Here is a 112,408-nt window from a genome sequence, read left to right as displayed (position 1 = left end):
GATGGCGAAATGGGCGCCGCCCATGACAGCGCGGCGGGTCTGTCGGGGGCGATGGCGCGGGTGTTCCGGGCGGCCTCGGACGCGGAAAGGCTGGGGGTGCTGAACGCCCATCCTGACCTTGCGGGTAAGCTGGCGCAGGCCAGACGGCTGACCGCGGAATCGACCGCGGAACAGGCCAGCGCCGGTCTGGACGCGCTGACCGACGCCGAACGCGCGACATTCCAGCGGCTGAACGCCGATTACGTCGCCAAACACGGCTTTCCCTTTATCATCGCCGTGCGCGACCACGACAAACAGGGCATCATGGCCGCGATGGAACGCCGGCTGGCCAATGACACCCGGACCGAGCGCGCCGAGGCCGAGCGTCAGGTGACCCGCATTGCCCAACTTCGCCTGCAAGAGGTTCTGCCATGACCCAGCCCACCGCCTATGCCGGACCGATCGCGGGCCTGCCGCCGCAAACCGGCCTTACCACCGACACCGCGATTTTTACCGACGCCTATGCCGTGCTGCCCGCCAGCACGATGCGCGACATCGTGACCAGCTTTCTGCCGCATTGGCGCGGGATGCGGATGTGGGTGATTGCCCGCCCGCTGACCGGCTTTGCCGAAACCTTCAGCCAATATATCGTCGAGCTGGACCCAAACGGCGGCAGCCCCCGCCCCGAGGATGACCCCACCATCCAATCCGCGATCTTTGTCACCGATGGCGCGCTGCGGCTGATCATCGACGGCCAGCCGCATGACCTGACCGCCGGTGGCTTTGCCTATCTTCCCGCAGGCACGCCATGGCAGGTGGAAAATGGCGACCAGACCAGCCGCTTCCACTGGTGGCGCAAGATCTGGCAACCGGTTGCGGGGCTGGACAAGCCGGACGTGATCGTCACCAGCGATCAGGCCATCGCCCCGGTGCCGATGCCCGACACCGACGGCGCCTGGGCCACCACGCGCTTTATGGACCCCGCCGATCTGCGCCACGACATGCATATCACCATCGTGACCTTCCAGCCCGGCGGGTCCATCCCGTTTGCGGAAACGCATGTGATGGAACACGGCTTGTTCGTGATCGAGGGCAAGGCCGTCTATCGCCTGAACCGTGACTGGGTCGAGGTCGGGCCGGGCGATTTCATGTGGCTGCGCGCCTTTTGCCCGCAGGCCTGCTATGCCGGGGGGCCGGGGCGGTTCCGCTATCTGCTGTATAAGGACGTAAACCGCCACGCGCCGCTGTGGTTTGGCAAACCCTGATCCCCGTTTTCCCCAAAGGCCCCGCCCCGGTGGGGCCTTTTGGCAGCAGCCCCGGTGGCACAGCGGCCCGGACGACCGGGGCCGACAGGGTACGGTTGGGCAACGGGTGGCCGAAAAGGGGCTGGACCTGCGCGCCCTGTGGTGGTTATTGACGGTAATTGTCGCTGCGTCACCCGCGACAGGGTTTTCCTGCCCCGCTTGAAGCCGTTTCGCCGCTGGCTTGAAAACCCCCGGCCTTCGCGCGACAAAAAACACTCTATCATTCTGATTTTGAACAATATTCAGAACGATCCGGCGCTTTGATCGACGGCATCCGGCCCCGCCTTCCGCGACCTGTTGTCACAGTCAAAGATTGCGCAATTCCCCGACAGCCCCGACAGTCCCGCAACAGAGGGTTGGAGGAACAGGTCAGTCCCCCGGACCACCGTCAAATGCGCCTGCCAGCAAAGGGGCGCGATGCGGGGCCGGGCAAGGGCCATGTCGCCCCGATCCCGCACGATAAAACAAAAAAGGGGGGGGGGACAGACATGCCCGCATTATCGGCCACCGACCCGGTGGAACAGCGCCTTCCGGCGCCCAAACTGCTGACGCTGGGGTTCCAGCATGTTCTGGTCATGTATGCCGGCGCCATTGCCGTGCCGCTGATCGTGGGCCGCGCCCTGCAACTGGCCCCGCACGAGGTCGCGTTCCTGATCTCGGCCGATCTGTTCGTCTGCGGACTGGCCTCGATCATTCAAAGCCTTGGTGCCACGCAATATTTCGGCATCCGCCTGCCGGTGATGATGGGCGTGACCTTTGCCGCTGTCGGGCCGATGGTGTCGATCGCCAAGGCCTATCCGGGGCAGGACGGGGCACGGATGCTGTTCGGCGCCATTATCGCCGCCGGGCTGATCGCCATCCTGCTGGCGCCGCTGGTCAGCCGCCTGCTGCGGTTCTTTCCCAGCGTTGTGACCGGGACGGTCATTCTGGTCATCGGCGTCAGCCTGATGCCCATCGGCATCAACTGGATCTTTGGCCTTCAGGTCGGGCCAACCGCGCCCCAGATCATCGACCCCGCGCATAAGGCATGGCTGGATCAGGCCGTCGCCGCGGGCGGCGTCCCCGAGGGCCTGCGGCTGGCCGCATCGGTGCCCAACCCGCTTTATGCCGCACCGGGCAACATCCTGATCGGGGTGCTGGTGCTGGCGGTGATCTTGCTGATCTCGCGCTTTGCGCGGGGGTTCTGGGCCAATATCGCGGTTTTGCTGGGCATTCTGGCCGGCGGCGCGCTGGCGGCGATGCTGGGGATGATGCATTTCGACAAGGTCGGCGACGCGGCGTGGTTTGCGCCTATCAAGCCGTTCCATTTCGGAACCCCGGTCTTTGACCCGGTGATGATCCTGACCATGGTGCTGGTGATGTTCGTGGTGATGATCGAATCCACCGGCATGTTCCTGGCGCTTGGCGATATCTGCGGGCGGAAAATCACCCCGAAATCGCTGTCGGCGGGGCTGCGGGCCGATGGTCTGGGGACGGCGCTTGGCGGGTTGTTCAACACCTTCCCCTATACCTCATTTTCCCAGAATGTCGGGCTGGTCAGCGTGACCGGCGTGCGGTCGCGCTTTGTCTGCGTGGCGGGGGGCGCGATCATGATCGTGCTGGGGCTGATCCCGAAAATGGGCGCGCTGGTGGAATCGCTGCCGACCACGGTTCTGGGGGGCGCGGGGCTGGTGATGTTCGGCATGGTCGCCGCAACCGGGGTGCGCATCCTGTCCACGGTCGACTTCAAGACCAACCGCCATAACCAGTTCATTGTCGCCATTTCGCTTGGCATGGGGATGATCCCGATGGTGGCGCCCGATTTCAACCAGTGGATGCCGCATTCGCTGCATTCGCTGATCCATTCGGGCATCCTGCTGGCCGCGCTGTCGGCGCTGGGGCTGAACTGGTTCTTCAACGGCGCCCCCCACGCGACCGAGGATGACATCCGCGCCGCCGGACACGCCAACGACGGCGCACATTGACCAACGCACAGCGCACGGGCCGGGACCACCCCCGGCCCGTGCCGCGCCCCTGTCGCGCCGCCCGGACGCCCGGACGATTAGCCGCGTTGCCGCGTTGCCCCGCCTGTCGCGATGTGACAGTCTGACCGCCAGACAGCCAAGGGGAAACCGCCATGCTGCACTGGGTTCTGATCGTTCTGACCGCCGCGTCACCGGGCCAGCCGCATCTGGCCGTCACCCCGGCACAGGATGCCGCCGATTGCGCCGACAAGGCCGACCTGATCCGTCAGGTGCTGACCGCCGGGGGCTATCACATCGTCGCGCTGGACTGTGGCCAGACCGCGGTGCGGATGACGCCCTATCGCCATGGCCATGACCCCGATCAGGTCATCCACCCCTATCGCGTGACCCTGCCCGGCAAGGACCGCCCGCAGGATCTGGTGATCACCCCGCTGAATGGCCAGCCCTGCCAGCCCGCGCCCGATGCGGTTCCGGCGGTGTATTGCGCGCTGTCGCAGCAGCAGGTGATAAAATAGGCTTGCAATCCCGGCCCGCGCCGGACCATCTGTGCGCCAGATCCGCCACAGACCGACGACCAGATGACACGCCAGATGACCGAACACCCCTACGCCGTGCCGCTGCCGCGCTGGCTGATGCACTGCTGTCGGGCGATGGCGCTGGCGGGCGGTGGCGTCCTGCTGGCGGTGATGGCGATGGTCTGTTTCAGCGTTGCCCGCCGCGCCCTGACCGGCGCCCCCGTCACCGGCGATTTCGAGCTGGTCGAGGCCGGCACCGCCATCGCCGTTTTCTGCTTTTTGCCATGGTGTCAGGCCACGGCGGGCAATGTGCTGGTCGATTTCGTCACCGCCCGGTTACCTGATCGCGCCACGCATCTGCTGGATGCGGCGGGCGATGCGCTGTGGCTGGGGGCCAGCGCGCTGATCGGCTGGCGGCTGTGGCTGGGGGCGGGCGATTTTCTGGCCTATTCGGAACAAAGCATGGTGCTGCGGCTGCCGCTGTGGTGGGGTTTTACCGTCATCCTGCCGGCGATGGCGCTGCTCTGCCTGACCTGCCTGTTCACGATGACAGCCCATCTGCGCAAGGCCGCAGCATGAGCGGGCCATCCGCCGCCCTGACTGGCTTTGCGGTGCTGCTGGGGCTGATGGCCCTGCGGGTGCCCATTGCCGTGGCGATGCTGGTCACCGGGCTTGGCGGTTACGCCGCGCTCAGCGGTTGGCTGCCGCTGCTGGCATGGCTGAAAACCGCGCCCTATTACCAGTTTTCCAGCTATGCGCTGTCGGTGATCCCACTATTTGTGCTGATGGGCGAATTTGCCAGCCGGGCGGGCCTCAGCCGGGCGCTGTTCGATGCGGCGGCGGCCTTTCTGGGGCACCGGCGCGGGGGGCTGGCCATGGCGGCGATCGGCGGCTGCGCGGGGTTCGGGGCGATCTGCGGATCGTCGCTGGCGACCGCAGCCACGATGACCCGCACCGCCCTGCCGGAACTGCGCCGCCACGGCTATTCCGGGGGGCTGTCGACCGGGGCGCTGGCGGCGGGCGGGACGCTGGGAATCCTGATCCCGCCTTCGGTGGTGCTGGTGCTGTATGCGCTGATGACGCAACAGAATATCGGCAAGATGTTCGTGGCCGCCATCGTGCCGGGCCTGCTGGCGGCGCTGGGATATATGGCCGTGGTCGCGGTGGTGGTGCGGCTTGACCCCGCCGCCGGGCCCGCCGGGGCGCGGGCCACATGGCCGCAACGCTGGCGGGCGATCCGCGCAACATGGCCGATTGCGGCGCTGTTCACGCTGGTCATCGCCGGGATCTGGCGCGGCTGGTTCACCCCGACCGAAGGTGCCGCCGTTGGCGCCATGGGGGCCGGGCTGCTGGCGGTGCTGCGCGGCGGGCTGGGGCTGGCGGGGCTGGCCGGTTGCCTGACCGCGACGGCGCGGACCACGGCGATGATCTTTGTCATCCTGCTGGGGGCGGAAACCTTTAACGCCTTTCTGGCGCTGACCCGCGCCCCGGTCATGGCCGCCGATGCGATCACCGCCGCCGGCCTGCCGCCGCTGCTGGTGCTGCTGGCCATTCTGGCGCTGTATCTGGCGCTTGGTTGTGTGATGGACAGCCTGTCGATGCTGCTGCTGACGGTGCCGATCTTTTACCCCATCATCGCCGGGCTGGATTTCGGCCTGCCCCCGGACGAGGTGCTGATCTGGTTCGGCATTCTGGCGGTGATCGTGGTCGAGGCCGGGCTGATCACCCCCCCTGTCGGAATGAATGTGTTCGTCATCAATGGCATTGCCCGCGACATTCCGATGGCCGACAGCTTTCGCGGGGTGCTGCCATTTCTGGTCAGCGACCTGATCCGCATTGCCGCGCTGATCGCCTTTCCGGCGCTGACGCTGGGGCTGTTACGGCTGTAACAGGCCGGGAATATGGCATGAAAATTGCACAAAATCCGCTTTTTGCCGGGTTTTCGGGCCATGCGCATTGACGCGGGGCGGGTGGCGCACAACAGTCGGTGCGCGCCATCACCGGGCGCCGCCTGTCAGGAGGATCAGCACATGACATTCACCATCACCCGCCGCGCCACCCTTGCCGCCGGTTGCGCGCTTGCCCTGTCGGCCCTGCCGGCGCTGGCCGCAGACTGGCCCAATGCGCCGGTGCATATCGTCGTGGGCTTTCCCGCCGGGTCGTCGCCCGACACGCTGGCGCGGCTGGTGGCCGAGCCGCTGGCCAAGGCGCTGGGTCAGCCGGTGGTCGTGGACAACAAGGCCGGGGCCGGGGGCGTTATCGGCGTCGGGCAGGTCGCGGCGGCAAGCGACGGGCATACCTTTGGCGTGACCATCAACGGCCCGCTGACCACCGCACAGCGGCTGGTGCCGGGCCTGTCCTATGACCCCGCCACCGATCTGGCGCCGGTGACCCTGCTGGCCACCAGCCCGATGGTTCTGGTCCTGAACAATCAGGCCGAACCGACCGATCTGTCGGGTTTCGTCGACTGGGCACGCGCCCATCCCGGCGAGGTCAGCTATGGCTCGGTCGGGCAGGGTTCGGGCGCGCATCTGACGATGGAGCTGTTCGCCCAGGCCGAGGGGCTGGACCTGCTGCACATCCCGTTCCAAAGCTATGCCGAGGTCACCAACGCCATGATCGGGCAAGAGGTCAACGCCGCTTTCATGGCGCCCTCGGGCGCGCTGGCGCAATACAAGGCGGGCAAGCTGAAGGTGCTGGGGATCACCTCGGGCCAACCCTCGGATCTGGCACCGGATGTGCCGGTGATGGCGGGTCAGGCCGGGCTGCCCGGTGATTTCCGCGCCGAGCTGTGGAACGCCGTCATCGCCCCCGCCGGCACCGACAGCGCCGTGATCGAACGTCTGAACACCGAGATCAACACCATCCTGCAAGACCCCGATCTGCGCCAGAAGATGCTGGAGATCGGCTGGCAGGCGCAGGGCGGATCGGCGCAGGATCTGCAAGACCGCATAACCGCCGATACCGCGCTGTGGGGTGCGGTGATCGACAAGACCGGTCTGGCCAAATAAGGCACAGGCCGGGGCCAGAACCAGACGCCACCGCCCGCGCCCCGGCACCGGGCGGCGGCACAGGAACGGACGGACGAAATGGGACGCGATAACAGCGATGTCCTTGGCGGCGCGGTGCTGGCGCTGGTCGGGGCCGGGGTGGCGGTCTATGCCAGCCAGCATTACGAACTGGGTGCGCTGCGCCGGATGGGACCGGGCTTCTTTCCCTTTGCGCTGGGGCTGGTTCTGGCCGGGCTGGGGCTGTTGATCGCCCTGCCCGCGTGGTTTCGCCCCGCGCCCTATCACCAGCCAAAGCCTGCCTTGTGGCCGATGCTGGCGGTGATCGGGGCCATTCTGGTCTTTGCGCTGGTGCTGCCGCTGGCGGGGCTGTTTGCGGCGGTGGCGGTCACGGTGCTGATCGCCAGCCTGCCCGCCCCGGCGCCGGGGCTGGTCTGGCGGCTGGTGCTGGCCGCTGTTGTAGCGGCGCTGACATGGGCGATCTTTGTGCTGGGGCTGAACATGACCATCCCCCTTTGGCCATGGAGCCGCTGACATGACGACGTGGGACGGGCTGCTTTACGGGCTTGGCGTGGCATTGCAGCCGCAGGTGCTGGCCTATTGCTTTTTCGGCGTGTTTCTGGGGACATTCATCGGCGTTCTGCCGGGGGTGGGCGCGCTGGCGGCGATTTCGCTGTTGCTGCCGGTGACCTATTACATTGCGCCCGAACCTGCGCTGGTGATGCTGGCCGGGGTCTATTACGGGGCGCAATATGGCGGGTCGATCGCGTCGATCCTGCTGCGGCTGCCGGGGACGCCGCAGGCGGCGGTGACCTGCCTTGACGGCTATCCGCTGGCGCAAAAGGGCCGCGCCGGGGTGGCGCTGTTCACGGCGATGCTGTCATCCTTTTGCGGGTCGGTTCTGGGGATCGCCATTCTGGTTCTGGCGGCGCCGCTGCTGGCGGCAATCGGCACCCGGTTTGGCGCGGCGGAATATGCCAGCATGATGGTGCTGGGGCTGGTCGCGGCATCGACCATCGGGGCGGGGTCGCCGGTCAAGGGGCTGGCGATGGTGGTGCTGGGGCTGTTGCTGGGAACCGTGGGCACCGATGTCAACAGCGGCGCCATGCGCCTGACCTTTGGCCGGATCGAGCTGTTGGACGGGATCAACCTTGTGGCGCTGGCCATGGGCCTGTTCGGCGTGGCCGAGGTGATCGGCAATATCCGCGGCGCTGCCGGGCGCCATGTCAGCGCGCGCATTCCCCTGCGCCAGATGCTGCCCACCCGCCCCGAGGCCCGCGCCCTGCCCGGCCCGATCCTGCGCGGCACCGGGCTGGGGGCGTTTTTCGGCGCCCTGCCCGGCACCGGCAGCACCATCGCGTCCTTTCTGGCATATGCCGTGGAACGCAAGGTCAGCCGCCATCCCGAACGCTTTGGCCAGGGCGCGGTGCAGGGCGTGGCGGGACCGGAAGCGGCCAATAATTCCGCCGCGATCACCGCCTTTATCCCCACCCTGACGCTGGGGATTCCGGGCGATGTGATCATGGCGCTGATGCTGGGGGCGATGGTTATTCACGGCATCCAGCCCGGCCCGCTGATGCTGGTCGAACGCCCCGAAATGTTCTGGGGGCTGGTTGCCAGTTTCGGCATCGGCAACCTGTTCCTGCTGGTGCTGAACCTGCCGCTGATCGGGATCTGGGTGGCGATGCTGCGCATCCCCTTTCACTGGCTGTATCCGGCGATCATCGTGTTTGTCTGCCTTGGGGTCTATTCCGTGCGGGGCAGCGGGTTTGATGTGCTGTCGGTCGCGGCCATCGGGGCGCTGGGTTATGCGCTGGCGCTGGCGCGGTTCAACCCGGCGCTTTTGCTGCTGGGTTTCGTTCTGGGTCCGCTGATCGAGACCAACCTGCGGCGTGCGCTGTTGCTGGCGCGCGGCGATCTGACGGTGTTCGTCCAGCGCCCGATCAGCGCTGTTTTCGTCGCGGCCACCGCGCTGCTGATTGCACTGGCGGTGGTTCAGGCGGCGCGTGCGCGGCGTGCCGTCACGCTTGCGCGGGCGGGCGGTTCGGGGTAACCGGCCCCTGTCCCCAGCCGCATCGCAAAGGTTTTCCCCATGCCCTTCGACCGCAAGATCAAGATTGCGCCTTCGATCCTGTCCGCCGATTTCGCGGATTTCGGGCGCGAGATTCAGGCCATCGAGGCGCAGGGCGCCGATTGGGTGCATGTCGATGTGATGGACGGCCATTTCGTGCCCAACCTGACCTTTGGCCCGCCCGCGGTAAAAGCCTTTCGCCCGCATGTGAAAACCTTCATGGACGTGCATCTGATGATCGCGCCCGTCGACCCCTTTATCGAGGCCTATGCCGAGGCCGGGGCCGATATGATCACCGCCCATGTCGAGGCCGGCCCGCATATTCACCGCACCCTGCAAGCCATCCGCGCCACCGGCAAGATGGCGGGCGTGTCGCTGAACCCCGGCACCCCGCTGGACAGCATCGAATATGTGCTGGACCTGTGCGACATGGTGCTGATCATGTCGGTCAACCCCGGTTTCGGCGGCCAGAAATTCATTCACAGCCAGGTCGACAAGATCGCCCGGTTGCGCGCCATGATCGGGGACCGGCCCATTCACATTCAGGTCGATGGCGGCGTCGATACCACCACCGCGCCGCTGGTCGCCAGGGCCGGGGCGGATGTGCTGGTGGCGGGGTCCGCCGTGTTCCGGGGCGGGTCGGTCACCCAGCCCGATATTTATGGCCGCAATATCCGCGCCATCCGCGACGCCGCGCAGGCCGCGCTGGACTGACGCCCCCCCTTCCGGCACCGGATGGGCGCATGAAAAAGGACCGGTCCCTTTGGGCCGGTCCTTTGCTTTTGCAGCATCGCGAAACAGGCGCTGGCGGTTCAGCCCGCCGGGGTCGAGGACACCCCCACCTTGGCCGGGCGCAACAGGCGGTCATGCAGCATGAAGCCGTTTTCCATCACCTCGATAATGTCGCCGGCTTTGGTGCCGGGGACCGGGGCCTCGAACATGGCTTCGTGCTGTTGCGGGTCAAAGCGGGTGCCGGTTTCGGGGCTGATCACGGTAATGCCGTGGCGGCCAAAGACGTTCGACAGTTCGCGCAGGGTCAGTTCCACCCCCTCGATCAGCGGGCCGGCGGTGGCGCGTTGTTCGTCGGTCACCGCCGCCAGCGCGCGGTTCAGCGCGTCATGAACCGGCAACAGGTCGCGCGCCAGACGCGAACCGCCATATTGTTCAGCCTCGCGCCGGTCCTTGTCGGCCCGCTTGCGGGCATTTTCGGCATCGGCCAGCGCGCGCAGAAACTTGTTATGGAAATCGTCCCGTTCGGCAGTCAGCTGTTCGATGGGGTCGGCCAGCGGATCGTCCATCAGCGGATCTTGCGGCTGTTCGTTCAGAGGGTCGTTCATCCTTCATCCTTTCCGGCCAGACAGCATTCGGCCGACCAGTTGCGCGGTATAGTCGACGATCGGCACGATCCGGCCATAATTCAGCCGGGTCGGGCCGATGACACCCACCGCACCCACGATTTTCCGTTCAGCGTTCATATAGGGCGAAACCACCAGAGAGGAACCCGAAAGTGAAAAAAGCTTGTTTTCCGAACCGATAAAAATGCGCACCCCCTCGCCCTGTTCGGTCAGTTCCAGAAACCGGGCGATATCGCGCTTGCGGTCCAGATCGTCGAACAGGTTGCGCACCCGGTCCAGATCGGCGGCCTGATGCGCCAGCAGGTTGGCCCGCCCGCGCACGATCAGGCGGGCATCGTCGCTGGGACCGTCCCACAGCGCCAACCCGGATTCGACCAGATCGGCGGCCAGCGTGTCCAGTTCCTGACGCCGCGTGGCGATCTGACCGGCGATCTGGCCGCGCAATTCCGACAGGGTGCGGCCCTCGGCCAGCGCATTCAGGAAATTGGCTGCCTGACGCAGGGAACTGGGGGTCTGGCCGACCGGCGGGGTGAAAATGCGGTTTTCGACATGACCGTCGGCAAAGACCAGCACCACCAGCGCCCGGTCGGGTGACAGGCTGACGAATTCGATATGCCGGATCGGGGCCTCGTGCTTGGGCATCAATACCAGCGAGGCACCATGCGTCATTGCCGACAGCGCAGTGCTGACCCGGTCCAGCACTGCGCCGGTATCGGCATCCGGTCCCATGGTCTGGTCCAGCGCGGCACGGTCGGCGGCGGGCAGCGGGTCGATTTCCATCACGCTGTCCACAAACATCCGCAGCCCCAGTTGCGTGGGCTGACGCCCGGCCGAGACATGCGGGCTGTCCAGCAGGCCCATCAGTTCCAGATCCTGCATGACATTGCGAATGGTCGCTGCCGACAGCTTTTCCGACAATTGCCGGGTCAGTGTGCGCGAGCCGACAGGCTCGCCCGTGTCAAGATAGCCCTCGACCACGCGGCGAAACACTTCGCGCGAGCGGGCGTTAAGGTCTGAAAGCGGGCTTTGGCTGGTGGTCATGGCGTTGCAGGGTTGAAACGATGCCGGTCGCGTGACACTGACAGGCAACAAATGGAAAGGACATGCGATGCGCCCCTCTGGCAGAAATTTAAGCGAAATGCGACCGATTTCAATTGAAACCGGGGTCATGCGTCATGCGGAAGGGTCATGCCTGATCCGCTGTGGCGGAACCGAGGTTCTGTGCTCGGCCACGATCGAGGATCGCTGCCCGCCCTTCCTGAAAGGCTCGGGTCTGGGTTGGGTGACGGCGGAATACGGGATGCTGCCCCGCGCCACCAACAGCCGCAACCGGCGCGAGGCGGCGGCAGGCAAGCAGACCGGACGCACGCAGGAAATTCAGCGCCTGATCGGGCGCAGCCTGCGCGCCGGCGTGGACCGCGTGGCACTTGGCGAGCGTCAGATCATCGTCGATTGCGACGTGTTGCAGGCCGATGGCGGGACGCGCTGTGCCTCGATCACCGGGGGCTGGGTGGCGTTGCGGCTGGCGGTCAACAAGCTGCTGGACACCGGAATGATCAGCAGCGACCCGATCGTCGATCACGTCGCGGCGGTGTCTTGCGGCATCTATGCCGGGCAGCCGGTGCTTGACCTTGACTATGCCGAGGACAGCGAGGCCGGGACCGATGCGAATTTCGTCATGACCGGCACCGCGCGGATGATCGAGGTTCAGATGTCGGCGGAAGGGGCCACATTTTCGCGCGGGGAAATGGGTCAGCTGATGGATCTGGCCGAGGCGGGCGTGGCCGAACTGGTCGCCGCACAGAAGGCCGCGCTGGGATGAGGGCGTTTGCGGAAAAGAAGCTGCTGATCGCCACCCACAATGCCGGTAAGCTGGCCGAGTTTCGCGACCTGCTGGCGCCCTTTGGGATCGAGGTGGTCGGCGCAGCCGAGATGGGTCTGGCCGAGCCGCCCGAGACCGAGACCACCTTTATCGGCAATGCCCGCATCAAGGCGCGCGCGGCAGTGGCGGCGACCGGCCTTGCGGCGCTGGCCGATGACAGCGGTATCTGCGTCGATGGTCTGGACGGTGCGCCCGGTGTCTATACCGCCGATTGGGCCGAGACCCCGACGGGCCGCGATTTTGCCATGGCGATGGACCGCACCTGGCGCGAGCTGGAGGCCCGTGATGCCCCCCACCCCCGCACGGCCCAGTTCTGCGCGACCTTCGTGCTGGCCTGGCCGGATGGGCATGAAGAGGTGTTCGAGGGCCGGATGCCCGGTCATCTGGTCTGGCCGCCGCGCGGGCCGCATGGGCATGGTTATGACCCGATGTTCGTGCCGCAGGGCGATGACCGCACCTTTGCGGAAATGACCCCCGAGGAAAAGAACCGCGTCAGCCATCGCGCTGATGCGGTGGCAAAGCTGAAGGCGGCGCTGGCTTGAGTCAGCATCTGGATTGGCGCGCGGGCGGGTTCGGACTGTATGTGCACTGGCCCTTCTGCGCGTCGAAATGCCCCTATTGCGACTTCAACAGCCATGTCGTCGCGCAGATCGACCAGCGGCGCTGGCTGGCGACCTTCGAGGCCGAGATCGCCCGGCTTGCGGTGGAATTGCCGGGGCGGGTTCTGAGCAGCATTTTCTTTGGCGGCGGCACGCCCTCGCTGATGGAGCCTGCGGTGGTCGATGGCGTGATCCGCGCGGCCCGTGCCGCCTGGGGATTCGCCAATGATATCGAGATCAGCCTTGAGGCAAACCCGACCAGCGTCGAGGCCGGGCGGTTCCGCGATTATGCCGCTGCCGGGGTCAACCGGCTGTCGATGGGGGTGCAGGCGCTGAATGATGACGATCTGCGCCAACTGGGACGGATGCATTCCGCCGCCGAGGCCCGTCGCGCCTTTGACATTGCGCGGGCGCAGTTCCGGCGGGTCAGTTTCGACCTGATCTATGCCCGGCAGGACCAGACCCGCGCGCAGTGGCGGGCCGAGTTGCGGGCGGCGCTGGACATGGCCGTTGACCATCTGTCGCTGTATCAGCTGACCATCGAGCCAGAGACCGCCTTTGGCCGCCGTCATGCCGCCGGGGGTTTGGCCGGGTTGCCCGCAGATGATGTGGCCGCGGATATGTATTTCGACACGCAAGATCTTTGTGCCGCGGCAGGAATGCCCGCTTATGAGGTGTCGAACCATGCCCGCGCGGGTGCGGAAAGCCGGCATAACCTGATCTATTGGCGGCAGGGCGATTGGGCGGCCATCGGGCCGGGCGCGCATGGGCGGTTGACCCTGCGCGGCCAGCGTCTGGCAACCGAAGCCGAGGCCGCGCCCGCGCTGTGGCTGGCGCGGGTCGAACAACAGGGCAGCGGTGACATCCTGCGCGAGGCGGTGCCTGCGGACGAACAAGCGGTCGAGCTGTTGCTGATGGGTCTGCGCTTGCGCGAGGGTGTGTTGCTGGACCGCTATACCGCCCTGACCGGGGCGGAACCGGACGCTGCGCGTCTGGCCGGGCTGGAAAAAATGGGAATGCTGCGGCGTCAGGACGACCGCCTGATCGTCACCGATCAGGGTCGCCCGGTTCTGAACGCCATCCTGCGCGAGATTTTGGCTTAGCCCGCCAGAATCTGGCACAGGCGGTCAAGTTCGTCCAGATCGCGATAGCGGATGACAACCTCGCCCCCGTCCTGACCGGCGTGGCGGATCTTGACGGCCATTTTCAGTTGCGCGCTAAGGTCGCCGGCCAGCAGGCGGGTGTCGGCGTCTTCTTGTGGTTTGGGGCGGGCTTTTTTCGGTTCGGCCGGCTGGGACTGGTTGCGGACCAGATCTTCGGTCTGGCGCACCGACAGCTTTTTGTCGATCACCTTTTGCGCAAGGGAGACCGGATCTTTCGACGTGATCAGGGCGCGGGCGTGGCCCGAGGACAAGCTGCCATCCTTGACCCAGCCCTGCACCTCGGCCGGAAGGTTCAGCAGACGCAGAAGGTTGGCAATGTGGCTGCGGCTTTTGTTCAGGCCCTCGGCCAGTTTTTCCTGAGTGTGGCCGAATTTATCCATCAACTGGCGGTAAGATGCGGCCTCTTCGATGGCGTTCAGATCGGCACGCTGGATGTTCTCGATAATCGCGATTTCCAGAACCTCGACATCGTCCAGATCGCGGATGATCACCGGCAATTCGTGCAGCCGTGCCAATTGGGCCGCGCGCCAGCGGCGTTCGCCGGCCACGATCTGATACAGGCCTTCGTCGCGCGGATGCGGGCGCACGATCAGCGGTTGCAGCACGCCCTTGGCGCGCAGCGAATCGGCCAGTTCTTCCAGCTGTGTCTGGTCATAGTCGCGCCGCGGCTGGTCGGGGTTGGGCAGCAATTGTTCGATGGGCAGCATGTCGCGTTTGGCGGGCGGCTGGTTGCCGGGCAGCAGATCGACATCAGCCATCAGCGCCGAAAGACCGCGCCCCAGCCCCCGCTTTTCGCGTTTGAAATCGGACATCAGGCCGCCCCTTTCTGATTGGTCTGTCGTTTAAGAAATTCCTCCGCCATGGTGATATAGGCGGTCGCGCCTTTTGAAAGGCGGTCGTAATGAATGATCGGTTTTGCGAAAGAGGGCGATTCCGACAGGCGCACATTTCGCGGAATTGCCGTGTCAAAAACCAGATCGCCAAGGGTGGCGCGGGCGTCGGCCTCGACATGCTGGGACAGGTTGTTGCGGGCGTCGAACATCGTCAGAACGATGCCTTCAATCCGCAGCGCGGGATTGGCGCTTTGACGCACCTCGCGAACGGTCAGCAGCAATTGCGACAGGCCTTCAAGGGCGAAAAATTCGGTTTGCAGGGGCACAAGGACAGAATCTGACGCGACCATTGCGTTCAGGGTCAGCAGCCCCAATGCGGGCGGGCAGTCGATGATGACATAATCCGCATCCACGATATCTTGTAGCTGATTACGTAAAATACCCAACCTGTTGCGCTGACCCGAGAGGTGGATATCGGCGGATGCCAGATCCGAGGTTGCCGGGATTATGCGCAGGTTATCCCAGGCGGTCGGCAGGACGGCCTCGGCTGCGGTGCTGTCATGGGTCAGCACGTCATAGCTGCTGCGGTGCCGCTGTTGTTCGTCGATACCAAGGCCGGTCGAGGCGTTACCTTGCGGGTCAAGGTCAATCAGGATGACGCGCTTGCCCATCTCGGCCAGACAGGCGGCCATGTTGACGGACGTGGTGGTTTTTCCCACCCCGCCCTTCTGGTTGGCAACCGAAAGAATCTTAGCTTTGGACATGACGAATATCGGTTATCTGAAGAATGGCGGCATTCGGATCGGTTGTACTGGCTGTGGCCTGACAGGTGAAATGCCACATTTTTTGGGCCTCCTCAACCTCGGCCTGCCAGTTTGCGCCTTTCATCAGCAAGGCCTTGCCGTCATCTGCCAAGTGGCGGTGAACATAGCCCAGCAATTTTGGCAGAGGGGCCAAGGCGCGGGCGCTGACAATTTCGGCGTTTTGGGGCTTTGCGGTTTCTATCCGGTCGGTCAGGATGTGCATATTTGGCAGACCAAGCTCTCTCCGAACATTTTTGAGGAAGGCAGATTTGCGCTGGTCTGATTCGATAAGGATCACTTGTGTCGGCGTTTTTGACAAACAGATCGCCACGACAGCGCCCGGCAGGCCACCGCCGCTGCCGATATCGACCCATTTTGCCGGTGGATTGGTCAGCCTTGTGACCTGCTGACAGTCTTTCAGATGGCGGTTTTCAAGCTGATCAATGTCATGATGGGATGCCAGATTGATCCGCTTGCTCCACCGTCGAAAGAGGGCGGCATATTCATCCAGCATCTGCGATGTTTCACGTGAAACATTCTGCATTATGCTGATCGCTTTTTGGATTGCAAAGCGCTGGCAACCAGGGCGACAGCGGCGGGTGTCATACCTTCGATAGAAGAAAGGGCTGCAATATCAGAAGGTTGGATTTGAATGGCTTTTGCGCGCAGCTCGGCCGAGAAGCCCGACAAAGAAGCATAGTCAAAGCCCAACGGAATTTTCAGTCCCATATCCCGACGAAGCGAATCCACGTCGCGTTTTTGACGATCGGTGTATTGTTCATACAGCGTATCTGTGACGATTTGGGTCAGGATAGTGTCTTGAACGGTGGACAGACCGGGGTGGAGCTTCCGCGCGCGTTCAATGTCAATATGCCCGGTTGCCAACAGCTTTAGCACCGACCGTGCAACACCATCGTGGCGAACCTCGATCCCTTCTGATGCCAGTTTTTGCGGCGAATACTGGACAGATTCCGCAGTGCTTTTTGCCTGAGCAATCTGATCCATTTTTGATTCGAAAAGCGCCCTTCGGCCCTCAGTCAATATGCCCAATTGATCGGCAATCGGCGTCAGGCGTTGATCGGCATTATCTGCACGAAGCGTCAGACGATATTCGGCACGCGATGTGAACATGCGGTAAGGTTCTGTAACGCCTTTAGTCACAAGATCATCCAGCATGACCCCAATATAGCTGTCGGCACGTCCAAAAATATGCAGGGGGAGCCCTTGGACGGCACGCGCAGCATTTAACCCTGCCACAAGCCCTTGCGCCGCCGCCTCTTCATACCCTGTTGTGCCGTTGATCTGGCCGGCGAAATAAAGTCCCTCGATCGCCTTGAGCTGAAGATCACGATACAGCGCGGTAGGTTGGATAAAATCATATTCAACCGCATAACCTGGCTGGACAATTTCCGCTTTGGCGCAGCCTTCCATCGTCCGCACATAAGCCAGTTGAACATCAGCAGGCAGAGACGTGGAAATACCGTTAGGATAAACACGATCGCTTTCTAACCCTTCCGGCTCCAGAAAGACCTGATGCGACTGTTTATCGGCGAAGCGCACGATTTTATCCTCAATCGACGGACAATATCGTGGTCCACGGCCCGAAATCTTACCACCATACATCGCTGATTTTTCAAGGTTTTTCTGAATGATGTCGTGTGTATACTGGTTGGTATGGGTGATGGCGCAACTGATTTGCGGCACTTGCGTCTGTGTCGTCAGAAACGACAGAAAACTGGGATCGTCGTCACCCGGTTGTTGCTCAAGCATGTTCCAATCAATGCTGCGCCGCAAAAGGCGGGGGGGTGTCCCCGTTTTCAGCCGCCCCATTGGCAGGCCAAGATGCAGCAACTGTTGCGCCAATGGTTTGGCGCTGCCATCCCCCATGCGTCCGGCGGCACGGCTTTCCTGACCAATGTGGATGACACCGTTCAAAAAAGTGCCCGTTGTCAGAATCACAGCACCGGCAGATATTTTCTCCTCGCCCAGCACGACCCCTGTGCAGCGATTGCCGGTGAGTTGAATTTCTGTCACTTCCCCAAAGATCACATCAATTTCAGGTTGCTGCCGCAACGCACTACGCGAGGCTGCGGCATACAACACCCGGTCCATCTGTGCACGCGGCCCCTGTACCGCTGGACCTTTCCGCCGATTCAGCAAACGGTATTGTATCCCGGCCTGATCGGCGATCCTGCCGATCAATCCATCCATTGCGTCGACTTCTCGGACCAGATGGCCTTTACCCAGCCCGCCTACAGCCGGGTTGCAAGACAGCGCACCAATGTCACTTTCCGCCATGGTCACCAGCGCTACACGCGCGCGGGCACGGCCAGCCGCTGCGGCGGCTTCGACACCGGCATGGCCAGCACCGATCACGATGACATCGTAATGTTTCACGTGAAACACTCCTATTTCCCGATGCAGAACTGCGAGAAGATGAACCCAAGATAGTCATCGACGTCGATTCGTCCAAGCAGCTTCTCAAGCGCTTTATTTGCAAGCGTCAGCCTATCCGCCAGAATTTCAGGCACCATCCGTGAATCGACATCCAAGGCTTTCAGCGCTTGCTGTAACGCGTCGGCCTGGCGCTCATGGGCCACAAGCCCGGATTTCGGCAACCGTGTCACCAGACGATCATGAACAAGGGCCAGCAATTGCGCGACATTCCTGCCATTCTTGCAAGAAATCGCAATATCACCACCAGCCCCGCCAAGGTCCGCCTTATTGCGCACAGCAATGTCGCCATCGCGCCAAAGCTCATCAATAACCGCGCCGTCGCCCGACAGATGCAGGCGCAAATCGGCTGCGCGGGCCCGCTGCTCTGCCCGGTCAATCCCGACGGCTTCAATCGCATCTTCCGATTGCCTCAAACCAGCCGTGTCAAGAAATGTCACCGGCAGACCGAGAATATCTGCTTTTAGTTCAATAACATCGCGCGTCGTTCCTGCGATATCAGACGTAATCGCCAGATCGCGCTGCGCAAGCCTGTTTAACAGCGAGGATTTTCCAGCGTTGACCGGCCCGATCAGCGCAACTTCAAACCCTTCCCTCAGGCGCTCAGTCGCCGGAAAATCGGCCAGGATCGCCGTGATTTCCGCACATACACCCCGCAACAGGACATGCACCTGATCATCAACCTCGTCCGGGACCTCTTCATCGGCAAAATCCAGACTGACAGCAATCAACGCCCCTGCTTCCACCAACTGCGCGCGCCAGTCTGCAACTTTCTGCTGCAAGGCGCGTGACATGGCATGCATAGCCTGTCGCCGCTGCGCCTCGGTCTCGGCGGCCAGCAAGTCACCAAGCCCCTCGACTTCCGCCAGATCCATCCGGCCAGACAGGAATGCGCGCCGCGTAAATTCCCCCGCTTCAGCTTCGCGAAGGCCATGTTGTCGTAAGGCATCTTTCACGCGCCGCACAATCACCGGGGCGCCGTGCAGGTGAAATTCCACGACCTCTTCCCCGGTAAAGGATGCACCGGCGTCAAAGCGCATGACCAGCGCCTGATCAACGTCTTCGCCAGCATCCCGCAATACGCGGAAATAGCCATGCCGCGGCTGCGGTAACGGGCCGCTTATCCCCTCGGCTGCGGCGCGGGCCTGTGGGCCGCTGATGCGGATGATCGACACCCCGCCCCTGCCGGGGGGCGTCGCCTCGGCAAAGATCGTCGGCACGACATCCTCCTCAGGCGTTCATCGAATCGAAGAATTCGCCATTCGTCTTTGTCTGTTTCAGCTTGCTGATCAGGAACTCGATCGCATCGGTCGTGCCCATCGGGTTCAGGATACGGCGCAGCAGATAGGTCTTTTGCAAGTCCTTGGAATCGACCAGCAATTCCTCTTTCCGTGTGCCCGATTTCAGAATATCCATGGCCGGGAACACGCGCTTGTCCGCCACTTTTCGATCCAGAACGATCTCGCTGTTACCGGTGCCTTTGAACTCTTCAAAGATCACTTCGTCCATGCGGCTGCCGGTGTCGATCAGCGCGGTTGCGATGATGGTCAGGCTACCGCCCTCTTCGATATTCCGCGCCGCGCCAAAGAAACGCTTGGGCCGCTGCAAGGCATTCGCATCCACACCGCCGGTCAGAACCTTGCCCGAGCTGGGAACAACGGTGTTAAATGCCCGCCCAAGTCTTGTGATCGAATCCAGCAGGATAACAACATCTCGTTTATGTTCGACCAGACGCTTGGCTTTTTCAATGACCATTTCCGACACGGCCACATGCCGGCTGGCCGGTTCGTCGAAGGTGGAAGACACCACCTCGCCCTTGACCGAGCGCTGCATATCCGTGACCTCTTCCGGCCGCTCGTCGATCAGCAGTACGATCAGGTAACATTCCGGGTGGTTACGTTCGATCGAATGGGCGATGTTTTGCAGCAGCACCGTCTTACCTGTGCGCGGCGGTGCCACGATCAGCGACCGCTGCCCCTTACCGATCGGCGCCACCAGGTCGATGATCCGGGCGCTGCGGTCTTTGACCGTGGGGTCCTCGATCTCCATCTTCAGGCGCTCATTGGGGTAAAGCGGGGTCAGGTTATCAAAGGCAACCTTGTGACGCGCCTTTTCGGGCGATTCAAAGTTGATCCGCTCGACGCAGGTCAGCGCAAAATAGCGCTCATTCTCGCCGGGGGCGCGGATGACACCCTCGACCGTGTCACCGGTGCGCAGCGAATGCTGGCGGATCATCTCGGGGCTGACATAAATATCGTCGGGACCGGGCAGATAGTTCGCCTCGGTCGAGCGCAGAAACCCGAAACCGTCCTGCACGACCTCCAGCACGCCATCGCCGCCGATGACCCAGCCTTCCTCGGCATGTTCCTTGAGGATCGAGAACATCATCTCGCCCTTGCGCATGGTCGAGGCGTTCTCGATCTCCCATTCCTCGGCCATCGCCAGCAGGTCAGCCGGGCTTTTCGCCTTCAGTTGCGACAGGTTCAGCCGTTCTTCGCTCATCCGTTCACCCATTGCACGGCGGCCACAGGGCTGCGCGCATTTCGTCATGTCATGGAAAAACCCCACCCGGGACCGGGCGGCTTGCGGCGGCTTCTACGCGCATTCAACAGCCGAGTCAAACCCCAGCCGCCAAACCCGTCGTTTCAGAACTTCACGATCACCGACAGAACGATCACGATCATCAGCAGGGTCGGCACCTCGTTCATCATCCGATATCGGCGACCGCTTAACGATATGCCCTGTGCCAGCCGCCGCCGCTGCCCGGCCAGCCACATGTGAAACCACGTCATTCCGATGATAGACGCCCCCTTGGTCCACGGCCAGACCATCGACCAGTCGACAATGCCCGGCGTCAGCACCAGCGCCAGACCGGCCAGCCAGCTGGCGATCATGGCGGGATTCATGATCACGCGCAGCAGCTTGTCTTCCATGATGCGAAAGGACTCTGCCGGTTCCGCCCCCGAAAGCCCACGTTCCGCGTGATAGACATACAGGCGCGGCAGGTAAAACAGACCCGCCATCCAGGACAGCACTGCCATGACGTGAAACGATTTCACCCAAGGGTAAGACAGTGCCAGCAGATCGCCCATCGCGGTTCCGAACCCCTATACAATAAGAAAAGATTCAAGGTTGTTGTTGTTATTGGGCCTGTGGGCTTCGGGATACAAGTCTTTTGAACGATTCAATCCCCAGAATCCACCGGGGGAAAAAATCGCATGGGCCGCTGTTGAAGACCTGAATTGTAAAATTACAACAAAGGGTTGCTTTGCAAACTGGCTGTGGAAAACTTTGTGGGAAGTTGGGTTTTCCACAGATTCACACACCCCGTGAAAACGCTTTTCCACCTGTGGGAAAACCCTGCTGGTTCGCTTGATGTTCCGGCCAGTTATCCCAAGGCAAAATCCGCCCCCCGGCTTGCCAACGATTCCCACCCAGCCTTTTGCTTGGGGTTATCCACAGGGACGCCCCCCCCTTCCACGTCGCGCCGGATGCGGCTATCCATGGGAAAAGGCGAAGCGGTGATTGACGATGACGGACAGCTCGGATCTGGCGCGGCAGGATATGCCCTCGGACGTGCCGCTGGCGGGGGTTATCGGCTGGCCGATTGCGCATTCACGCTCGCCGCGGCTGCATGGGCACTGGCTGAAACGCTATGGCATCGCGGGGCATTATGTGCCGCTGCCGGTTCAGCCCGATCATCTGGCCGAGGTCTTGCACGCCCTGCCCCGCATGGGCTTTGTCGGGGCCAATGTCACCATCCCGCATAAAGAGGCGGTGCTGGCGCTGGCCGATATCGTCACTGACCGTGCGGCGCTGATTGGCGCGGCAAACACCCTGATCTTTCGCCCTGATGGCAAGATTCATGCCGATAATACAGATGGTTACGGTTTTATCGCCAATATCCGCCAACACGCCCCGGATTGGGCGCCCCAGGATGGCCCGGCGGCGGTGATCGGCGCGGGCGGCGCGGCGCGGGCGGTCGTGGCCTCGCTGCTCGAGGCGGGGGTAACGGAATTGCGCATTGCCAACCGCACCCGCGTGCGGGCCGAACAGATCAAGGCGGAATTTGGTGCGCGGGTGGTGATCTATGAATGGGCGCAGGCCGGCAATATGCTGGAAGACGCGGCAACGGTGATCAACGCCACCTCGATGGGGATGACCGGCAAGCCGCCGCTGCGGGTTCCGATGGACGCGCTGTCCGACGGGGCGCTGGTGACCGATCTGGTGTATACCCCGCTGCTGACCCCGTTTCTGGCCGAGGCACAGGCCCGTGGCGCCAGAACGGTTGACGGTCTGGGGATGCTGCTGCATCAGGCCGCGCCGGGTTTCGAACGCTGGTTCGGCCAGCGCCCCGAGGTTGACGAAGATCTGCGGCAAGAGGTGCTGAGATGACGTATTTTCTGGGACTGACCGGGTCGATTGGCATGGGCAAATCCACCACGGCGCGGATGTTTGCCGATCTGGGCTGTCCGGTCTGGGACGCCGATGCGGCGGTGGCGCGGCTGTATGCGCCGGGCGGCGCGGCGGTGGCACCATTGGCTGCGGCCTTTCCGCAGGCGGTCAGTGACGCGGGCGTCAACCGCGAGGCGCTGAAAACCGCCATTGCCACCGACCCCGGCGCGCTGGACCGGCTTGAGGCCATCGTGCATCCGCTGGTTGCCGCCGACCGGGCCGCCTTTCGCGAACAGGCACAGGCCGACGGCGTGGCGCTTGCGGTGCTGGATATTCCGCTGTTGTTTGAAACCAGCGCTGATCGCGACATGGACGGCGTCGTGACGGTGTCAGCGCCTGCGCCCCTGCAACGCCAGCGGGTGCTGGACCGCCCCGGCATGACCCCTGAACAGTTCGACCTGATCCTTGCCCGACAATTGCCCGACGACCAGAAACGCAGTCGCGCCGATTGGGTGATCGCCACCGAAACGCTGGAGGGCGCGCGCGCCGCCGTCCGGTCGATCCATCAGGAAATCACCGGCAAGACGGAACCCACCGGCCAACCCCATGCGTGAGATCGTTCTGGACACCGAAACCACCGGTTTTGACCCGCTGACCGGCGACCGCATCGTCGAAATCGGCGCGGTCGAGCTGTATAACCACCTGCCCACCGGGCGCCATTACCACCAATATATCAACCCCCAGCGCCCGATGCCGCAAGAGGCGTTCGAGGTGCATGGTCTGGGTGATGAATTCCTGTCCGGACAGCCGGTGTTTCAGGCCATCGCGCAGGATTTTCTGGCCTTCATCGGGGACGATTCCCGGCTGGTGATCCACAATGCCAGCTTTGACATGAAATTCCTGAACCACGAGCTGAAGACATGCGGTCAGCGCGAAATTCCGTGGTCGCGGGCCATCGACACGCTGGCCATGGCGCGCGAGAAATTCCCCGGCTCGCCCGCGACGCTGGATTCGCTGTGCCGGCGCTTTGGGGTCGACAACTCGGGGCGGGAACTGCACGGGGCGCTGCTGGACAGCGAATTGCTGGCCGATGTCTATCTGGAACTGATCGGCGGTCGCCAGCCCGATCTGGTGCTGGAGGGGCCGGGACATGGTGGCGCCGGGGGCGATCTGCGCAGCAATCCGCGCCCGCAGCGGCCCACGCCCCTGCCCCCGCGCCTGACCCAGGCCGAGGCCGAGGCCCATACAGCCTTTATCGCCACGCTTGGCGATGCGGCGGTCTGGCGGCGTTACAGCTAGGCCACGATGTCGCGACGTTCCGGGCGGCGTGGCTTGCACCAGCGCCCGAATGACGCGAACCTGCCACGACCGGACGGGGGAAGATGACCATGCTGGCCATGTGGCGCGACAACTGGAATTTCATTGCCGCCCTGTTGCAGCGGATGGACAAGATCCACATGAGCCTGATCGCCGCCGGCGTGGCGTTTTACGCCATGTTCGCGGTGTTTCCGGGCCTTGCGGCGATTATCGCGCTGTGGGGGCTGTGGTTCGACCCGACCGTGATCATGGAATATATGGACGTGGCCGAGGAGTTCATCCCGGACGAGGCCGCGCAACTGTTGCACACGCAGGTGATCGCGCTGACCAATGGTGGCGGCACGCAACTGGGCTGGGCATCAGCGATTTCGTTCATCATCGCCACCATCGCGGCGCGGGCCGGGGTGACGGCGCTGATCAGCGGGCTGAACGCCGCCTATGGGGTGCGGTCGCATTCGACGATTTTCGGCTTTTTGCTGGCCTATGTGCTGACGCTGGCGGTGGTGGGCATCGTTCTGGTCGGGCTGGCCACAATCGTGGTGGTGCCGGTGGCGCTGAACTTTTTCCCGCCCAGTCCGCTGCGGTCGTGGCTGGTGTCGTCGCTGCCATGGGGCGCGCTGTTCCTGATCGTGCTGGTCGAGATCGGGGTGCTGTATCGCTATGGTCCCAATGTCAAAACGCCCCGCACCCCGGTTTTTACCTGGGGGTCGCTGTTTGCCGCGCTGGCATGGGCTGCGGCCTCGGTGGCGTTTTCGGTCTATCTGTCCAGTTTCAACAGCTATAACCGAATCTATGGGTCCATCGGTGCGGTGGTGGCGCTGTTGATGTGGTTTTATCTGGCCGGGTTTTCGGTGCTGATGGGCGCGCTGATCAATGTCGAACTGGGGCGCAGGCGGCGCATCCGGGCCGCGCGGGCCGCCCGGCGCGAGATTCCAGCGGAAGGCGACGCCGCTTAAGCGGCGCCGATACCGGGTCTGACGTCAGGCGCCGATCCCCTCGCTTGAGGCAAAGAACATCGCCTGACTGACCGCCGAACGCACCTGTTCCTCGGAATAGGGTTTCGAGATCAGGAAGGCCGGTTCGGGCCGGTCGCCGGTCAGCAGGCGTTCGGGGAAGGCGGTGATAAAGATCACCGGCATATCGCCCATGCTGCCCAGCAATTCATTGACCGCGTCGATCCCCGACGACCCGTCGGCCAGCTGAATATCGGCCAAAATCAGGTCCGGGCGCTGTTCGCCGGCCAGCTTGATCGCGGCGCTGTGGGTGCGGGCCACGCCGGTGACCTCGTGGCCCATGGCCTGCACGATGCCCTTCAGGTCCATGGCGATGATGGTCTCGTCCTCGATGATCATCACTTTGCCGGACAGGGCGCGGCCCATTTCGTTCAGCGCGATCTGAACCAGTTCTTCGGCCTCGGATTGTTCAACATCCATGACGCGGGCGATCTGGTCGTAACGCAATTCCTCGATCGTACGCAGCAACAGCGCCTCGCGCGAATTGGGGGTCAGGCCGGCCAGATGCACCTGTGCGCGGGCCTCGCGCGTGGTCTGGTCATCGGCGGCCACCGGCTGACCCGAGCTTTGCCAGATGGCGTGGAAGGTGCGGAAAAGGCCGATGCGGGTGTCATCGCCATCCATGACGCTGCGGTCCGACAAGATCGCCTCAAGCGTGGCCGCGGCGTAATTGTCGCCGGCGGTCTGGCTGCCGGTCAATGCGCGGGCATAACGGCGAAGATAGGGAAGCTCGCGCCCGATGGATTGGGCAAGGTCTGCAGCACTCATGATGTCCTCAAAAAAAAACCGGTAACTTCGGAACCTTGCTTATGGATAAGGGTTGTGCAAGGTGCGCACAAGACGAACCGGACATTTACAAAATGAATACCAAGCGTGAACAGCGCAAGCTGGCAGCGATCGAGCAGCAGATTGATGAAAACCTTCGCCGTGTCTATCAGGAGGACACGACAAAAGAGGTGCCTGACCGTTTCATGGCGCTGCTGCAACAACTGCGCGAGCAGGAGTAACACATGACAGCCGCAGTCACCGGACGGGATCAGGCCGTGAAAGAACATGGCGATCCCCGCGACCAGCTTGTCGACCACCTGCCTGCGCTGCGGGCCTTTGCCCTGTCGCTGACCCGCGAAGGGTCGTCGGCGGACGATCTGGTGCAGGATGCCATCGTCAAGGCGTGGACGAATATGGACAAGTTCCAGCCCGGCACCAATCTGCGGGCGTGGCTGTTCACCATTTTGCGCAACACCTTCTATTCAGCGCGACGCAAGACCAAGCGCGAGGTGTCGGATACTGACGGCATCCACGCCGCCCGTCAGGCCACGCGCCCGGAACATGACGGGCGTCTGGCGCTGAACGATTTCCGCGCCGCCTTCGAACAACTGCCCGATGAACAGCGCGAGGCGCTGATTTTGGTCGGCGCGTCGGGGTTTTCCTATGAAGAGGCCGCGAATATGACCGGCGTTGCCGTTGGCACCGTCAAGTCGCGCGCCAATCGCGGCCGTCGCCGTCTGGCCGAGCTGTTGCATCTGGCCGATGGCGAAGAGCTTGAGATGACCGACCCCGCCACGCTGGCCGTCATGGGGGCGAACATGCCCGTCACCCGCTGAGGTCGACGGATGCGCAGGTTTTGGCAGGACCGGCTGGAATTCACCAAAGGGTTGGGCTTTCGCTTGGCAACGCTGCTGTCGGTGGCGATTTTGCCCATCGGCCTGATTTCTGTCGTCCAGACGCTGAACCTGTCCAAGGCCGCTGAACGGGCGACCGAAATCGCCCTGCTGGGGCGCACATCCGCGGCGGCGGCGGGGGAACGGGCGTTGCTGCAAAGCGCGCTTGGCACCGCCGATGCGCTGGGACCGGCGGTGCTGGAAACCCTGAACGATTCTGAAAAATGTTCTGAAATCATGCGCGGTTTTGTCCAGCGCAGCGCCACCTATGTCTATGCCGGCTTTACCACCTTGCAGGGGGTGACCGAATGCAATTCCGGCCGGGTGGCGGATGTCAGCACCTCGCCGCATTACCTGAAATTCATGCAGGAACCCGGCACGCTGATTTCGCAAATCTCGTCCGGGCCGGTGTCGGGGCGTGACGTGGTGGTGGTGTCGCAGCCGCTGTATCGCGGGCGCGATCTGCTGGGATATGTCGCCGTCAGCGTCTCGCGCGATTTGCTGCGGTCCACCCACGCGGTGATGTCGTCGGAAAATTCCGCCGCGATTCTGACCTTTAACCAATATGGCAATATCCTGACCTCGGATATGGAAAGCGCCGGGATGTCCGAAATGGACCCGATGCTGCCCCGCGACAAGCCGCTGAACACGCTGACCCTGCGCACTGACAGCACCTTCCGGTCCTATGCCCGCAGCGGCGATGAACGGGTGTATTCGGTGGTGCCGGTGGTTCCGGGGCTGGTCTATGCGCTGGGGATCTGGGCGCCAGATCAGGCCGGGATCAACAGCTTCCGGCTGGCCAATCTGACCGCCATTCTGGTGCCGATCCTGCTGTGGATCGTGTCGCTGGCGGTGGCTTACTTTGCCGTCTATCGCCTTGTTTTGCGGCATATTTCCGAATTGCGCAGCCAGATGCGCCGGTTCGCCATCGGCAACCGTGACAAGGCCCCGCTGGTGCTGAAAACCGCGCCGGCGGAAATTGCCGATGTCAGCCAGACCTTTTCCAACATGGCCCGTATCCTGATCCGCGACGAGGCCGCCATGGAAGAGGCCGTGGCCGAAAAAACCGTGCTTTTGAAAGAGGTTCACCACCGGGTCAAGAACAACCTGCAACTGATCGCCTCGATCATCAACATGCAGACGCGGGTCATCGACGATGCCGATGCCAAGCGCGTGCTGCGCAGCGTTCAGGACCGCGTGGCCTCGCTGGCGACGATCTATCGCAACCTATATCAGGCCGAGCATCTGGACGCGGTCGAGGCTGACCGGCTGATCGGCGATATCATCAACCAGATGGTGAACGCGCAGGTCGAGGCCGGGTCGCGGATCTCGATCCAGACGGATCTGTCTGCGCTGACGCTGCTGCCCGATCAGGCAGTGCCGCTGACGCTGCTGGCCACGGAAACCTTTACCAATGCGCTGAAATATGCCGGGGCGCAGGCCGGGGCGGACCCTTATGTGCGCGTCACCCTGCGCCAGGACCCGGACGGCAAAGCGTTTTTCGAGATCGCCAATTCCATGGGCGAAGGCGCCGTCATGTCCGAGGGCACCGGCCTTGGCAGCCAGCTGATCGAGGCTTTCGCCATGCAGCTGGACAGCGAGGCCGAGATCGTCTCGACCCCGTCGGAATATGCGCTGCGCCTGCATTTCGAGGTCGACCGCGATGCCGTGGCACAGGCGCAGGACATGCGGTCGGTAATGCTGACATCGGCGGCGCGGCCCGGTTCGCGGCACTGACCGGCTTGCCTTGCGCGGTGGCTGCGCTAGAACCGGACCATGACGATCCTTGCGACGATTTCACATGCCGATGCCGGGCTGACGGCGCTGCTGGCGGCGGTTCTGGCCGCCGATCTGCGCCCCGGCGATTGCATCAGGCTTGAGGGCGACCTTGGCGCCGGCAAATCGCATTTTGCCCGCGCCCTGATCCGCGCCCGCCTGCGCGACCCCATGGCCGAGGTGCCCTCGCCCAGCTTTACGCTGGTTCAGGCCTATGACGACCCGGATGGTGTGCCGATCTGGCACGCCGACCTGTATCGCCTGTCCGACCCGGCCGAGCTGGACGAGCTGGGGCTGGACGAGGCCCTGCCACAGGCGATCACGCTGGTCGAATGGCCCGACCGCGCGGACAGCCTGCCCGATGATGCGCTGACCGTCAGCCTGTCGCCGGGCCGCGATCACGACCATCGCCAGATCACCCTCAGCGGTCCGGTTGGGCGCTGGCCCAGCATCGCCCGTGCGGTCGAGGTTGCGGTATTATTGCACCGTAACGGATGGGCGGATGCGCAGGTTTTTCCGCTGGCCGGGGATGCATCGGCCCGGCGGTATTTCCGGCTGTTGGGGCCGGGGGCAGGTGATCGGGCAGTGCTGATGGATGCCGCGCCGGGCAGTTGCGGGCCGTATATGGCGATGACCGACTGGCTGCGCGGGCACGGGTTTGCCGCCCCCCGGCTGCTGGTGCGCGATGCCGCGGCGGGGCTGTTGCTGATGCAGGATTTCGGGGACGATCTGGTGGCGCGGGTCTGTGACCGCCAGCCGCAGATGGCGGGACCGGTGCATGACCGCATCACTGACCTGCTGGTCGACCTGCATCGCCACCCTGCGCCGGGCTTTGTCCCGGTTCTGGACGGCCCGGTGCTGGCCGATCAGGTGGGGCTTTTCGCGCAGTGCTATCTGCCCGCCATCGGCCTGGATGCCGGTCGCGGCCCGGCCATCGCGGCGGCGGTGGCGGATCTGTGGCAACAGCTTTGCGCCGATCAGCCCGCCGTGGTGGCGCTGCGCGATTTTCATGCCGAAAATATCGTCTGGCGTGGGGGCAAGCCCTTGGGGTTGCTTGATTTTCAGGACGCGGTGGCAACGCATCCGGCCTATGACCTTGTGTCGGTCCTGCAAGATGTGCGCCGCGATATCCCCCCCGCGCTGGAGGCGGCGCAGATTGCGCGGTATCTGGCCGCCACCGGGCTGGACGCGGACCGGTTCCGCGCCGCCTATGCCCTGCTGGGGGCACAGCGCAATTTGCGCATCATGGGCATTTTCGCCCGGCTGTGCCGACAGGATGGCAAGCCGCGCTATCTGGCATTCATGCCGCGCACATGGGCGCTGATCCGGCGCGATCTGGCGCATCCGGCGCTGGCGCCGCTGGCGGGTTTGCTGGCCGATCTGCCCGACCCGACGCCGCAGATGATCGAAAGGATCGCCCATGGATAAGCGCTTTCCCCTGATGCTGTTCGCGGCGGGCAAGGGCACGCGGATGGCGCCGCTGACCGATAACTGCCCCAAGCCGCTGATCAGGGTCGCGGGCCGCAGCCTGCTGGACCGGGCGCTGGACATGGCGCAGGCCGCCGGGGCGGGGCCGGTGGTGGTGAACACGCATTATCTGGGTGATCAGGTCGTCGCGCATCTGGCCGCGCGACCGGCGCCGGATGTGATGGTGTCGGATGAATCGGCGGCGCTGCTGGAAACCGGCGGCGGGCTGCGCAAGGCGCTGCCGCTGTTGGGCGCGGGACCGGTGATGACGCTGAACCCGGATGTGGTATGGACCGGACCGAACCCGCTGGTCGCGCTGGCGCGGGTATGGGACGGGGACCGGATGGACGCGCTGCTGGCGCTGGTGCCGCTGGCGCGGGCGCAGGGGCGTCAGGGCGGGGGCGATTTCGCGCTGGACGCGGCGGGGCGGATCGCGCGTCAGGGCGATATGGTCTATGCCGGGTGCCAGATAATCCGCCCCGACCTGCTGGCCGCGATTGACCGCGACTTCTTTTCGCTGAACCTGCTGTGGGACCGCATGATCGCGGATGGCCGGGCCTTTGGGATGGTGCATCCGGGCGGCTGGTGCGACGTGGGCCGCCCCGACTGCATCCCGCTGGCCGAGGCGCTTTTGGCCAGCCCTGACGGGGCCACCGCATGAGCCGGGTCTGGCAGCCCGGTCTGTTCGCCCTGCCGCCGGGTGCCGATTTCGCCAGCGACACCGTGACCGGCCTGTTGCAGCGCTTTCAGGGTCAGCCGCCGCAAGCGCTGGCGCGGGTGACGATCTGGGCCAACTCGGCCCGGACGCGGGCGGGCCTGCAAGAGGCCTTTGACCGGCGCGGCCCGCTGTTGCTGCCGCGTATTTACCTGATCGCGGATCTGGGGGCCGAGGACGCCACCACCCCGCCCGAGGCCAGCCTTGCACGCGAACTGGAACTGGGCTGGCTGATCGAACAATTGTTGCAGCGCCAGCCCGATCTGCGCAGCAGCCAGTCGGTGCCGGGGCTGGCGGCCTCGCTGGCGGCGCTGATGGCCGAGATGCAGTCCGAGGGGGCCGGGCCGGACGCGCTGGACCGCATTGACGCCGGTCAGCACGCGCAGCACTGGCAGCGGATGCTGGGGTTTCTGCGCATTGCCGCCGATTTCTATCTGCAAGGCGATCCGGCCGACCGCGAGGCCCACCAATATGCCGCCGCCGCCCGCCGCGCCGAGGCCTGGGCCGCCGGGCGCGACCTGCCGCAGGGACCGGTTCTGGTCGCAGGCTCGACCGGGTCACATGGGGCGACGCGGCTGTTCATGCAGGCGGTGGCGCGGCTGCAAAATGGCGCGGTGGTGTTGCCGGGCTATGACTTTACCCAGCCGGATGCGGTTTGGGCGGGCTTTGGCATGGCACCTGACGACCACCCGCAGGGCCGGTTCCTGCCGCTGCGCGATGAATTCGGTCCCCCGGCGCCGTGGCTGGACAGCGCCGACGCGCAGGGCGCGCGCAACGCCCTGGTTTCGCTGGCATTACGGCCCGCGCCGGTCACCGATCAGTGGATCGCGGATGGTCCGGCGCTGGGGGCGCTGGCCCCCGCGACGCAGGGCCTGACCCTGATCGAGGCTGACCAGCCCGCGACCGAGGCCGATGCCGTGGCGCTGGTGATCCGCGAGGCGGTGGAACGCGGCCAGCCGGTGGCGCTGTTTTCACCTGATCAGCCGCTGGTGCGGCGCATTACGGTGGCGCTGGATCGCTGGCATTTGCTGCCTGACGACCCGCGCGGGCTGGCGCTGCATCTGACGGCCTCGGGGTTGTTTCTGCGCCATGTGGCGGCGCTGTTCGGGCAGGATCTGACGCTGGACGGGTTGCTGACGCTGTTGAAACAGCCGATCTGTGCCACCGGTGCCGGGCGCGCGGCGCGGGGCGAGCATTTGCGCCAGACCCGCGATCTGGAACTGCATCTGCGCCGCCATGGACCGGCTTTTCCCGATGGCGGGGCGCTGCGCGACTGGGGCGCGCGGGGGGATGCGGCGCGTCAGGGCTGGACCGGCTGGCTGGCGCTGTGGCTGGACCAGATCGCGCCGCTGGCCACCGACCGCGCCGCCGCGCCGCTGCCGCAGCGGCTGGACCGGCTGGTGGCGCTGGCCGAGGGGCTGGCCGCCGGGCCGGGCGGCGATGCGGCGCAATCGGAATTGTGGCGCGGCGCGGCAGGCGGGCTGGCGCGGGCGGTGATGGACCTGATTTCGGCCCATGCGGGCAAGGCGCATCCCATGCCGCCGCGCGACATGGCGGCGCTGATCAGCCAGCAATTGTCGGGCCAGTTCGTGCGTCTGGACGCGCAGCCGCACCCGCTGATCCGGTTTTTCGGTGCCCGCGACGCCCGGACCGAGGCCGTCAGCGCCGATGAACCGCTGGTCATTCTGGCCGGTCTGAACGAAGGCAGCTGGCCGCAAATGCCCGCGCCGGACCCGTGGCTGTCGCGGCAGATGCGTTTGCAGGCCGGGCTGACGGTGCCGGAACGCCAGATCGGTCTGGCCGCGCATGATTTCCAGCAAGCCATTGCCGCGCCGCAGGTGGTGCTGACCCGTGCGCGGCGCGATGCGGATGCTGAAACCATTCCGTCGCGCTGGCTGAACCGGCTGATGAACCTGCTGGGGGGGCTGCCCGATCAGGGCGGGCCGCAGGCGCTGGCCGATATGCGGGCGCGGGGGCGGCGCTGGCTGGATCTGGCGGCGGCGATGAATGCGCCTTCGGAACCGGTTGCACCGGCGCGGCGGCCCTCGCCCATTCCGCCGGGGCCGGCGCTGAAACAGCTGTCGGTGACGCAGGTGCGCACGCTGATCCGTGACCCTTATGCGATTTACGCGCGCCATATTCTGGGGCTGAAACCGCTGGACCCGCTGCGGCCTGAACCCGGCGCGGCGATGCGCGGGCAGGTGCTGCACAGCATTGTCGAGGCGTTTCTGACCCCGCCCCCCGATGCCGACACGCCCCCCGACGAACTGCGCGCGCGGCTGATGGCGGCGACTGATCAGGTGCTGGCGGCGGATGTGCCCTGGCCCTCGGCCCGGATTTTCTGGCGCGCGCGGATCGAGGCGATTGCCGACCGGCTGGTCGCGGATGAGCTGGCGCGCGCCGCGCTTGGCCGACCGGTCGTGGTCGAGGATTACGCGGGCCTGCCGGTCGCGGGCATGGATTTCCGCCTGATCGCCCGGCCTGACCGGATCGACGCGCTGAAGGACGGCACTGCGCATATCTATGACTACAAATCCGGCAAGCCGCCGTCGGATGCGCAGATGAAGGCGTTTGACAAGCAATTGCCGCTTGAGGCCGCGATGGCGGTGCGTGGGGCATTTGACCGGCTGGGACCGGTGCCGGTCAGCGGCGTCAGCTATATCCAGCTTGGCGGCGAAGGCGCGACCGAGGCCCGCGACCTGCCGCCCGAGGCCATTGACGAGACATGGGACCGGTTCGTCGACCTGATCCGGCGTTATCAGGCCGGGGGCAAGGGCTTTACCGCCCGCCGCGCGGTAGAACAGGTGTCCGACAGTGGCGATTATGACCACCTGTCGCGCTTTGGCGAATGGTCGATGGCCGATGATCCGGTGCCGGAAAAGGTGGGTGGCGATGACTGATCGGGCGATGGACGATGCCAGCAAGCGGCAGGTCGAGGCCGCCGATCCGGCGCGCTCGACCTGGCTGACGGCGAATGCCGGGTCGGGCAAGACGCGGGTGCTGACCGACCGGGTGGCGCGGCTGTTGCTGGCCGGCTGCGCGCCCGAACGCATTCTGTGCCTGACCTATACCAAGGCCGCCGCGACCGAGATGCAGAACCGTCTGCTGTCCCGGCTGGGGAAATGGGCGATGCTGGGGGATGCCGCCTTGCGGGCCGAGCTGGCGCAGCTTGGCGAAACCGGCACCCCCGATCTGGCCGCCGCGCGCCGCCTGTTCGCGCAGGCGATTGAAACGCCCGGCGGGCTGAAGGTGCAGACCATCCACAGCTTTTGCGCCGCCCTGCTGCGCCGCTTTCCGCTGGAGGCCGGTGTGCCGCATGGCTTTAGCGAACTGGACAGCCGCAGCGCCGATCTGATCCGGGCCGAAATCGTCGAGGAAATGGCCCGCGACGGGGTGCCCGAGCTGCGCGATCTGGTGACGCTGGTCAGCGACGACCAGCTGGCCGGGTTTCTGGCAAGTGTCACCGCCGGGGGCTTTGACCGCGCGGTCAGCCCGGATGCGTTGCTGGCGGCGCTTGGTCTGCCTGCCGGTTTCGACACCGACACCCTGTTGGCACAGGTGTTTCTGGGGGCCGAAGCCGGGCTGATGGCGGCGCTGATCCCGGCCTTGCAGGCCAAGGGCGGCAATGATGGCAAGGCGGCGGTCAAACTGGCCGCGCTGGACTGGACCGCGCCGGGGCCAGAGGCGCTGGCGGTTCTGGAAAACGTGCTGCTGTTTGGCCCGGTCAAGGACAAGGAAACCGGCGGGCTGGCCGCCCATGCCTTTACCGCCAAGATCGGCAGTTTCCCGACCAGGCCGACGCAGGCCGCGCTTGGCGAGATGCTGGCGCCGCTGAACGACCTGATGCGCCGGGTCGAGGCCGCCCGCCCCGCCCGCCTGTCGCTGATCGCGGCACAGCGCAGTGCCGCGCTGCACCGGTTTGGCCATGCTTTCATGCGCCAGTATAATGCGCGCAAGCGTGACCATGGCTGGCTGGATTTCGATGACCTGATCACCTGCACCGCGCGCTTGCTGGCGGTGTCCGATCTGGCGCAATGGGTGCTGTGGCGGCTGGATGGCGGCATCGACCACATTCTGGTGGACGAGGCACAGGATACCAGCCCCGCGCAATGGCAGGTGATCCGCCGCCTGACCGCCGAATTCACCAGCGGTCAGGGCGCCGTGGACCGCGACCGCACGCTGTTCGTGGTGGGCGACCCGAAACAGTCGATCTATTCCTTCCAAGGCGCCGATATCCGGGTGTTCAACGAAAAGCGCGATGAATTCGACGCTGATTTCGCCGCCATCCAGCGCCCCATGCAGCAGACGGATCTGAAGCACAGCTTCCGGTCCTCGCCCGCGGTGTTGGCGCTGGTGGATGCGGTGTTTCAGGACGCGGCGGCCGAGGGGCTGGGGGACCGTTCGGAACACAAAGCCTTTCGCGCCGCCCTGCCGGGCCGGGTCGACCTGTGGCCCCCCTTGCCCAGGCCCGACAAGCCCGAGGCGGGCGCATGGTTCGATGCCGTCGACCTGCCCGCCCCGGATTCCGAGGTCGTGCAACTGGCCAACGCCGTTGCCGCGCAGATCCGCGATATGATCGGCACGCCGCTGCATGATGCCAAGACCGGCGTCGTGCGGCCACTGGATGCCGGGGATGTGCTGGTGCTGGTTCAGCGCCGCTCGGCCCTGTTTGCCGAGGTGATCCGCGCCTGCAAGTCGGCGGGCCTGCCGGTGGCGGGGGCGGACCGGCTGAAGCTGGCGGCGGAACTGGCGGTGCGCGATATCCGGGCGCTGCTGGCCTTTCTGGCCACGCCCGAGGATGATTTGTCGCTGGCCGCTGTCCTGCGATCGCCCTTGTTCGGACTGTCCGAGGATGACCTGTTCCGGCTGGCCACAGGACGTCGCAAAGGCCAGTATCTGTGGGAACGTCTGCGCGACAGCGCCGCGCATCAGGACAGCCGGGCGGTGCTGTCGGATATGCTGGATAATGCGGGTTATCTGCGCCCCTATGAACTGATCAGCCGGCTGCTGGTCCGGCATCGCGGGCGTGACCGGCTGTTATCGCGTCTTGGCCCCGAGGCCGAGGACGGGCTGGACGAATTGCTGTCGCAGGCGCTGGGTTACGAGCGGGTCGAAGTGCCTTCGCTGACCGGGTTTCTGGTCTGGCTGACGGGCGATGATGTCGAGGTCAAGCGCCAGCCCGGCAGCAGCGGCGGCATGGTGCGGGTGATGACGGTGCATGGGTCCAAAGGGCTGGAAAGCCCGGTGGTGATCTTGCCCGACACCGGCAAGCGCCGCGCCGCGCAAGAGGCCGCGCTGTTGGCGCAGGATGACGGCCCGGTGCTGTGGCGGGGCCGCAAGGACGAGCGTCCGCCACAGGTGGCCGGCGCCGCCGAGACCCAGCGCCAGCGGCACGAGGAAGAGCGCCGCCGCCTGTTATATGTGGCGCTGACGCGGGCGGAAAGCTGGCTGATCGTGGCGGCGGCGGGCGATCTTGGCACCGGGCCGGACAGCTGGCACGCGATGGTTGCCGCCGGGATGGACCGCGCCGCCCTGCCCGAGGCGCGTCTGCCCTGCCCGTGGGGGGGGCAGATCCGTCGTCTGTCGCATGGGGACTGGCCCGAACTGGCGCCGGCGCAGGGGCAGGTCGCGCCGGGGCTGGCGGATCTGCCGGACTGGGTGCGCAAGCTGCCGCCGGGCATGGCGCGCAGGCCGCGTCCGGTGGCGGCGACTGCGCTTGGCGGTGCCAAGGCGCTGGCCGGATCGGCACCCGACCCCGATGCGATGCTGCGCGGCACGCGGCTGCATCTGTTGCTGGAACTGCTGCCCGGCAAGCCGCGCCCCGACTGGCCGGGTCTTGCGCAGGCGGCGCTGGCCGGGGCCGAGGGCGGGCTGCCCGATATCGCCACCCAGACCGCCCTGCTGGACGAGGTATCGGCGCTGCTGGATGCACGTCAGGTGGCCACGGCGCTGGCGCTGCCCGATGATGCGGATGTGCTGACCGAGGTGGCACTGACCGCGCCCCTGCCGGGGGGCGGGGTGCTGAACGGTGTCGTTGACCGGCTGTTGGTATGGCCGGACCGGGTGGTGGTGATGGATTACAAATCCAACGCGCAGGTGCCCGACAGCCCCGATGCCGTCCCCGAGGGGATCTTGCGGCAGATGGCGGCCTATCGTCTGGCGGCACAGCAGATCTGGCCGGGGCGGGCGGTTTCCGGCCAGATCCTGTGGACAGCGGCGCGGCAGGTGATGGACCTGCCTGATGCGCTGTTGGACCGGGTCAGCGACAATCTGGCCGGGTTGCGGGCTTGACCCGTTGCGGAAGCGTTCCTAGCTGTTAGACCTGATGCGCCGGGAGCAGCGCCCGGCGTGATTTCACCTGCCAAGGAGGCCACGATGCCCACCAAAGCCGTCTCTGACGCCGATTTCGACGCCGAAGTGCGTCAGTCCGACACCCCCGTTCTGGTCGATTTCTGGGCCGAATGGTGCGGTCCGTGCAAACAGATCGGCCCCGCGCTTGAGGAACTGGCCGAGGAATATGCCGGCAAGCTGAAGGTCGTGAAGGTCAATGTGGACGAAAACCCCGAAAGCCCCGCCGCCATGGGTGTGCGCGGGATTCCGGCGCTGTTCATGTTCAAGGGTGGTCAGGTCGTGTCCAACAAGATCGGCGCCGCGCCCAAGGCCGCGCTGAAGACCTGGATCGACGAAAGCATCTGAGATCTGGCACGGGGCGGCGGTCAGATCGGCCAGCCGCCCCGGCGCATTGCCGCGCGAATGCGGTCCTGCGCATCCGGCGCCATGGCGTCGATCGACTGATCGCGCAGGAACCATGCCAGATAGCGCGCGAAATCTGGCCGGTGACCGGCTGCGGCGGCCAGCGCATCCCGCGCGCCCATTTCCGCGACATTCAGCGCGATGTGGTGAAAATCCACCTGCGCGAATAAAACAGCGGGTTTTTCCAGCAGATAGCCATCAAAGGCCACGGCGCTGTTTTGCGTCACCACAAAGCGACAATCCCGCAACAGGCGCGTGCTGTCGCCGCCGATGGTCAGGTTCGGATGTGCCGCTGCGATCCGGTCCAGCGCGGCGCGGTCGGCTGGGGTGTAAACCTCGCGCGGGTGCAGGGTGACGACGGCGGGCAGGCCGCTGCGGGCCACCGTTTCCACCATTTGCAGCGGCGACATGGTCTGGAACGACCGCGTCTGGCCGACCCGGCCTTGCAGGGCGATCAGCACCGGCCCGTCATGGCGCGGCGGCGGCCCCGGCAGCACGCGCTGGCGCAGGCGCGCGGCAAAATCGCGGGCGGGCTGTGCGGCGATGCTGTCGGGCTGAAACCGTGCCAGCGCGACCGGCCAGCGCCAGCGCTTTTCCTCGGTCTCGATATGCCAGAACGGGTAATGATAGGCGCGGCGGAACAGCAGGCTGCGCCCGTCGCCCGGATGTTTCATGTGAAACATTCCAAAGCCGTCCTGCGGGGCGCGGGCATCCTGTGGTGCCCATTCCACCCGCCAGCCCGCGCCTTGCGCCGCCTGCTGAACCTGGGTCAGAAAATTGAACCGCCCCGCCCGAGCCGAGGCCAGCATCGGCGGATCAAGGCAGATGCGCAGCATGGGCGGCGCGGCCGTCATCGCAGCTGTTCCCCGAAACGCCGCATTTCCGTCACCCTGCTTCTGTATCAACCCAGACCACGACCGACAGGCCGGGCGCCAGATAATCGGCCATATCCTGCCCCGGATCAATCGAGATCCGCACCGGCAGGCGCTGTGCCACCTTGGTGAAATTGCCGGTGGCGTTATTGCCCGACAGCAGGCTGAATTCCGACCCGGTCGCGGGGGAAAAGGCCTGAACGCGACCGGTAAAAGCCTGTCCCTGCAAGGCGTCTACGGTGAAATGCACCGGCTGGTCAGGGCGCATCCCGTGCAGGCCGGTTTCCTTGAAATTGGCCTCCACCCACAGGTCGCGCCCGACATGAGAGACCAGCGCACTGCCCGGTGTCACATATTGCCCGACCCGCGCCGAAACCTGCCCCAGACGACCATCGGCGGGGGCGCGGATCAGGGTGTTGTCAAGGTCGATCTGGGCCAGTGCCACGGCGGCCTTGGCGCTGTCGATCGCGGCCTGACGGGCATCCTGCCCGACCTTTGCGCCATTCACATCCTCGCGCGCGACGGCAATGGCGCTTTCGGCCTGCTGGACCGCGGCCTCGGCCTGACGCAGCGCGGTCAGCGACTGGTCCGCGTTCGAGCTGGAGGTCACGCCACGGCTTTGCAACTGCCGGGTCCGGTCCCAGCCCGATTGCGCCGTGTCCAGCGCCGCCTGCGCCGCCGCCAATGCCGCCCGACGCGAGGCCAGCGCCGCCTGTGCGGAATGGATGCTTTGCGCGCCAATGGCCAGCGCGGCCTGCGCCGAGGCCAGCCCCGCCTGCGCCTGCGCCAGCCGCTGCCGGTATTGGCGGTCGTCAATGCGCGCGATCACCTGACCCTTGGTCACGGGCTGGAAATCGGCCACCTCCACCGCCGACAGATAGCCCGATAATTGCGGCGCAATGGTGGTGACCTGCCCACGGATATAGGCGTTTTCAGTCTGCGGATGTGCCGGGGCAAAGGGCGGCAGGTGCCAGGCGAACAGCACGATCAGCACCCCCAGCACCCCGATCAGGGCAGCAATGACAGTCGGCAGCAGGATCGAAGGTTTCATGGGTCTTATCCTTGGTCAGCGGGGGGCGGCGGCTTGCGGTGGGGTCTGCGCGGCGGCGGTGTGGTGGGGCTGGGGCGGGCCGATGCGGAACACCGCCTGTGCCAGCCAGTCGCGCAGCAGGTGCAGCAACAGCGCGGCCAGCGCCGCCACCGCCACCAGAAATGTCAGGAAATAGGCGTCGTTATAGGCCAGCACCCAGGCCTGCTGCGCAACCTGCCGCCCGATGGCGGTGACGGCCCCTGCCTGACGCAGTGCGGGGTCGCTGATCTGGGGCGACAGGGTCGCGGCCACCTGCCCGATCAGCGCGCCGCTGCGGGCGGCCCCGGCATCCAGCTGTTCGGCCAGCACCCGCATGTGAAAGGCCTGACGATAGTTGATGATGCTGGTAAACAGCCCCGATCCCAGAATGCCCCCCAGACTTTGGGTCGAGATGAAAATAATCACGAAAGACAGGATATAGGCCGGTCCCCGCGCCAGCGCCGATAACAGCCCCGCCATCATCGCGGGCGGCATGAACAGCATCCCCGCACAGCCGATCATGGCCTGCGAGATGATGAATTGCTGTGGCCGCGTGTCGACGGTCGATTGCGAATCCATCCACGCGCCAGCGGCGATCAGCACCAGCGCGGCAAGGTGGAACCAGACCTCGCGCCGGGGGGCGATCCAGGCGATGCAGGCCAGCCCGCCCATCACCGTGGCCACGCTGATCACCGTGAACAGCGGCACCATCTGGCCCGGTCCCACCCCCAGCACCATGAACATGCGCGGCGCCCCGGCGCTTTGTTCCGACAGGATCAGCCGGAACAGGAACAGCGCCCCGGTCAGGTGCAGCATGGCCGGGCTGACCAGCCAGCGGATGTCCATCAGCGGCACCTTGCGGTTCAGTTCGATCATCGCCGCCAGCGCCAGCGCGGCAATGCCGCCCGCCAGCCAGATCGCCACCCATGCGGTATCGGTCCACCAGTGGATCGGCCCCTGAATCGCCGCCACCGTCAGCCCCGCGAACCCGGCCGAGATCAGCCCGAAGCTGACAAGATCCAGCGGCGCGATCACCTTGGCGTGCGGCACCGGTCGCAGCGGCAGCACATAGATCAGCCCCAGCATCACCAGCGCCAGACCCAGCATCAGCAGGTGCAGCCCCCCGGTCCCGGCATCCTGCATCAGGGCAGGAGAGATGACCCGCGCCAGCGGTGTGCCCAACAGCATGAAGGTCATCACCGCCGGCAGGCCGAAACGCAGTTTCCAGACCTCGGGCAGGTTATCCAGCATATACAGGAAGGCCAGCGTCGACAGCGGTGCCGCGGCCAGCCCGCTGAGGAACTGCACCACAATGGCCGAGCGCAGATCGCTGATCCAGATCGACGCGAAGGATGCCAGCACAAAGGCGATGATCCCCACTTCGGCAAAGCGGCGCAGGCCGTATTGGGTGCGCAGCTTCATCAGGATGATGGGCAGCGCCGAACGCGGCACCATATAGGCGGCCATCATCCAGCTGGCCTCGGTCGTGGTGATGCCCAGATCCCCCGCCATCTGCGACAGATTGGCCGAGATGAACCCCTGCCCCAGACCCTGCGCCAGCGCGATCAGCGACGCGGCCAGCACATAGGGCCAGGCGCCTTTCAGCGTCAGTTCGGGCGACACGGGCGCGGGCGCCGGGGCCGGCGCGGCGGCATTCGGGTCGGCGGTTGCGGTCATGCGTTGTCCTGCACACCGGCATTTGCCTCGACCTGCGCCAGAACCCGCAGGGTGGTGGCGATATCCTGTTCCGGGATGCCCGCCAGCAGGGTTTCGGGCCGCAAATGCGCCAGAATTTCGGCATCGCGGCCCTTGTCGGTCAGGAACAGAGCATGTTTACGGCCATCATTGGGCAGCTTGCAGCGGGTGATAAAGCCGTCGGCCTCAAGCGCGTCCAGCTGGCGCTTCAGCGTCGGCGCCTCGATCCCCAGCATCAGGGCGACCTCGGCCTGGGTGGCACCTTCGTTGCGGGTGATTACCCCCAGCGCCCGCCCCCGCGCATAGCTGAGGCCGATGTCGCGCGCCCGCGAATCCAGCCGCTGACGCAGCAGACGCACGGTGCGGAACATGGCGATGATGACAGAACGGGGTGCGGGGTCTGGCTGGGTCATAATGGTTAGTATGCTAATGAACAGATTAGCAGGCTAATCATTTTCGTGCCGCCCTGTCAATCGCCGGTGCAGGCGCATATGACCGGTGGTCGGTGCTTGACTTGTTATTGATATATCAGTGTTTTCTGTGCTGCAACGTGCCGAATTGACGCATCCTCACGCAAAGGTGAGGAACCGCCGCCCCGCTGGTCGTGTTGACCCGGCAACACAGGAACAACCCGAAAGCGAAGATCATGTTTTCGCCCTTTGCGACCCGACTGACCCTGACCGCCGCCGCCGCGATGCTGGCGCTGATGCCGACCGCCGGCCTTGCCAAGCTGGAAAGCCGCGCCGACACCCAGCGCGAGCCACGGGCATGGACCGCCATCGCCGGCGCCGACACCGCGTCGGTGATGGAGGCGGCACGCAGCCAGACCGCGAATGGCGCCGAAACCCCTTATTGCGACGCGACCGGCACCGTTCAGACCACGCTGGACCACGACTTTGGCGAGGCTTTCGTCAGCAAGGGCCGCGATGGCACCGAATTGTGGGGGTCCAACCTGATGGGGACATGGACGCTGGTGATGGATCGCGGCGATCAGACATCCTGCGTGGTGGCCTCGGGGGTGGGGTTCAATGAAAAGACCAGCCCGCAGCGCTATTTCGCGCTGGCCGGATTGGTTGACTGAGGCTTTACCCCGTTTTCCGCTTTGCGTTGTTCAGGGGGGCGACCGGTGCTAAAACCTGCCGGAATGCCACGGGCAAATTATGCAAAGGACGGGACCGGCCATGACCGATCACATTATCCGCGACATCGCGCTGGCCGGGTTTGGCCGCAAGGAACTGGACATCGCCGAGACCGAGATGCCGGGCCTGATGGCCCTGCGCGACGAATATGGCGCGGCCAAGCCGCTGAAAGGCGCGCGCATCGCCGGCAGCCTGCACATGACGGTGCAGACCGCGGTGCTGATCGAAACGCTGGTGGCATTGGGGGCCGATGTGCGTTGGGCCTCGTGCAACATCTATTCCACGCAGGACCACGCCGCCGCCGCGATTGCACAGGCCGGCATCCCGGTTTTCGCCATCAAGGGTGAAACGCTGACCGAATACTGGTCCTATACCGATAAGATCTTTCAGTTCGCGGACGGCACGGCGAATATGATTCTGGACGATGGCGGCGATGCCACCATGTATGTCCTGCTGGGCGCGCGGGTCGAGGCCGGGGAAACCGACTTGATCGAAACCCCCACCAGCGAAGAGGAAGAGGCCCTGTTCGCCCAGATCAAGAAGCGTCTGGCCGAAAGCCCCGGCTGGTTCACCCAGCAGCGCGCGGCGATCAGGGGCGTGTCTGAGGAAACGACCACCGGTGTGCACCGTCTGTATGACCTGCACAAAAAGGGCCTGCTGCCCTTCCCGGCGATCAACGTGAATGACAGCGTCACCAAGTCGAAATTCGACAATAAATATGGCTGCAAGGAATCGCTTGTTGATGGCATCCGCCGTGCCACGGACGTGATGCTGGCGGGCAAGGTTGCTGTGGTTTGCGGCTATGGCGATGTCGGCAAGGGCAGCGCCGCGTCGCTGCGCGGCGCCGGTGCGCGCGTCAAGGTGACCGAGGCTGACCCGATCTGCGCCCTGCAAGCCGCGATGGACGGGTTCGAGGTTGTGTTGCTTGAGGATGTGGCCGACAGCGCCGACATCTTTATCACCACCACGGGCAACAAGGATGTGATCCGGCTTGAACACATGCGGGCCATGAAGGACATGGCCATTGTCGGCAATATCGGCCATTTCGATAACGAAATTCAGGTTGCCGCGCTGAAGAACCACAAATGGACCAATATCAAGGATCAGGTCGACATGATCGAGATGCCCTCGGGGGCGCGGATCATTCTGCTGTCGCAGGGGCGGCTGCTGAACCTGGGCAACGCCACCGGCCACCCCAGCTTCGTGATGTCGGCCAGCTTTACCAATCAGGTGCTGGCCCAGATCGAGCTGTGGACAAAAGGCGACGACTATCAGCCCGGCGTTTACATCCTGCCCAAGGCGCTGGACGAAAAGGTTGCGCGCCTGCATCTGGACAAGATCGGGGTCAGGCTGACGAAACTGTCGCCGGAACAGGCGGCCTATATCGGGGTGTCGCCGGACGGGCCGTTCAAGCCGGAACATTACCGCTATTGATCCGGGTTCTGTGGGCGATTGGCGGCTGGACCTCGCTGGCGCTTGGCGTCATCGGGGTCTTTCTGCCGATCATGCCCACGGTGCCGTTCCTGTTGCTGGCCAGCATCTGCTTTGCCCGCGTGTCGCCGCGCCTGCACCGCTGGCTGCGCCAGCATCCCGAATTCGGCCAGCCCATCCGCGACTGGGAGGAATACGGCGCCATCCCCCGCCGCGCCAAGGTCATTGCCATCACCTTCATGACCGGGTCTTTCGGTCTGGGGATCTGGCTGTTGCCCAGGGCGGCGCTGATCGGGCAAGGGGTGGTTTTGCTGCTGGTGGCGATCTTTATCGCCACCCGCCCTGCCCCGCCGCGCCATGATGACACGGCGCAGGGGCATGAAAATCCTTGATTTCCGGCAGGGGCTGCGCCAGCCTTCCAAGGGTGAACAGCGGCCCGTCCGCGACCCGGAAAGGATGCGTGCATGAGCAAACGTGACGATCTGATTCAGAAATACGCCACCGACATGAAGGACAAGCTGGGGATGACCCCGGATATGGACCTGCTGACCAAGGTGGTCATCGGCTGCGGTCCCTCGATCTACAGCGCTGACGCGGAAACCGTATCCGCCAGCGACCCTGACGAGGTGGCGCGCGTCAAGGCCAACTTCCTGATCAAAAAGCTGGGGCTGACGGATGGTCCCGATCTGGACAGCGGCATTGATGCGGTGATGGAAAAATATGGCCGCTCCAACCGCAACAAATATCGGGCGGTGGTATATTACCTTCTGGCCGAGCATTTCGGCAAACAGTCGGTTTACGGCTGATCCGTTTCATGGCTGACCGGTCCTGACCAACCGCAGGTTGGACCGGTCGCGGGCCATGGGCGTGGCAAGGCCGCCCCATCGGGGACGGCCTTTGGGGTTGTCAGGCCTCAGAACCGGGTCTGGACCGCCAGACCGACGGTCATCGTGCGCAGATCAGCCGCCGCGCCGTCCTTGGCGATGCCGTCGGATGCGCCGGTGCTGATCTTGGTGGCGGCGATGTCGCCGTTGCGACGCAGATATTTCTGATACTGGGCCGAGGCAACAAGGCTGGTGCGTTCGCTGAATGCATATTCCGCACGCCCGCCGATCACGACGAATGCCGCGCGTTCAAAGCTTTCCTTGAAGCGCAGATCGCGCTGCCAGTGGTGGTCGACATCCTTGCTGTGCAGGGTGACGCCAAGCCGGGCCAGCCCGGACAGCGTCCAGTTATCGACTTTTGTGGTCAGTTCGTTGCCGATGAACACGCCGCTATAGCTTTGCTTATAGGAAATCGCCCGTTCCCCGGCAGGCAGGGTGCCGGTGTCCTTGCGGAACCCCTTTTCGCTGTAGATATAGCTGCCGCCACGGCTATTCCAGCCGGCATTGGTATATTGCACACCGCCGTGAATATTGCTGACGGTCTGGCTGCCGATGCGGTAATTGCGACCGATCGCCAGGTCGATATTGACATAGCTGTCCAGCGGGCTGTTGGGATGGACCGAACGGTGGGTCCAGTCATTGTCGCCCTTGCCCGTGGCAAAGGGTTCCAGCCAGTCGAAATCCTTCATCTTGCCATTGTTGCCGGCCTTGATCGCGGCGTTCCCGGCCAGCGTCCAGCCGGCCCCCAGATCGGCCTTGATGCCAAAGGTCACCACCGGCACCTTTGATTCCCAGACCAGCTGGCTGAGGCGGCTGCCATCGTCGTCCCAGACCAGTTCATTGGCCTTGATCGCGCTGTAGCCAAGCCCGGCAGACACGCGGACATTGTCCAGACCGAAAAAGCGGGCATCGCCGGCCATGGCGGCAGGTGCGGTGGCGGCGGTGGCCAGCAGGGCGGCGGAAAAGACGCCGGCCTTCATGGATGATTTCATTATCGGGGCTCCATTTCTTGACGATAAAATCAGGCCGCTGCGTGTGAAAATCCGTCACGAACGGCAGAAGCGCGGTCATAGCGCCGCCGCCGCGCCTGTGAAGGCCACGCCAGAACACGTTTCCTCAGATTTTCGAGAGCGCGGCCCCCGCGCCCAGAACCCTTGGGAAAACCCCGGCGGAAAACCCCGGCGCGCGGGGCCGGACCGTCAGATCATCGCCTTGATGCCGCCCACATGCGCCGGGTCGGCGGCCTGTGCATCGGCGGCCAGCTGATATGCCGCGTCCAGCAGGGTTTTGGGTGGCAGGATGCGGTCGATCAGGCCCCATGACAGGGCCTCGTCCGCGTCGATCTTCTGGCCCGCCATCAGGATCATCGCCGCCCGCGCCGGTCCGACCAGCGCCCGCAGCCGGGGCGGGTCGGCGGGCTGGGGCAGGTAACCCAGACGCATCACCGGGTAAAAGAACCGTGCCGATGGCACCGCCAGCCGGATATCGCAGGCCAGCGCCATGCCAAAGGCGCCGCCCGCCAGCGTGCCGTTCAGCGCCGCGATGGTCAGCACCAGCGCCCGGTCGCCGCGTGCCCGCGCCTGTGCGACCGCGTCGATCAGTGCTTGCAACATTTCCGGCGTCAATGCGTTTGCCTTGTCGGGGCGGTTCAGCGTGATGGTGCCGATGCCGTTTCGATGGTCCGTTGTGATCACGAGATCGCTCCTTGGAAGCTGCGGTGGTCTGTGAAAAGATGCCCGCGACATTATACGGCTTTTCGTTCCAAGAAAGGTGCCCCATGACGAAAGCACTTACCCGTTCTTCGATTATCGCCCTGCTGGCGGCAAGCCCCGCACTGGCCGATGTAACCCCCGCGCAGGTCTGGCAGGATCAGGTCGATTACCTGAAGGCCAGCGGCTATCAGATCACCGAAGGCGACCGCGACGAGGCGGGCGACACCCTGACCCTGACCGATGTCGTCGCCAGCATGACCGAGGCCGATTCGACCGTGTCCATCACCATGCCCAAGGTGGTGCTGCAACAGACCGGCGGCGATGTGCGGATGGTTTACGGTGACTGGACCGGCATTGCCAACCTGACCGACAACGATGACGAGAAGGTCGAACTGCGCCTGTCCGGCGACACCGGCGCGATCGAGACCACCGTATCCGGCAGCCCCGACGACATGACCTATGCGTCCAGGGGCCCGCAGGCGACGGTCCGTCTGGACAGCGTCATTGCCGATGGCAAGACCATTTCAAACCCCGCCGTCCTGACGCTGAATGACATCGAGGGCAGCTATCGTTCCAAGAAGGGCGATATGCATGATCTGGACTATGACGCGACCGTCAAGACCGGCAAGCTGGAGGTGAACGTCCCCGATATCGAGGATAAGGGCGCGCTGGCGGCGACCTTTAACCTGACCGATCTGACGGTGAAAGGTCAGCAGGCGATGCCGATGGGCATGGTCGATTTTTCCAAAGACATGGCCGGGGCGCTGAACAAGGGCCTGATGGTTGATGCCAGGATGGGCTTTGGCGCCTATGACGGCAGCTTCGATTTTGCCGGTAAGGATGAGGATGGCAAGGCGCAGGCGGGCAAAGGCACCGTCAAGGGCGAGGGTGGCGAACTGGCGCTGACCCTGTCCAGGGATGGCATTGGCTACAGCGGCAATGGCGGCAAGCAAGAGGTCGAGATGACCATCAGCGACATGCCGGCGCCGGTGAAATACGCCCTTGATGACAGTGCTTTCGACATTCAGTTCCCGATCAGCGCGTCGGATGCGGAACAGCCCTACAAGATTGCCTATTCGATCGGGGGGCTGACCCTTGGCGACGAATTGTGGTCGCTGTTCGACCCGGAAAAGAAACTGCCGCGTGACCCGGCGTCCATTGATCTGGATGTGACCGGGACGGCCAGAATCCTGCGCGATCTGTTCGATCCGAAACTGGCCGAAGACATGGACGCAAAGGCCGACGAGGCCAGCGACCACGCCAGCGAAGACGCCGCCAAAGACGCCACTGGGGAAACCCATGACCACGACGCCCATGACGACATGGCCGAAGGGGCGACCGAAGGCATGGATGACGCCGATGACATGGCCGATTACCAGCCCGAACCCGCCCCGTTCGAGGTCGGCAAGGTCACCATCAACACCTTCGACATTCAGGCGGTTGGTGCCCATGTTCAGGCCTCGGGCGAGCTGACGGCACCCGAGGGCGGCACCATTGACCAGCCGGTCGGCAAGATCAGCGCCACCTATGAAGGCGTCAACGGCCTGCTGGATTCGCTGGTTGCGATGGGCTTGTTCAGCCAGGAGGACGCGATGGGCTATCGCATGATGATGGGTGCCTTTGCCAAACCGGTTGAAGGGTCGGATGACAAGATGACCACCGATCTGGAATTCAAGGAAGGCAATCAGGTCTTTGCCAACGGTCAGCGCATCCAGTAAGGTTCGCGCATCTCCCGGCGGGGCAATCCCGCCGGGAATATCCAGATAAGGACCGCCCATGCCCGACCAATTGCGCCTGCTGACAGACCGGATGTTGGATGCAGCGCGGCGGTCAGGGGCGTCCGAGGCCGACGCCGTGGCCATTCGCGGCACCGCCAGTTCCGTCGATGTGCGCGGTGGCCGGATGGAACGGGCTGAACGCGCCGACGGGGTGGAAATTGGCTTGCGGGTGCTGGTGAACGGGCGGCAGGCCTGTGTCTCGGCCTCGGAATACAGCGATGATACGATTGCCGAAATCGCCGCCCGCGCCGTTGCCATGGCGCGCGAGGCGCCGGTGGATGACAGCATCGGTCTGGCCGACCCCGCCGATCTGGCCGCGCCTTACGATGGCGGGCTGGAATTATGCGACGACGCCCCCGAGCCCGCCCCTGAAACCCTGCGCGACATGGCCTTGCAGGCCGAGGCCGCAGCGCTGGACCACCCCGATATCTCTCAGGTCGAAAGCGCCGGGGCATCGGCCAGCCGCCGCTGGATGTGGCTGGCGGGCACCAACGGGTTTTCGGGCGGATACGGGCGGTCGGGCTATGGCCTGTCGACGGTGGCGATCACCGGGCAGGGTCTGGCGATGGAACGCGACTGGGCCGGGGAATCGCGCGCCTTTCTGGACGATATGCCTGCCCCGCAGGACATCGGCCAGCTTGCCGCCGCCCGCGCCGTGGCCCGCAAGGGCGCGCGCAAGCCGCCGACCGGGGCGTTCCCGGTGCTGTATGACGAACGCGTTGCGGCGGGGCTGATCGGGCATCTGCTGGCCGCGACCAACGGCACGGCCATCGCGCGCGGGGCCAGCTGGCTGCGCAACGATCTGGGGCAGGCGGTGCTGCCCGCCGGAATGTCACTGCGCGAGGACCCGCATTTGCGCCGTTACCCTGCCTCGCGGCCCTTCGATGCCGAAGGGCTGGCCACCCGCCCGCGCATGATCGTGCAGGATGGCGTGCTGCAAGGCTGGACGCTGGATCTGGCGACGGGGCGCAAGCTGGGGATGGCCAGCACCGCATCGGCAACGCGCGGTCCATCGGCGCCGCCCTCGCCGTCGGTGTCGAATGTGGTGCTGACGCCCGGCACCGCCAGCCGCGATGACCTGATCCGCGATATGGGGCGCGGGCTGGTGGTGACCGCGCTGCTGGGGTCGTCGGTCAATGCGACCACGGGCGATTATTCGCGCGGCGCAGCGGGGTTCTGGGTTGAAAACGGCCAGATCACCCATGCCGTCAACGAATGCACCATCGCGGGCAATCTGCGCGATATGCTGATGCGGATGGTGGCGGCGAATGACGCCCGCGACTGGCGCGCGCATCGCGTTCCCAGCCTGCTGGTCGAGGGGCTGACCGTTGCCGGCGCGTGATGACCTGACCCTGCTGATCGACGCCGCCGAACAGGCAGGCCAGATCGCCCGGCGTTACTGGCGCCGCGATCCGCAGGTCTGGGACAAGGGCGGCGATGCCGGTCCGGTCTGCGAGGCGGATCTGGCGGTAAACGATTACCTGTCCGACACCCTGCGCGGCGCGCGTCCCGATTACGGCTGGCTGTCCGAGGAAAGCCCGGACGAGCCGTCGCGGCTGGACGCGCAGCGGGTGTTCATTGTCGACCCGATCGACGGCACCCGCGCCTTTATTGACGGGCAGGACGGGTTTTCGCATTCGCTGGCCATTGCCGAGGGCGACCGCATCACCGCTGCCGTGGTGTTCCTGCCGGTGCGCGGGGCGCTGTATGCCGCCAGCGCCACCGGCCCGGCGCTGTTGAACGGTAAGCCCATCGCGCCAAGCGACCCGGCGCTGGATCAGGCGCAGGTGCTGACCAACCGCGCCAGTCTGGACGCGGTGTTCTGGCGCGGGCGCAGCGTGCCGCCGTTCAAACGCGCGTTCCGGTCATCGCTGGCATGGCGCTTTTGCCTTGTGGCCGAGGGGCGTTTCGATGCCGCGTTATCGGTTCGCGCGGCGTGGGAATGGGATATCGCCGCCGGTGCGCTGATCGCGGCGCGGGCCGGGGCCACGGTGACCGATGTCAAAGGCGCGCCGATGCGGTTTAACAACCCCGGCGCGCGGGTCAACGGTCTGCTGGTGGCGGGGCCGGGGCTGCATGGCCAGATCGCGTCGCGGCTGTCGCCCCTGCCCTGACGCAACGCTTCAGAAAATCGGGTCCATGGCAAAGGCGTCATCGACCGACCCGGTCGCGCGGCGGCTGGTGGCAATGGCGCGGCCGGGACCGGACAGCGTGGCGATCTGGGCCGCAAGCCGGCTGATGGCCTGTGACTGCGCGCGGGCAATGCTGGCGGGGGTCTGGTCGGCCAGCGGCACGGCAATGTCAAAGCTGCGCGCCTGACTGGACCCGCCATAGCCCGCATCCGACACGAAATAGCGCCCGGCAAGGCGATACACGCCATCGGCCTGCGCCAGCGCCTTTTCGACCCGCACCTCCAGCTTGCGGGCCGGGGGTTCGGCCAGCGGCCAGGGTTCCCCGATCACCGTTGCCCCCGACGCGTCCGAAATCGCCCGCGCCAGCGTCAGCGTAAAGGCCCGCTGCGGATTGTCGCCCCACAGGTTCCTGGGGGTCGAACGCACGGCGCCGTCCTGTGTCTGCCACGCGACCTCTTGCCCCGAGGCATATTCGGGCAGCGACACGTCCTTCAGTTCCGCCGTGCCAAGGCGGTTCGCGACGCGCTGTGCGGGCGTCGGCGGGTCGATCAGGAAGCGACCGACCTTTTCCGGGTTGGAACAGGCGGCCAGCCCGGCGATCAGGGCAAGCGGCAGGGCAGTCACGGGCAAAAGGCGCATGTTATCGTCCCAGAATGAAGGCGCGGGGGTTACGTTCGATCATCCGCGCCAGCGACCCGAAGGCCGCCGTGGCGCGGCGCAATTCGCGCATGGCGTCGATGGCTTCGGCGTTGAAGGCGGACCGGTCGCCATAGGCGGCGATGGTGGCATCGGCCCGCGCCGCCAGCCGTTCCAGCCGTTTGGACAGGCCGGGCAGGTCGCGCGCGGCCTGTGCGACCTGATCGGCGGCGTTGCGGGCGCTGGCCAGCGCATTGTTCAGGCTGGTTGCGGCATCGCCATCGCGCAGGTCGTTCAGCAGCCCCGAGGCCGATTTCAGCGTATCCGACAGGTTTTTCGGCAATTCCTCGGCATCCTTGGTGCCAAGCATGGCGCGCAGGTCGCGCAGAATGCCCTCGGCCTCGTCGCCAAGGCGGGCGAAATCGACCGCCGCCACCGATTGCGCGGCCTTGTCGATGCTGTCGACCACCTGCGGCATGTCGGTCGCGGCATCGCGGATGGAACTGGCCGCCGCCGTGGCCTCGTCGACCAGCTTGCCGGCATTGGCCATGGCGCCCGACTGGTTCAGCTGGCCGGTCACGTCGCGCAATTCGGCAATCGCCGCCTGCGCGTCGTCCAGCGCCCCGCGCAGGGCCTGCGGAATGGCGCGGGTGTCGTTATCCGAGGCCAGCGCAGTGACGCTGTTCATCATATCGCTGGCCGATTTCAGGGTTTCCTCAAGCGGCAGATCACCGATCTTGCCAAGGAAGCCCTGCGCCGTGGCGGTAAAGTCCGACACATCGGCGGGGCCGGCGGGCAGCACCGGATAGGGCTTGGCGGTCGGGTCCAGTTCGGCCTGTGGTTCATCGGGCAGTTCCGCCAGCTCGATCATCAGCGATGTGCCCAGGAATCCGGCGCTGGCGATGCGGGCGCGCAGACCGCGCTGGACCTGCCCCGACAGGAAGGTCAGCGCATCCCCGGCGGTGCTGCCCTCGGGCAGGCCAAGCCGGGTCGGAGAGACCGAGATCGAGATGTCCTGCACAACCTTGGGCGCGGCGCCGTCCTGACCGGGCTGGACGCGCGCGGCCAGCGCCGTGACGCGGCCCACCGTCAGGCCCTTGTATTGCACATCGGCATCCTGCGACAGGCCCTTGACGGAATCTGCGATCAGCACGGTCAGGTGCAGGTCATTGGCGGAATCGGTCAGCAATTCGCTGCGGGCGGTTTCCTCGTCCGGTTGCAGCGGGAAGACATGGCCGTTTTCGACCGGCGCCCCGCCCGAGGTCAGCGTGGCAAAGCCCGCCCCGCCCTGCACCAGCGACGCCAGCGAATTGACGTTCAGCGCCAGCCCCTGCGGCCCCAGCGAGACCGAGAAGCCCGAGGTATCCCAGAACACGGTTTTGGTGGTCAGGCGTTTGTCATGCGGGGCCGGGATGAACACATCGACCAGCACGTTATCGCCGTTTTCCGACAGCCGCAGGTTTTCCATCCGCGCGATCTGGACCCCGCGAAACAGCACGGGCGAGCCTTCGGACAGCCCCTCGGCCGTGTCCGAGGACAGGCTGATCCAGGTGCCCTTGACGCCTTGCCGCGACAGGGGCGCGCGTTCCAGCCCCTTGACGATGCGCCCGTCAAGCGCCTCGCCGGGGGTGGCATCCCACGAGCCTTCAATGAAGGCGCCGGTCAGCACCGTGTCCAGCCGCGAGATCCCCTGCGCCGAAACCTGTGGCCGCACGATCCAGAACCGCGCCTGCGTGTCGATGTAATCGGCAATGTCGCGGTCAACCCGCAGATCGACGATGACATTGTTCAGATCTTTGGAAAAGCGCACCGCCTCGACCTTGCCGACGGTGATTTCGCGGAATTTCAGCGCGGTTTCGCCCGGCGTGATGCCGGTGGCGTCGCGGAACTGGACCGAGATCAGCTGACCCCGGCTTTGATAGCTGTTCCACGCGATCCCCAGCGTCGCCACCAGCGCGATGATCGGCACCAGCCAGACCAGCGAAAACGACGCCTGCGCGGCGCGGGCGGCACCTTTGCGGATCGGGCTTGGCGGGGTCGGGCTGTTACCGGTCCCGGTCGGGCTTTGGCCGTCGGTCATGCTGGGTCACGAAGTCCTTTGGCGGCGCAGCGGCAGGCCGCGCCAGATCAGTCTTGGGTCGAAACTTTGCGCGGAAAGCATCGTAAAAGCAACCGATAAGGCGAAACTGACCGCCGCGATACCCGGCTGGATCGAAACCACGAAGCCCAGTTGCACCAGCGCCGCAAGGATGGCGACGACGAACACGTCGATCATCGACCAGCGGCCAATGAATTCCACAAACTCAAGCACACGCAGGCGGTGATGGGCCTCGTCCTCGCGGGCGGGGCGTCCGGCGACGCGGGCCAGCCAGATGATGGCGATGAACTTGCCGATCGGGACCACGATCGAGGCCACGAAGACCACCAGCGCCACGGCCCAGTCGCCATGGTGGATCAGCGTCAGCACGCCGCCGAAGATGGTCGATTCCGCATCGCCGCCAAAACCGCCAAGCGTCGCCGTCTTCATCATCGGATACAGGTTGGCGGGAATGTAAAAGATCATCCCCGCGATCAGCCACGCCCACACCGCCTGTAACCCGCGCCGGTCGGGCGGGGTCAGGCGGGCGCCGCAGCGGGCGCATTCGGCGGTGCCGTCGGGCCAGACCCGGCCACAGCTGCGACAGCCGGTCAGCCCGGCGCGATGGGCGGTCAGGATGGGCTGGTCAGGCGCGGTCGGGGGCTGGGTCATGGCTGGCCGTCCCGCGGCGCGGCGGGGGACAGGTCGCGGGCCGGCACCGGGGCATCGGGCGGCAGCGGGGTGTCGGCCATCTCGCGTCCGTCGGTGGTGCCGCCGCCATCCTCGATCGCGTCCCAGATGGTGGTGGCGCAAAAGAACACATGGCTGGCCCCGCCGACAAGGATCAGCGCGCAGATCGCCCAGAAAGCCGGGCCAAGGCTGATATGGGCCAGCCCGCCGATCTTGATCAGCGCCACGGCGGTGCCGATCACAAAGATTTCGGCCATCGACCACGGCCGCAGCTGTTCGGACAGCCGAAACGCCTGCCCGGCCAGCGGTGCCGGGCGCCCGCCCCGTGCCATCGGTGCCAGCACATAGACCAGCAGCCCTGCCCGCAGCACCGGCAGCCCGACGATCATCGCCATCAGCGCCACCGTCAGCGGCAGCATCAGCCCGTGCGAATAGGCCAGCGCCACGCCAAACAGCGATGTGCCATGTTCAAACCCCATGCGCGAGATTTTCAGGAACGGAAAGAACACCGCCCCGAACATCAGCACCATCTGGGCAAAGGACAGCGCGACGATCTGGGAAAACGCCCCGGCGCGCGGCCGTGCCAGCACCGTGCCGCAGCGGATGCAGCGGGCGGTTTCACCTGCCGTCAGCTCGGTCTCAAGGTGCAGGGCATCGCAGCGCGGGCAGGCGATCAGCCCGGCGCCGGTCGTCATGTTATAATCGCCCTGATGAATCATCGGTCCCGTTCCATCCTGTTTTCGGGATAAGCGCGCGCCGGGGTTTTGCAAAGGCCACAGATGCTTGCCACGCAGTTTTCCTTGCGCCACTGTTGCCCCATTGCGGCGCAGGAGGGGTGCCGCAATGGTGGAGGACACATGGATTACGACGTTATCATCGCCGGGGCCGGCAGCGCCGGGTGCGTTCTGGCCGCGCGGCTGTCCGAAGACCCCGGCACCCGTGTGCTGTTGGTCGAGGCCGGGGGCCGCGATACCTATCCGTGGATTCACATTCCCATCGGCTATCTTTACTGCATCGGCAATCCGCGCACCGACTGGGGCTATTCCACCGCGCCCGAGGAACGGCTGGGGGGCCGGTCGCTGCTGTATCCGCGCGGGCGGGTGCTGGGGGGCTGTTCGTCGATCAATGGCATGTTGTATCTGCGCGGCCAGGCCGCCGATTACGACGGCTGGCGGCAGATGGGCTGTGACGGCTGGGGCTGGGACGACGTGCTGCCCTATTTCCTGAAATCCGAGGATTACGCCGAGGGCGCGTCCGACCATCACGCCACCGGCGGCGAATGGCGGGTCGAAAAACAGCGGCTGCGCTGGGATATTCTGGACGATTTCGCCCGCGCCGCCGTGGCCGAGGGCATTCCCGCGACCGAAGATTTCAACACCGGCGATAACGAAGGGGTGGGCTATTTCCGCGTCAACCAGCGCGGCGGCTGGCGGGTCTCAGCGGCCAAGGCGTTCCTGCGCCCGGCGCTGAAGCGGCCCAACCTGACGGTGATGACCGGCGCGCTGATCCGCCGCGTGACATTTGACGGCCATCGCGCAACAGGGCTGGAGGTTTTGACCCAGGGGCAGACCCGGCAATTGCGCGCGCATCAGGTGGTGCTGTCGGCAGGGGCGATTGGCACCCCGGCGATCCTGCAACGCTCGGGGGTCGGACCGGCGGCGGTTTTGCGCGATCTGGGGATTGACGTGCTGCGCGACGCGCCGGTGGGGGATAACCTTCAGGATCATTTGCAGATCCGCTGCGCCTATCGCGTCAGTGGCGCCAAAACCCTGAACACGCTGGCCGGAAATATGTTCGGAAAGGCCCGGATCGGGCTGGAATACCTGCTGCGCCGCAGCGGCCCGATGAGCATGGCCCCCAGCCAGCTGGGCGCCTTTGCCCGGTCCGGTCCCGATGTGGCGACGCCGGATCTGGAATACCACGTTCAGCCGCTGTCGCTGGATGCGTTTGGCGGCGCGCTGCACCCGTTTCCGGCCATCACCGCCAGCGTGGTGCCGCTGCGCCCCGACAGCCGCGGGCAGGTGCGCATCACCTCGGCCGATGCCGCCGATCACCCGCATATCGCGCCCAATTACCTGTCCGCCGAAAGCGACCGCATCGTCGCCGCGCGGGCGATCCGGCTGACGCGTCGGATCATGGCGCAGGCCCCGATGGCGAAATATGCCCCCGACGAATTCAAGCCCGGTCCCGGTGGCGACAGCGATGCCGATCTGGCGCTGGCGGCGGGGCAGATTGCCTCGACCATCTTTCATCCGGTGGGCACGGCCCGCATGGGGTCCGACCCCGGTTCCGTGGTCGATCCGCGATTGCGTCTGCGCGGGGTTCAGGGGCTGCGCGTGGTCGATGCCTCGGTCATGCCGCGGATCGTGTCGGGCAATACCAATTCGCCCACCATCATGATCGCGGAAAAAGCCGCGGATCTGATGCGGAAAGAAATACTTAAAAATTAATCTGTTAACTTGTTCTCAACCTTTGGCTGCTAGACCTTGGGAAAGTCATGCAGCCGGGGGCCGCGATGGGCAAGAAAACCGGGGGCACATCCCCCATTATCATCAAGAAGGTGCAGGCCAGCGAAGAGGCCGGTCACCATGGCGGCGCGTGGAAGGTCGCCTATGCCGACTTCGTGACCGCGATGATGGCGTTTTTCCTGCTGATGTGGCTGCTGAACGCAACCACCGAAAAACAGCGTCAGGGGCTGGCCGACTATTTCAACCCGACGGTGGTGCAATCGCTGGCGGGCGGCAACAGCGGCCTGTCAGACGGTGGCAATGCGCCCGCGACCGATATTCAGAATGAGGCACAGGAACTGGCGGGCGCGGTCGATGCCGATGCGAATGCAGACGCACAATTCACGGAAATGGCCCGCCATATTCAGGACGAACTTACGGGGTCCGGCGCGGAATCGATGCAGCGCAAGAACCTGTTGCGCCATGTGGTGACGCGCGTCACCGACGAAGGGCTGGTTATTGAACTGGGCGATCTGTCCGATACCCCGCTTTTCGTTGGCGACACCGCCCAACCACAGCCGCCCACGCGGGATTTGCTGCGCATCGTGGCGACGGTTCTGAAGGGGGTGAATAACCAGATTGCGGTGAACGGCCATGTCCGCGCCTTCCCCGAGGTGCTGGCGGAATCGCCGGTCTGGATGCTGTCAGATGCCCGTGCGCATACGATTCGTCACCTGCTTGAGGATGGGGGTCTGCCGCCTTCCCGCATTCAGCGCGTCACCGGCTATGCCGACCGCAAAAATTTGTCGGGTGATCCGATGAATCCCAAGAACAACCGGATCGAGGTGATCTTGCTTCGGTAAAAATCGCCGGCGTTAGGCCGATCTTAATCTTTGACTGCCACACTCGGTCCATGTGGTGATTCCCAGGTGAAGGGTAACAAGAATGTCGATTTCTTCCTCGATGAATGCCAGCGTGGCGGGCCTTGCGGCCAACGCGACCAAGCTGGCCACGATTTCGGACAATATCTCGAACTCGGCGACTTTCGGCTATAAGCGGATGCGCACCGATTTCGAAGGCATGGTTATCAACAACGCCCGCGGTGCCGGGATCTATTCCGCCGGCGGGGTGCGGGCGCAGACCTCGCGCATTGTGGACCAGCGCGGGGCGCTTGTCTCGACTGCGCATCCGCTGGATCTGGCGGTGTCGGGTCGTGGGATGCTGCCGGTCATTCCCTCGACCGATATTGGCGGCGGCGATACCCCGCTGCTGATGACAACCACCGGGGGTTTCCGCACCGATCCCAACGGTATTCTGAAAACGGAATCCGGGCTTGTCCTGATGGGCTGGCCGGCCAATTCCGACGGTCAGATCGAAACCGTGCCGCGCGACACCATGGACGGTCTGCGCCCTGTGGTCATCAATGCCAACCAGACGGCGGCCGACCCGACCACGTCGGTCAATCTCAGCGTGAATCTTCCCGCCACACATACCGAAGGTGGGGCCGCAGGTGACCCGATCAACATGAATGTCGAATATTTCGGCAACCTGGGGACCTCGGAAAAACTGATTGTCAGCTTCACCCCCGATGTTTCGGGCGCGGTTGGATCGGGCATGTCCAACAAATGGACGATGGAGGTGCGGGATTCCGCGATCGACACCAGCGTGAACCCCAATGCCAACATCATCGGTCAGTATGAAATCACCTTTAACGACGATCAGGCCCATGGCGGCACCATCGACAGCGTTACCGGCCTGAACGGCTTTGCCAGTCCCACGGACGGGTATCTGAACCTGACAGTGGCCGGCGGCCCGATGAGCGTCTATATCGGCCGCTCGCAGGACCCGAACGGCCTGACCCAGCTGTCCAAATCCTTCAGTCAGACCAATGTCACCAAAAACGGATCTCCGGTCGGGAACCTGATGGCGGTCGAGGTGGACGACAAGGGTTATATTCAGGCCACCTATGACACCGGGTTTATTCGCACCCTTTACCAGATCCCGCTGGTGGACGTGCCTAACGCCAATGGCCTGACCGCCCTGAACAACCAGACATTCCAAGTGTCCTCTGATTCCGGATCGTTCTTCTTGTGGGACGCCGGTGACGGGCCGACTGGCACAATCGTTGGATATGCCCGTGAAGGGTCGACCACCGATGTCGCGGCAGAGCTGACGGATCTGATCCAGACCCAGCGCGCCTATTCGTCGAATGCCAAGGTCATCCAGACAGTGGATGAGATGCTTCAGGAAACCACCAATATCAAACGGTGATGCTGACAAGGGAATGATGACATGAGCCTTGCCTCTGCCATTTCGAACGCGATGAGCGGGATCACCACCGCCTCACGCCTGACCGAGGTTGCGGCCTCGAACATCGCCAATGCGGCCAATCCGGCCTATGCCCGCCGCGAAGCCGCCCTGTCGTCCCGCATCTTTTCGGGAACCGGGGGCGGTGTTCAGATCGACGGCATTGACCGCGTCATTTCCCTGCAAGCGGTGGCTGACCGGCGCAGCGCCTCGGCACAGCTTGGCGCCGATCAGCTCAGATCCGGGTTTCTGGGCAAGATGGAAGAGGCCATCGGATTGCCCGGTGATCCCGGCGCACTGACCACGGCACTGGCGCAATTGAAGGCAAGTATTGTCACTGCGACGGCTAACCCGACCAGCAAGGTGACGCTGGATCGTATCGTCGATTCTGCGAAGACCTTGTCTGGCAAGATCAACGATCTTGCCAACACTGTCCAGGATGAGCGCTCTGCCGTTGATGCCGATATCGGGCGTCAGATAGATCTTCTGAACGACCGGCTGCACAAGATCGCTGAAATCAACAAGAAAATTGTTGGCCAGAAAGCACAAAACGGCGATGCGACGGGCCTTATTGAACAGCGCCAGATCATGATTGATGAAATTTCCCAGATTATCCCGTTGAAAGAGGTCAGTCGGGACAATGGGCGGATTTCCCTTTTCTCTCAATCAGGTGCGGCATTATTGGACGGAACCGTTCCCGTCACCTTCGGTTTCAAGCCCGCGGGCCAGATGAATGCGCACATGGTCAAGGGGACGCCGCTGGTCTCGGATCTTCTCATTGACGGAGAGCCAGCGGACGAGGGACAATATGCATTGCTGCAAGGCGGTAAATTGGTTGCCAGCTTCGAATTGCGCGACACCATTGCGCCGCATGTTCAAAATCAACTCGATGGTCTTGCTGCTGAACTTTACAGTGTTTTTGCAGACCCCCAGATTGACCCTACGAATGCCTCAGGTGGCCACGGGCTATTTACAGATACAGGCGGCGATTTCGACCCTGCAAACCTGACGGGCCTTTCCGCACGGATTTCTGTGGCACAACAGGTTGACCATCACGATACTGGCGAAAGCTATCGTATCCGCGATGGTATCTATGCGACGGCCCAAGGCGCACCGGGAAACACGCAAATTCTTGAAAAGCTCAGTGATGCTTTCGATACATTTCATGCCCCTGCTACCCCTGTCATGGGGTCAGGAAGCAGCAACCTGACCACATATTTTGCAACATTTGTAAGCGAAATCGGACAGAAATCGTTCGCTGCCGAGAAGGCAACGACACAGACAGTGGCATATTATGGCGAGATGGATAACAAAGTTCGCGCCTTTGGCACTGATAGCGATGTCGAGGTTCAGAAAATTCTGGACCTTCAGACAGCCTATGCTGCCAATGCAAAGGTTATCCAGGCGGCCAGTGACATGATGAACATAATTCTGGGGCTGAGATCATGATTTACGGAACCGGTTACGCAGATGTTCTGAAAACATCTCTTTTTGAAAAGCAGAACAGCGCAATCAAAAAATCCTTGGAAAAACTGTCATCCGAGGCTGTAACCGGCCTTGCATCCGACCCAGCAGAGAAGCTGGGGGGCAATGTCACAGCCTTGGCACAAGTTGATTCAAGTGAACGGGTCGTGATGGCCGAACTGTCCAATATCCAGTTTGCAGAGGCCCGCCTTCAGGTGGTCCAGGATGTGCTGTCATGGATTCAGGGAACAAATGACGACGTAGCGCAGAAAACTATTTCTGAAATGCCGCTGGGAAGTCGCGGGAATGTTGATATGCGTGCCGCAGAGGCTGAAGAAATTTTTAAGTCCATGGTTGCAAAGCTGAATACACAGCACGGACCAGACTATGTTTTTTCCGGTCAGTCTCTGAACACACCGCCGCTGAAAAATGCCGTGGACATGGTGGCCGAGATCAAGGCCCGAACTGCGGCACTGACCTCGGCTGCCGATATCGAGGCAGAGGTGAACGCGTGGATGAGCGATAGCGTATCAGGCTTTCTTGAGGGCATCCCATCCGGCGCAAGCGCGCAGTCTTATACATTGGTTGATAATGGCCGGAAGGTTGCAGCCAGTGCTTCGGTCCTGGACCCATCGGTTGTTGAAACCATCCGCGGCTGGGCACTGACGCTTAGTGTATCTGGCCGCTCTGATCTTGCCGATACGCAAGCGCGGGCAGTGGTCAGCAAAGGTGCCAACATTGCCCTGAACGGTGGCGAGATGCTGCGTCAGCAGCAGGCAGCTTTTGGACGTGATCAAGAGCTTGCTGAAACCATTGGCCTTGAAAAGCAATCCGAGAAGAGCAGCCTTAGAAAGGCAAAGCTGTCTTTGTTGCAGGCTGACCAATATGAAGCGTCTGTTGCGCTGAATGAATACCGCTCCTCGATGGAGCGTCTGTATGCCATTACCGCAAGGATCAGCAATGTCTCACTGGTGAACTACCTCAGATGATCAGGATTCTGGCATTTATATTCGCGCTTATCCCGACCTTGGCCTTTTCGGGTGCGGTAAAGGTCAAGGATCTGGTCAGCTTTTCCGGGATGCGGGGAAATGACCTTGTGGGTTATGGCATCGTGATCGGCCTGAACGGAACAGGAGACAGCGTACGCAGCGCGCCCTACACGGCTGAGCGGCTGGCAGGCCTTCTGGGCCAGTTTGGGGTGGCCACAGATCCTGCGGCAATCAAACCCAAAAACGTCGCCGCAGTTCTGATTACGGCAGAGCTTCCTGCTTTTGCGCGCAGCGGCGACCGGATTGATGTGAAAGTATCCGCCATCGGGGACGCCAAAAGCCTGCGAGGGGGGACATTGGCGATGACTACGCTCAGCGCTGCGGATGGCCAGATCTACGCCGTTGCGCAGGGCTCGGTTATTGCGGGTGGGTATTCTGCGGAAGGGCGTCGCGAATCTGTGACGCAAGGGGTTCCCACCTCGGGCAGCGTCCCTGGTGGTGCCCGTGTCGAGCGTGAGGTCGATTTTCGCTTTGAGGAGATGGATCGTCTGACGCTATCGCTGCGGCAGGTTGATTTCAGCACCGCCATTCGGATTGAAAAAGCCGTTAACGGGGCTTTGGGCCGTGGGGTTGCTACGGCAATTGATGCGGGTACGGTTGAAATCAGTTCGGACGCTCTGGGAAGCCGCAGCCTGTCCAGCGCGGCAGCAGTCATTGGCGATCTGACTGTGACCCCGGAAGCGCCGGCAAGGGTGGTTCTGGACACATCGTCGGGGACGGTCATTATTGACCGAAATGTCCGTTTGTCGACGGTGGCTGTATCGCATGGCGGGCTGACAATCCGGATCAAAGAGGACGATCTTGTGTCGCAGCCCAGCCCTTTCACGGCTGGCGAAACCGTCGTTGTTCCCATGACGACCATTGATGCAAGCCAAGGCGAAGGGGGGCTGGCAGTGGTTCGCGAAAACAGCTCGCTGGACGATCTGGTGGCGGGGCTGAATGCGTTGGGTGTGAAAAGCGAGGATTTGATACATATTCTCAAATCCATCGACGCGGCAGGGGCACTTCATGCCGAACTGATAATCAGATGACAGACCTTGTCAGCATCATGCTTGTTTTCGGGACAATTGATGTGACAAAGTCAGGTGTCATGCCGGATCGGTGGGGGTAGGGGCGCTCAGATGGGAAATGATATGCCACATGTCGAGGTGATCAATGGTCCGAACCTGAACCTTCTGGGACAGCGCCAGCCCGAGATTTATGGCAAGGAAACCTTGGGTGATCTGCGCGATATGTGTCAGCAGGCCGCGCGCGATCTGGGTGTGACGCTTGGATTTCATCAGTCGAACCATGAAGGTGTGATTGTCGATCTTATCCAGAATGCGCGGGAGCGCGCGGCGGGGATTGTGATCAATCCTGCGGCCTACAGTCACAGCTCGGTTGCCATTCTGGACGCGCTGAGTGCTTTTGACGGGCCGGTAGTTGAGGTGCATATTTCCAACATTCACCGGCGCGAGGCCTTTCGTCACCACAGTTTCGTCAGCCAGCGCGCGGATGCGGTCATCGCCGGGTGCGGGTTGAGTGGATATGTCTTTGCGTTGCAACGGCTTGCGGCCTTACTGGGTCGCTGACGAGGGGTGAACTTCGGTCTCGCAACCTTGACTGGCGTTCAGCTGTGGTCGTCAGGGTTGATTGCGGGGCCAGTGGCCATGTGGTTGCGCTGCAAGGAAGATGCGATTGCTGGGCAAAAAGCCGGGACGGTGCGACCGTGCGGTTCCATCGCTTTGATAAGGGGGGCAAATGGCGAAAGCATATTGGGTTGGGCATGTTTCGGTCAGCGACGCTGCCGCTTACGAGGGGTATCGTCGGGCCAATGCTGCGGCTTTTGCCAAATATGGCGGGCGGTTTCTTGTGCGCGGCGGCGAGCAGCAGGTGGTCGAGGGGGGGATGCGGCCACGCACCGTGGTGATTGAATTTCCCGATATGGCCGCTGCCCGCGCCTGTTATGACAGCCCGGAATATCAGGCTGCGCTTGCCATCCGGCAGCCTGTCTCGCTGGCTGATCTGTGCATTGTTGAGGGCTGGGACGAGGCGTAACCAAGGATTTGCTTGCCGGGTGGGATGTTAAGGCTATTATGCCCGCATGTTTCGCAGCCTGCTGACCCGCCTTTTTTCGGACCGACCGGACCCCGTCCCGCTTCGGGGCGAAGATGCCGAACTGGCCATTGCCGCCCTGATGATCCGGGTGGCGCGGGCCGATGACCATTATCGCAGCGCCGAGCGGGACCAGATCGACAAGGTCATTGCCCGCCGTCGCGGGCTTGGCCCCGCCGAGGCGCGCGAACGTCGCGAAACCGCAGAAATGATTGAGGCCGAGGCCCCCGACACCGTGCGCTTTACCCGCTCGATCAAGGACCGCATTGCACTGGACGAGCGCCTGAGTGTGATCGCCGCCCTATGGGAAATCGTCTATGCCGATGGCCGTCGCTCGCCTGACGAGGAAACCATGGTGCGGCTGGTTGCCGGGCTTTTGGGGGTTCCTGACCGCGATTCGGCGCTGGCGCGGCAAAGGGTGCTGGACGGCATGACGCCGGATCGCGAATAAGTTCCTTTTCCGGTTGTGCATCCCTACGAAAGCGTTGCATTTCACGCGCAAATGACGCCTGATGACCGCAAGATGACAGAACAGCCAGACCCTCAGACCCCGACGGATCACGCCACCCCGCCGCCAGCGCCGGTGATCGAATTACGCGATCTGCATAAATCCTATGGCCCGCTTGAGGTCATCAAGGGTGTCGACCTGATTGCCCCGCGCGGTCACGTCGTCAGCCTGATCGGCAGTTCGGGTTCGGGAAAATCGACCCTGCTTCGCTGTTGTAACCTATTGGAAAACAGCCAAAAAGGCGAGATCCTGTTCGAGGGTGAGCCGGTGCGCTGGCAAGGCAGTGATGCCGCGCGACAGCCCGCTGACCGGGCGCAATTGCGGCGCATCCGCACCAATCTGTCGATGGTGTTCCAGCAGTTCAACCTGTGGTCGCACATGACCATCCTGCAAAACGTGATGGAAGCCCCGGTCACGGTTCTGGGCCAGTCCCCCGCCGAGGTCGAGCCGCGCGCCCGCGCCCTGCTGGCCAAGGTGGGTATCGGTGACAAGGCCGATGCATGGCCGGCACAGCTGTCGGGCGGTCAGCAACAGCGCGCTGCCATTGCCCGCGCGCTGTGCATGGAACCGCGTGCCCTGCTGCTGGACGAACCGACCAGCGCGCTGGACCCCGAACTTCAGCAAGAGGTCGTCAAGGTTATCAAGGATCTGGCCGCCGAACACCGCACGATGTTGCTGGTGACCCATGACATGCGCCTTGCCGCCGATGTCAGCGACCATGTTGTTTTTCTGCATCAGGGACGGATCGAGGAACAAGGCCCGCCCGAGCAGATTTTCCGCGCCCCGCGAACCGAGCGGCTGCGCGGTTTCCTCAGCGCCACCATGGCCTGAACCCACAGGAGAGGAGAAACCATGAAAAACCTGATCACCGCCGCCGCTGCCCTGGCGCTGTTTGCCGGGATGGCGCAGGCCGACACCGTTCGTATGGGGACCGAAGGTGCCTATGCGCCCTATAACTTCGTCAATGACAAGGGCGAGGTCGACGGCTTTGAGATCGAGCTGGGGAACGAGCTGTGCAAGCGCGCGCAGCTGGAATGCACCTGGGTCAAGAATGACTGGGACAGCATCATCCCGAACCTCGTTTCCGGCAATTACGACACCATCATGGCCGGGATGAACATCTCGGATGAGCGCAAGGAAGTGATCGCGTTTTCCGAGGCTTATACCCCGCCGCCGCCCTCGGCCTATGCGGCGGCCAGCGCGGATGCCAAGATCGACGGCATCGTGGCGGCGCAGACCAACACCATTCAGGCCAATTACGTCGCCCAGACCGGCGCCACCCTGCTGGAATTCGCCACCGGCGATGAAACCGTCGCCGCCGTCCGCAATGGCGAGGCCGACGCGGTCTTTGCCGACAAGGATTTCCTGCGTCCCATGGTCGAGGAATCCGAGGATCTGGTCTGGGTCGACGGCAAAGATACCGTCGTCGTCGGAGAGGGCATCGCCGTCGGGATGCGCAAAACCGATACCGAGCTGAAGGCAAAGTTCGACACCGCCATCCAGTCGATGAAGGATGATGGCAGCCTGAACACGCTGATCAAAAAGTGGTTTGGCGACAAAGCCGAAACCTTCTGATCCCTGACCATTTGAAATGGACGCCGTCGGTCCCGCGACCGGCGGCGCGCTTGGCCCATGTTCGAACAATGCGCTGACCCCAAATCCCTTGAAGGGCTGTCCTGGCTGCTGTGCTATCTGACCTCGGGCAAGCACCTGCTGTTCTATGCCAGCTTTGGCACGGTGCTGTTGCTGTTGGCGGTAACGGCGCCGGTGGCGTTGCTGTTCGGCTTTGGCGGGGCTTTGGCGCGGCGGTCGCGGATCGCGCCGCTGCGCTGGTTCGGGGCGGTCTATACCTCGATGGTGCGGGGTATTCCCGACATTATTTTCTTTCTGTTCGTGCCGCTGGCGCTGGATCAGGGCTTGGAATGGCTGCGCCACAAGACGCTGTGTCCCGATGCCGGGCCGGTCTGGCGCGGCAATGATTTCGTGGTCTGCGCGGCGGCAAAGCTGCCCCAGACCAGTGCCGCGCCATGGGTGCATGATGCCTATGGCTTTGTGCTGGCGGTGGTGGCGTTTTCCATCGTTTTCGGGGCCTTTGCCGCGAACGTGCTGTATGGCGCGATGAACACCGTGCCACACGCGCAGCTGGAAACCGCCGAGGCCTATGGCATGACCCGCCGCCAGATCACCCGCCGGGTGCTGATTCCGCAGATGTGGGCCTATGCCCTGCCCGGCCTGTCGAACCTGTGGATGATCCTGATCAAGGCGACGCCGCTGCTGTTCCTGCTGGGGATCGAAGATATCGTTTACTGGGCGCGCGACCTTGGCGGCGCCAAGACCAGCACCTTCAGCTATCCGCACCCGGACTGGCGGTTGTGGTATTTTCTGGCGATCCTGTGTTTTTACCTGCTGATGACATGGCTGTCTGAAAAAGTGATCGCGCGGATCACGGCGCATCTGTCCGCCGGTCAGGCAACCATGGCCGGCGAGGCCCTGCGAAAGGCCGCGCTATGAACCAATGCCTGCACACCATTCAGGATTACGGCCTGCGCGCCATTGGCATCGGCGAACGGCTGTTGCCGCGCGGCGATTACACGCTGTGCCAGCAGGTGACGCTGATCGGGTCGGGCTTGCTGTGGAATATCTATTTCGCGGCGCTGGCGCTGTTTTTCGGGTTTTTTCTGGCCAACGCGCTGGCGGTGGCCAAGGCCAGCAGCAACCCGGTGTTGCGCAAACCGGCCGAGGCGTTCATCTTTCTGTTCCGCGGCAGCCCGTTGTTTATCCAGTTCTTTCTGGCCTATCAGGCGCTGGTTCTGTTGCCGCGCGGCGGGCTGGACCTGTTCGGCCTGCACCTGCCGACGCATTGGCTGACGCGGGCATGGGCGGGGGCGCTGATCGTGCTGGTGCTGAACACCGCCGCCTATTCCGCCGAGATCTTTTACGGCGCGCTGCGCAACGTCCCCAAAGGCGAGGTCGAGGCCGCCGATGCCTATGGCATGACCGGCTGGAAGCGGTTTCGCCGGGTGCTTTGGCCGACGGCGATGCGGCTGGCATGGCCGTCCTATACGAACGAGGCGATCTTTCTGTTCCACGCCACCACGCTGGTGTTCTTTTCGGCGTTTCCGGCGTTCCAGCAACAGGGCGATGCGCTGTATTACGCCAGCTATTTCGCGGACAAGACCTTCAACCCCTTTGTCGCCTATCCGATCGTGGCGGGGTATTTCATTGCCATGACGCTGGTGCTGATTGGCGTGTTCGGGCTGGTCAACCGGCGCCTGAACCGGCATCTTCCGGGGAATAACGGGCGCATAAGGTATCGCCCGCAACTGATCAGGTGATATCATGGACTGGTTAAGCGAGCACCCCGAAGTCAGAACCATCCGCGTCGCGGCGGCAGATCTGAACGGGGTGGCGCGTGGCAAGCGGGTGCCGGCCCGCTTTGCCGGCAAGCTGATGACCGAGGGCACCAAGTTCCCCTATTCCGTTCTGAACATGGATATCTGGGGCGAGGATATCGACAACAGCCCGCTGGTTTTCGAATCCGGTGACCCGGACGGGCTGTTGATGCCGACGGAACGCGGCTTTGTGTCGATGCCATGGCTGGACGCGCCGACGGCGCTGTTGCCGATCTGGATGTTCCACCCCGATGGCCGCCCCTATGACGGCGACCCGCGACAGGCGCTGGCCCGCGTTGTCGACCGCTACAAGGCCGCCGGCCTGACCCCCGTCGTCGCGACCGAGCTGGAATTCTTTCTGATCGACGATTCCGGCCAGACCCTGCGGGTGCCGCGCTCGCCACGGTCGGGCAAGCGGCGCACCGGGGCGGAAACCCTGTCGCTGCGGGCGCTGGATGCGTTCGACAAGTTCTTTACCCGGCTTTACGACGCCTGCGAGGAAATGGACGTCCCCGCCGACACCGCCATTTCCGAGGCCGCGCTGGGCCAGTTCGAAATCAACCTGATGCATCAGCCAGACCCGCTGAAGGCCGCCGATGATGCGTGGTTTTTCAAGATGCTGGTCAAGGGCGTGGCGCGTCAGTTCGGCTTTGCCGCCAGCTTTATGGCCAAGCCCTATGACATCTGGTCGGGGTCGGGGATGCATATGCATTTCTCGGTCCTTGACGCGGATGGCAACAATATCTTTGACGATGGCACCGACCGCGGCACCGATATGCTGCGCCATGCGATTGGCGGCTGTCTGGCGGCGATGCCGGGGTCGACGCTGGTCTTTGCGCCGCATGAAAACAGCTATGACCGGCTGGTGCCCAACGCCCATGCCCCCACCGGCATTGGCTGGGCCTATGAAAACCGCACCGCCGCGATCCGGGTGCCGGCATCCGGTCACAAGGCGCGGCGCATTGAACATCGCGTCGCGGGCGGGGATGTGAACCCCTATCTGTCCATCGCGGCCATTCTGGGTGCCGCGCTGAACGGGATCGAGGACCGCGCCCCCTGCCCCGAACCCTTTACCGGCAACGCCTATGACCAGAATCTGGCACAGCTTCCCGGCACCTGGTCCGAGGCGATCGAGGCGTTTGACACATGCCCGCAGATCAGGCGCATCTTCCCCGCTCATCTGATCGAGAACCTGCTGATGACCAAGCGGCAAGAGCTGAAATACATGGCCGAACTGTCGGACGAAGAAACGGTCGAGCTGTATCTGGACACGGTCTGACCGTTCACGACCGCGTGTGCGCTGTAACAAGGGCGGCCCGGCGCACGAAAACCCTGTGCAAGCGACGGACAATTCCGCCCGTCGCCGTGATCGGAGTTTTCAAGATGTTTGCCAAGACCGCCACCGCCACCGCCGCCCTGTTCCTTGCCGCCGCGATGGGTGCCGCCCATGCCGAAGGTATGGCCAAGACCGATGCCGCCATGCACGACATGGAAATGGCCAAGAAAGAATGCATGATGAAGGTCGACGCCGAGGCCGACAAGATGAAGCATGACCAGATGCTTGCCGATTGCATGGAAATGGCCGGCAAGGACATGATGCATCACGACATGAACGGCGATCACCAGATGGGCGATCACAAAATGGATGATCACAAGATGGGCGACGACAAGATGATGCCCAAGGCCAACTGATGCGGCCCGGCCCGCGCCACCCCGCGCGGGCCGTCCCGTTTGTGTTGGCCCGTTTGTGCCGGTCAGGCCGTCGCGGGCCGACCGCCCTGCCCGGCCAGCGCCGACAGCGTCTGCCAGGCGTCGAATTGCGACAGGAACACCTGCCCGTTCAGGTGATCCAGCAGATCCGAGGTCTTCAGCCGGTCCATCACCGGGCCTTTCACCTCGGACAGGTGCAGGCCGATCCCCAGCCCGGTCAGGCGTTCGTTGATCGCCTCAAGGCTTTCCAGCGCTGAATAATCGACCGCGTTCACCGCCGGGAACATCAGCACCACATTGCGGATGGCGCAGCCCTCGCTGACGCGGGACTGGACCAGATCTTCCAGAAAGCGGGCATTGACGAAATACAGGCTTTCATCGACCCGCAGCGTCAGCAGGGTCGGGTCGGTCTGGACCTGATGGCGGTTGATATTGCGGAAATGCTGGGTGCCGGGGACCAGCCCGACCTCGGCCACATGCGGGCGCGAGGTCTTGTAAAGATGCAACCCGACCGAGATCATCACCCCCGCAGCCACGCCGATTTCCACCCCCAGACCCAGCGTCAGCAGGATCGTGGCGGCCACAGCGGCAAAGTCTGACCGCGAATAGGCCCATGTTTTGCGCAGGATGCTGAAATCGACAAGGCTAAGCACCGCCACCACGATGGTCGCCGCCAGCGTCGCCTTGGGCAGGAAATAGACCAGCGGCGTCAGTGCCAGCGCCGCAATCGCCAGCCCGATGGCGGTAAAGGCCCCGGCGGCGGGCGTCTGCGCACCGGCGTCGAAATTCACCACCGACCGCGCGAAACCGCCCGTCACCGGGTAACCGCCGGTAAAGGCCGCACCCAGATTCGCCGCGCCAAGGCCGATCAGTTCCTGATCCGGGTCGATGCGCTGCCGCCGCTTTGCCGCCAGCGTCTGCGCGACCGAGACCGATTCCACGAAACCGATGATCGAAATCAGCACCGCAGGCAGCGCCAGTTGCCGGATCAGGTCGGGCGACAGGCCGGGCATGGTCAGCGGCGGCAGGCTTTGCGGCACCGCGCCGACAATGGCCACGCCGCGCGCCGTCAGGTCCAGCGCCCAGACCGCAACCGTGGTGGCAAGGACGGCGACCACCGGCCCGGCCTTGGTGGCGATATCGGCCATGCGCGGCCCCATCCCGGCCCGCCGCAACAGCGGTTTCAACCCTTTGCGCACCCAGAATAAAAACCCCGTCGCCGTGACCCCGATCACCAGCGTGACGGGGTTGATCTGCCCCAGATGCCCCACCAGCGAGGCCAGCATCTCCACCAGCGTATCGCCACTGGCGGGCACCCCCAGCAGGTGCTTGACCTGACTGGTGGCAATCAACAGCCCCGATGCGGTGATAAAGCCCGAAATTACCGGGTGGCTTAGGAAATTGGCCAGAAACCCCAGCCGCAGCACCCCCAGCAACAGCAAAAACAGCCCCGATAACAGCGCCAGCGTCAGCGCGGCGATGGCATAACCGGCGGTGCCGGTCTGGGCCACCTGCCCCACCGCCGACGCCGTCATCAGCGACACCACCGCCACCGGTCCCACCGCCAGCGCGTTCGAGGTGCCAAAGATCGCATACAGCACAATCGGCGCGATCGAGGCATAGATCCCCGCCTCGGGCGGCAGCCCCGCCAACAGCGCATAGGCCAGCGATTGCGGGATCAGCATGATGGTCACGATGACCGCCGCGATCAGGTCGTTGGACAGCGCATCACGGTCATAGCGCCGACCCCAGTTCAGGATCGGCAAAAAGCGTTTCAGATCATGGGTCATGATATGGGCTTACTCGCTGCGGGCGGTGATCTTTTCGGGCCTGGCCAGCCATTCCTTGCCGCGCAGCATCGCCTTCCAATAGACCGGCGGCAGCAGCTTTTCCTTCAGCCACCACGCCGCGCGGGTCGGGCGGGTGCCGTCCAGCAGCCATGTCGGGAAGGACGGTTTCAGCGCCCCGCCATAGCCGAATTCCGCCAGCACGATCTTGCCGCGTTCCACCGTCAGCGGGCAAGACCCATAGCCGTCATATTGCGCCACCGCCGACCGCCCGTCGATATCAGCGACGATATTGGCGGCGACGATGGGCGCCTGCTTGCGGGCGGCGGCGGCGGTCTTGGCGTTGGGGGCGTTCATCACATCGCCCAGACCCCAGATATTGTCATGGGTCTTGTGGCGCAGCGTCGCCTGATCGACATCGACCCAGCCCGCCGCATCGGCCAGCGGCGAGACGCGGATGAAATCGGGCGCGGTCTGGGGCGGGCAGACATGGATCATGTCGAAGTCCATCTGCACCTGCCGGGGTTCGCTGTCGGGCGCGCAGGTCTGGAAGGTGGCGCGGCGGGCCGGGCCGTCAATGGCGACAAGGTTGTGGAAAAAGTTCAGCTGCGCGTCGTAACGCCGGACATATTCCATCAGCGCGGGGACGTAATCCTTGACCCCGAACAGCACCCCGCCGGCATTGCAGAACTGGATGTCGATCTGGTCCAGCACCCCGCGCCGGCGCCAGGCATCGCCGGACAGATACATCGCCTTTTGCGGCGCCCCGGCGCATTTGATCGGCATGGGCGGCTGGGTAAAGATGGCGCGGCCCGCGGTCATTTCGCTGACCAGCTTCCAGGTATAGGGCGCCAGATCATAGCGGTAATTCGAGGTCACGCCGTTGCGGCCAAGCGTTTCCTCTAGCCCCTCGATTGCGGCCCAGTCCAGCTTGAGGCCGGGGCAGACGACCAGCCGGTCGTATTTGACCACCCGGCAGCCATCCAGAATGACGGCATTGTTTTCCGGCTCGAAGGCGGCAACCGCCGATTTCAGCCATGTCACGCCCTTGGGGATCAGGCTGCCCATGGTCTTGGCGGTGGTTTCGGCGTTGAAAATGCCGCCGCCCACCATCGTCCAGCCGGGCTGGTAATAGTGGATGTCGGCAGGGTCGATCACCGCGATGTCCAGATCGGGGCGCCGCGATTTCAGGCTGGCGGCAACGGAAATTCCGCCTGCGCCCGCGCCGACGATGACCACCTGATACTGTGCGTCGCCGGTATCGGTGGGGGTCTTGCCGCCATTGCTGATGCGCCGCGCGACGCCGTTCATGTCATAACCGGCGGCCTTGGTGCGCGACAGGATCTCGGGCAGGGGGCGGCGGCTGGCCTGCGCCAGCGACCACAGCGTGGCAGACCGCGTGCCGGTGCGGCAATAGGCCAGAACCGGACCGGGCAGTTCCATCAGCATCTGGCCAAAGCTGTCGGCGGTATCGTCGCGCACCATCCCCGGCGTTACCGGCAGAAAGCGAAAGTCCATTCCCGCCTGGGTGGCGGCAGCGGCGATTTCCTCGTGGCCGGGCTGGTCGGGGCCTTCGGCATCGGGGCGGTTGCAGATGATGGCGCGAAAGCCGGCCTTGGCCAGCGCCGGAATGTCATCGGCGGTGATTTGCGGACTGACGGCAAAGCCGTCCTCGATCTGGTGGATATCCACGATGGTTTCCCCTTCAGGATGCGCGCGTTTCAGGCGGGGCCAGACCGGCCCCGCCGCATGTCGGGGCTGCTGTTACAGCGTGTTCAGCGGCACTTTCAGGAAATGCTTGCCGTCCTTGTCAGCGGGGGGCAGTTCGCCCGCGCGCATATTCACCTGAAGCGACGGAATGATCAGCCGCGGCATGTCCAGCGTCGCGTCGCGTTCGGTGCGGAAGCGGACGAAATCGTCACGGGTTTTGCCGCCGCCGACATGGATGTTATGGGCCTTTTCTTCGGCCACGGTGGTTTCCCAGCGGATTTCGCGGCCATTGGGTGCGTAATCGTGGCACATGAACAGGCGCATGTCGTCGGGCAGGGCCAGCACCTTCTGGATGCTGTCATACAGCACCCCGGCATCGCCGCCGGGGAAATCGGCGCGGGCCGATCCGCCATCGGGCATGAACAGCGTGTCACCGACAAAGGCGGCATCGCCCATGACATGGGTCATGCAGGCCGGGGTATGGCCGGGGGTGTGGATGGCAAAGCAGGTCATGGTGCCAACCTGATAGGTATCGCCATCGTCGAACAGGCGGTCGAACTGGCTGCCGTCGCGCTGGAATTCGGTCCCTTCGTTGAAAACCTTGCCGAACGTGTCCTGCACGATGGTGATATTGCGCCCGATCCCCAGCTGGCCACCCAGTTTGTCCTGAATATAGGGCGCCGCCGACAGGTGGTCGGCGTGCACATGGGTTTCGATCAGCCAATCGACGGACAGGTCGTTTTTGCGCACGAAATCAATAATCTCGTCCGCGCTGCGATGGCTGATGCGCCCGGCGGCATAGTCGATATCCATGACCGAATCGACGATGGCGCAGGCGGCCGATGCCGGGTCTTTCACGACATAGGAAATGGTGTTGGTGTCCGGGTCGAAAAAGCCGGTGACCTGGGGCTTGATGCGCATGTCGACGGGATATCCGGTCATGGTATGTTCCTTGTATTGTGGCTGTTGATCAGCTGCGCGGGCAGGTCTTGATGCCGATGATCGAATACAGCGGGCAGTTGCCGATCAGAGAGGTGACGATGAACACCGCCGCCACGACGATGGCGATCCAGTGCAGCGCGCCTGCCGCCGCATATTGCGTGCCGAAGGCCAGATACAGCAGCACCGCCGCCACGATCAGGCGCAGGATGCGGTCGATATTGCCCATGTTCTTGGTCATGACGTTCCCTTTCTGGAATCAATGAACGTAAGATTATCGCACGAAGTCGTGGAAAGTTCGGTGACTTGGTCACAATGCCGCAGCCTCAGCCCGAGCGGGCGCTGCGGGCCAGCCTGTGCAGGGCCTCGCGCGCGGTCAGGCGCAGGGTGCCGCGGGCCTGTTCGACCCAGCCGCGACGCTGGAAATCGGACAGGGCGCGCGACACCACCTCGCGCGCGGTGCCCAGTTCATTGGCCAGCACTTGATGGGTGGCTTGAACGGTATCGTCCGCATCGGCAAGGTCCAGCAACCGGGTGGCCAGCCGGATGTCGACGCGCTGGAACACGATATCGTCGATCAGGGTAAACAATTCGGTAATGCGCTGGGCATAGCTGCGAAAGATAAAGCTGCGGAAGGCTGCCGAATCGGCGGCCAGCGCATCGAAGGTGGCGCGCGGAATGGCCACCGCCGTGGCATCGGTTTCAGCGATACCCTCGGCGGAATAATCCTCGAAGGCCAACATGCAGGCGGTGGTCAGCACACAGCTTTCGCCCGCGCGCACCCGATACAGGATGACCTCGCGCCCGGTTTCGGACCGCTGCTGCACCCGCACCGTGCCCGACAGCATCAGCAACAGGTTGTCGGCGGACTGGCCCGGCGCAAAGACCTGGGTGCCGGCGGGAACGCGCAGCACCCGGCTGCCCTCGGCCAGCAGGCGGCGGGCGGGGGCCTCCAGCCCGTCCAGCCCGTCGAACCTGCCGATCCAGTCGGTATCGCCCACAGCCATGCCGCCCCCTTATATTCACGTTTTGCAACGTAAGCGCCGGGGCCGGGCTTGTCCACCACCGATGCCGCGCAGCCGGCCCCCGCCGGGCGCAGCCGGGGCCTGTGGGCGGGCTGGTCACACCGGCGACATATCGCTGCCGTTCTGTGCAGAAATACCCTTGCGGCACTGGATTTTCCGGCCCTGTCCTGCCATGGTTTCCCAAGGCATCTGGGCAGGGAACGGAAACGTGAAAAAAATCATGTCGGGCAGCGTGGCTTGGGCCGCATCGCTGATGGTCATTCTGGGGTCGGGCGGCGTCTGGGCGCAGTCCTCGTCGCCATTTTCGGGGCTTGGCAAGCTGTTCGCCAAGGGCGAGGCCGAGCGCCCCGTCGACCTGACCATCCGGGTCGAGGGCGGCGATGACGGGCTGGAACGCGCCATCCGCAACACCTCGCTGATCAATGCGGCGCTGGATGATAACCGCTTTACCGGGCAGGATATTCTGGCCGCCGCCCGCGCCGATTATGCGCGCGTGCTGGGGGCGCTGTATGATCAGGGCCGCTATGACGCGGTCATCAACATCCGGCTGGACGGGGTCGAGGCCGCGCAGATCGCGCCGCTGGATGCCCCCGACAGCGTGACCCATGCCGTGATCGAGGTCCAGCCGGGCCGGAAATTCAGCTTTTCGCGCGCCGAAATCGGGCCGCTGTCGCCGCGGACCGACCTGCCCAAGGGCTATGCCGTGGGCAAGACGGCGGGCACCGGCACCATCAAATCCGCCGCTGCCGAGGGCGTGCGCGCCTGGCGGAAGGACGGCCATGCCAAGGCCGATGTGGTGGTCAATGACATCACCGCCCATCACCCCAGCGCCACGGTCGACAGCCGCATCGGGCTGAACCCCGGTCCGGTGGTGACATTCGGAACGCTGAACATGCAGGGCTATCAGCGGATGACGCCGCGCCGTCTGGCCAAGATCGCGGGTTTTCCCAAGGGTCAGCGCTTTGACCCTGACGCGCTGGACACGATGCGCAAGCGCCTGCGCCGCAGCGGCGTGTTTTCCGCCATCACCCTGACCGAGGCCGAGGTGCTGAACCCCGATAACAGCATGGATGTCGACCTTGCGGTGGTCGAACAGAAAAAGCGCCGCGCCGGTGCCGGGTTCGAGCTGTCGAACACCGATGGCGCGATGGTGTCGGCCTATTGGATGCACCGCAACCTGCGCGGCGGCGGTGAACGGCTGCGCTTTGATGTGTCGGTGTCCGATATCGGGGCGAAATACAGTGGCCGCGATGCCTCGTTCAAGGCGCGGCTGGAACGGCCCGCGACCTTGCACCCCGACATCACCGCCTATCTTGAGGCGGAACTGGCCCGCCAGCGCGAAGAGGATTACGAGGCCGATATCGCCGCGCTGTCCTTTGGCGGCACCTATATCCATTCCGACCGCCTCAGCGCCGATGTCGCGCTGCAATACCGCTTTTCGCGCGTGACCGACGATGGCGGGCGCACCAATTACCGGGTGCTGGCGCTGCCGTCATCGGTCACATGGGACAAGCGCGATGTGCCCAATGACCCGACCAAAGGCTATTGGCTGTCGGCCGAGGCCACGCCGTTTTACGGGTTTGGCGATACCGGCAGCGGCATCAGGCTGTTGGCCGAGGGTCGCGCCTATCGCGGATTTGGCAGTGAAAACAAGCTGGTGCTGGCAGGCCGGGCGCGGTTTGGCAGCATCGCCGGGGCGGCGATTGCCGATACACCGCGCGATTACCTGTTCTATTCCGGCGGCGGCGGGTCGGTGCGTGGCCAGCCCTATCAGTCGCTGGGGGTCGAGGTCATCGACGGTCCCGACGGCAAGATCAAGACCGGCGGCATGAGCATCGCCAGCGCCACCGCGGAACTGCGCTATCGCCTGCGCGAAAAGATCGGGCTTGCGGTCTTTGCCGATGTCGGGCGGGTCTGGACCGAAACCGCGTTTCAGGGCGACAGCGGCTGGCACGCCGGGGCCGGGGCGGGGTTGCGTTACCTGACCCCGATCGGGCCGTTGCGCTTTGACGTGGCCGGCCCGGTGGGCGGTGGCGACACCGGCAATGGCATTCAGGTTTACCTTGGTCTGGGGCAGGCATTCTGATGATCCGTTTTCTGTCGCTGTTGCTGCTTGCCATCCTGCCGCTGCTGGCGCTGCCCGGTGCCCCGCGCGCCCAAAGCGCCGCCGAAATTTCCCAACAGGTCGAGGATGACCGGGGCTTTGTCACCCGCTTTCTTGAGGAAAAGCTGTCCGGGGCCGGGCGCAAGGTGGTGATCACCGGCTTTCAGGGGGCGCTGTCCTCGCGCGCACGTTTTGACACCATCTCCATCTCGGATGCGGATGGTGAATGGCTGGTGCTGCGCGATGGCGCGATCCAGTGGCAGCGTTCGGCGCTGTTGCTGGCGCGGGTCGAGATCGACGAACTGTCCGCCGCCGAAATCGAGGTCCGGCGCGCCCCCGTCAGCGAGGGCGAACAGGGTCGCAAGCTGGAGGCGAAGGATTTCGAATTCGCGCTGCCCGAACTGCCGGTGTCGCTGCGCATCGCCAAAATCGCCGCCGCGCGGGTGCATGTGGACCCGTCGCTGATCGGGCAAGAGGCAGTGTTTTCCGTCGCGGGTCAGATGCAGCTGGCCGGCGGCGAAGGCAGCGCGGACCTGACCATCGAACGTCAGGACGGACAGCGCGGCAGCTTTGTCCTGGATGCCGGATATTCCAATAAAACCAAGGTTCTGAACCTTGACCTGACGCTGGACGAGGCCAAGGGCGGGTTCCTGTCCACGCTGGCCGACCTGCCCGGCGACCCGGCGGTGCAGGCGCATATCAAGGGTGACGGCCCGATCAGCGATTTCAATGCCGATATCCGGCTGGCGACCGACGGCCAGCCACGCATTACCGGGCAGGCCATGGTCAAGGCCGGGCCGGGTGCGGATGGCAGCCCCGGAACCGCGTTCAGCCTGAATATCGGCGGCGATGTCGCGGCGCTGGTGCAGGGCGACAGCCGCGATTTCTTTGGCCACCAGTCGCGGCTTGTCGCCAAGGGCTGGCGCGGCCAGAACGGGCGCCTGTCGGTGCCGGAATTGTCGCTGGCGACCGAGGCCCTGACCGTCACCGGCGCGGTCGAGGTCAATGAAAAACACGCCCCCACCAGCGCGCAGCTGAACATCGCGCTGGGTCGTGACGCGGGCGCGCAGACCCTGCCTGTGCGCCTGCCTTTCGCGCCCGAAAATCAGGTTCAGGCCGGTCTGCTGGACCTGACCTATGACGCGGCGCAGGGCGACGACTGGACGCTGAAGGCGCAGATTCAGGACGTGACCCGCGCCGATATGACCATTTCCCGGCTGGCGCTGACCGGCGGCGGCAAGGTGCGGTTGCAGGGCAGCCGCCTGACCGGTGTCGATGGCAGCATCGAAATCGCGGCGGATGGCGTGGCAATGACCGATCCGGGCATGGCGCAGGCGGTGGGCGACAAGCTGACCGGCCACACCGCCTTTGACTGGACGCCGGGCAACGCGGTTGACCTGACCGGCCTGACAGTCAGCGGCGCCGATTACGGGCTGATGGCCGATCTGCGCGCCGACGGTCTGGGCAGCGGCGTTACCGTCTCGGGCGAGGTGGCGGCGCGGTATACCGACCTGTCGCGGCTGTCCGGGGTGTCCGGGCGGGCGGTGTCGGGGCGGGCGGATGCGTATCTGACCGGCTATTACACCGTGCTGAACGGGGCTTTCGACGCCGAGGCGCAGGTGACCGGCACCGACATCACCGTCGATCAGGATCAGGTCGACGGGCTGTTGCGCGGCCAGTCGGTGATCACCCTCAGCGCGCGCCGCGACGACGAGGGCACGCAACTGCGCGACCTGACCGTGGATGCCAATCAGGTGCTGTTTCAGGCCTCTGGCCCGGTCAACACCGATTTCAGCGACATCCGCGCCACGCTCTCGGTTCCCAGCCTGACCGATATCGACCCCGACATGACCGGCGCGCTGGAGGCCGAGGCCGCCATGACCGGCCCGCGCACCGCCCGCCGCATCACCCTGAACGGCCAGCTGACCGACCTGCATACCGGGATGCCCGATATTGATTCCGCGCTGGAAGGCAAAACCACTCTGACCGTCGCCGTGCAGGAAAACGACGACACCTTTACCTTTGAAACCCTGCGTCTGGCCAACCCCCAGCTGTCGGTCGACGGGCAGGGCGATTTCGCCACCGGCAAGATGGACGCCACGGTCGGTTTCGACATTCCCGATGTGGGCCGGCTGTATCACCAGTTCGCGGGCAACCTGAAAGGGCAGGCCCGGCTGCGCGACGAGGCGGGCAACCAGATGGTGCAGGTCAATGCCTCGGGGCAGGGGCTGCGGCTGGGTCAGCAGGACACGCAAGGCGCCGCGCCGGGGACCACGGTGCTGGACCTGAAGGCGGCGCAGCGCGCCGATGGCAGCATCAGCGTCGATCAGTTCAGCCTGAAAAACAATCAGGTCGATGCCCATGCCCAAGGCATGATCGGCCCGGACAAGACCGATATGCAGGGCGCGGTCAAGGTTGGCTCGATGGCGGTGTTCGGGCGCGGCTGGCGCGGCGCGCTGGACCTGACCGGCGCTTTCGTCGATGCGCCCGACGGCAGCCGGCGGCTGAAGATCAGCGGCACCGGTCAGGATCTGGCGCTGGGGCAGGCCCAGATCGACGGCGCCTTCAAGGGCAACAGCAAGCTGTTGGTGGCCGCCACCGAACGCGACGGCGTCTTTGCCATTGACGAGGCATTCGTCGACAGCCCCCGCATCAAGGCGCGAGCGCGCGGCACGGTTGGCGGTGGCCAGACCGATGTGACCGCCGATATTCAGGCCGCCAGTCTGGCCTTTCTGGGCCGGGGGTTTGGCGGGGCTTTGCAGGCCTCGGGGCATGTGACCGATGATGGCAAAACCCGGCGCATCACCGCGCAGGGCAGCGGCAGCAACCTGACCGTGGGCGACCCGCGCGCCGATGCGGTGCTGCGCGGCACCACCCGGTTCGACCTTGCCGCCAGCCAGCAGGGTGACAAGCTGTCGATCGCGCGGCTGAACGCGGAAAACCCGCAACTGCGCATCGTGGCCGATGGTGACCCTGCCGGGGCGCTGAACCTTCAGGCGCAGCTGACTGATCTGGGGCTGGTGGTGCCGTCCTTCCCCGGCCCGGCCAGCCTGCGCGGCACCGTCCGCCAGACCGAACGCGATTTCGTCATGGATCTGAACGCCGAAGGGCCGGGCGGCACCCGCGCCAATATTGACGGGCGTCTGGCCCGTAATGGCCGCGACAGCGACCTGCGCATCACCGGCAACAGCGATGCCGCGCTGGCCAACCCGTTCCTGCGCACGCGCTCGGTCGAGGGGCCGGTGACGTTCGATCTGCGCATGGCCGGAAAACCGGGGCTTGAGGCCCTGACCGGTCGCCTGACCCTGCCCGATGGCCGGCTGTCGGACCCCAAGCTGGGGGTGCGGATGGACAATGTGAACCTGCGCGCCGATTTCGACCGTGGCCGCATTAACCTTGACGGTCGCGGCAATGTCGCGGCGGGGGGCGCGATCCGCGTTTCGGGTCCGGTCGATCTGCGCGGTCAGCGGGTGATGGATGTGCAGGTGGTGTTTGACAATGTCGTGCTGCGCGACCCCAACCTGTATGAAACCACCGCGAACGGAACCGTGCGCATTTCGGGACCGCAGGCGGCAGGGGCGCTGATTTCGGGGCGCGTGGCCCTTGGGGCGACGGAAATCCGCATTCCTTCCGCCGCGACCGGGGCCAAGGACATTCCCGATATCCGCCATCTGGGCGACCGCCGCCCGGTGCGCGCGACCCGCGCCAAGGCCGGTCTGGCGCCTTTCCCCAGCGCCGCCTCGCGCGAGGCGGGGATGGCCGCGCCCGCCGCCACGCCGCCAGCGCACCCGATGCGGCTGGACCTGACCATCGACGCGCCCAACCGCGTTTTCGTGCGGGGCCGGGGCGTCGATGCCGAACTGGGCGGCAGCCTGCAACTGACCGGCACCACGCGGCAGGTCATTCCCATCGGGCATCTGGAACTGATCCGCGGTCGTGTCGACCTGTTGGGCAAGCGCTTTCTGCTGACCGAAGGGCTGGTCGAATTGCAGGGCAGCATGACCCCGGTTCTGCGGCTGGTGGCCGAAACCGAACAGGACGGCATCCTGACCCGCATCATCATCGACGGCGAGGCGCATAACCCCGACATCAAGTTCGAATCCAGCCCCAGCCTGCCCGAGGAAGAGGTGCTGTCGCATCTGCTGTTCGGGCGCGGGCTGGACAATATCAGCGCGCTTCAGGCCGCACAGCTGGCCAATGCGGTGGCGGTGCTGGCCGGGCAGGGCGGGATCGGCATTGTCGGCAAATTGCGCGAACAGACCGGGCTGGACGATCTGGACCTGACCACCGATGACGAAGGCAAGGTGGGCCTGCGGGCGGGGAAATATATCTCGGAAAATGTCTATACCGATGTCAGCGTCGATGACAGCGGCAAGACCCGGCTGAATATCAACCTCGACATCAGCAAGGCGCTGACGGCGCGCGGTTCGGTTGGCAGCGATGGCGACAGCAGCGTCGGCCTGTTCTACGAGCGCGATTACTGATCGCGCGCGGGCCGGGGGGCGTCCAGATCGGCCAGATCGTCGTAATTCGCGATCAGGTCGCGCAGGTCGGATGACCCCAGCTTGTGCAGACGCTCGGTGAAAGGCGCGGGGTCGGCGCCAAGCCGGTCCAGAAGGGCCGGGAACTGGCTGCGCAGATGCTCATAGCTTAGCGGATGCGCCAGCGGGAACAGGTCGTCGACCCGTGCCCGCAACGCCGCCTGCCGCAGGATGAAACCAGTGACTTCGCTGCGTTTCAGGGTAAGTTTGGGGGCCTTGGCAGTGCCGTCCGGGGTGACATCGGAATGGCTGATCCGCAGTTCGGTCATGCGCCTGCGAGAGGCATAGGCCGCCAGCGGGTTCAGCCGGGTCAGGTGGATAACAACGGGGTTTTCGGCGCGCAGAAAACCGCGAATGCGGTGGCCATAATCGCTGTCGTCGAACAGATCCTCATAGATGATCTTGAAGCCGGTGACTGGCTTGGCCGCGGTGTCGAACACATGCTGACGCACGAAACCTGCCGGGTCGTCATTGCGCTGTGGCATCAGCCCCAGCACCACGGGGCGGGCGGTCTTGTGCAGCCGCGCGTCATCGGATGTCTGCGCCGCCGGGGGGATCAGCCCGTTGATCCACGCCCGGCTGAGGATTTCGCCATGGCAGGTGATCTGCGGATGGGCGTTCAGCGCGTGGCGCAACAGGGTCGAGCCGCTGCGGGCTTGGGCAATAATAACAAAGCGAACCGAGGCGGGCAGCATGGTCTGGCCCCTTTCGTGACGGGCGCGGCAATTGTGATCGCCCCGCCATAGCCCGCCGCCACCCCCCTCGCAACCCGCCAGCCACTGACCCGCCAGCCGGCAAACCAAGCCGCCCGGTCCCCGGCAGTCCCAAGACCGACCGACACAAGCCCGGCAGCGCGGCCATCCCGGGGTGCCACGCCGGGATGCTTCCCCCGATTACCCCGCGCGCGACCATTTGCGTGCAGCGCCCGTTGGAGTTTGGTCGGGTGGTGCCTGATCGGGATGCGGGGGTCGCGTCGGCAGCGTCTGTTGCGACCAAGGGGTGCGCGATATGTGCCCCGGTCGCAGTGTTGTTTGCGTGGTACCGATCCGGTGGGTGCAGCTGGCCAGTCCGCGCTGTCCTGACCAACCCCAGAAAGCACAAGCCAAAGCACCGGCCCAAGACGGCCAGCATCTGTCGTCGCAGCGTCGCGATGCCCCCCGGCGGTGATGTGGCGGCGTCCTGCCATTGCCCGGTGATCGCCCCATACGGGTAACCCGGCGACACGCAAAGGGCCGAACCACACCGGCCCGCATCCGGTGCATGACAGGGGCGGGGCGCTGACGGCTGTGGTCAGGCCCGGCGCGGGGATGCGGTGTTTGGTCGGGGGCCGGTTTCGGCGCCGCCGGTCAGCGTTGGCGCGCGGCTGCTGAAGGTCACCATCCGGCGCGCGCCCGGAATCGCCGCCACAGACCAGCGCAGCGGTCCCTGCGGCCCACCGGACAGGGCGCCATGGATCAGGCGCTTGCCCTCGACCTCGGTCAGGGCGTCGTGCAGGGGGGCAATATCGGCGGGGTCATGTGCCCCCCGCCAGCGGTCCAGCGCGGGGCCAAGCGCCTCTCGGTCGCATTGCCACAGGTGGCGATAGGCGCGGTTGCACATCAGCATCTGCCCGTCGCTGCCAAATACCGCCAGCGCATCGTCCAGCGCGTCGAAAAGCTGTGACCCCATCGACAGTTCAGACCTGAATTGCCGCGTCATCGAGATTTCAGAGGTAATATCCTCGATCAGGAAAGCCACCGCGCCGTCAGGATGCGGACGGCCGGTCACGCGATAGGTCTGGCCGCCGGGCAGGTTCCAGGTTTCGACATGATGCCCCGATGCTGCCGCTGCCTCCAGATTCGAGATCTGGTTTTGCCAGCTGCGATAATCCTTGGGCTCGGGGACCATGCGCGCATCGCGCAGCCGGTCCAGCAGCGCGTGCAGCGTTGGGCGCGCGATCAGAAACCCGGTGGGCAGACCGGTCAGGTCGATCAGCGCCGGGTTGAACAATTGCAACCGCCTTTCGCGGTCAAAGATCGCCAGCCCGATGGGCAGGTCGGCAAAGGTTTTGGTCAGGGTTTGCACAAATTCGCGCAGGCTGCGTTCGGCGCGCACGGTCTTGTCGGCAGGCAGGGCACAGACCATGACCTGATCGCCATCGGCCGAGGCGGTGCAGTCGAACCACAACTGGTCCGGCCCGACCTGAAGCGGCATTCGGAATGGCTGGCCAGCCACCATATCGGCGGGCAGGTCGAACAGCGCCGGCAGCGGCCACAGCGTCGGTTCGCCGGTCTGGGCCTCGGCCAGTTTCAGATAGGCCGCATTGGCCCATGTGATGCCATCCCCGCCCTGCCGCCAGGCCAGCATCGGCGAGGCGTCGACAGACCGCCGCAGCAGCGCGATTTCATGCATCTGCGCGGAATGGGCCAGCGGATCAACGACCAGCCCGGCCTCGGTATTGGCGGGGTCGCAGATGGTCAGCCGCCGCAGGCCACCGCCCAGATCCTCGACCCGCAGATGGGTGGCGGTGTCACCGGTGCTGACCAGTTCCGCCTGTGACCCCGACGGCGGTGCGTCGGTGCCGAATCGCTGCGCCAGCCATGCCGAAAGCCGTGCCCAGTCGCTGCCACCGGGCAGATCGGCCAGCAAGGCGCGGGCGGGTGCCGTGGCATCGACAAGTGTGTTGTCGCGGAACAGAAAAACGATGGGGTGCAGTGGTTTATGAAGGTCCTGCGTGCCGCCATGTGCCGCCGGATCGAAGCGGCGCATCAGCAGCAGCGCCAGAAGAACCGAGATCGTCCCCGCCAGAATAGCCGTCAGTGCGGTGGCCATGATGCCCCCCAAGAAACATGCCTTTGGGACAGTCATACAACCTAAGGTTTTAAAAAACCATTAACGGGACCACGTCAGGCCCGGATTTCCGGGTTTTTTCCCAAAATCTGGCGGTCCGAGGCCTCGATCCGGTCGCGGGGCCAGTCCACGGTGATGCGGGCGCCGGGTGTGCCATTGGCAAAGCCAAGCCGCGCGCCGGACCGTTCCAGCAGCGCCTTGGCGATGAACAGGCCAAGGCCCATCCCCTCGTATTCGCCACGCGCGGGGGCCGGGCGGCGGGTGGTCAGGAACGGATCGCCCACCCGTGCCAGCATCGCCGGGGTAAAGCCCGGACCGTCATCTGCGATGGTTACCACCAGCCGGTTGCGCGACCATTCCGCCGTGACCCGCACGCGGGTCTGGGCAAAATCGACGGCGTTCTGGATCAGGTTGCGCAGCCCGTGAATGACACCGGGGTCGCGCTGCATCATCGGCACCGGGCTGTCGTCGCGGGCCGTGGCCTCGATCAGCAATTGCTTGCCGCGGTCGGCATGGGGGCTCGCGGCCTCTTCCAGGATCACCTCGAGCGGGGCCATGCGCAGCAACAGATCGTCCTTTCCGGCCTGACCCATGGACCGCATGATATCGCGGCAGCGATCGGCTGATTGCACCAGCAGGGCAAGGTCTTCGGCCAGATCGGGGCGATCGGGCAATTCATCGGCCAGTTCGGAACTGACCAGCTTGATCGTGGCCAGCGGGGTGCCCATTTCATGCGCCGCCGCAGCCACGATGCCGCCAAGATGTTGCAGCTTTTGTTCCCGCGCCAGCGCCATGCGGGTTGCAAACAGCGCGTCGGTGGTGGCGGTGAATTCGGTCGCGACGCGGTGGGCGTAACCGGCAAAGAACACCACCCCGATCACCACTGCCGTCCAGTGCCCCAGCGCCAGCAGATGCGGCATCCGCAGCTCTGCCCCGGTCAGGTCGCGCAGCGGGATCGCCTGCCAGCTGGTCAGCGAGATCATCACCACCGTCAGCGCCCCGATAATGGCGGTGTTGCGCTGGTCCAGCGCGGTGGCGGCAATGGTCACCGGCACCAGCACCAACAGTGCGAACGGGTTCGAGATACCCCCGGTCAGCGCCAGCAGCGTCGAGATCTGGATCAGGTCGAAACCCAGTTGCAGCATCGCCTCGGGGCGCGAGACGCGGGGCCGGGGCCGCAGCGCCAGCAGCAGGTTCAGCGACACCGCGATGCCGATGGCGATCAGCGCCGCGACCAGCGGAAAGCGCACCCCCAACCCCCAGGCCGAGGCCACCGCCGCCAGTTGTCCGGCCACCGCCACCCAGCGCAACTGCACCAGCGTGCGCAGGCGGATCGGTTCGGGCGAAAAACCGTTTCCCTGATCGGACAGCGATATTAACGGCATGTCTGTGCCCCCTGCGTCATTGTGCAAGATTGATAACCGCGCCGGGATAGGCGATCAATCGGGCGCAGTTGGTTTTCATTTCGGGGGGCGCAAGATGGGCGACAGGAAAATTCTGGCTTTGGGCACGCTGGCGGCGGTGCTGGTTCTGGTAACGGGTTGGCTGTGGCTGGGGTCGGCGCGGCAGGACGATATTTTCACGCCCTGCCGCAAAAGCGTTCTGCCCGGCAACCTTGGCGGCGCATTTACCCTGACCGATGAAAATGGCGACCGGGTGACGGATAAACAGGTCTTTTCCAAACCCTCGCTTTTGTATTTCGGATATACATTCTGCCCCGATGTCTGTCCGCTGGATAATGCCCGCAATGCCGAGGCGGTCGATCTGTTGGCGGAACGCGGTTACGATGTCCGGCAGGTTTTCATCAGCGTCGATCCTAAACGCGACACGCCCGAGGTTTTGCGCGATTTCACTGATGTCTTGCATCCGCAAATGCTGGGGCTGACCGGGTCCGAACAGGAAATCGCGGATGTGAACAAGCTGTGGCGCAATTATTACAAGGCGCATCAGGACGAAGACCCCGATTTCTATCTGGTCGACCACATGACCAATACCTATCTGGTCCTGCCCGAGGCCGGCACGGTCGAATTCTTTGGCCGCGAGGCCAGCCCCGAACAGATCGCGCAGGGCACCGCCTGTTTTCTGGATGTGGCCGCTGGCCGGTAAAATTTGCACATCCCGGCGCAGCGGCCTAAATGTCAGGCACACCTGTTGGAGATGACGCCGATATGCCTGCGGATACGCCTGACCTTCTGAAAGCCGACCCGTCCCTGTTGCTGGTCGATGATGACGAGATTTTCGTGTCTCGACTGGCCCGTGCGATGGAAAAGCGCGGCTTCAGAACCACGACCGCCCTGTCCGTCGCCGAGGCCAAGCGGCTGGTGGCCGAGGCACCGCCCGCCTTTGCCGTCGTCGATCTGCGGCTGGAGGATGGCAGCGGTCTGGACGTGGTCGAAATGCTGCGCGAATCGCGCGAAGATGCGCGGATCATCGTGCTGACCGGCTATGGCGCGATTGCCACGGCGGTGGCGGCGGTCAAGATGGGGGCGACCGATTACCTGTCCAAGCCCGCGGATGCCAATGACATTTCCGCCGCGCTGCTGGCACAGGGCGAGGCCCTGCCGCCCCCACCGGAAAACCCGATGTCAGCCGATCGCGTGCGCTGGGAACATATTCAGCGCGTTTACGAACAATGCGACCGCAATGTCAGCGAAACGGCCCGCCGTTTGCATATGCATCGCCGGACATTGCAGCGGATTCTGGCCAAACGCAGCCCGAAATAAACCATTTTCTGCATTAAATCCTATTGCCAGCTTGCGAAGCCTGCGAAATTCCTTTTTACGGGTGGTATAACCATCTTTGAAAAGGTGTTGGGAATGGACTTGGATCTTGAAACTCTTTCCCTGAAAGAGCTTCGCGAACTGCGCAACAAGGTTGACCGCGCGATTTCCGGTTTCGAGGAGCGCAAGAAACGCGAGGCGCTGGCCGCCGCCGAAGAGGCCGTGCGCCAATTCGGGTTTAATCTGGGCGAGCTGACGGGCGGCAAAACACGCAAAGGCAGCGTGGTTGCCCCGAAATATGCCAACCCCGCTGATGCGTCGCAAACCTGGACCGGGCGTGGCCGTCAACCGCGCTGGGTGAAAGAGCATCTGGAAAAAAACGGATCGCTGGACGATCTGGCAATCAGCCGCGATCATCCATTTCAGCAATCAACGTATCAAAGCGGCGGATGAAATCGTCGCGCACTGCGCGCGGCGGGCGCAGGGTGATGTCCATGCCCTTTGCCTTGTCACCGCAGGTACGACCGAACAGGCGGTCGGCCTCGGGGCGGGAAAATCCGGCGATCTGGATGGCCTCCAGCCAGGCCGAGATCCGGTCGGCGGCCTTGATGGCACGTTTCAGCGCCACCGGCAGCGCCGCAGGCAGGCCAAAGCGGCGGTGAATGGCGGCGGCGATGCGGTGATCCATTTCGCCATATTCGCGCCCCAGCGCGGCCTTGACCGGGCTGATCATGTCCCCGATCACATATTCCGGCGCGTCATGCAGCAGCGCGGCCAGACGGTCGCCCGCGCTGGCCTGCGGATTGTCGCGGGCAAACAGCCTTTCCACCAGCAGCGAATGTTCGGCCACGGAATAGGGCCAGTCGCCATGCGTCTGCCCGTTCCAGCGCGCCACGAAGGCCAGCCCATGGGCGATATCCGCGATTTCGATGTCAAAGGGCGTCGGGTCCAGCAGGTCCAGCCTGCGCCCGGACAACATGCGCTGCCATGCCCGTTTCGCCTGTCGTGCCATTTATCCTGCCTGCCAAGTGTCAGAAAACCAACAGCCCGCGGCGCGCAAGCGAACCGCGGGCTGGAAAGCGCGTCAGGGCGCGATCAGGACAGCGGCTGGCCTTCGGGCTTTTCAGCCTGCATCCGGCGGGCGATTTCCTGACGATACAGCGCGACAAAGTCGATCGGGTCCAGATTGACCGGCGGGAAGCCGCCGTCGCGGGTCACATCCGACACCACGCGGCGGGTGAACGGAAACAGCATCCGCGGGCATTCGATCATCAGGAAGGGGTGCAGCTGATCCTCGGGGACGCCTTCGACGTGGAACAGCCCGCCATAGTCCAGCTCGCACAAGAACAGCGGGCTTTGGTCGGCCTTGTTGACCGAGGTCACTTTCAGCTTCTGGATCACCTCGTACTGGTGATCGGCCTGCCGCTTGCGGGCGTCCAGACTGACCTGAATGGTCAGTTCGGGCTGGACATTGGCATCGGCCAGACCCTTTTGCGCGACGATGTTTTCAAACGACAGATCGCGGATATATTGCGCCAGAATTTGCAGGCGGACCTGCTGTTGCGGGGCTTCGGCGGCGGCGTCGGCACCGTTGGCCTGTGTTTCGTCGGTCATGTCGTCATCCCTGTGAAAATAGCGTTTGGCGAGGTTCTAACATTGCCGGTGCCACGGCTTCAATGCCGGGTCCAGCCAGAGGCACCATCGCGGGGCGGGCGCGGGGGCAGGGTGGGGGCATCGTGGCGCGGCTGGTAAACCTCGTATTCGCCGTCGATGATGTCGTCAGGCCGCGGCGGATGGCCGAAACCCGTGCCGTGAACGCGGCTGGTCATCACCACGCGGCGACCCACCCAAGCCATCAGCCGGTCGCGCACCGCCGGGATCAGCAGCAAAAGGCCGCAGGCATCGGTGAAAAAGCCCGGCGTCAGCAACAGCGCCCCGGCAAACAGGATCATCGCGCCATGCGCCATGGGCCGCGTCGGGTCGCGCAGTTGCGTCATGGACCGCTGGACATCCATCCATGCCTGCAACCCCTGCCGGCGCATCAGGTAAGACCCGGCCACCGCTGTTGAAAGCACGATGGCCAGCGTCGGCCACAGCCCGATCAGGCCGCCGACCTGAACGAACAGGGCGATCTCGATCATCGGGATCAGGATGAACAGGACAAGCAACCACATGGTATTCCCTTCGCAGCCGGGCCTGTGCTGGACTTGAAGTGGCCCGTTCCCTACATAGGTTGCATCTTGTCCGATACCACCCCATTGCCGCTTTCCGAAGGTTTTGCCCATGTCCGGTTCCCTGATCCAACTGCTTGTTCTGGCCGGCATCGCGCTGTTTCTGGTTTTCAAACTGCGCGATGTTCTGGGCACCCGCGGCGGGTTCGAACCCGAGGGCCGGCCCGCCCCGGCTCAGCCCATCCGCCCGGTGCCGGCCCCGGATGCGCAACCGGAACCCGATGATATCGACGATCACGCCGAACCCGGCAGCCCCATCGCCACCGCCCTGCGCGCCATGCAAGCGGTTGAACCGGGCTTTGCCGTCACCCCCTTCCTGAACGGCGCCCGGCAGGCTTATGAAATGATCCTGATGGCGTTCGAACGCGGTGACCTTTCGGATGTGCGCGCCTTCCTTGCCCCCGCCGTGGCCGAGGCGCTGGACAGCGTGATCGCGGATCGCCAGTCGCGCGGCCTGACCACCGAGGCCCAGTTTCTGGGCAGCCGCGATACCGCCCTGCAAGCCGCCAGCTTTGACCCCCAGACCGGTCTGGCCGAACTGACCGTCCGCTTTGTGGGCGAACTGATCGTCGCCACCCGCGATGCCAGCGGCGAGGTGGTCGAGGGCGACCCCAAGGCCGCCCGCAAACAGCGCGATATCTGGACCTTTGCCCGCCACATGGGTCAGGATGACCCGAACTGGCAACTGGTCGCCACTGGCTGAGCCATGGCACGTCGGGGCAAGCTGACCGATGAGGACCGCGAATTGTGGTCCCGCGTTGCCCGCACGGCCACGCCCCTGCACCCAAGGCGCCCGGCGCAGGACCCTGCCCCGCAGGATGAACCGCCCAAGCCGCGCCCGCGCCTGCCGTTGCATCACGACGTGACCCCGCCGCCCTCGCCGCGGCGGTTTCGTCTTGGGGAAAAGGCCCATGGCGGGCATGGACATGGGCATGATCTGGCGCCCGATATCGCCACCGCGCTGGCCGCGCATCCGCTGCGTATGGATCACAAGACCCATAAACGCCTGAGCCGTGGCAAGCTGCGCCCCGAGGCGCGCATCGACCTGCACGGCATGACGCTGGCCATCGCCCATCCCGAACTGATGCGGTTTATCCTGAAATCGGCGGCTGCAGGGCGGCGGCTGGTGCTGGTGATTACCGGCAAGGGCAAGCCCAATGACGATGGCGGCCCCATTCCCATCCGGCAGGGCGTGCTGCGCCATCAGGTTCCGGCATGGCTGCACCAGCCGCCGCTGGCGCCGCATGTGTTGCAAGTCGTGCCTGCACATCAGAAACATGGCGGGGGCGGGGCCTATTACGTCTATTTGCGGCGTTAGGCGGGCTTGCCCTGTGCATAGCGTTTCAGCCGCTGGTCCAGCGTGCCGGTATGCAATTCGAACAGGTGATTGTCGTGGTCGTGGAAATATATCGACCTGCCTTCGCCTTCGACCCTTTCGCGGGACGGTCTGATTTCAAGCCCTAATGCCCTGATCTGGGTCAGGCAGTGGTCATATTCGGCCTCGGCCATGCTGAAGGCGATGTGGTTATAGCTGCGTTCGGGCAGGGACGGGCCAGCCATGATCGCCACCCAGACAGCGCCCGCGCCCTGACCGATCAGGAAAAACCGTTCGGGTGACAGCGAAAAGCTGTCATCGCCGCTGTCATAGACCTTTCGCGCCGACAGAACCCGGATCAGGATCTGTTCCAGCCGGTCCAGATCGGCTGTGATCAGCGTGATATGGCTGAGGCCATTGGGCATGTAACCGGCCTGTCTGTCATGGGGCTGTAATTGAAGGGCCGTCATGGGGGTGGGAAAAAGGGGGCGCTCGCGCCCCCTCTGCGCCAGGGGGCATTCACCCCCTGAAGGTATTTAAGACAGAAGCGAGGGCTTACATGCGGTTGTAATTGGCCTTGGGGCCAGCAAACCACCAGATGATCAGCCCCACCACCGGCAGCACGGCGACCAGAAGAATCCACAGGATCTTGGTGCCGACTGGCTCGTTCGTGTTGATGATCGAGGCGATGGCCCAGATGTCGAGGGCAAAGATGATCAGCCCCAGAAGGCCGCCGAACATGTTGAACATTTTGAACCTCTGGCAAGGAAGGGGGATAGGTCGTTGCTGGCCCAACCCCCGCCTGCCGCGAAAGTTCCGTTACAGCACATAGCGCGACAGGTCAGTCGCGCGCGCCAGTTCCGCCACATGCGATTCGACGAAAGCGGCATCGACAGTCACTGTCTCGCCGCCCCGGTCGGGGGCCGCGAAGGACAGGTCCTCGAACACGCGTTCAATGACGGTATAAAGGCGGCGCGCGCCGATGTTTTCGATACTGGCATTGACCTCGGCGGCGATGCGGGCCAGCGCGGCGATGCCGTCCTGGGTAAAGGTCACAGTCACCTGTTCAGTCGCCATCAGCGCCGTATATTGCCGGGTCAGGGCATTGTCGGTATCGGTCAGGATGCGGATGAAATCCTGTTCGGTCAGCGCCTTCAGCTCTACCCGGATTGGCAGGCGGCCCTGCAATTCGGGCAGCAGGTCGCTGGGTTTGGCGACATGGAACGCCCCCGAGGCGATGAACAGGATGTGGTCGGTCCTGACCGGGCCGTATTTGGTGCTGACGGTCGTGCCCTCGATCAGCGGCAGCAGGTCACGCTGGACCCCCTCGCGCGAGACGTCGCCACCGCGGGTTTCCTGACGCGCCGCCACCTTGTCGATTTCGTCGATGAAGACGATGCCGTTTTCCTGCACGGTTTCCAGCGCGGTTTGCTTGACGACCTCGTCATCCAGCAGTTTGTCGGCCTCTTCCGAGATCAGCAGTTCATAGCTTTCGGCAACCGTGACCTTGCGGCGCACGCGGCGGCCGCCAAAGGCCTTCATCAGCCCGCCAAGATCCATCATGTTGCCAAGGCCGGGCTGGCCCGGAATTTCCATCATCCCCATGGGGTTGCTGGTATCGGTCAGCTCCAGCTCGATCACGGTGTCGTCCAGCTCGCCACGTTTCAGCTTGTCGCGGAACATGTTGCGGGTGGCCTCGCGGGCGTCGGTGCCGGCGATGGCCTCGACCACGCGGTCCTCGGCAGCTTTGTGGGCGCGGGCCTTGACCTGTTCGCGCATCCGTTCGCGGGTGTCGACGATGGCGCTGTCCACAAGGTCGCGCACGATCTGTTCCACGTCGCGCCCGACATAGCCGACCTCGGTGAACTTGGTGGCCTCGACCTTGATGAAGGGGGCGTTGGCCAGCTTGGCCAGACGGCGGCTGATTTCGGTCTTGCCGACGCCGGTCGGGCCGATCATCAGGATGTTCTTGGGATACACCTCGTCGCGCAGGTCATCGGCCAGTTGCCTGCGCCGCCAGCGGTTGCGCAGGGCGACGGCCACGGCGCGTTTGGCGTCGGTCTGGCCGATGATAAAGCGGTCCAGTTCGGACACGATCTCTCGCGGGGTCAGGTCGGTCATAGGTCACCTTTTTCGTAAGGGGGCAGGCGGTGCTTGCCGGGAAATTCCGGCAGCAGCCGCATCAGGGCGGCGCGCAGGCCGGTCCACCACGCACCCAGCGCGGTCACGGCGGCACCGATCAGCACCAGCACGGCGGGCCAGTCCAGCCCGGCGCCGTTGCGGCTGGTCAGCGCCCAGATCAGCCACGCCAGATAGCCAAGGCCAGCGGTCAGGAAGCTGCGGCGGTCAAGGATCAGCGCGATCAGCGTCACCAGCGCCAGCACCGCCGCCAGCCCGGCATAGGTGGCGGCGGGGCTGTCGGCATTCATCGCGGTAATGGCCAGCGTGTTGACGATGGCCGGGGCGGCCAGCAGGTGCAGCCAGAACGCGCTGGCCGAGGCCCGCCCCAGCCGGTGCGGGTCGCGCATGTCAAAGGCCAGCCCCGCCAGCGCGGCGATCATGCCAAACACCAGCACACCGGTGCCAAGGCCGGATGCGCCGGTCAGGTCCAGCATCCGGGTCCAGTCCTGCCACACGGTGGTGTCGTTCAGCACAAACACCGCCGCCAGCCCGCACAGCCCGATCAGCAGCATGGTGAAAGGAAGGCGGAACAGCGCATACCACGCCGCCAGCGACGCGGCTGTCATGCCGATGCCGGTCAGGCCCAACATCTTGAAATTGCTGTCCAGCGTGACATTCCGGGTCAGCCACCAGGTGGCCAGCGTCAGCACCGCCAGCGCAAAGCCACAGACCAGCACGATGGATGGCAGGACCATGCGGCGCACACGGGTGAAATACCACGCCAGCGCCAGGCACAGCACCGCGCCGATGGCCGCCACCGCCGCCGGGTCGGCCATCAGCCCCGCCAGCCCGACCATGCCGGTCAGGCCGATCAGCAGGCCCACGGCGATAAAGATTTCCGCAAAGCCGCGAAACAGCTCGAACGGTTCGTCATCGGGGCCAAGCCCGTCGCGGATGCCGGCGCGGGCCTGTGCCAGCGTGGCCAGCCGGGCGGCCTGTGCCTCGGACAGGTGGCCGGCCTGAACGGCGGCGCGCAGATCGTCGGTGGTGATGGGCGTCATCGGCGGTTTCCGGGGCGGTTCCTGTCACATTCGCGCATCACTTAAAGATGGCGATGGCGCGTTTCAACCAAGGCGCTTTGGCAAAGCGGTCAGCTGTGGCAGGTTGCGGGCCTTCCCAAAACCCTGAAACGACAAGGACCACGGCCATGAAACCCGGCCACGACACCCCCGAACCCCTGATGCTGACCCGCCGCGCAGTGGCGACCCGTCTTGCCGCCGGTGCGGCGCTGGCGGGTGCCGGGGTGGCCGGTCCGGCGGGGGCCGTGGCGGTGCCGGTCGTGGAACCGGCCCTGCGCGATGCGGCGCTGCGCGGGCTGGCATTGGCCGGTCACCGTGGCGACCCCGTCACCGCGGCTGCCGCGCAGACCGCGTTGCAGCAACTGACCGCCACCGACCCCGAGGGGGCGCTGCTGTTGCGGCTGTATCGGGCGCTGGATGTGCGGCCCGCCGCCTATTACCACGGCGAGGCGCTGCCGGCTGCGGGCGCGGATGATCTGGCGCTGCTGCACGGGGCCATTGCCGCCTGTCAGCCGGTGCGCTTTGGCTATACCGATCTGGCGGATCAGCACAGCCAGCGCACGGTGCTGCCGCTTGCGCTGGTCCATCCGCCGCAGGGGGTCAAGCTGTTGGCCTATTGCCTTGAACGCGACGATTATCGCCAGTTCTTTGTCCGCCAGATGGGGCAGGTCACGCCCCGCGCGGGCGATTTCCGGCGCGATCGTCTGGCCCTGTTGCAGGGGCTGGCCGACAAAGAAGGCGTCTGAGGGGAGGGCCTCTGAAGGGGAAGCGGTTTTGGGGTCAGCCGCGCGGGCTGATCTCCTCGACCGTCAGATTGCCGTTGGTATAAACACAAATATCGGCGGCAATCGCCATCGCCTTGCGCGCCACGGTTTCGGCGTCCAGATCGGTTTCCATCAGGCCGCGCGCCGCCGCCAGGGCGAAATTCCCGCCCGAGCCGATGGCCGCGACGTCATGTTCGGGTTCCAGCACGTCACCGGCGCCGGTGACGACGAAAACCTGCTGGCCATCGGTGACGATCAGCATCGCTTCAAGATTGCGCAGGTATTTGTCGGTGCGCCAGTCCTTTGCCAGCTCGACCGCGGCGCGTTGCAGCTGACCGGGGGCGGATTCCAGCTTTTTTTCCAGCCGTTCCAGCAGGGTAAAGGCATCGGCGGTGGACCCGGCAAAGCCGCAGACTACGTCGTGGCCGCCCGGTGACAGGCGCCGCACCTTGCGGGCGCTGCCCTTCATCACCGTCTGGCCGACGCTGACCTGACCATCGCCCGCCACGACGACCTTGCCGCCGCGTCTGACCGCCAGAATCGTGGTGCCGTGCCAGCCGGGAAAGCGGTCTTCTGCCATGATCTTGCCTCCGTTTTCACTGTCGGTCAGATAAGAAGCCGCCAGCGGCTTGGCAACCCAAAGGCAGGCATCTGGCCGCGCAGGCATCTGGACATCGCCGCCGCGCTGCCGCAGCCTGTGACGGGTCAGGGGAAGGGGTGCATCATGGATCTGGGAATCACCGGCAAGCGCGCGCTGGTCTGTGCGGCGTCAAAGGGGCTGGGGCGCGGCTGCGCCGAGGCGCTGGCCGCCGAGGGTGTCGATCTGGTCATCAACGCCCGCAGCGATGGCCCGCTGACCCAGACCGCGTGGCAGATTGCCGAACAATACGGCGTGCAGGTCCAGCCCGTTGCCGCCGACATCACCACCCCGGAAGGCCGCGCCAGGGTGCTGGGGGCCGCCGGACAGGTGGATATTCTGGTCAATAACGCGGGCGGGCCGCCGCCGGGCAACTGGCTGGACTGGGACCGCGACGATTTTATCCGCGCCATCGACGCCAATATGCTGACCGCCATCGCGCTGATGCAGGCGCTGGTGCCGGGCATGGCGGAACGCGGCTGGGGGCGGGTGGTGAACATCACCTCGGCTGCGGTGCGGTCCCCGATTGCGGTGCTGGGGCTGTCCAATACCGCGCGCACCGGGCTGACCGGCTTTGTCGCGGGTATGGCCCGGCAGGTGGCGGGGCAGGGGGTGATCGTGAACAACCTGCTGCCGGGCATTCACGCCACCGACCGCGCCGATGCGCTGGATGGTGGCGTGGCCAGCGCGCAGGGCATTGCGCTGGACGACGCGCGGGCACAGCGTCAGGCCACGATCCCGACCCACAGCTATGGCCGGGCCGATGATTTCGGCGCCGCCTGCGCGTTCTTGTGCAGCCAGCAGGCGCGGTTCATCGTCGGCCAGAACCTGCTGCTGGATGGTGGCGCGCTGAACGTGACGATCTGAGGGGGGCGCGACAAAACACTTGCTTTGCCGCGCAACGGCGGCTAGCGATCAGCACGGATTTCGGGAGAAGCTGGCACAAGCGCCAGTGCCGAAGGAGCAGCCGCCCCGGCGAACTCTCAGGCAAAAGGACCGTCATCCGACCAAAGCTCTGGAGAGTGGCCCCCGGCACACGGGTGGCCCGCCGAAGGGATAACGATCTCAGGCGCCCTGAAAAGGGTGGGGACAGAGGGGGCATCCAGTCGCGGACATCACGTCCGTGCAATCAGGCCGTCAACCGGCCGGAGGGGGATGTCACATGACCGAATACCGGCGCACGCCGCTTTATGATCTGCATGTCGAATTGGGCGCGAAAATGGTGCCTTTCGCGGGTTGGGATATGCCCGTCCAATACCCGATGGGGGTGCTGGCCGAACATTTGCAGACCCGCGCCAATGCCGGGCTGTTCGATGTCAGTCATATGGGGCAGGTGATTGTCCGCGCGCCGTCCGGGCAGGCCGTCGATGCGGCGCAGGCGCTGGAACGGCTGATCCCCGCCGACCTGATGGGTCTGGCGCCGGGGCGGCAGCGTTACGGCCTGTTCACCGATGACGAAGGCGGGGTGCTGGACGACCTGATGGTCGCCAATAAGGGCGATCACCTGTTCGTGGTGGTGAACGCCGCCTGTGCCGAACAGGATATTGCGCATCTGTCGACGCTGGATGGGGTCAGCATCGAACCCGTCACCGACCGCGCCCTGCTGGCGCTGCAAGGCCCGCGGGCCGAGGCCGCGCTGGCCGCGCTGGTGCCCGCCGTAGCGCAGATGCGGTTCATGGATGTGGCCGACCATGACTGGGACGGGGTGGCGCTGTGGATCAGCCGGTCCGGCTATACCGGCGAGGACGGGTTTGAAATCTCGGTCCCGGCTGATCGTGCGGTCGATCTGGCGCGGGCCTTGCTGGCCAACCCGGCGGTCGCGCCGATCGGGCTTGGCGCGCGCGACAGCCTGCGGCTGGAGGCCGGGATGCCGCTTTATGGCAATGACATGGACCGCGATACCAGCCCGGCCGAGGCCGGTCTGGGCTGGTCCATCCCCAAAGTGCGGCGGCTGGATGGCGCGCGAGCCGGGGGCTTTCCCGGCGCGGCGGGCATTCTGCCCGAACTGGCCGAGGGTCCGGCCCGCATCCGCATGGGCCTGCGCCCGCAGGGCCGCGCCCCGATACGCGCCGGTGTGCCGCTGTTCAGCGCCGAAACCGATGGCCGGCGTCTGGGGCAGGTCTGTTCCGGCGGTTTTGGCCCGACGGTGGGCGGGCCTGTGGCGATGGCGCTGTTGCCCTCGGACCTTGTGCCGGGCACGGTTGTCTGGGCCGAACTGCGCGGCAAGCGCCTGCCCGCCGACATCACCGCCCTGCCTTTCATCACCCCCGCTTACAAACGCTGAGGAGCGACCCCATGCTGAAATATACCCCGGATCACGAATGGCTGCGCGCCGAGGGCGACGAAATCGTCGTCGGCATCACCAGACATGCCAGCGAGCAGTTGGGCGACGTGGTTTTTGTCGAACTGCCCGAGGAAGGCCGCGAGGTCGCGGCGGGCGAGGAAATCGTGGTGATCGAATCGGTCAAGGCGGCCTCGGACATCGTGGCGCCGGTGGCGGGTGTGATCACAGCCGTGAATGCGGACCTGCCCGACACCCCCGGCGCGGTGAATGACGACCCGATGACGGCGTGGTTTTTCCGTATCAAGCCCGCCGGTGGCGTCGATCTGTCCGGTTTCATGGACGAGGCCGCCTATCACGACCTGATCGGCTGAACCCGCAGCGCCGCGCCCGTGGTGGGGGCGGTGCAGGGGTATTTGGGCAACGAAGAAACATGGCTGTGTTGCGCATCGTCCCGAACCTGCCCGCCCGCGACCCGGCGGCTTTTGGCCGATTGGTATCGCGGGGTTTTGGGGATGGATCTGATCATGGATCACGGTTTCATCGTCACGCTGGGGGCAGGGGAACAGCGCACGCAGCTGTCCATGGCCCGCGAGGGCGGGGCGGGCACCGATCTGCCCTGTCTGTCGGTCGAGGTGGATGACCTTGACCCGGTGGTGGCGCGGGCGGGCGATGCGGTCTGTTATGGCCCGGTGACCGAAGACTGGGGCGTGCGGCGGGTTTTTCTGCGCGACCCAGAAGGCAATCTTGTGAACATCTTGCAGCATCTTTGACGGTAAAGGGCCTGACATGGCGAAATGGACCCCGACAGACTATCACCCCGATGATTTTGCGAACCGCCGTCATATCGGCCCCAGCCCCGCCGAGATGGACGAGATGCTGGCCGTGGTCGGGGCGCCCGATCTGGACGGGCTGATCGAACAGACCGTGCCGGGGGCTATTCGCCAGCAGCAGGCGCTGGACTGGCAGCCGCTGTCCGAGGCCGGGTTATTGCAGCGGATGCGCGCGGTGGCGGACAAGAACCGGGTTCTGACCAGCCTGATCGGGCAGGGCTATTACGGCACCGTCACGCCGCCGGCCATTCAGCGCAATATTCTGGAAAACCCGGCGTGGTACACGGCCTATACCCCCTATCAGCCGGAAATCGCGCAGGGCCGGCTGGAGGCTTTGCTGAATTTCCAGACCATGGTGGCCGATCTGACCGGGCTGCCGGTGGCCAATGCCAGCCTGCTGGACGAGGCCACCGCCGCAGCCGAGGCAATGGCCATGGCGCAGCGGGTGTCCAGGTCGAAGGCGAAGGGGTTTTTCATCAGCGACAACCTGCATCCGCAGACCATCGCCGTGATCGAGACCCGCGCCGCGCCGCTGGGGGTGCAGGTGATCAAGGGCGATCCTGCGGGACTGGACCCGACGCAGGTTTTCGGGGCGATTTTCCAATATCCCGGCACATTCGGCCATATCCGCGACCTTGGTGCGGAATGCGCCGCGCTGCATGATGCCGGGGCCGTGGCGATTGTCGCGACCGATCTGCTGGCGCTGTGTCTGCTGCGCGAACCGGGCGCGATGGGCGCCGATATTGCGGTGGGCAGCGCGCAGCGTTTTGGCGTGCCTTTGGGCTATGGCGGGCCACATGCCGGGTTCATGGCCTGCCGCGATGCGATGAAGCGGGCGATGCCGGGACGCATCGTCGGCGTGTCCATCGACGCGCGCGGCAACAAGGCCTATCGCCTGTCGCTGCAAACCCGTGAACAGCATATCCGCCGTGAAAAGGCGACCAGCAATGTCTGCACCGCGCAGGCGCTGTTGGCGGTGATGGCGTCGTTTTACGCGGTGTTTCACGGGCCGAAGGGCCTGCGCGCGATTGCGCAGCGGGTGCATCTGAACACGGTGACGCTGGCTAATGCCCTGCGCGATGCCGGGGCCGAGGTCGAGCCGCAGGCATTTTTCGACACCATCACCGTGCGCGTCGGCGTGGGCCAGCAGGGCATCATGGCCGCCGCCCGGCACCGGGGGATCAACCTGCGCCGCGTGGGGCGTGACTGGGTGGGGATCAGTCTGGATGAAACCACGGATGCCGGTGTCATTGCCCGCGTGCTGGATGCGTTCGGCATTTCCGAACCGGCCACGCCTGCGGACCGCCCCGCCATCCCGGACGATCTGCTGCGCGACAGTGATTACCTGACCCATCCGGTGTTTCACATGAACCGCGCGGAATCCGAGATGATGCGCTATATGCGGCGTTTGTCGGACCGCGACCTTGCGCTGGACCGCGCGATGATCCCTCTGGGGTCATGCACGATGAAGCTGAACGCCGCGGCCGAAATGATGCCGATCACCTGGCCGCAGTTTTCGGCCATCCACCCCTTCGTGCCCGCCGATCAGGCGCAGGGCTATGCCGAGGTGATCGCGGATCTGACCGACAAGCTGTGCACCATCACCGGTTACGACGCGTTTTCGATGCAGCCCAACAGCGGTGCGCAGGGCGAATATGCCGGGCTGCTGACCATCGCCGCCTATCACCGGTCGCGCGGGGATGACCGCGATGTCTGTCTGGTGCCGTCCAGCGCGCATGGCACCAACCCGGCCAGCGCCCAGATGGCCGGGATGAAGGTGGTGGTGGTGAAATCCGCGCCCAATGGCGATATCGACCTTGAGGATTTCGCCGACAAGGCCGCCACGGCGGGCGACCGTCTGGCGGCGGTGATGATCACCTATCCGTCCACCCATGGCGTGTTCGAGGACACCGTGCGCGAGGTCTGCCGCATCACCCATGACCATGGCGGGCAGGTCTATATCGACGGGGCGAATATGAACGCGCTGGTCGGGCTGGTCAAACCCGGAGAGATCGGCGGCGATGTCAGCCACCTGAACCTGCACAAGACCTTTGCCATTCCGCATGGCGGTGGCGGCCCCGGCATGGGACCGATCGGGGTCAAGGCGCATCTGGCGCCCTTCCTGCCCGGCGATCCGGCGCAGGGCGGTGAGGGCGCGGTGTCGGCGGCGCCGTTCGGGTCGGCCTCGATCCTGCTGATCTCGTGGGCGTATATCCTGATGATGGGCGGGGCGGGGCTGACGCAGGCCACGCGCGTGGCGATCCTGAACGCGAATTACATCGCCAGCCGGCTGGCCGGGGCCTATCCCATTTTGTTCATGGGCAATCGCGGGCGGGTGGCGCATGAATGCATTATCGACACCCGGCCCTTTGCCGAACATGGCGTGACCGTGGACGATATTGCCAAGCGTCTGGTCGATAACGGTTTCCACGCCCCCACCATGAGCTGGCCAGTCGCCGGCACGCTGATGGTCGAACCCACCGAGTCCGAGACCAAGGCCGAACTGGACCGCTTTATCACCGCGCTTCTGGCCATCCGGGCCGAGATTCAGCAGGTTGCCGATGGCCGCATCGACCCCGAGGCCAGCCCCCTGCGCCATGCCCCGCACACGGTCGAAGACCTTGTCGGGGACTGGGACCGGGCCTATTCGCGCGAGGAAGGTTGTTTCCCGCCCGGCGCGTTCCGGGTCGACAAATACTGGCCGCCGGTGGGCCGGGTGGACAATGCCTATGGCGACCGCAACCTTGTCTGCACCTGCCCGCCGCTGGACAGCTATCAGGACTGACGGGCGCGGCGCTGGCGCAGGTGCGGGGCGGGGTTGAAAACCGCCCCGGCGGCCACACATTCAGGGAAAGGAATGGAAGGGCCGGAAATGTCGGGACTGAAAATCACCTGTCTGGAATGTGGCCAGACCAATCGCGTCCCCGCCGACCGTGTCGCGGCGGGGCCGAAATGCGGCACATGCGGGGCGGCGCTGACCGGGCCAAAGGTTCGGGCGCTTGATTTTCGCACACTGGAAAAGGCCGCGAAAACCGATGACCTGCCGCTGTTGGTCGATTACTGGGCGCCGTGGTGCGGCCCGTGCCGGATGATGGCGCCCCAGTTCGAACAGGCCGCGCGCATGGTCGCGCCGCAGGTGCGGCTGGCCAAGATCGACACCCAGTCGAACCCCGATGCCACCGTGCGCTGGAATATCCGCGGCATTCCGGCCTTCATCCTGTTTCGTGGCGGCCGCGAAGTCGCCCGCCTGTCCGGGGCGCGTCCGGCGGCGGGCGTGGTCGATTTCCTGCGCCAGAACGGCGCGCTGGGCTGACCGTCGCGCGCCGCAGCACCGGGGGCGATGGCGGCTGTGCGCGGATTGCGGGTGTCAGAACATCTCGCCGTGGCGGGAAAAGCCGTGGGTTTCGATGTCTTTCAACGCCTTGAAGCGCTTGACGCCGACGGCGTGGCTGGACAGCAGGTTGGTGATGCGGACAAAGAATTCGCCGTGTTCGGCATTGGCCTGTTCCAGCCATGCCTGCGGGTTGACGCCCTTTTCCATCCACGGCCCGACCGACAACAGGCGCAGCGCGTTGGCGTGGTCGGGGCAGACCGCCATGGCCAGCCGGTCGGCGGAATATTCCTGTGCCCGCGTGGTCGTCACCCCCAGCACCACCAGCAGGTTCGGCACCAGGCTGATCACGATCCGCCACAGCGACACATGCCGCAGCTTGTGATGCGCCAGTTCATGCGCCAGCACAAAGCTGACCACATCGGGCGACTGGTCCAGCACCTGCGCGATTTCGGCATGGATAATGACATAGCCGTGGCGGCGGTTGCATTCCAGCGCAAAGGCATTCACCACGCCATTGCCATTGGCCACATACAGCTTGGGCAGGCGCGACATTTTCAGCCGGCTGGCGATGTCCTGATACAGTGCATACAGTTCGGGGAATTGCTGTGGCCCGACCAGAACGGCGTTGGACCGCGCCTGCGCGGCCATGAAAAAGCGATAGATATAAAAGGCCAGCGGGGCCAGCGGCAACAGCATCAGCGCGGTGGCCAGATCACGCAGGTCGGCGGCGTCCTCGCCCAACTGGTCCAGCGCACCGTAACTGTCGGCCAGCAAGATCCCGCCCGCCATCAGCAGGGCCAGCACGGTCACGATTGCCGACAGCCAGATCATCGGCATTTCCCAGCGGTGGCGGAATTCACGGGCATCATGGCCCTGGCAGGTCGCATGTTCAGAATGGCTGCACATCTCAAGGTCATTTCTGTAAAGTTGGTTCAAGCCCGGTCCGTTAGCGTTAGCACCCGTGTCAGGCAAGCGCGGATGGCCGCTTTCACGCTGTTGTCAAAACCGGTGAACGCGCCGTGCACCCCCTTGACAAGCGCCCGCAGCAGGTTCAGATACGCGCCTCAGTGGGGCCGTAGCTCAGTTGGTAGAGCGCATCGTTCGCAATGATGAGGTCAGGGGTTCGATTCCCCTCGGCTCCACCAGATCCTTCCCGATATCAGGCAAATGCGGCGTCAGGCCGGTGCGCGGTCATGTGACCATATTCTGTGCCCGCCTGATTCGGCGCCGTCACGGTCACAGCCGGGGCGTGTCGCGGCGGTCCTCGGCGATCAGCTTCTGGATCTGATGCACGATCTGGTCGGCATGGGCACTGGCCAGCCGGTCGGCGGCCTCGGTGTTCTGGGCCTCGATGGCGGCGATCATGTTTTCATGCTCGCTGACATATTCCTGCGGCAACTGGTCGTCGAAGGACGAATAATACAGCCGCAGGATGCGTCGTCCCTCGTCCAGCAAGCGGTTGAAAAGCCCAAGGTAATAGGGGTTGCGACCGGCCTCTGCGATGGCGGAATGAAAGTCGCGGTTATGCGCGATCATGTCCAGCGCGTTCTGGGCCGCAACCGCGCGGGCAAAGGCGTCGTGATGGGCACAGATCGCCGCCAGATCGGCGCGTGTGCGGTGCAGCGCGGCCTGCCGGGTGGTGACGCGATACATCAGCGTGATCGCGTCGAAAAACGCCGGCAGGGTCAGAAAGTCGATATTGGACACCACGGTCGAACGGTTGGGCAGGGTGGTGACCAGCCCCTCGCCTGCCAGCCGGACCAGCGCTTCGCGGATCGGGGTGCGCGACATGGCAAACCGTGTTGCCAGCTGGATCTCGTCGATGGGGCTGCCGGGGGCCAGCGACAGGTCGATGATTTCGTCGCGCAGCACGTCATAGACCATTTTAACCCCCGACCCACGGCGGCGTTCGCTGGTGGCGGGTTTTCCTTCGGTGGCGGGCTTGCTGGTCATGGCGTGGCTCCTTCTTGGATCACGGATAGGCAACTGGCCCGCCGGGATCAAGTTATGCCCTGTCGGATCACATTGTGCATTTGTTGTCGACAACAAGAATGCAAAAGCTATGATGGGCCGATCCGAAAGGGATTCGGGCGGGCCACGAGGGCCGGCGGGACCGCCAGCGGAAAGACCGGCTTCAAAGGGAGACAGGCACGATGTCCAATATTTTTTCCGGGACGATCCCGGCGCTGATGACGCCCTGCAAGGCCGACCGCAGCCCCGATTTCGATGCGCTGGTGCGCAAGGGGCAGGAGCTGATCGCGGCGGGCATGTCGGCGGTGGTCTATTGCGGGTCGATGGGTGACTGGCCGCTGCTGACCGATGCGCAGCGCATGGAGGGCGTCGAACGCCTGTGCAAAGCCGGGGTGCCGGTCATTGTCGGCACCGGCGCGGTGAACACGCAACTGGCCGCAGCCCACGCCGCCCATGCCCAAAAGGTCGGCGCCAAGGGCCTGATGGTCATTCCGCGGGTGCTGTCGCGCGGCCCGTCCATCACCGCGCAAAAGGCGCATTTCAAGGCCATCTTGTCGGCCGCGCCTGACCTGCCGGCGGTGATCTATAACAGCCCCTATTACGGCTTTGCGACCCGCGCCGACCTGTTCTTTGCGCTGCGGGCCGAACACCCCAACCTGATCGGGTTCAAGGAATTCGGCGGCGCCGCCGATATGCGTTATGCCGCCGAAAACATCACCTCGGGCGGGGGCGATGTGACGCTGATGGTCGGTGTCGACACGACGGTTTTCCACGGTTTCGTCAACTGCGGCGCCAAGGGCGCCATCACCGGCATCGGTAACGCCCTGCCCAAAGAGGTGCTGCATCTGGTCGCCCTGTGTCAGGCCGCAGCCAAAGGCGACGCCGACGCCCGCGCCCGCGCGCAAGAGCTGGAATCGGCCCTGTCGGTGTTGTCGTCCTTTGACGAGGGGCCGGATCTGGTGCTGTATTACAAGCACCTGATGGTGCTGAACGGCGATACGGAATACAGCCTGCATTTCAACGAAAGCGACGTGTTGTCCGACAGCCAGCGCGGCTATGTCGAGGCGCAATACAAGCTGTTCCGCGACTGGTATGCCGAATGGTCGCAACTGCCCGGTGCCGTGCGCACCTGTGCCGCCTGACCAAAGAAAGCCCCGCCTTGGCGGGGCTTTTTGCAGCTTAGGGCAGGTCGACCGCGTTCAGCCCGTGATCGTGCAGGCGGGTCAGCAGGGCATCCTCGGGCCCGGTCAGGGTGATGCCCGCCTGCCGGGTCTGCGCCCGCGCCGCAAAGCGCCGCTGTGACGGCAGGCGCGCGCCCTGCCCGGTGATGGCGGTCAGCAGGGTTTCCGCCGCCGCCAGCGGGTCAGGACCGCCGGGGCGGGCAAAGCGCGCCGGGTCCAGCGCCAGCACCAGCTGACCGTGGCGCGGGGCCAGCGCGGTGGTCCCCAGCCAGTCCAGCGCCTGACGGCTGGTGAAATCGCCAATCATCGCCCCCGCCAGCAATTCGATCATGGTCGAAATGGCGCTGCCCTTGTGGCCGCCAAAAGGCAGCATTGCCCCTGCCAGCGCCGCCTGCGGGTTGGTGGTGGGCTGGCCGTCAGCATCCAGCGCCCAACCCGGTGGCAGGGGGGTGGCGGCCCGCCGGTGCAGCTCGATCTCGCCGCGCGCGGCGACACTGGTGGCGAAATCGAACACATAGGGGTCGCCATCCGGGCGCGGCCAGCCAAAGGCGAACGGGTTGGTGCCCAACAGCGGCTGCGTCCCGCCCGCAGGCGCCACCGTGGCATAGCTGGGGCACATCGACACCGCCGCCAGCCCCTGCGCGGTCAGGGTCTCGACCTCGGGCCAGAGGGCGGCGAAATGCACGCAATCATTGATGACCAGCGCCGCGATCCCCAGCTGACGCGCGCGCTGGGCCAGCACCGGCGCAGCGCGTTCAAAGGCCAGATTGGCAAAGCCGCCGCCAGCATTCACCCGCACGATGGCGCTGTCGTCGCATGTCACCTGTGGCACCGCATCCGGCACCACCTTGCCGGCCTTCAGCGTGCGCAGACAGCCCTCGATGCGATAAACACCGTGCGATTTGCAGCCATCGCCCTCGCCAGCGGCAATGCTGCGCGCCAGCGCCGCCGCCTGATCGGGGCTGAACCCGGCGCGGCCAAAAATGGCGGCGATGCGGGCCTCAAGCGCGGCGGGTGTGGTGGTGATCTGTGACGTGGTCATGGTGTGGCGTTCCCCCCCAGGCCGCCGGAACGGCGTTGCATATCTGTATGCAAAATGTATGCATGATGCAAAGACACCTCAAGCCCGGCCTTGCCGGTGCCCCAGCAAAAGGAACAGACGGATGAGCTTTACCCCCCATGGCAAGCACCTGATCGCAGGCGAATGGGTGGCTGGTGCCAGCTGCTTTACCTCGCAGCCGGCGCATGGCCCGGCGCATGATTTCGCCACCGGCACGCCCGAACTGGTCGACCGCGCCGCGCAGGCCGCCGAAGCGGCGTTCTGGCACTATGGCGATGCCTCGCGCGCCGATCGCGCCGCCTTTCTGAACGCCATCGCGGACGAGATCGAGGCCCGCGCCGAGGCCATCACCCAGATTGGCACCCAGGAAACCGGCCTGCCCGAGGCGCGGCTGAACGGCGAACGCGGCCGCACCACCGGTCAGTTGCGCCTGTTCGCGGACCATATTCTGAAGGGCGATTATCTGGATCGCCGCCTTGACCCGGCCCAGCCCGACCGCCAGCCCGCCCCCCGCCCCGAGATCCGCATGGTGCAGCGCCCCATCGGGCCGGTGGCGGTGTTTGGCGCGTCGAACTTTCCGCTGGCCTTTTCCACCGCCGGGGGCGACACGGCGGCAGCGCTGGCGGCGGGCTGTCCGGTGGTGGTCAAAGGCCATTCCGCCCATCCCGGCACCGGCGAAATCATCGCCGAGGCCATTCACGCCGCGATCGCCCGCACCGGCGTTCACCCCGGTGTGTTCAGCCTGATTCAGGGCGGCGACCGTCAGGTCGGGGCGGCGCTGGTGACCCATCCGCTGATCAAGGCGGTCGGCTTTACCGGCAGTCTGGGCGGTGGCCGGGCGCTGTTTGACCTGTGCGCCGCCCGCCCCGAGCCGATCCCTTTCTTTGGCGAACTGGGCAGCGTCAACCCGATGTTCATGATGCCGCAGGCCATGGCGGCGCGGTCTGTGGCGCTGGGGCAGGGCTGGGCCGGGTCGCTGACCATGGGCGCGGGCCAGTTCTGCACCAATCCCGGCATTGCGGTGGTGCTGGACGGTCCCGACGCCGATGCCTTTACCGCCGCCACCAAGGCGGCGCTGGAACAGGTCGGGCCGCAAGTCATGCTGACCGACGGCATCGCCAAAGCCTATCGCGACGGGCAGGCCCGGTTTACCGGGCGCAATTCGGTTCGCGCGGTGCTGGTCACCGACCAGTCGGGCCGCAATGCCAGCCCGAACCTGTTCCAGACCACCGGCGCCGATTACCTGCAAGACCACGCGCTGGGCGAAGAGGTATTCGGCCCGCTGGGCCTGATCGTGCGCGTCGGTTCGGTTGACGAGATGGTGGCGCTGGCCAGGGGGTTCGAAGGGCAGCTGACCGCCACCATCCACATGGAGGATGCCGACCTTGAGGATGCGCGCCGCCTGCGTCCGGTGCTTGAACGCAAGGCAGGACGGGTGCTGGTCAATGGCTTCCCGACCGGGGTCGAGGTGGTCGATTCCATGGTGCATGGCGGTCCTTACCCGGCCAGCACCAATTTTGGCGCGACCTCTGTCGGAACGTTGTCGATTCGTCGCTTTTTGCGCCCGGTCAGCTTCCAGAACCTGCCCGAGGCGCTGTTGCCGCAGGATCTGCAAGGCTGACGGCCCTGTGCCACGCGACGGGGCAGCGCTGACCTGCTGGCCCGTCGCATTGCCTGTTTTCACGGCAGCACCGTGTCCGGGCCATTATTTTTGTTGCTTCGTGTCTTTTGTCGACACATAGTCGACAAACGGAGAATCGAGAAATCGTCACTGGGAGGAAATAGAAAATGAAACTGACCTGTCTGACCGCCGGCCTGCTGACCGCCACCGCGCTGACCGCACCCGCCTATGCCGATAAACTGGACGACATCATTTCGTCCGGGACGCTGCGCTGCGCGGTGGTGCTGGACTTTCCGCCGATGGGGTCGCGCGACGAAAACAACAACCCGGCGGGCTTTGACGTGGATTACTGCAACGATCTGGCCAAGGCCCTTGGGGTCGAGGCCGAGATCGTCGAAACCCCCTTCCCCGACCGCATTCCGGCGCTGGTCTCGGGGCGGGCGGATGTTGGTGTCGCGTCGACCTCGGACACGCTGGAACGGGCCAAAACGGTCGGTTTCTCGGTCCCCTATTTCGCCTTCAAGAACGTGGTGCTGACCAAGGATGGCAGCGGGATCGAAACCTATGACGATCTGAAAGGGAAAACCGTGGGGTCGGTCGCCGGCACTTACGAGGGGATCGCGCTGGACGGCGATGTCAAGGCATGGGGCGAGGGCAGCTTCCGCCCGTATCAGACCCAGGCCGATGTGTTCCTGGCGCTGTCGCAGGGCCAGATCGACGCGACGGTGGTGACCTCGACCGTGGCGTCGTCAACGGTGAAATCCGGCAAGTTCCCCGGCCTGACGATCAAGGGCGACGCGCCTTATGACATCGACTATGTCGGGCTGATCGGGCTGCGTCAGGAATATGGCCTGCTGAACTATCTGGATCTGTTCGTGAACCAGCAGGTCCGCAGCGGGCGCTATCAGGAACTGTACGAGAAATGGGTTGGCGGCGATGCGCCGGATCTGACCGTCTCGAAAGTGTATCGCTGATCGGGAAGGGGGGCCTGCCGGTCCCCCGTCCTTCACCCTTTCGGGGAAAAGAACGTGTTCAACTATACCTTCCAATGGCGGCAGGCGTTTCGTGCCTTGCCGCAGATGCTGGATGGCGCGCTGGTCACGATGCAGATCGCAATTTTGTCGATGCTGATCGGGGTCTTTTTCGCCGTTCTGCTGGCCGCCGCCCGCAATTCCGGCAATCGCTGGCTGGCCGCGCCCGCAACCGCCTGGGTCGAGGTCGCCCGCAACACCCCGGCGCTGTTCCAGATCTATATGGCGCATTTCGGGCTGGGGTCGTTCGGCCTTCACCTGTCGCCCTATGCCGCGCTGCTGGGGGGCATTGCCTTTAACAATGCCGGCTATCTGGCGGAAACATTTCGTGGGGCGCTGCGTGCCATTCCCGCCACCCAGACCCGCGCCGCGCGGTCGCTGGGGATGGGCGCGGTCCAGTCGTTTCGCCTGATCGTCGTGCCGCAGATGTTCCGCATCGCTTTTCTGCCGACCACCAACCAGATGGTCTGGGCCATCCTGATGACATCGCTTGGGGTGACGGTAGGGATGAATACCGACCTTGCGGGCGTGACGCAGGACCTGAATGCGCGCAGCTTCCGCACATTCGAATTCTTTGCCCTGGCTGCGGTGCTATATTACCTTATCGCCAAGGCGATCACGCTGGGTGCGCGCCTGCTGGCCTGGCGCATGTTCCGGTATTGAAGGGGGGTGACAGATGTTTGAAACCGCACTGACCCTGAACGACCTGATGTTTCTGGCCAAAGGCGCCGGGCTGACCCTGATGATCACCGCCATCGCGGTGACCGGCGGCACCCTGCTGGGGATCGTGTTCGGCACCCTGCGCAGCCAGATCAGCCCGTGGCTGGCCTTGCCGCTGACCTTTGTGCTGGACATCTTCCGGTCCGTTCCGCTGTTGATCCAGCTGATTCTGGCGAATGCCTTTCAGGCCATTGCCGGGCTGAACTGGCCGCCATTCACGACCTCGTGCCTTGTGCTGGCGCTGTATTGTTCGGCCTATTGCACGGAAATCGTGCGCGGCGCGATTGACGCCGTGCCCCATGTCACCCGCCGCGCGGCGCGGTCGCTGGGGCTGTCCTGGCGGCAGGACATGACCCATATCGTCTTTCCCATGGCGCTGCGTGTGGCGCTGCCAAGCTGGATCGGGCTTGTGCTGGGGGTGATGAAGGACAGCGCGCTGGTGCTGTGGCTGGGTATTATCGAGCTGCTGCGCGCATCCCAGATCCTTGTGACACGGCTGCAAGAGCCGATGTTCATCCTGCTTGTAACCGGCGCGATCTATTTCGCGCTCAGCTTCCCCATCGCCCGCCTTGGCGGTCGCCTTGAAAAACGGTGGCGTGAAAATGATTGAGATTCAGAACGTTCGTAAATCCTTCGGCGCACTTGAGGTGCTGAAAGGGATCAACCTGACCGTCGACAAGGGCGAGGTGCTGACCATTATCGGCGGCTCTGGCTCGGGCAAGTCGACGCTGCTGACCTGCATCAACGGGCTGGAACCGATTCAGGGTGGCCGCATCATCGTGGACGGCACCGATGTGCACGCCCGCGACACCGACCTGAACAAGCTGCGTCAGAAGCTGGGGATCGTGTTCCAGCAATGGAACGCCTTTCCGCATCTGACGGTGCTGGAAAACGTCATGCTGGCGCCGCGCAAGGTCAAGGGCATGTCGCGCGCGCAGGCCGAAGAGGTCGCCGTGCATCAGCTGACCCATGTCGGACTTGGCGACAAGCTGAAGGTCTATCCGGGGCGGCTGTCGGGTGGTCAGCAACAGCGCATGGCGATTGCCCGCGCGCTGGCGATGTCGCCCGAATACATGCTGTTCGACGAGGTGACATCCGCCCTTGACCCGCAACTGGTGGGCGAGGTGCTGGACACGCTGCGGATGCTGGCGACCGAGGGGATGACGATGATCTGCGTCACGCACGAGATGAAATTCGCGCGCGAGGTCTCGGACCGGGTGGCGTTCTTTCATCAGGGCGTGATGGCGGAAATCGCCGCGCCGGACCAGTTGTTCGACGCCCCGAAATCGCCCGAATTGCAAAAATTCCTAGCCGCAACGCATTGAGGTCCGCATGAGCGATGTGATCGTCGTTGGCGCCGGGGTCGTGGGCCTGTCGGTGGCGCTGTCGGCGCAAGCGCGGGGGCTGTCGGTCACGGTGATCGACCGCGACGGCCCCGCCGCCGGGGCCAGCGCCGGAAATGCCGGGGCCTTTGCCTTCAGCGATATTTTCCCGCTGGCCTCGCCACGCATTATCCGGCAGGCGCCGAAATGGCTGCTGGACCCGCTGGGGCCGCTGTCGGTGCCGCCGCGCTATGCCGCGCGGATCGTGCCGTGGATGTGGCGGTTCTGGCGTGCCAGCCGGCCGCTTCAGGTGCGGGCCTCGACGCTGGCGCAAACGGCGCTGATGGCGCGGTCGCGCGATGCGCTGACCCCGTTTCTGGACCGCGCCGGGCTGACCCATATGCTGCGCCGTGACGGCCAGTTGCAGGTCTATGAGGGGCTGCGCGACTTTCGTGCCAGCCTGCCCGCATGGCAGGCCCGCGCCGAACAGGGCATTGAATTTCAGCACCTGACCGGCGACCAGATCGCCAGCATCCAGCCCGGTCTGGCGCCGCGTTTTACCCATGCCACCTTTACCCCCGGCTGGTATGCGATCAGCGACCCGCGCGATTACACGCTGGCGCTGGCCGACCGGGTGCGGGCGGCGGGCGGCCAGATCCTGCGGGCGCGGGCCACGGCCCTGACCGGCGACGGGGTAATGACCGATGCCGGGCCGATGCGGGGCCGGGTGGTGCTGGCGGCGGGGGCGTTTTCGCACCATCTGACGCGCAGCGTCGGCGCCCGCATCCCGCTTGAGACCGAGCGCGGTTACAACACCACCCTGCCGGCCGGGGCGTTCGACCTGCGCACCCAGATCACCTTTGGCGGGCATGGGTTCGTGGTGACGCGGCTCAGCTCGGGGATACGGGTGGGCGGTGCGGTGGAACTGGGCGGGCTGTCGCTGCCGCCCAATTTCGCCCGCGCCGAGGCGATGCTGAAAAAGGCGGCGGCGTTCCTGCCGGGGCTGCGCAGCGACGGCGGGACGCAATGGATGGGCTTTCGCCCGTCGCTGCCCGACAGCCTGCCGGTGATCGGCCCGCTGGCGGCCTGTCCCAACACCATCTGCGCCTTTGGTCACGGTCATCTGGGCCTGACCCAATCGGCGGGCACGGCGGATATCGTGGCCGATCTGCTGACCGGGCGCGACCCGGCGCTTGACCTTTCACCCTTCTCTGCTTCGCGGTTCTGACATGACGCAATATATCTTTCCCTGCATCGACGGCCACACCTGCGGCAACCCGGTCCGCCTTGTCACCGGCGGCGCCCCCCGGCTTGAGGGGGCGGATATGCTGGAAAAACGCGCCCATTTCCTGCGCGAATTCGACTGGGTGCGCACTGGCCTGATGTTCGAACCGCGCGGCCATGACATGATGTCGGGGTCGATCCTGTATCCGCCGACGCGGCCCGATTGCGATGTCGCGGTGCTGTTCATCGAAACCTCGGGCTGTTTGCCGATGTGCGGGCATGGCACCATCGGCACCATCACCATGGCCATCGAAAACGGCCTGATCACCCCGCGCGAACCGGGGCGGCTGTCGATCGAGACGCCGGCGGGCAAGGTTGACATCACCTATCGTCAGGAAGGCCGCTTCGTCGAAGAGGTCCGGCTGACCAATGTGCCGGGCTTTCTGTATGCCGAGGGGCTGACGGCGCAGGTCGAGGGTCTGGGCGAAATCGTCGTCGATGTTGCCTATGGCGGTAATTTCTATGCCATTGTCGAGCCGCAGAAGAATTTCCGCGACATGGCCGACCACAGCGCCGGGCAGTTGATCGACTGGTCGCCCAAGCTGCGCGCCGCCCTGAACCAGAAATATGATTTCGTGCATCCCGAGCACCCGGCCATCCGCGGCTTGTCGCATATTCAATGGACGGGCGCGCCGACCGTGGCCGGGGCGCATGGGCGCAACGCGGTATTTTACGGTGACAAGGCCATTGACCGCAGTCCCTGCGGCACCGGCACCTCGGCCCGGATGGCGCAACTGGCGGCCAGGGGCAGGCTGACCACGGGTGATGAATTCTGGCATGAATCCATCATCGGCAGCATCTTCAAGGGCCGGGTCGAGGCCGCCACCACCGTCGCCGGACGCCCCGCCATCATCCCCTCGATCGCGGGATGGGCGCGGCAGACGGGGCTGAACACGATCTATATCGACGCCGAACGCGACCCGTTCGCGCATGGTTTCGTGGTGCGCTGATGCGCAGTTCCAAAACCATCCACGTCATTTCCGCCCATGCCGAGGGCGAGGTGGGCGATGTCATCGTCGGCGGTGTCGCCCCGCCGCCGGGCGACACGGTCTGGGACCAAAGCCGCTGGATTGCGCGGGACGGGGTGCTGCGCAATTTCGTGCTGAACGAACCGCGCGGCGGTGTATTCCGGCATGTCAACCTGCTGGTGCCGCCCCGGCACCCCGACGCGGACGCGGCTTTCATCATCATGGAGCCAGAGGACACGCCGCCAATGTCGGGGTCCAACAGCATCTGCGTGTCCACCGTGCTGCTGGATGCCGGGATCGTGCCGATGACCGAACCCGAAACCCGCATGGTGCTGGAGGCCCCCGGCGGGCTGGTCCATGTCCGGGCCGAATGCCGGGACGGCAAGGCGCAGCGGATCTTTGTGCAGAACCTTCCCAGCTTTGCCGCCACGCTGGACGCCCGGCTGGAGGTCGCGGGGCTGGGGACGCTGTGCGTCGATACCGCCTATGGCGGCGACAGTTTCGTGATTGTCGATGCCGCCGCGCTGGGGCTGGATCTGGTTCAGGCCGAGGCACATGACATTGCCCAGATGGGGGTGCGCATCACCAATGCCGCCAATGCGCAGCTGGGGTTTGCACATCCCGAAAACCCGGATTGGCGGCATATTTCCTTTTGCCTGTTCGCCGGGCCGCTTGCCGATGGCCCGGACGGGTTGCGGGCCGGGGCGGCGGTGGCGATCCAGCCCGGCAAGGTCGACCGTTCGCCCACCGGCACGGCGCTGTCGGCGCGGATGGCGGTGCTGCACGCGCGCGGCCAGATGCGCGCCGGTCAAAGCCTGACGGCGGTGTCGCTGATCGGGTCAACCTTTACCGGGCGCATCATCGGTCAGACGCAGGTTGGTGCGCGC

Annotated in this window: 109 protein-coding genes, 1 tRNA gene and 1 riboswitch (2 of these 111 only partly in view); of the genes, 71 read left to right on the top strand and 39 right to left on the bottom strand. The window is 64.7% G+C overall.

The genetic code is table 11. The features are described 5' to 3' along the window. The 10 genes from puuE to rpe all read left to right on the top strand — a co-directional run. A protein-coding gene (gene puuE, locus ACFXP9_RS09275; RefSeq protein WP_397208569.1) for an allantoinase PuuE crosses the window boundary here: on the top strand, positions 1–414 show its final stretch. It extends 993 nt beyond the left edge of the window; the window shows 414 of its 1,407 coding nt (coding positions 994–1,407); its start codon lies off the left edge, out of view; the stop codon is at positions 412–414. Further along, positions 411–1,244 carry a bifunctional allantoicase/(S)-ureidoglycine aminohydrolase gene (locus ACFXP9_RS09270; RefSeq protein WP_397210172.1) on the top strand — a complete coding sequence of 278 codons (834 nt, stop codon included), beginning with the start codon at positions 411–413 and terminating at the stop codon, positions 1,242–1,244. The genes puuE and ACFXP9_RS09270 overlap by 4 nt, the downstream gene beginning before the upstream one ends. Positions 1,245–1,771: 527 nt before the next feature. Continuing rightward, a complete protein-coding gene (locus ACFXP9_RS09265; protein WP_397208571.1) occupies positions 1,772–3,247 on the top strand; it encodes a nucleobase:cation symporter-2 family protein in 1,476 nt (491 codons plus the stop codon). Between the two features lie 152 nt (positions 3,248–3,399). Beyond that, positions 3,400–3,762, top strand: coding sequence for a hypothetical protein (locus tag ACFXP9_RS09260; protein WP_397208572.1), 363 nt, complete (start codon positions 3,400–3,402; stop codon positions 3,760–3,762). A 75-nt stretch (positions 3,763–3,837) separates the two neighbouring features. Beyond that, a complete protein-coding gene (locus tag ACFXP9_RS09255; RefSeq protein ID WP_397208573.1) occupies positions 3,838–4,341 on the top strand; it encodes a TRAP transporter small permease in 504 nt (167 codons plus the stop codon). Beyond that, on the top strand, positions 4,338–5,651 hold the full coding sequence (locus ACFXP9_RS09250; RefSeq protein WP_397208574.1) for a TRAP transporter large permease: 1,314 nt from the start codon (positions 4,338–4,340) through the stop codon (positions 5,649–5,651). Before ACFXP9_RS09255 ends, ACFXP9_RS09250 begins: the two co-directional genes overlap by 4 nt. 141 nt (positions 5,652–5,792) lie before the next feature. After that, complete coding sequence (locus ACFXP9_RS09245) at positions 5,793–6,773, top strand: Bug family tripartite tricarboxylate transporter substrate binding protein (RefSeq protein WP_397208575.1); 981 nt, start codon at positions 5,793–5,795, stop codon at positions 6,771–6,773. Positions 6,774–6,851: 78 nt separating this feature from the next. Next, the gene (locus ACFXP9_RS09240) at positions 6,852–7,304 is read left to right on the top strand and encodes a tripartite tricarboxylate transporter TctB family protein (protein WP_397208576.1); all 453 of its coding nucleotides are present in this window, start codon (positions 6,852–6,854) and stop codon (positions 7,302–7,304) included. A 1-nt stretch (position 7,305) separates the two neighbouring features. Next, positions 7,306–8,823, top strand: coding sequence for a tripartite tricarboxylate transporter permease (locus tag ACFXP9_RS09235; RefSeq protein ID WP_397208577.1), 1,518 nt, complete (start codon positions 7,306–7,308; stop codon positions 8,821–8,823). A 39-nt stretch (positions 8,824–8,862) separates the two neighbouring features. Further along, positions 8,863–9,555: a ribulose-phosphate 3-epimerase gene (rpe, locus tag ACFXP9_RS09230; RefSeq protein ID WP_397208578.1), complete on the top strand. Its 693-nt coding sequence runs from the start codon at positions 8,863–8,865 to the stop codon at positions 9,553–9,555. A gap of 98 nt (positions 9,556–9,653) precedes the next feature. On the opposite strand, the gene ACFXP9_RS09225 is transcribed toward rpe, so the two are convergent. Further along, complete coding sequence (locus ACFXP9_RS09225) at positions 9,654–10,178, bottom strand: nucleotide exchange factor GrpE (protein WP_397208579.1); 525 nt, start codon at positions 10,176–10,178, stop codon at positions 9,654–9,656. A 3-nt stretch (positions 10,179–10,181) separates the two neighbouring features. Next, positions 10,182–11,237 carry a heat-inducible transcriptional repressor HrcA gene (hrcA, locus tag ACFXP9_RS09220; RefSeq protein ID WP_397210171.1) on the bottom strand — a complete coding sequence of 352 codons (1,056 nt, stop codon included), beginning with the start codon at positions 11,235–11,237 and terminating at the stop codon, positions 10,182–10,184. Between the two features lie 67 nt (positions 11,238–11,304). Between hrcA and rph the strand changes: the two genes are divergently transcribed. From rph to hemW, 3 genes are read left to right on the top strand one after another with little or no spacing between them, the layout of a single operon-like run. Beyond that, on the top strand, positions 11,305–12,018 hold the full coding sequence (gene rph, locus ACFXP9_RS09215) for a ribonuclease PH (protein WP_397208581.1): 714 nt from the start codon (positions 11,305–11,307) through the stop codon (positions 12,016–12,018). After that, positions 12,015–12,620: an RdgB/HAM1 family non-canonical purine NTP pyrophosphatase gene (rdgB, locus tag ACFXP9_RS09210; protein WP_397208582.1), complete on the top strand. Its 606-nt coding sequence runs from the start codon at positions 12,015–12,017 to the stop codon at positions 12,618–12,620. The genes rph and rdgB overlap by 4 nt, the downstream gene beginning before the upstream one ends. Further along, on the top strand, positions 12,617–13,780 hold the full coding sequence (gene hemW / locus ACFXP9_RS09205; RefSeq protein WP_397208583.1) for a radical SAM family heme chaperone HemW: 1,164 nt from the start codon (positions 12,617–12,619) through the stop codon (positions 13,778–13,780). The genes rdgB and hemW overlap by 4 nt, the downstream gene beginning before the upstream one ends. Here hemW and ACFXP9_RS09200 read toward each other — a convergent pair. The 7 genes from ACFXP9_RS09200 to ACFXP9_RS09170 form a co-directional block, all read right to left on the bottom strand. Continuing rightward, on the bottom strand, positions 13,777–14,652 hold the full coding sequence (locus tag ACFXP9_RS09200; protein ID WP_397208584.1) for a ParB/RepB/Spo0J family partition protein: 876 nt from the start codon (positions 14,650–14,652) through the stop codon (positions 13,777–13,779). The genes hemW and ACFXP9_RS09200 overlap by 4 nt on opposite strands. After that, on the bottom strand, positions 14,652–15,437 hold the full coding sequence (locus ACFXP9_RS09195) for a ParA family protein (protein WP_397208585.1): 786 nt from the start codon (positions 15,435–15,437) through the stop codon (positions 14,652–14,654). The genes ACFXP9_RS09200 and ACFXP9_RS09195 overlap by 1 nt, the downstream gene beginning before the upstream one ends. Next, positions 15,424–15,990: a 16S rRNA (guanine(527)-N(7))-methyltransferase RsmG gene (gene rsmG / locus ACFXP9_RS09190; RefSeq protein WP_397208586.1), complete on the bottom strand. Its 567-nt coding sequence runs from the start codon at positions 15,988–15,990 to the stop codon at positions 15,424–15,426. Before rsmG ends, ACFXP9_RS09195 begins: the two co-directional genes overlap by 14 nt. A gap of 29 nt (positions 15,991–16,019) precedes the next feature. After that, complete coding sequence (gene mnmG / locus ACFXP9_RS09185; protein ID WP_397208587.1) at positions 16,020–17,882, bottom strand: tRNA uridine-5-carboxymethylaminomethyl(34) synthesis enzyme MnmG; 1,863 nt, start codon at positions 17,880–17,882, stop codon at positions 16,020–16,022. Positions 17,883–17,884: 2 nt separating this feature from the next. Further along, positions 17,885–19,150 carry a tRNA uridine-5-carboxymethylaminomethyl(34) synthesis GTPase MnmE gene (gene mnmE / locus ACFXP9_RS09180; protein WP_397208588.1) on the bottom strand — a complete coding sequence of 422 codons (1,266 nt, stop codon included), beginning with the start codon at positions 19,148–19,150 and terminating at the stop codon, positions 17,885–17,887. 10 nt (positions 19,151–19,160) lie between these two features. After that, complete coding sequence (rho, locus tag ACFXP9_RS09175) at positions 19,161–20,432, bottom strand: transcription termination factor Rho (RefSeq protein ID WP_397208589.1); 1,272 nt, start codon at positions 20,430–20,432, stop codon at positions 19,161–19,163. 143 nt (positions 20,433–20,575) lie between these two features. Next, entirely contained in the window at positions 20,576–21,022 is a 447-nt protein-coding gene (locus ACFXP9_RS09170; RefSeq protein WP_397208590.1) for a CopD family protein, read from the bottom strand. Between the two features lie 472 nt (positions 21,023–21,494). On the opposite strand from ACFXP9_RS09170, the gene ACFXP9_RS09165 reads away from it, so the two are divergent. The 4 genes from ACFXP9_RS09165 (at position 21,495) to ACFXP9_RS09150 (ending at position 24,598) form a co-directional block, all read left to right on the top strand. Then, a complete protein-coding gene (locus ACFXP9_RS09165; RefSeq protein WP_397208668.1) occupies positions 21,495–22,325 on the top strand; it encodes a shikimate dehydrogenase in 831 nt (276 codons plus the stop codon). Next, positions 22,322–22,939, top strand: coding sequence for a dephospho-CoA kinase (coaE, locus tag ACFXP9_RS09160; protein ID WP_397208591.1), 618 nt, complete (start codon positions 22,322–22,324; stop codon positions 22,937–22,939). The genes ACFXP9_RS09165 and coaE overlap by 4 nt, the downstream gene beginning before the upstream one ends. Next, a complete protein-coding gene (gene dnaQ, locus ACFXP9_RS09155; RefSeq protein ID WP_397208592.1) occupies positions 22,932–23,624 on the top strand; it encodes a DNA polymerase III subunit epsilon in 693 nt (230 codons plus the stop codon). The genes coaE and dnaQ overlap by 8 nt, the downstream gene beginning before the upstream one ends. 83 nt (positions 23,625–23,707) lie before the next feature. After that, positions 23,708–24,598: a YihY/virulence factor BrkB family protein gene (locus ACFXP9_RS09150; protein WP_397208593.1), complete on the top strand. Its 891-nt coding sequence runs from the start codon at positions 23,708–23,710 to the stop codon at positions 24,596–24,598. A 24-nt stretch (positions 24,599–24,622) separates the two neighbouring features. Here the strand turns inward: ACFXP9_RS09150 and ACFXP9_RS09145 are convergent, their stop codons facing one another. Further along, positions 24,623–25,423 (bottom strand): response regulator, encoded by an 801-nt coding sequence (locus ACFXP9_RS09145; protein WP_397208594.1) that lies wholly within the window; start codon positions 25,421–25,423, stop codon positions 24,623–24,625. A 92-nt stretch (positions 25,424–25,515) separates the two neighbouring features. Here ACFXP9_RS09145 and ACFXP9_RS09140 point away from each other — a divergent pair, with 92 nt between their 5' ends. Genes ACFXP9_RS09140 through trxA form a run of 8 tightly spaced genes read left to right on the top strand, consistent with a single transcriptional unit; the run spans position 25,516 to position 36,970 of the window. Next, positions 25,516–25,662, top strand: a complete 147-nt coding sequence (locus tag ACFXP9_RS09140; RefSeq protein WP_397208595.1) for a NepR family anti-sigma factor — start codon at positions 25,516–25,518, stop codon at positions 25,660–25,662. A 3-nt stretch (positions 25,663–25,665) separates the two neighbouring features. Beyond that, the gene (locus tag ACFXP9_RS09135; RefSeq protein ID WP_397208596.1) at positions 25,666–26,259 is read left to right on the top strand and encodes an RNA polymerase sigma factor; all 594 of its coding nucleotides are present in this window, start codon (positions 25,666–25,668) and stop codon (positions 26,257–26,259) included. A 9-nt stretch (positions 26,260–26,268) separates the two neighbouring features. Continuing rightward, positions 26,269–28,053, top strand: coding sequence for a histidine kinase dimerization/phosphoacceptor domain -containing protein (locus ACFXP9_RS09130; RefSeq protein ID WP_397208597.1), 1,785 nt, complete (start codon positions 26,269–26,271; stop codon positions 28,051–28,053). Between the two features lie 39 nt (positions 28,054–28,092). Next, positions 28,093–29,520, top strand: a complete 1,428-nt coding sequence (tsaE, locus tag ACFXP9_RS09125; protein ID WP_397208598.1) for a tRNA (adenosine(37)-N6)-threonylcarbamoyltransferase complex ATPase subunit type 1 TsaE — start codon at positions 28,093–28,095, stop codon at positions 29,518–29,520. After that, positions 29,513–30,220 carry a nucleotidyltransferase family protein gene (locus tag ACFXP9_RS09120; protein WP_397208599.1) on the top strand — a complete coding sequence of 236 codons (708 nt, stop codon included), beginning with the start codon at positions 29,513–29,515 and terminating at the stop codon, positions 30,218–30,220. Before tsaE ends, ACFXP9_RS09120 begins: the two co-directional genes overlap by 8 nt. Then, the gene (gene addB, locus ACFXP9_RS09115; protein ID WP_397208600.1) at positions 30,217–33,174 is read left to right on the top strand and encodes a double-strand break repair protein AddB; all 2,958 of its coding nucleotides are present in this window, start codon (positions 30,217–30,219) and stop codon (positions 33,172–33,174) included. The genes ACFXP9_RS09120 and addB overlap by 4 nt, the downstream gene beginning before the upstream one ends. Further along, positions 33,167–36,565 carry a double-strand break repair helicase AddA gene (gene addA, locus ACFXP9_RS09110; RefSeq protein WP_397208601.1) on the top strand — a complete coding sequence of 1,133 codons (3,399 nt, stop codon included), beginning with the start codon at positions 33,167–33,169 and terminating at the stop codon, positions 36,563–36,565. Before addB ends, addA begins: the two co-directional genes overlap by 8 nt. 60 nt (positions 36,566–36,625) lie before the next feature. Next, on the top strand, positions 36,626–36,970 hold the full coding sequence (gene trxA / locus ACFXP9_RS09105) for a thioredoxin (RefSeq protein WP_397208669.1): 345 nt from the start codon (positions 36,626–36,628) through the stop codon (positions 36,968–36,970). 20 nt (positions 36,971–36,990) lie between these two features. Here the strand turns inward: trxA and ACFXP9_RS09100 are convergent, their stop codons facing one another. Genes ACFXP9_RS09100 through ACFXP9_RS09085 form a run of 4 tightly spaced genes read right to left on the bottom strand, consistent with a single transcriptional unit; the run spans position 36,991 to position 41,076 of the window. Further along, positions 36,991–37,881 (bottom strand): hypothetical protein, encoded by an 891-nt coding sequence (locus tag ACFXP9_RS09100; RefSeq protein ID WP_397208602.1) that lies wholly within the window; start codon positions 37,879–37,881, stop codon positions 36,991–36,993. Between the two features lie 31 nt (positions 37,882–37,912). Continuing rightward, positions 37,913–38,950 (bottom strand): HlyD family secretion protein, encoded by a 1,038-nt coding sequence (locus ACFXP9_RS09095; protein ID WP_397208603.1) that lies wholly within the window; start codon positions 38,948–38,950, stop codon positions 37,913–37,915. A 15-nt stretch (positions 38,951–38,965) separates the two neighbouring features. Further along, positions 38,966–40,645, bottom strand: a complete 1,680-nt coding sequence (locus ACFXP9_RS09090; protein WP_397208604.1) for an MFS transporter — start codon at positions 40,643–40,645, stop codon at positions 38,966–38,968. Then, a complete protein-coding gene (locus ACFXP9_RS09085; RefSeq protein ID WP_397208605.1) occupies positions 40,642–41,076 on the bottom strand; it encodes a MarR family winged helix-turn-helix transcriptional regulator in 435 nt (144 codons plus the stop codon). The genes ACFXP9_RS09090 and ACFXP9_RS09085 overlap by 4 nt, the downstream gene beginning before the upstream one ends. Positions 41,077–41,309: 233 nt before the next feature. Between ACFXP9_RS09085 and ACFXP9_RS09080 the strand changes: the two genes are divergently transcribed. From ACFXP9_RS09080 to ACFXP9_RS09065, 4 genes are all read left to right on the top strand, one after another. Continuing rightward, positions 41,310–41,744 (top strand): hypothetical protein, encoded by a 435-nt coding sequence (locus ACFXP9_RS09080; protein WP_397208606.1) that lies wholly within the window; start codon positions 41,310–41,312, stop codon positions 41,742–41,744. Between the two features lie 100 nt (positions 41,745–41,844). Next, complete coding sequence (gene ahcY, locus ACFXP9_RS09075) at positions 41,845–43,236, top strand: adenosylhomocysteinase (protein WP_397208607.1); 1,392 nt, start codon at positions 41,845–41,847, stop codon at positions 43,234–43,236. Next, a complete protein-coding gene (locus ACFXP9_RS09070) occupies positions 43,233–43,625 on the top strand; it encodes a YbaN family protein (RefSeq protein ID WP_397208608.1) in 393 nt (130 codons plus the stop codon). Before ahcY ends, ACFXP9_RS09070 begins: the two co-directional genes overlap by 4 nt. A gap of 72 nt (positions 43,626–43,697) precedes the next feature. Continuing rightward, entirely contained in the window at positions 43,698–44,039 is a 342-nt protein-coding gene (locus tag ACFXP9_RS09065; RefSeq protein WP_397208609.1) for a DUF2853 family protein, read from the top strand. A gap of 107 nt (positions 44,040–44,146) precedes the next feature. On the opposite strand, the gene ACFXP9_RS09060 is transcribed toward ACFXP9_RS09065, so the two are convergent. Then, positions 44,147–45,109, bottom strand: coding sequence for an omptin family outer membrane protease (locus ACFXP9_RS09060; RefSeq protein ID WP_397208610.1), 963 nt, complete (start codon positions 45,107–45,109; stop codon positions 44,147–44,149). Between the two features lie 207 nt (positions 45,110–45,316). Further along, complete coding sequence (locus ACFXP9_RS09055) at positions 45,317–45,811, bottom strand: enoyl-CoA hydratase/isomerase family protein (RefSeq protein ID WP_397208611.1); 495 nt, start codon at positions 45,809–45,811, stop codon at positions 45,317–45,319. 83 nt (positions 45,812–45,894) lie between these two features. On the opposite strand from ACFXP9_RS09055, the gene ACFXP9_RS09050 reads away from it, so the two are divergent. From ACFXP9_RS09050 to ACFXP9_RS09040, 3 genes are read left to right on the top strand one after another with little or no spacing between them, the layout of a single operon-like run. Further along, positions 45,895–47,547 (top strand): DUF2125 domain-containing protein, encoded by a 1,653-nt coding sequence (locus ACFXP9_RS09050; protein WP_397208612.1) that lies wholly within the window; start codon positions 45,895–45,897, stop codon positions 47,545–47,547. 58 nt (positions 47,548–47,605) lie between these two features. After that, positions 47,606–48,949, top strand: a complete 1,344-nt coding sequence (locus ACFXP9_RS09045) for a TldD/PmbA family protein (RefSeq protein ID WP_397208613.1) — start codon at positions 47,606–47,608, stop codon at positions 48,947–48,949. After that, positions 48,936–49,721: a 3'(2'),5'-bisphosphate nucleotidase CysQ gene (locus tag ACFXP9_RS09040; RefSeq protein WP_397208614.1), complete on the top strand. Its 786-nt coding sequence runs from the start codon at positions 48,936–48,938 to the stop codon at positions 49,719–49,721. The genes ACFXP9_RS09045 and ACFXP9_RS09040 overlap by 14 nt, the downstream gene beginning before the upstream one ends. A gap of 9 nt (positions 49,722–49,730) precedes the next feature. On the opposite strand, the gene ACFXP9_RS09035 is transcribed toward ACFXP9_RS09040, so the two are convergent. From ACFXP9_RS09035 to ACFXP9_RS09020, 4 genes are read right to left on the bottom strand one after another with little or no spacing between them, the layout of a single operon-like run. Beyond that, positions 49,731–50,378 (bottom strand): PqiC family protein, encoded by a 648-nt coding sequence (locus ACFXP9_RS09035; protein WP_397208615.1) that lies wholly within the window; start codon positions 50,376–50,378, stop codon positions 49,731–49,733. Position 50,379: 1 nt separating this feature from the next. Next, positions 50,380–52,455, bottom strand: coding sequence for a PqiB family protein (locus ACFXP9_RS09030; protein ID WP_397208616.1), 2,076 nt, complete (start codon positions 52,453–52,455; stop codon positions 50,380–50,382). Between the two features lie 6 nt (positions 52,456–52,461). Then, positions 52,462–53,124 (bottom strand): paraquat-inducible protein A, encoded by a 663-nt coding sequence (locus ACFXP9_RS09025; RefSeq protein WP_397208617.1) that lies wholly within the window; start codon positions 53,122–53,124, stop codon positions 52,462–52,464. Continuing rightward, a complete protein-coding gene (locus ACFXP9_RS09020) occupies positions 53,121–53,861 on the bottom strand; it encodes a paraquat-inducible protein A (RefSeq protein ID WP_397208618.1) in 741 nt (246 codons plus the stop codon). The genes ACFXP9_RS09025 and ACFXP9_RS09020 overlap by 4 nt, the downstream gene beginning before the upstream one ends. A 138-nt stretch (positions 53,862–53,999) precedes the next feature. On the opposite strand from ACFXP9_RS09020, the gene ACFXP9_RS09015 reads away from it, so the two are divergent. From ACFXP9_RS09015 to ACFXP9_RS08945, 15 genes are all read left to right on the top strand, one after another. Beyond that, positions 54,000–55,592, top strand: a complete 1,593-nt coding sequence (locus ACFXP9_RS09015) for a GMC family oxidoreductase (RefSeq protein WP_397208619.1) — start codon at positions 54,000–54,002, stop codon at positions 55,590–55,592. Positions 55,593–55,657: 65 nt separating this feature from the next. Continuing rightward, positions 55,658–56,452 carry a flagellar motor protein MotB gene (locus ACFXP9_RS09010; protein WP_397208620.1) on the top strand — a complete coding sequence of 265 codons (795 nt, stop codon included), beginning with the start codon at positions 55,658–55,660 and terminating at the stop codon, positions 56,450–56,452. 82 nt (positions 56,453–56,534) lie between these two features. Next, positions 56,535–57,860: a flagellar hook protein FlgE gene (locus tag ACFXP9_RS09005; protein ID WP_397208621.1), complete on the top strand. Its 1,326-nt coding sequence runs from the start codon at positions 56,535–56,537 to the stop codon at positions 57,858–57,860. A 21-nt stretch (positions 57,861–57,881) separates the two neighbouring features. Further along, positions 57,882–59,345 (top strand): flagellar hook-associated protein FlgK, encoded by a 1,464-nt coding sequence (gene flgK / locus ACFXP9_RS09000; protein WP_397208622.1) that lies wholly within the window; start codon positions 57,882–57,884, stop codon positions 59,343–59,345. Continuing rightward, a complete protein-coding gene (locus ACFXP9_RS08995; protein ID WP_397208623.1) occupies positions 59,342–60,349 on the top strand; it encodes a hypothetical protein in 1,008 nt (335 codons plus the stop codon). The genes flgK and ACFXP9_RS08995 overlap by 4 nt, the downstream gene beginning before the upstream one ends. Next, a complete protein-coding gene (locus ACFXP9_RS08990) occupies positions 60,346–61,440 on the top strand; it encodes a flagellar basal body P-ring protein FlgI (RefSeq protein ID WP_397208624.1) in 1,095 nt (364 codons plus the stop codon). The genes ACFXP9_RS08995 and ACFXP9_RS08990 overlap by 4 nt, the downstream gene beginning before the upstream one ends. 102 nt (positions 61,441–61,542) lie before the next feature. Next, positions 61,543–61,980, top strand: coding sequence for a type II 3-dehydroquinate dehydratase (aroQ, locus tag ACFXP9_RS08985; RefSeq protein ID WP_397208625.1), 438 nt, complete (start codon positions 61,543–61,545; stop codon positions 61,978–61,980). 169 nt (positions 61,981–62,149) lie between these two features. Further along, positions 62,150–62,446, top strand: coding sequence for a DUF1330 domain-containing protein (locus ACFXP9_RS08980; protein WP_397208626.1), 297 nt, complete (start codon positions 62,150–62,152; stop codon positions 62,444–62,446). Between the two features lie 46 nt (positions 62,447–62,492). Further along, a complete protein-coding gene (locus ACFXP9_RS08975; RefSeq protein WP_397208627.1) occupies positions 62,493–62,954 on the top strand; it encodes a tellurite resistance TerB family protein in 462 nt (153 codons plus the stop codon). 72 nt (positions 62,955–63,026) lie between these two features. After that, on the top strand, positions 63,027–63,842 hold the full coding sequence (locus tag ACFXP9_RS08970; protein WP_397208628.1) for an ABC transporter ATP-binding protein: 816 nt from the start codon (positions 63,027–63,029) through the stop codon (positions 63,840–63,842). Between the two features lie 21 nt (positions 63,843–63,863). Then, the gene (locus tag ACFXP9_RS08965; RefSeq protein WP_397208629.1) at positions 63,864–64,586 is read left to right on the top strand and encodes a transporter substrate-binding domain-containing protein; all 723 of its coding nucleotides are present in this window, start codon (positions 63,864–63,866) and stop codon (positions 64,584–64,586) included. Positions 64,587–64,643: 57 nt separating this feature from the next. Then, the gene (locus ACFXP9_RS08960; RefSeq protein WP_397208630.1) at positions 64,644–65,522 is read left to right on the top strand and encodes an ABC transporter permease; all 879 of its coding nucleotides are present in this window, start codon (positions 64,644–64,646) and stop codon (positions 65,520–65,522) included. Beyond that, positions 65,519–66,346, top strand: coding sequence for an ABC transporter permease (locus tag ACFXP9_RS08955; RefSeq protein ID WP_397208631.1), 828 nt, complete (start codon positions 65,519–65,521; stop codon positions 66,344–66,346). The genes ACFXP9_RS08960 and ACFXP9_RS08955 overlap by 4 nt, the downstream gene beginning before the upstream one ends. A 4-nt stretch (positions 66,347–66,350) precedes the next feature. After that, on the top strand, positions 66,351–67,682 hold the full coding sequence (locus ACFXP9_RS08950; RefSeq protein WP_397208632.1) for a glutamine synthetase family protein: 1,332 nt from the start codon (positions 66,351–66,353) through the stop codon (positions 67,680–67,682). Between the two features lie 104 nt (positions 67,683–67,786). Beyond that, positions 67,787–68,095 (top strand): hypothetical protein, encoded by a 309-nt coding sequence (locus tag ACFXP9_RS08945; protein WP_397208633.1) that lies wholly within the window; start codon positions 67,787–67,789, stop codon positions 68,093–68,095. Positions 68,096–68,157: 62 nt separating this feature from the next. Here ACFXP9_RS08945 and ACFXP9_RS08940 read toward each other — a convergent pair whose 3' ends face one another. The 5 genes from ACFXP9_RS08940 to ACFXP9_RS08920 form a co-directional block, all read right to left on the bottom strand. Further along, positions 68,158–69,903 carry a SulP family inorganic anion transporter gene (locus tag ACFXP9_RS08940; RefSeq protein ID WP_397208634.1) on the bottom strand — a complete coding sequence of 582 codons (1,746 nt, stop codon included), beginning with the start codon at positions 69,901–69,903 and terminating at the stop codon, positions 68,158–68,160. Positions 69,904–69,912: 9 nt separating this feature from the next. Next, positions 69,913–71,592, bottom strand: coding sequence for a bifunctional protein tyrosine phosphatase family protein/NAD(P)/FAD-dependent oxidoreductase (locus ACFXP9_RS08935; protein WP_397208635.1), 1,680 nt, complete (start codon positions 71,590–71,592; stop codon positions 69,913–69,915). Between the two features lie 72 nt (positions 71,593–71,664). Then, complete coding sequence (locus tag ACFXP9_RS08930) at positions 71,665–72,552, bottom strand: MBL fold metallo-hydrolase (protein ID WP_397208636.1); 888 nt, start codon at positions 72,550–72,552, stop codon at positions 71,665–71,667. A gap of 28 nt (positions 72,553–72,580) precedes the next feature. Continuing rightward, a complete protein-coding gene (locus ACFXP9_RS08925) occupies positions 72,581–72,790 on the bottom strand; it encodes a YgaP family membrane protein (protein WP_397208637.1) in 210 nt (69 codons plus the stop codon). Between the two features lie 85 nt (positions 72,791–72,875). Continuing rightward, positions 72,876–73,556 carry a Crp/Fnr family transcriptional regulator gene (locus ACFXP9_RS08920; RefSeq protein WP_397208638.1) on the bottom strand — a complete coding sequence of 227 codons (681 nt, stop codon included), beginning with the start codon at positions 73,554–73,556 and terminating at the stop codon, positions 72,876–72,878. Positions 73,557–73,782: 226 nt separating this feature from the next. Between ACFXP9_RS08920 and ACFXP9_RS08915 the strand changes: the two genes are divergently transcribed. Both ACFXP9_RS08915 and ACFXP9_RS08910 read left to right on the top strand, forming a co-directional pair. Continuing rightward, positions 73,783–75,660, top strand: coding sequence for an autotransporter assembly complex protein TamA (locus ACFXP9_RS08915; protein ID WP_397208639.1), 1,878 nt, complete (start codon positions 73,783–73,785; stop codon positions 75,658–75,660). Continuing rightward, positions 75,660–80,162, top strand: coding sequence for a translocation/assembly module TamB domain-containing protein (locus ACFXP9_RS08910; protein ID WP_397210168.1), 4,503 nt, complete (start codon positions 75,660–75,662; stop codon positions 80,160–80,162). Before ACFXP9_RS08915 ends, ACFXP9_RS08910 begins: the two co-directional genes overlap by 1 nt. On the opposite strand, the gene ACFXP9_RS08905 is transcribed toward ACFXP9_RS08910, so the two are convergent. From ACFXP9_RS08905 to ACFXP9_RS08895, 3 genes are all read right to left on the bottom strand, one after another. Continuing rightward, positions 80,156–80,914, bottom strand: coding sequence for a hypothetical protein (locus ACFXP9_RS08905; RefSeq protein WP_397208641.1), 759 nt, complete (start codon positions 80,912–80,914; stop codon positions 80,156–80,158). The genes ACFXP9_RS08910 and ACFXP9_RS08905 overlap by 7 nt on opposite strands. A 595-nt stretch (positions 80,915–81,509) precedes the next feature. Next, a complete protein-coding gene (locus tag ACFXP9_RS08900) occupies positions 81,510–83,030 on the bottom strand; it encodes a PAS-domain containing protein (protein WP_397208642.1) in 1,521 nt (506 codons plus the stop codon). Between the two features lie 74 nt (positions 83,031–83,104). Then, on the bottom strand, positions 83,105–84,433 hold the full coding sequence (locus ACFXP9_RS08895; RefSeq protein ID WP_397208643.1) for an ActS/PrrB/RegB family redox-sensitive histidine kinase: 1,329 nt from the start codon (positions 84,431–84,433) through the stop codon (positions 83,105–83,107). A gap of 94 nt (positions 84,434–84,527) precedes the next feature. Between ACFXP9_RS08895 and ACFXP9_RS08890 the strand changes: the two genes are divergently transcribed. The 3 genes from ACFXP9_RS08890 to ACFXP9_RS08880 all read left to right on the top strand — a co-directional run bounded on the left by ACFXP9_RS08890 (position 84,528) and on the right by ACFXP9_RS08880 (position 86,221). Beyond that, a complete protein-coding gene (locus tag ACFXP9_RS08890) occupies positions 84,528–85,154 on the top strand; it encodes an SCO family protein (RefSeq protein ID WP_397208644.1) in 627 nt (208 codons plus the stop codon). A 62-nt stretch (positions 85,155–85,216) separates the two neighbouring features. Continuing rightward, complete coding sequence (locus ACFXP9_RS08885) at positions 85,217–85,771, top strand: ActR/PrrA/RegA family redox response regulator transcription factor (protein WP_397208645.1); 555 nt, start codon at positions 85,217–85,219, stop codon at positions 85,769–85,771. Positions 85,772–85,864: 93 nt separating this feature from the next. Beyond that, on the top strand, positions 85,865–86,221 hold the full coding sequence (locus ACFXP9_RS08880) for an H-NS histone family protein (protein ID WP_397210166.1): 357 nt from the start codon (positions 85,865–85,867) through the stop codon (positions 86,219–86,221). Here ACFXP9_RS08880 and ACFXP9_RS08875 read toward each other — a convergent pair. The 3 genes from ACFXP9_RS08875 to ACFXP9_RS08865 form a co-directional block, all read right to left on the bottom strand. Next, the gene (locus ACFXP9_RS08875; RefSeq protein WP_397208647.1) at positions 86,172–86,780 is read right to left on the bottom strand and encodes an HD domain-containing protein; all 609 of its coding nucleotides are present in this window, start codon (positions 86,778–86,780) and stop codon (positions 86,172–86,174) included. The genes ACFXP9_RS08880 and ACFXP9_RS08875 overlap by 50 nt on opposite strands. Positions 86,781–86,863: 83 nt before the next feature. Next, entirely contained in the window at positions 86,864–87,382 is a 519-nt protein-coding gene (gene secB, locus ACFXP9_RS08870) for a protein-export chaperone SecB (protein WP_397208648.1), read from the bottom strand. A 59-nt stretch (positions 87,383–87,441) separates the two neighbouring features. Beyond that, positions 87,442–87,942, bottom strand: a complete 501-nt coding sequence (locus tag ACFXP9_RS08865) for an FxsA family protein (protein WP_397208649.1) — start codon at positions 87,940–87,942, stop codon at positions 87,442–87,444. Between the two features lie 109 nt (positions 87,943–88,051). Here ACFXP9_RS08865 and ACFXP9_RS08860 point away from each other — a divergent pair, with 109 nt between their 5' ends. Continuing rightward, positions 88,052–88,702, top strand: a complete 651-nt coding sequence (locus tag ACFXP9_RS08860; RefSeq protein WP_397208650.1) for a Tim44/TimA family putative adaptor protein — start codon at positions 88,052–88,054, stop codon at positions 88,700–88,702. 3 nt (positions 88,703–88,705) lie between these two features. Continuing rightward, positions 88,706–89,317, top strand: coding sequence for a Smr/MutS family protein (locus ACFXP9_RS08855; protein ID WP_397208651.1), 612 nt, complete (start codon positions 88,706–88,708; stop codon positions 89,315–89,317). On the opposite strand, the gene fosX is transcribed toward ACFXP9_RS08855, so the two are convergent. The 4 genes from fosX to ACFXP9_RS08835 all read right to left on the bottom strand — a co-directional run bounded on the left by fosX (position 89,314) and on the right by ACFXP9_RS08835 (position 92,496). Beyond that, positions 89,314–89,739 (bottom strand): FosX/FosE/FosI family fosfomycin resistance hydrolase, encoded by a 426-nt coding sequence (fosX, locus tag ACFXP9_RS08850; protein WP_397208653.1) that lies wholly within the window; start codon positions 89,737–89,739, stop codon positions 89,314–89,316. The two genes, ACFXP9_RS08855 and fosX, sit on opposite strands and share 4 nt — an antisense overlap. 130 nt (positions 89,740–89,869) lie before the next feature. Next, positions 89,870–90,064, bottom strand: coding sequence for a PLDc N-terminal domain-containing protein (locus ACFXP9_RS08845; protein ID WP_397208655.1), 195 nt, complete (start codon positions 90,062–90,064; stop codon positions 89,870–89,872). Between the two features lie 69 nt (positions 90,065–90,133). Then, positions 90,134–91,435, bottom strand: coding sequence for an ATP-dependent protease ATPase subunit HslU (gene hslU / locus ACFXP9_RS08840; protein WP_397208656.1), 1,302 nt, complete (start codon positions 91,433–91,435; stop codon positions 90,134–90,136). Next, a complete protein-coding gene (locus ACFXP9_RS08835) occupies positions 91,432–92,496 on the bottom strand; it encodes a hypothetical protein (protein ID WP_397208657.1) in 1,065 nt (354 codons plus the stop codon). Before ACFXP9_RS08835 ends, hslU begins: the two co-directional genes overlap by 4 nt. Positions 92,497–92,642: 146 nt before the next feature. Here ACFXP9_RS08835 and ACFXP9_RS08830 point away from each other — a divergent pair, with 146 nt between their 5' ends. Continuing rightward, a complete protein-coding gene (locus ACFXP9_RS08830; protein WP_397208658.1) occupies positions 92,643–93,260 on the top strand; it encodes a WYL domain-containing protein in 618 nt (205 codons plus the stop codon). A gap of 34 nt (positions 93,261–93,294) precedes the next feature. Here the strand turns inward: ACFXP9_RS08830 and hslV are convergent, their stop codons facing one another. Next, entirely contained in the window at positions 93,295–93,858 is a 564-nt protein-coding gene (gene hslV / locus ACFXP9_RS08825) for an ATP-dependent protease subunit HslV (RefSeq protein ID WP_397208659.1), read from the bottom strand. A 144-nt stretch (positions 93,859–94,002) separates the two neighbouring features. Here hslV and ACFXP9_RS08820 point away from each other — a divergent pair, with 144 nt between their 5' ends. The 6 genes from ACFXP9_RS08820 to ACFXP9_RS08795 all read left to right on the top strand — a co-directional run bounded on the left by ACFXP9_RS08820 (position 94,003) and on the right by ACFXP9_RS08795 (position 100,342). After that, positions 94,003–94,782 carry an SDR family oxidoreductase gene (locus ACFXP9_RS08820; protein ID WP_397208660.1) on the top strand — a complete coding sequence of 260 codons (780 nt, stop codon included), beginning with the start codon at positions 94,003–94,005 and terminating at the stop codon, positions 94,780–94,782. 51 nt (positions 94,783–94,833) lie between these two features. Then, positions 94,834–94,924: riboswitch (glycine riboswitch) on the top strand. Between the two features lie 153 nt (positions 94,925–95,077). Continuing rightward, positions 95,078–96,199, top strand: a complete 1,122-nt coding sequence (gcvT, locus tag ACFXP9_RS08815) for a glycine cleavage system aminomethyltransferase GcvT (protein WP_397208661.1) — start codon at positions 95,078–95,080, stop codon at positions 96,197–96,199. Positions 96,200–96,213: 14 nt separating this feature from the next. Then, positions 96,214–96,570, top strand: a complete 357-nt coding sequence (gene gcvH, locus ACFXP9_RS08810) for a glycine cleavage system protein GcvH (RefSeq protein WP_397208670.1) — start codon at positions 96,214–96,216, stop codon at positions 96,568–96,570. Positions 96,571–96,711: 141 nt separating this feature from the next. Next, a complete protein-coding gene (locus ACFXP9_RS08805; protein ID WP_397208662.1) occupies positions 96,712–96,969 on the top strand; it encodes a VOC family protein in 258 nt (85 codons plus the stop codon). Between the two features lie 16 nt (positions 96,970–96,985). Continuing rightward, positions 96,986–99,814 carry an aminomethyl-transferring glycine dehydrogenase gene (gcvP, locus tag ACFXP9_RS08800; protein WP_397208663.1) on the top strand — a complete coding sequence of 943 codons (2,829 nt, stop codon included), beginning with the start codon at positions 96,986–96,988 and terminating at the stop codon, positions 99,812–99,814. An 87-nt stretch (positions 99,815–99,901) separates the two neighbouring features. Beyond that, positions 99,902–100,342 carry a thioredoxin domain-containing protein gene (locus ACFXP9_RS08795; protein WP_397210164.1) on the top strand — a complete coding sequence of 147 codons (441 nt, stop codon included), beginning with the start codon at positions 99,902–99,904 and terminating at the stop codon, positions 100,340–100,342. A gap of 54 nt (positions 100,343–100,396) precedes the next feature. Here ACFXP9_RS08795 and ACFXP9_RS08790 read toward each other — a convergent pair whose 3' ends face one another. Then, the gene (locus tag ACFXP9_RS08790; protein WP_397209094.1) at positions 100,397–101,269 is read right to left on the bottom strand and encodes a M48 family metallopeptidase; all 873 of its coding nucleotides are present in this window, start codon (positions 101,267–101,269) and stop codon (positions 100,397–100,399) included. Positions 101,270–101,432: 163 nt separating this feature from the next. Between ACFXP9_RS08790 and ACFXP9_RS08785 the strand changes: the two genes are divergently transcribed. Next, positions 101,433–101,508: transfer RNA gene (locus tag ACFXP9_RS08785), tRNA-Ala, on the top strand. 91 nt (positions 101,509–101,599) lie between these two features. Here ACFXP9_RS08785 and ACFXP9_RS08780 read toward each other — a convergent pair. After that, positions 101,600–102,316: a GntR family transcriptional regulator gene (locus ACFXP9_RS08780; protein WP_397209095.1), complete on the bottom strand. Its 717-nt coding sequence runs from the start codon at positions 102,314–102,316 to the stop codon at positions 101,600–101,602. A 200-nt stretch (positions 102,317–102,516) separates the two neighbouring features. On the opposite strand from ACFXP9_RS08780, the gene ACFXP9_RS08775 reads away from it, so the two are divergent. Beyond that, a complete protein-coding gene (locus ACFXP9_RS08775; RefSeq protein WP_397209096.1) occupies positions 102,517–103,476 on the top strand; it encodes a dihydrodipicolinate synthase family protein in 960 nt (319 codons plus the stop codon). Positions 103,477–103,513: 37 nt separating this feature from the next. On the opposite strand, the gene ACFXP9_RS08770 is transcribed toward ACFXP9_RS08775, so the two are convergent. Further along, on the bottom strand, positions 103,514–104,557 hold the full coding sequence (locus ACFXP9_RS08770; protein WP_397209097.1) for an Ldh family oxidoreductase: 1,044 nt from the start codon (positions 104,555–104,557) through the stop codon (positions 103,514–103,516). A 121-nt stretch (positions 104,558–104,678) separates the two neighbouring features. Here ACFXP9_RS08770 and ACFXP9_RS08765 point away from each other — a divergent pair, with 121 nt between their 5' ends. The 8 genes from ACFXP9_RS08765 to ACFXP9_RS08730 all read left to right on the top strand — a co-directional run. Continuing rightward, on the top strand, positions 104,679–106,196 hold the full coding sequence (locus ACFXP9_RS08765; protein WP_397209098.1) for an aldehyde dehydrogenase (NADP(+)): 1,518 nt from the start codon (positions 104,679–104,681) through the stop codon (positions 106,194–106,196). A gap of 167 nt (positions 106,197–106,363) precedes the next feature. Next, on the top strand, positions 106,364–107,170 hold the full coding sequence (locus ACFXP9_RS08760; RefSeq protein ID WP_397209099.1) for an ABC transporter substrate-binding protein: 807 nt from the start codon (positions 106,364–106,366) through the stop codon (positions 107,168–107,170). A 54-nt stretch (positions 107,171–107,224) separates the two neighbouring features. Beyond that, the gene (locus ACFXP9_RS08755) at positions 107,225–107,890 is read left to right on the top strand and encodes an amino acid ABC transporter permease (protein ID WP_397209100.1); all 666 of its coding nucleotides are present in this window, start codon (positions 107,225–107,227) and stop codon (positions 107,888–107,890) included. A gap of 13 nt (positions 107,891–107,903) precedes the next feature. Then, entirely contained in the window at positions 107,904–108,557 is a 654-nt protein-coding gene (locus ACFXP9_RS08750; protein WP_397209101.1) for an amino acid ABC transporter permease, read from the top strand. Next, entirely contained in the window at positions 108,550–109,272 is a 723-nt protein-coding gene (locus ACFXP9_RS08745; protein ID WP_397209102.1) for an amino acid ABC transporter ATP-binding protein, read from the top strand. Before ACFXP9_RS08750 ends, ACFXP9_RS08745 begins: the two co-directional genes overlap by 8 nt. A gap of 7 nt (positions 109,273–109,279) precedes the next feature. Next, positions 109,280–110,497: an NAD(P)/FAD-dependent oxidoreductase gene (locus ACFXP9_RS08740; RefSeq protein ID WP_397209103.1), complete on the top strand. Its 1,218-nt coding sequence runs from the start codon at positions 109,280–109,282 to the stop codon at positions 110,495–110,497. 1 nt (position 110,498) lies between these two features. After that, positions 110,499–111,503 (top strand): 4-hydroxyproline epimerase, encoded by a 1,005-nt coding sequence (locus ACFXP9_RS08735; protein ID WP_397209104.1) that lies wholly within the window; start codon positions 110,499–110,501, stop codon positions 111,501–111,503. Beyond that, positions 111,503–112,408: the 5' portion of a trans-3-hydroxy-L-proline dehydratase gene (locus ACFXP9_RS08730; RefSeq protein WP_397209105.1), read on the top strand. Its footprint extends 138 nt past the window's final position; 906 of the gene's 1,044 nt are visible here — the first part of the coding sequence; its start codon is at positions 111,503–111,505; its stop codon lies beyond the right edge, outside the window. Before ACFXP9_RS08735 ends, ACFXP9_RS08730 begins: the two co-directional genes overlap by 1 nt.

Source organism: Paracoccus jiaweipingae, assembly GCF_044335505.1.
Lineage (GTDB): Bacteria > Pseudomonadota > Alphaproteobacteria > Rhodobacterales > Rhodobacteraceae > Paracoccus.
The sequence above is the reverse complement of the archived record's forward strand: the minus strand, read 5'-3'. Positions and strand labels throughout refer to the sequence as shown.

Bases quoted from the DNA above. Each gene is read 5' to 3' on its own strand.
- ACFXP9_RS09270 (WP_397210172.1), top strand. From the start codon at position 411: ATGACCCAGCCCACCGCCTATGCCGGACCGATCGCGGGCCTGCCGCCG.
- ACFXP9_RS09265 (WP_397208571.1), top strand. From the start codon at position 1,772: ATGCCCGCATTATCGGCCACCGACCCGGTGGAACAGCGCCTTCCGGCG.
- ACFXP9_RS09260 (WP_397208572.1), top strand. From the start codon at position 3,400: ATGCTGCACTGGGTTCTGATCGTTCTGACCGCCGCGTCACCGGGCCAG.
- ACFXP9_RS09255 (WP_397208573.1), top strand. From the start codon at position 3,838: ATGACCGAACACCCCTACGCCGTGCCGCTGCCGCGCTGGCTGATGCAC.
- ACFXP9_RS09250 (WP_397208574.1), top strand. From the start codon at position 4,338: ATGAGCGGGCCATCCGCCGCCCTGACTGGCTTTGCGGTGCTGCTGGGG.
- ACFXP9_RS09245 (WP_397208575.1), top strand. From the start codon at position 5,793: ATGACATTCACCATCACCCGCCGCGCCACCCTTGCCGCCGGTTGCGCG.
- ACFXP9_RS09240 (WP_397208576.1), top strand. From the start codon at position 6,852: ATGGGACGCGATAACAGCGATGTCCTTGGCGGCGCGGTGCTGGCGCTG.
- ACFXP9_RS09235 (WP_397208577.1), top strand. From the start codon at position 7,306: ATGACGACGTGGGACGGGCTGCTTTACGGGCTTGGCGTGGCATTGCAG.
- rpe (WP_397208578.1), top strand. From the start codon at position 8,863: ATGCCCTTCGACCGCAAGATCAAGATTGCGCCTTCGATCCTGTCCGCC.
- ACFXP9_RS09225 (WP_397208579.1), bottom strand. From the start codon at position 10,178: ATGAACGACCCTCTGAACGAACAGCCGCAAGATCCGCTGATGGACGAT.
- hrcA (WP_397210171.1), bottom strand. From the start codon at position 11,237: ATGACCACCAGCCAAAGCCCGCTTTCAGACCTTAACGCCCGCTCGCGC.
- rph (WP_397208581.1), top strand. From the start codon at position 11,305: ATGCGCCCCTCTGGCAGAAATTTAAGCGAAATGCGACCGATTTCAATT.
- rdgB (WP_397208582.1), top strand. From the start codon at position 12,015: ATGAGGGCGTTTGCGGAAAAGAAGCTGCTGATCGCCACCCACAATGCC.
- ACFXP9_RS09200 (WP_397208584.1), bottom strand. From the start codon at position 14,652: ATGTCCGATTTCAAACGCGAAAAGCGGGGGCTGGGGCGCGGTCTTTCG.
- ACFXP9_RS09195 (WP_397208585.1), bottom strand. From the start codon at position 15,437: ATGTCCAAAGCTAAGATTCTTTCGGTTGCCAACCAGAAGGGCGGGGTG.
- rsmG (WP_397208586.1), bottom strand. From the start codon at position 15,990: ATGCTGGATGAATATGCCGCCCTCTTTCGACGGTGGAGCAAGCGGATC.
- rho (WP_397208589.1), bottom strand. From the start codon at position 20,432: ATGAGCGAAGAACGGCTGAACCTGTCGCAACTGAAGGCGAAAAGCCCG.
- ACFXP9_RS09170 (WP_397208590.1), bottom strand. From the start codon at position 21,022: ATGGGCGATCTGCTGGCACTGTCTTACCCTTGGGTGAAATCGTTTCAC.
- ACFXP9_RS09165 (WP_397208668.1), top strand. From the start codon at position 21,495: ATGCCCTCGGACGTGCCGCTGGCGGGGGTTATCGGCTGGCCGATTGCG.
- coaE (WP_397208591.1), top strand. From the start codon at position 22,322: ATGACGTATTTTCTGGGACTGACCGGGTCGATTGGCATGGGCAAATCC.
- dnaQ (WP_397208592.1), top strand. From the start codon at position 22,932: ATGCGTGAGATCGTTCTGGACACCGAAACCACCGGTTTTGACCCGCTG.
- ACFXP9_RS09150 (WP_397208593.1), top strand. From the start codon at position 23,708: ATGACCATGCTGGCCATGTGGCGCGACAACTGGAATTTCATTGCCGCC.
- ACFXP9_RS09145 (WP_397208594.1), bottom strand. From the start codon at position 25,423: ATGAGTGCTGCAGACCTTGCCCAATCCATCGGGCGCGAGCTTCCCTAT.
- ACFXP9_RS09140 (WP_397208595.1), top strand. From the start codon at position 25,516: ATGAATACCAAGCGTGAACAGCGCAAGCTGGCAGCGATCGAGCAGCAG.
- ACFXP9_RS09135 (WP_397208596.1), top strand. From the start codon at position 25,666: ATGACAGCCGCAGTCACCGGACGGGATCAGGCCGTGAAAGAACATGGC.
- ACFXP9_RS09130 (WP_397208597.1), top strand. From the start codon at position 26,269: ATGCGCAGGTTTTGGCAGGACCGGCTGGAATTCACCAAAGGGTTGGGC.
- tsaE (WP_397208598.1), top strand. From the start codon at position 28,093: ATGACGATCCTTGCGACGATTTCACATGCCGATGCCGGGCTGACGGCG.
- ACFXP9_RS09120 (WP_397208599.1), top strand. From the start codon at position 29,513: ATGGATAAGCGCTTTCCCCTGATGCTGTTCGCGGCGGGCAAGGGCACG.
- addB (WP_397208600.1), top strand. From the start codon at position 30,217: ATGAGCCGGGTCTGGCAGCCCGGTCTGTTCGCCCTGCCGCCGGGTGCC.
- addA (WP_397208601.1), top strand. From the start codon at position 33,167: ATGACTGATCGGGCGATGGACGATGCCAGCAAGCGGCAGGTCGAGGCC.
- ACFXP9_RS09100 (WP_397208602.1), bottom strand. From the start codon at position 37,881: ATGACGGCCGCGCCGCCCATGCTGCGCATCTGCCTTGATCCGCCGATG.
- ACFXP9_RS09095 (WP_397208603.1), bottom strand. From the start codon at position 38,950: ATGAAACCTTCGATCCTGCTGCCGACTGTCATTGCTGCCCTGATCGGG.
- ACFXP9_RS09090 (WP_397208604.1), bottom strand. From the start codon at position 40,645: ATGACCGCAACCGCCGACCCGAATGCCGCCGCGCCGGCCCCGGCGCCC.
- ACFXP9_RS09085 (WP_397208605.1), bottom strand. From the start codon at position 41,076: ATGACCCAGCCAGACCCCGCACCCCGTTCTGTCATCATCGCCATGTTC.
- ACFXP9_RS09080 (WP_397208606.1), top strand. From the start codon at position 41,310: ATGTTTTCGCCCTTTGCGACCCGACTGACCCTGACCGCCGCCGCCGCG.
- ahcY (WP_397208607.1), top strand. From the start codon at position 41,845: ATGACCGATCACATTATCCGCGACATCGCGCTGGCCGGGTTTGGCCGC.
- ACFXP9_RS09065 (WP_397208609.1), top strand. From the start codon at position 43,698: ATGAGCAAACGTGACGATCTGATTCAGAAATACGCCACCGACATGAAG.
- ACFXP9_RS09060 (WP_397208610.1), bottom strand. From the start codon at position 45,109: ATGAAATCATCCATGAAGGCCGGCGTCTTTTCCGCCGCCCTGCTGGCC.
- ACFXP9_RS09050 (WP_397208612.1), top strand. From the start codon at position 45,895: ATGACGAAAGCACTTACCCGTTCTTCGATTATCGCCCTGCTGGCGGCA.
- ACFXP9_RS09045 (WP_397208613.1), top strand. From the start codon at position 47,606: ATGCCCGACCAATTGCGCCTGCTGACAGACCGGATGTTGGATGCAGCG.
- ACFXP9_RS09035 (WP_397208615.1), bottom strand. From the start codon at position 50,378: ATGCGCCTTTTGCCCGTGACTGCCCTGCCGCTTGCCCTGATCGCCGGG.
- ACFXP9_RS09030 (WP_397208616.1), bottom strand. From the start codon at position 52,455: ATGACCGACGGCCAAAGCCCGACCGGGACCGGTAACAGCCCGACCCCG.
- ACFXP9_RS09025 (WP_397208617.1), bottom strand. From the start codon at position 53,124: ATGACCCAGCCCCCGACCGCGCCTGACCAGCCCATCCTGACCGCCCAT.
- ACFXP9_RS09020 (WP_397208618.1), bottom strand. From the start codon at position 53,861: ATGATTCATCAGGGCGATTATAACATGACGACCGGCGCCGGGCTGATC.
- ACFXP9_RS09015 (WP_397208619.1), top strand. From the start codon at position 54,000: ATGGATTACGACGTTATCATCGCCGGGGCCGGCAGCGCCGGGTGCGTT.
- ACFXP9_RS09010 (WP_397208620.1), top strand. From the start codon at position 55,658: ATGGGCAAGAAAACCGGGGGCACATCCCCCATTATCATCAAGAAGGTG.
- ACFXP9_RS09005 (WP_397208621.1), top strand. From the start codon at position 56,535: ATGTCGATTTCTTCCTCGATGAATGCCAGCGTGGCGGGCCTTGCGGCC.
- flgK (WP_397208622.1), top strand. From the start codon at position 57,882: ATGAGCCTTGCCTCTGCCATTTCGAACGCGATGAGCGGGATCACCACC.
- ACFXP9_RS08995 (WP_397208623.1), top strand. From the start codon at position 59,342: ATGATTTACGGAACCGGTTACGCAGATGTTCTGAAAACATCTCTTTTT.
- ACFXP9_RS08990 (WP_397208624.1), top strand. From the start codon at position 60,346: ATGATCAGGATTCTGGCATTTATATTCGCGCTTATCCCGACCTTGGCC.
- aroQ (WP_397208625.1), top strand. From the start codon at position 61,543: ATGCCACATGTCGAGGTGATCAATGGTCCGAACCTGAACCTTCTGGGA.
- ACFXP9_RS08980 (WP_397208626.1), top strand. From the start codon at position 62,150: ATGGCGAAAGCATATTGGGTTGGGCATGTTTCGGTCAGCGACGCTGCC.
- ACFXP9_RS08975 (WP_397208627.1), top strand. From the start codon at position 62,493: ATGTTTCGCAGCCTGCTGACCCGCCTTTTTTCGGACCGACCGGACCCC.
- ACFXP9_RS08970 (WP_397208628.1), top strand. From the start codon at position 63,027: ATGACAGAACAGCCAGACCCTCAGACCCCGACGGATCACGCCACCCCG.
- ACFXP9_RS08965 (WP_397208629.1), top strand. From the start codon at position 63,864: ATGAAAAACCTGATCACCGCCGCCGCTGCCCTGGCGCTGTTTGCCGGG.
- ACFXP9_RS08960 (WP_397208630.1), top strand. From the start codon at position 64,644: ATGTTCGAACAATGCGCTGACCCCAAATCCCTTGAAGGGCTGTCCTGG.
- ACFXP9_RS08955 (WP_397208631.1), top strand. From the start codon at position 65,519: ATGAACCAATGCCTGCACACCATTCAGGATTACGGCCTGCGCGCCATT.
- ACFXP9_RS08950 (WP_397208632.1), top strand. From the start codon at position 66,351: ATGGACTGGTTAAGCGAGCACCCCGAAGTCAGAACCATCCGCGTCGCG.
- ACFXP9_RS08945 (WP_397208633.1), top strand. From the start codon at position 67,787: ATGTTTGCCAAGACCGCCACCGCCACCGCCGCCCTGTTCCTTGCCGCC.
- ACFXP9_RS08940 (WP_397208634.1), bottom strand. From the start codon at position 69,903: ATGACCCATGATCTGAAACGCTTTTTGCCGATCCTGAACTGGGGTCGG.
- ACFXP9_RS08930 (WP_397208636.1), bottom strand. From the start codon at position 72,552: ATGACCGGATATCCCGTCGACATGCGCATCAAGCCCCAGGTCACCGGC.
- ACFXP9_RS08925 (WP_397208637.1), bottom strand. From the start codon at position 72,790: ATGACCAAGAACATGGGCAATATCGACCGCATCCTGCGCCTGATCGTG.
- ACFXP9_RS08920 (WP_397208638.1), bottom strand. From the start codon at position 73,556: ATGGCTGTGGGCGATACCGACTGGATCGGCAGGTTCGACGGGCTGGAC.
- ACFXP9_RS08910 (WP_397210168.1), top strand. From the start codon at position 75,660: ATGATCCGTTTTCTGTCGCTGTTGCTGCTTGCCATCCTGCCGCTGCTG.
- ACFXP9_RS08905 (WP_397208641.1), bottom strand. From the start codon at position 80,914: ATGCTGCCCGCCTCGGTTCGCTTTGTTATTATTGCCCAAGCCCGCAGC.
- ACFXP9_RS08900 (WP_397208642.1), bottom strand. From the start codon at position 83,030: ATGGCCACCGCACTGACGGCTATTCTGGCGGGGACGATCTCGGTTCTT.
- ACFXP9_RS08895 (WP_397208643.1), bottom strand. From the start codon at position 84,433: ATGCCGTTAATATCGCTGTCCGATCAGGGAAACGGTTTTTCGCCCGAA.
- ACFXP9_RS08890 (WP_397208644.1), top strand. From the start codon at position 84,528: ATGGGCGACAGGAAAATTCTGGCTTTGGGCACGCTGGCGGCGGTGCTG.
- ACFXP9_RS08885 (WP_397208645.1), top strand. From the start codon at position 85,217: ATGCCTGCGGATACGCCTGACCTTCTGAAAGCCGACCCGTCCCTGTTG.
- ACFXP9_RS08880 (WP_397210166.1), top strand. From the start codon at position 85,865: ATGGACTTGGATCTTGAAACTCTTTCCCTGAAAGAGCTTCGCGAACTG.
- ACFXP9_RS08875 (WP_397208647.1), bottom strand. From the start codon at position 86,780: ATGGCACGACAGGCGAAACGGGCATGGCAGCGCATGTTGTCCGGGCGC.
- secB (WP_397208648.1), bottom strand. From the start codon at position 87,382: ATGACCGACGAAACACAGGCCAACGGTGCCGACGCCGCCGCCGAAGCC.
- ACFXP9_RS08865 (WP_397208649.1), bottom strand. From the start codon at position 87,942: ATGTGGTTGCTTGTCCTGTTCATCCTGATCCCGATGATCGAGATCGCC.
- ACFXP9_RS08860 (WP_397208650.1), top strand. From the start codon at position 88,052: ATGTCCGGTTCCCTGATCCAACTGCTTGTTCTGGCCGGCATCGCGCTG.
- ACFXP9_RS08855 (WP_397208651.1), top strand. From the start codon at position 88,706: ATGGCACGTCGGGGCAAGCTGACCGATGAGGACCGCGAATTGTGGTCC.
- fosX (WP_397208653.1), bottom strand. From the start codon at position 89,739: ATGCCCAATGGCCTCAGCCATATCACGCTGATCACAGCCGATCTGGAC.
- ACFXP9_RS08845 (WP_397208655.1), bottom strand. From the start codon at position 90,064: ATGTTCAACATGTTCGGCGGCCTTCTGGGGCTGATCATCTTTGCCCTC.
- hslU (WP_397208656.1), bottom strand. From the start codon at position 91,435: ATGACCGACCTGACCCCGCGAGAGATCGTGTCCGAACTGGACCGCTTT.
- ACFXP9_RS08835 (WP_397208657.1), bottom strand. From the start codon at position 92,496: ATGACGCCCATCACCACCGACGATCTGCGCGCCGCCGTTCAGGCCGGC.
- ACFXP9_RS08830 (WP_397208658.1), top strand. From the start codon at position 92,643: ATGAAACCCGGCCACGACACCCCCGAACCCCTGATGCTGACCCGCCGC.
- hslV (WP_397208659.1), bottom strand. From the start codon at position 93,858: ATGGCAGAAGACCGCTTTCCCGGCTGGCACGGCACCACGATTCTGGCG.
- ACFXP9_RS08820 (WP_397208660.1), top strand. From the start codon at position 94,003: ATGGATCTGGGAATCACCGGCAAGCGCGCGCTGGTCTGTGCGGCGTCA.
- gcvT (WP_397208661.1), top strand. From the start codon at position 95,078: ATGACCGAATACCGGCGCACGCCGCTTTATGATCTGCATGTCGAATTG.
- ACFXP9_RS08805 (WP_397208662.1), top strand. From the start codon at position 96,712: ATGGATCTGATCATGGATCACGGTTTCATCGTCACGCTGGGGGCAGGG.
- gcvP (WP_397208663.1), top strand. From the start codon at position 96,986: ATGGCGAAATGGACCCCGACAGACTATCACCCCGATGATTTTGCGAAC.
- ACFXP9_RS08795 (WP_397210164.1), top strand. From the start codon at position 99,902: ATGTCGGGACTGAAAATCACCTGTCTGGAATGTGGCCAGACCAATCGC.
- ACFXP9_RS08790 (WP_397209094.1), bottom strand. From the start codon at position 101,269: ATGTGCAGCCATTCTGAACATGCGACCTGCCAGGGCCATGATGCCCGT.
- ACFXP9_RS08780 (WP_397209095.1), bottom strand. From the start codon at position 102,316: ATGACCAGCAAGCCCGCCACCGAAGGAAAACCCGCCACCAGCGAACGC.
- ACFXP9_RS08775 (WP_397209096.1), top strand. From the start codon at position 102,517: ATGTCCAATATTTTTTCCGGGACGATCCCGGCGCTGATGACGCCCTGC.
- ACFXP9_RS08770 (WP_397209097.1), bottom strand. From the start codon at position 104,557: ATGACCACGTCACAGATCACCACCACACCCGCCGCGCTTGAGGCCCGC.
- ACFXP9_RS08765 (WP_397209098.1), top strand. From the start codon at position 104,679: ATGAGCTTTACCCCCCATGGCAAGCACCTGATCGCAGGCGAATGGGTG.
- ACFXP9_RS08760 (WP_397209099.1), top strand. From the start codon at position 106,364: ATGAAACTGACCTGTCTGACCGCCGGCCTGCTGACCGCCACCGCGCTG.
- ACFXP9_RS08750 (WP_397209101.1), top strand. From the start codon at position 107,904: ATGTTTGAAACCGCACTGACCCTGAACGACCTGATGTTTCTGGCCAAA.
- ACFXP9_RS08745 (WP_397209102.1), top strand. From the start codon at position 108,550: ATGATTGAGATTCAGAACGTTCGTAAATCCTTCGGCGCACTTGAGGTG.
- ACFXP9_RS08740 (WP_397209103.1), top strand. From the start codon at position 109,280: ATGAGCGATGTGATCGTCGTTGGCGCCGGGGTCGTGGGCCTGTCGGTG.
- ACFXP9_RS08735 (WP_397209104.1), top strand. From the start codon at position 110,499: ATGACGCAATATATCTTTCCCTGCATCGACGGCCACACCTGCGGCAAC.